At 60.8% G+C, this 115,343-nt stretch carries 101 protein-coding genes and 2 pseudogenes (2 of these 103 running past the window's edge); 24 read left to right on the top strand and 79 right to left on the bottom strand.

The genetic code is table 11. The features are described from left to right. The 5 genes from ccmE to ccmA form a co-directional block, all read right to left on the bottom strand. Positions 1 to 310 carry the 5' portion of a cytochrome c maturation protein CcmE gene (gene ccmE / locus AC3I65_RS07450; protein ID WP_047226274.1) on the bottom strand. Its footprint begins 146 nt before the window's first position, so only the first 310 of its 456 coding nucleotides appear in the window; it begins with the start codon at positions 308 to 310; the stop codon falls past the left edge of the window. Then, positions 307 to 483 (bottom strand): heme exporter protein CcmD, encoded by a 177-nt coding sequence (gene ccmD / locus AC3I65_RS07445; RefSeq protein WP_007939192.1) that lies wholly within the window; start codon positions 481 to 483, stop codon positions 307 to 309. The genes ccmE and ccmD overlap by 4 nt, the downstream gene beginning before the upstream one ends. After that, positions 480 to 1,235 (bottom strand): heme ABC transporter permease, encoded by a 756-nt coding sequence (locus AC3I65_RS07440; protein WP_047226273.1) that lies wholly within the window; start codon positions 1,233 to 1,235, stop codon positions 480 to 482. Before AC3I65_RS07440 ends, ccmD begins: the two co-directional genes overlap by 4 nt. A 94-nt stretch (positions 1,236 to 1,329) precedes the next feature. Further along, positions 1,330 to 1,998 (bottom strand): heme exporter protein CcmB, encoded by a 669-nt coding sequence (gene ccmB / locus AC3I65_RS07435; RefSeq protein ID WP_047226272.1) that lies wholly within the window; start codon positions 1,996 to 1,998, stop codon positions 1,330 to 1,332. Next, positions 1,995 to 2,630, bottom strand: coding sequence for a cytochrome c biogenesis heme-transporting ATPase CcmA (ccmA, locus tag AC3I65_RS07430; protein WP_047226271.1), 636 nt, complete (start codon positions 2,628 to 2,630; stop codon positions 1,995 to 1,997). Before ccmA ends, ccmB begins: the two co-directional genes overlap by 4 nt. Before the next feature lie 199 nt (positions 2,631 to 2,829). Between ccmA and fliK the strand changes: the two genes are divergently transcribed. Further along, the gene (fliK, locus tag AC3I65_RS07425) at positions 2,830 to 4,416 is read left to right on the top strand and encodes a flagellar hook-length control protein FliK (RefSeq protein WP_488523595.1); all 1,587 of its coding nucleotides are present in this window, start codon (positions 2,830 to 2,832) and stop codon (positions 4,414 to 4,416) included. Further along, complete coding sequence (locus AC3I65_RS07420) at positions 4,413 to 4,742, top strand: EscU/YscU/HrcU family type III secretion system export apparatus switch protein (protein WP_047226269.1); 330 nt, start codon at positions 4,413 to 4,415, stop codon at positions 4,740 to 4,742. Before fliK ends, AC3I65_RS07420 begins: the two co-directional genes overlap by 4 nt. A gap of 270 nt (positions 4,743 to 5,012) precedes the next feature. Here AC3I65_RS07420 and AC3I65_RS07415 read toward each other — a convergent pair whose 3' ends face one another. The 60 genes from AC3I65_RS07415 to AC3I65_RS07120 all read right to left on the bottom strand — a co-directional run bounded on the left by AC3I65_RS07415 (position 5,013) and on the right by AC3I65_RS07120 (position 69,837). Further along, a complete protein-coding gene (locus tag AC3I65_RS07415; RefSeq protein ID WP_047226268.1) occupies positions 5,013 to 5,408 on the bottom strand; it encodes a DUF2802 domain-containing protein in 396 nt (131 codons plus the stop codon). A 1-nt stretch (position 5,409) separates the two neighbouring features. Next, entirely contained in the window at positions 5,410 to 5,895 is a 486-nt protein-coding gene (locus AC3I65_RS07410; protein WP_024778681.1) for a chemotaxis protein CheW, read from the bottom strand. Positions 5,896 to 5,967: 72 nt separating this feature from the next. Beyond that, a complete protein-coding gene (locus tag AC3I65_RS07405; RefSeq protein ID WP_047226267.1) occupies positions 5,968 to 6,840 on the bottom strand; it encodes a CheW domain-containing protein in 873 nt (290 codons plus the stop codon). Between the two features lie 96 nt (positions 6,841 to 6,936). Next, on the bottom strand, positions 6,937 to 7,728 hold the full coding sequence (locus tag AC3I65_RS07400) for a ParA family protein (protein WP_047226266.1): 792 nt from the start codon (positions 7,726 to 7,728) through the stop codon (positions 6,937 to 6,939). Between the two features lie 49 nt (positions 7,729 to 7,777). After that, on the bottom strand, positions 7,778 to 8,662 hold the full coding sequence (gene motD / locus AC3I65_RS07395) for a flagellar motor protein MotD (RefSeq protein ID WP_047226265.1): 885 nt from the start codon (positions 8,660 to 8,662) through the stop codon (positions 7,778 to 7,780). Between the two features lie 15 nt (positions 8,663 to 8,677). Then, on the bottom strand, positions 8,678 to 9,418 hold the full coding sequence (locus tag AC3I65_RS07390) for a flagellar motor protein (protein WP_018606553.1): 741 nt from the start codon (positions 9,416 to 9,418) through the stop codon (positions 8,678 to 8,680). Further along, positions 9,418 to 10,536: a protein-glutamate methylesterase/protein-glutamine glutaminase gene (locus AC3I65_RS07385; protein WP_047226264.1), complete on the bottom strand. Its 1,119-nt coding sequence runs from the start codon at positions 10,534 to 10,536 to the stop codon at positions 9,418 to 9,420. The genes AC3I65_RS07390 and AC3I65_RS07385 overlap by 1 nt, the downstream gene beginning before the upstream one ends. Before the next feature lie 48 nt (positions 10,537 to 10,584). Then, complete coding sequence (locus AC3I65_RS07380; protein ID WP_419417368.1) at positions 10,585 to 12,840, bottom strand: chemotaxis protein CheW; 2,256 nt, start codon at positions 12,838 to 12,840, stop codon at positions 10,585 to 10,587. A 27-nt stretch (positions 12,841 to 12,867) separates the two neighbouring features. Further along, complete coding sequence (locus tag AC3I65_RS07375; protein WP_047226262.1) at positions 12,868 to 13,653, bottom strand: protein phosphatase CheZ; 786 nt, start codon at positions 13,651 to 13,653, stop codon at positions 12,868 to 12,870. Positions 13,654 to 13,671: 18 nt separating this feature from the next. After that, a complete protein-coding gene (locus AC3I65_RS07370) occupies positions 13,672 to 14,043 on the bottom strand; it encodes a chemotaxis response regulator CheY (RefSeq protein ID WP_003183998.1) in 372 nt (123 codons plus the stop codon). A gap of 166 nt (positions 14,044 to 14,209) precedes the next feature. Further along, positions 14,210 to 14,953, bottom strand: a complete 744-nt coding sequence (gene fliA / locus AC3I65_RS07365; RefSeq protein ID WP_003184000.1) for an RNA polymerase sigma factor FliA — start codon at positions 14,951 to 14,953, stop codon at positions 14,210 to 14,212. Continuing rightward, positions 14,950 to 15,780, bottom strand: a complete 831-nt coding sequence (gene fleN, locus AC3I65_RS07360; RefSeq protein ID WP_003184001.1) for a flagellar synthesis regulator FleN — start codon at positions 15,778 to 15,780, stop codon at positions 14,950 to 14,952. The genes fliA and fleN overlap by 4 nt, the downstream gene beginning before the upstream one ends. A gap of 117 nt (positions 15,781 to 15,897) precedes the next feature. Then, positions 15,898 to 17,247, bottom strand: a complete 1,350-nt coding sequence (gene flhF, locus AC3I65_RS07355) for a flagellar biosynthesis GTPase FlhF (RefSeq protein WP_047226261.1) — start codon at positions 17,245 to 17,247, stop codon at positions 15,898 to 15,900. A gap of 11 nt (positions 17,248 to 17,258) precedes the next feature. After that, positions 17,259 to 19,388: a flagellar biosynthesis protein FlhA gene (gene flhA, locus AC3I65_RS07350; RefSeq protein WP_047226414.1), complete on the bottom strand. Its 2,130-nt coding sequence runs from the start codon at positions 19,386 to 19,388 to the stop codon at positions 17,259 to 17,261. A 181-nt stretch (positions 19,389 to 19,569) separates the two neighbouring features. Further along, the gene (gene flhB / locus AC3I65_RS07345) at positions 19,570 to 20,706 is read right to left on the bottom strand and encodes a flagellar biosynthesis protein FlhB (protein ID WP_488523594.1); all 1,137 of its coding nucleotides are present in this window, start codon (positions 20,704 to 20,706) and stop codon (positions 19,570 to 19,572) included. Positions 20,707 to 20,709: 3 nt separating this feature from the next. Continuing rightward, a complete protein-coding gene (gene fliR / locus AC3I65_RS07340; protein WP_107322134.1) occupies positions 20,710 to 21,492 on the bottom strand; it encodes a flagellar biosynthetic protein FliR in 783 nt (260 codons plus the stop codon). Positions 21,493 to 21,496: 4 nt separating this feature from the next. Beyond that, entirely contained in the window at positions 21,497 to 21,766 is a 270-nt protein-coding gene (fliQ, locus tag AC3I65_RS07335; RefSeq protein ID WP_047226258.1) for a flagellar biosynthesis protein FliQ, read from the bottom strand. Positions 21,767 to 21,790: 24 nt separating this feature from the next. Further along, the gene (gene fliP, locus AC3I65_RS07330; protein ID WP_047226257.1) at positions 21,791 to 22,540 is read right to left on the bottom strand and encodes a flagellar type III secretion system pore protein FliP; all 750 of its coding nucleotides are present in this window, start codon (positions 22,538 to 22,540) and stop codon (positions 21,791 to 21,793) included. Beyond that, complete coding sequence (fliO, locus tag AC3I65_RS07325; RefSeq protein WP_047226256.1) at positions 22,540 to 22,977, bottom strand: flagellar biosynthetic protein FliO; 438 nt, start codon at positions 22,975 to 22,977, stop codon at positions 22,540 to 22,542. Before fliO ends, fliP begins: the two co-directional genes overlap by 1 nt. Beyond that, positions 22,978 to 23,436: a flagellar motor switch protein FliN gene (fliN, locus tag AC3I65_RS07320; protein WP_047226255.1), complete on the bottom strand. Its 459-nt coding sequence runs from the start codon at positions 23,434 to 23,436 to the stop codon at positions 22,978 to 22,980. A 54-nt stretch (positions 23,437 to 23,490) separates the two neighbouring features. After that, positions 23,491 to 24,459 carry a flagellar motor switch protein FliM gene (gene fliM, locus AC3I65_RS07315; protein WP_003184019.1) on the bottom strand — a complete coding sequence of 323 codons (969 nt, stop codon included), beginning with the start codon at positions 24,457 to 24,459 and terminating at the stop codon, positions 23,491 to 23,493. Between the two features lie 9 nt (positions 24,460 to 24,468). Then, positions 24,469 to 24,972, bottom strand: a complete 504-nt coding sequence (gene fliL, locus AC3I65_RS07310) for a flagellar basal body-associated protein FliL (protein ID WP_047226254.1) — start codon at positions 24,970 to 24,972, stop codon at positions 24,469 to 24,471. 233 nt (positions 24,973 to 25,205) lie between these two features. Beyond that, on the bottom strand, positions 25,206 to 26,576 hold the full coding sequence (locus AC3I65_RS07305; protein WP_488523593.1) for a flagellar hook-length control protein FliK: 1,371 nt from the start codon (positions 26,574 to 26,576) through the stop codon (positions 25,206 to 25,208). Between the two features lie 88 nt (positions 26,577 to 26,664). Continuing rightward, entirely contained in the window at positions 26,665 to 27,009 is a 345-nt protein-coding gene (locus AC3I65_RS07300; protein WP_047226252.1) for an Hpt domain-containing protein, read from the bottom strand. Between the two features lie 31 nt (positions 27,010 to 27,040). Continuing rightward, on the bottom strand, positions 27,041 to 28,747 hold the full coding sequence (locus AC3I65_RS07295) for an ATP-binding SpoIIE family protein phosphatase (protein WP_488523592.1): 1,707 nt from the start codon (positions 28,745 to 28,747) through the stop codon (positions 27,041 to 27,043). Between the two features lie 9 nt (positions 28,748 to 28,756). Continuing rightward, complete coding sequence (locus AC3I65_RS07290) at positions 28,757 to 29,152, bottom strand: STAS domain-containing protein (protein ID WP_331717220.1); 396 nt, start codon at positions 29,150 to 29,152, stop codon at positions 28,757 to 28,759. 102 nt (positions 29,153 to 29,254) lie between these two features. After that, complete coding sequence (fliJ, locus tag AC3I65_RS07285) at positions 29,255 to 29,704, bottom strand: flagellar export protein FliJ (protein ID WP_047226250.1); 450 nt, start codon at positions 29,702 to 29,704, stop codon at positions 29,255 to 29,257. Between the two features lie 6 nt (positions 29,705 to 29,710). Further along, complete coding sequence (fliI, locus tag AC3I65_RS07280; RefSeq protein WP_047226249.1) at positions 29,711 to 31,069, bottom strand: flagellar protein export ATPase FliI; 1,359 nt, start codon at positions 31,067 to 31,069, stop codon at positions 29,711 to 29,713. Then, positions 31,059 to 31,904, bottom strand: a complete 846-nt coding sequence (fliH, locus tag AC3I65_RS07275) for a flagellar assembly protein FliH (RefSeq protein WP_488523591.1) — start codon at positions 31,902 to 31,904, stop codon at positions 31,059 to 31,061. The genes fliI and fliH overlap by 11 nt, the downstream gene beginning before the upstream one ends. A gap of 7 nt (positions 31,905 to 31,911) precedes the next feature. After that, positions 31,912 to 32,931: a flagellar motor switch protein FliG gene (gene fliG / locus AC3I65_RS07270; protein WP_003199086.1), complete on the bottom strand. Its 1,020-nt coding sequence runs from the start codon at positions 32,929 to 32,931 to the stop codon at positions 31,912 to 31,914. Then, positions 32,924 to 34,708: a flagellar basal-body MS-ring/collar protein FliF gene (gene fliF / locus AC3I65_RS07265; protein ID WP_047226247.1), complete on the bottom strand. Its 1,785-nt coding sequence runs from the start codon at positions 34,706 to 34,708 to the stop codon at positions 32,924 to 32,926. Before fliF ends, fliG begins: the two co-directional genes overlap by 8 nt. Positions 34,709 to 34,723: 15 nt before the next feature. Beyond that, on the bottom strand, positions 34,724 to 35,050 hold the full coding sequence (fliE, locus tag AC3I65_RS07260; protein ID WP_047226246.1) for a flagellar hook-basal body complex protein FliE: 327 nt from the start codon (positions 35,048 to 35,050) through the stop codon (positions 34,724 to 34,726). 215 nt (positions 35,051 to 35,265) lie between these two features. Beyond that, positions 35,266 to 36,654, bottom strand: a complete 1,389-nt coding sequence (locus tag AC3I65_RS07255) for a sigma-54-dependent transcriptional regulator (protein ID WP_047226245.1) — start codon at positions 36,652 to 36,654, stop codon at positions 35,266 to 35,268. Positions 36,655 to 36,659: 5 nt separating this feature from the next. Then, positions 36,660 to 37,868: a sensor histidine kinase gene (locus tag AC3I65_RS07250; protein ID WP_076385832.1), complete on the bottom strand. Its 1,209-nt coding sequence runs from the start codon at positions 37,866 to 37,868 to the stop codon at positions 36,660 to 36,662. Between the two features lie 111 nt (positions 37,869 to 37,979). Next, a complete protein-coding gene (locus AC3I65_RS07245) occupies positions 37,980 to 39,455 on the bottom strand; it encodes a sigma-54 dependent transcriptional regulator (RefSeq protein ID WP_047226243.1) in 1,476 nt (491 codons plus the stop codon). 169 nt (positions 39,456 to 39,624) lie between these two features. After that, a complete protein-coding gene (gene fliT, locus AC3I65_RS07240; RefSeq protein WP_047226242.1) occupies positions 39,625 to 39,921 on the bottom strand; it encodes a flagellar protein FliT in 297 nt (98 codons plus the stop codon). A gap of 11 nt (positions 39,922 to 39,932) precedes the next feature. Next, positions 39,933 to 40,328, bottom strand: coding sequence for a flagellar export chaperone FliS (gene fliS / locus AC3I65_RS07235; protein WP_047226241.1), 396 nt, complete (start codon positions 40,326 to 40,328; stop codon positions 39,933 to 39,935). A 133-nt stretch (positions 40,329 to 40,461) separates the two neighbouring features. Then, complete coding sequence (gene fliD / locus AC3I65_RS07230; RefSeq protein WP_076385834.1) at positions 40,462 to 41,898, bottom strand: flagellar filament capping protein FliD; 1,437 nt, start codon at positions 41,896 to 41,898, stop codon at positions 40,462 to 40,464. An 81-nt stretch (positions 41,899 to 41,979) separates the two neighbouring features. After that, positions 41,980 to 42,345, bottom strand: coding sequence for a flagellar protein FlaG (locus AC3I65_RS07225; RefSeq protein ID WP_047226239.1), 366 nt, complete (start codon positions 42,343 to 42,345; stop codon positions 41,980 to 41,982). A gap of 72 nt (positions 42,346 to 42,417) precedes the next feature. After that, positions 42,418 to 43,269, bottom strand: coding sequence for a flagellin domain-containing protein (locus tag AC3I65_RS07220; protein WP_024617493.1), 852 nt, complete (start codon positions 43,267 to 43,269; stop codon positions 42,418 to 42,420). Between the two features lie 253 nt (positions 43,270 to 43,522). Then, positions 43,523 to 43,792 (bottom strand): hypothetical protein, encoded by a 270-nt coding sequence (locus tag AC3I65_RS07215; RefSeq protein ID WP_076385836.1) that lies wholly within the window; start codon positions 43,790 to 43,792, stop codon positions 43,523 to 43,525. Further along, positions 43,789 to 45,081 carry a motility associated factor glycosyltransferase family protein gene (locus tag AC3I65_RS07210; RefSeq protein ID WP_488523590.1) on the bottom strand — a complete coding sequence of 431 codons (1,293 nt, stop codon included), beginning with the start codon at positions 45,079 to 45,081 and terminating at the stop codon, positions 43,789 to 43,791. Before AC3I65_RS07210 ends, AC3I65_RS07215 begins: the two co-directional genes overlap by 4 nt. A gap of 84 nt (positions 45,082 to 45,165) precedes the next feature. Continuing rightward, the gene (locus AC3I65_RS07205) at positions 45,166 to 46,092 is read right to left on the bottom strand and encodes a ketoacyl-ACP synthase III (protein ID WP_107322128.1); all 927 of its coding nucleotides are present in this window, start codon (positions 46,090 to 46,092) and stop codon (positions 45,166 to 45,168) included. A 230-nt stretch (positions 46,093 to 46,322) separates the two neighbouring features. Continuing rightward, positions 46,323 to 49,256: a TIGR00180 family glycosyltransferase gene (locus AC3I65_RS07200; protein ID WP_488523589.1), complete on the bottom strand. Its 2,934-nt coding sequence runs from the start codon at positions 49,254 to 49,256 to the stop codon at positions 46,323 to 46,325. 50 nt (positions 49,257 to 49,306) lie between these two features. Next, on the bottom strand, positions 49,307 to 50,044 hold the full coding sequence (locus tag AC3I65_RS07195; RefSeq protein WP_025212481.1) for a cephalosporin hydroxylase family protein: 738 nt from the start codon (positions 50,042 to 50,044) through the stop codon (positions 49,307 to 49,309). A 15-nt stretch (positions 50,045 to 50,059) separates the two neighbouring features. Then, a complete protein-coding gene (locus AC3I65_RS07190; RefSeq protein WP_305467778.1) occupies positions 50,060 to 51,130 on the bottom strand; it encodes a class I SAM-dependent methyltransferase in 1,071 nt (356 codons plus the stop codon). Beyond that, positions 51,120 to 51,977 (bottom strand): NAD-dependent epimerase/dehydratase family protein, encoded by an 858-nt coding sequence (locus AC3I65_RS07185; RefSeq protein ID WP_076385844.1) that lies wholly within the window; start codon positions 51,975 to 51,977, stop codon positions 51,120 to 51,122. Before AC3I65_RS07185 ends, AC3I65_RS07190 begins: the two co-directional genes overlap by 11 nt. Then, positions 51,974 to 53,200 carry a methyltransferase domain-containing protein gene (locus AC3I65_RS07180; RefSeq protein WP_488523588.1) on the bottom strand — a complete coding sequence of 409 codons (1,227 nt, stop codon included), beginning with the start codon at positions 53,198 to 53,200 and terminating at the stop codon, positions 51,974 to 51,976. The genes AC3I65_RS07185 and AC3I65_RS07180 overlap by 4 nt, the downstream gene beginning before the upstream one ends. Then, positions 53,197 to 53,757 (bottom strand): dTDP-4-dehydrorhamnose 3,5-epimerase family protein, encoded by a 561-nt coding sequence (locus AC3I65_RS07175; RefSeq protein ID WP_076385848.1) that lies wholly within the window; start codon positions 53,755 to 53,757, stop codon positions 53,197 to 53,199. Before AC3I65_RS07175 ends, AC3I65_RS07180 begins: the two co-directional genes overlap by 4 nt. Next, positions 53,754 to 54,836 (bottom strand): CDP-glucose 4,6-dehydratase, encoded by a 1,083-nt coding sequence (rfbG, locus tag AC3I65_RS07170; protein WP_488523587.1) that lies wholly within the window; start codon positions 54,834 to 54,836, stop codon positions 53,754 to 53,756. The genes AC3I65_RS07175 and rfbG overlap by 4 nt, the downstream gene beginning before the upstream one ends. Then, the gene (gene rfbF, locus AC3I65_RS07165; RefSeq protein WP_076385852.1) at positions 54,818 to 55,591 is read right to left on the bottom strand and encodes a glucose-1-phosphate cytidylyltransferase; all 774 of its coding nucleotides are present in this window, start codon (positions 55,589 to 55,591) and stop codon (positions 54,818 to 54,820) included. Before rfbF ends, rfbG begins: the two co-directional genes overlap by 19 nt. Before the next feature lie 256 nt (positions 55,592 to 55,847). Then, complete coding sequence (locus AC3I65_RS07160; protein WP_076385854.1) at positions 55,848 to 59,420, bottom strand: glycosyltransferase; 3,573 nt, start codon at positions 59,418 to 59,420, stop codon at positions 55,848 to 55,850. Positions 59,421 to 59,513: 93 nt separating this feature from the next. Further along, on the bottom strand, positions 59,514 to 61,079 hold the full coding sequence (locus AC3I65_RS07155; RefSeq protein WP_047226221.1) for a flagellar hook-associated protein 3: 1,566 nt from the start codon (positions 61,077 to 61,079) through the stop codon (positions 59,514 to 59,516). Between the two features lie 13 nt (positions 61,080 to 61,092). Next, a complete protein-coding gene (gene flgK, locus AC3I65_RS07150; RefSeq protein WP_488523586.1) occupies positions 61,093 to 63,159 on the bottom strand; it encodes a flagellar hook-associated protein FlgK in 2,067 nt (688 codons plus the stop codon). 10 nt (positions 63,160 to 63,169) lie between these two features. Further along, positions 63,170 to 64,474: a flagellar assembly peptidoglycan hydrolase FlgJ gene (gene flgJ / locus AC3I65_RS07145; protein ID WP_076385856.1), complete on the bottom strand. Its 1,305-nt coding sequence runs from the start codon at positions 64,472 to 64,474 to the stop codon at positions 63,170 to 63,172. Between the two features lie 10 nt (positions 64,475 to 64,484). Continuing rightward, positions 64,485 to 65,570, bottom strand: a complete 1,086-nt coding sequence (locus AC3I65_RS07140; RefSeq protein WP_160892017.1) for a flagellar basal body P-ring protein FlgI — start codon at positions 65,568 to 65,570, stop codon at positions 64,485 to 64,487. Between the two features lie 45 nt (positions 65,571 to 65,615). Beyond that, positions 65,616 to 66,311, bottom strand: a complete 696-nt coding sequence (gene flgH / locus AC3I65_RS07135; protein ID WP_047226218.1) for a flagellar basal body L-ring protein FlgH — start codon at positions 66,309 to 66,311, stop codon at positions 65,616 to 65,618. A gap of 51 nt (positions 66,312 to 66,362) precedes the next feature. After that, complete coding sequence (flgG, locus tag AC3I65_RS07130; RefSeq protein ID WP_047226217.1) at positions 66,363 to 67,148, bottom strand: flagellar basal-body rod protein FlgG; 786 nt, start codon at positions 67,146 to 67,148, stop codon at positions 66,363 to 66,365. A 49-nt stretch (positions 67,149 to 67,197) separates the two neighbouring features. Beyond that, positions 67,198 to 67,935, bottom strand: a complete 738-nt coding sequence (locus AC3I65_RS07125; RefSeq protein ID WP_047226216.1) for a flagellar basal body rod protein FlgF — start codon at positions 67,933 to 67,935, stop codon at positions 67,198 to 67,200. A 342-nt stretch (positions 67,936 to 68,277) separates the two neighbouring features. Then, a complete protein-coding gene (locus AC3I65_RS07120) occupies positions 68,278 to 69,837 on the bottom strand; it encodes a sigma-54-dependent transcriptional regulator (protein WP_076385858.1) in 1,560 nt (519 codons plus the stop codon). Positions 69,838 to 70,175: 338 nt separating this feature from the next. On the opposite strand from AC3I65_RS07120, the gene phhA reads away from it, so the two are divergent. The 3 genes from phhA (at position 70,176) to AC3I65_RS07105 (ending at position 72,610) form a co-directional block, all read left to right on the top strand. Next, complete coding sequence (gene phhA, locus AC3I65_RS07115) at positions 70,176 to 70,961, top strand: phenylalanine 4-monooxygenase (protein WP_047226214.1); 786 nt, start codon at positions 70,176 to 70,178, stop codon at positions 70,959 to 70,961. 99 nt (positions 70,962 to 71,060) lie between these two features. After that, positions 71,061 to 71,417 carry a 4a-hydroxytetrahydrobiopterin dehydratase gene (locus tag AC3I65_RS07110; protein WP_003184087.1) on the top strand — a complete coding sequence of 119 codons (357 nt, stop codon included), beginning with the start codon at positions 71,061 to 71,063 and terminating at the stop codon, positions 71,415 to 71,417. Then, complete coding sequence (locus AC3I65_RS07105; RefSeq protein WP_419417378.1) at positions 71,417 to 72,610, top strand: amino acid aminotransferase; 1,194 nt, start codon at positions 71,417 to 71,419, stop codon at positions 72,608 to 72,610. The genes AC3I65_RS07110 and AC3I65_RS07105 overlap by 1 nt, the downstream gene beginning before the upstream one ends. 199 nt (positions 72,611 to 72,809) lie before the next feature. On the opposite strand, the gene AC3I65_RS07100 is transcribed toward AC3I65_RS07105, so the two are convergent. Beyond that, entirely contained in the window at positions 72,810 to 73,379 is a 570-nt protein-coding gene (locus AC3I65_RS07100) for an NAD(P)H nitroreductase (RefSeq protein WP_076385862.1), read from the bottom strand. A gap of 183 nt (positions 73,380 to 73,562) precedes the next feature. On the opposite strand from AC3I65_RS07100, the gene AC3I65_RS07095 reads away from it, so the two are divergent. Continuing rightward, complete coding sequence (locus tag AC3I65_RS07095; RefSeq protein WP_488523585.1) at positions 73,563 to 75,017, top strand: TrkH family potassium uptake protein; 1,455 nt, start codon at positions 73,563 to 73,565, stop codon at positions 75,015 to 75,017. On the opposite strand, the pseudogene AC3I65_RS07090 reads toward AC3I65_RS07095, so the two are convergent. After that, a pseudogene (locus AC3I65_RS07090) lies at positions 74,974 to 76,030 on the bottom strand (AraC family transcriptional regulator). The gene AC3I65_RS07095 and the pseudogene AC3I65_RS07090 overlap by 44 nt on opposite strands. A 161-nt stretch (positions 76,031 to 76,191) precedes the next feature. Here AC3I65_RS07090 and AC3I65_RS07085 point away from each other — a divergent pair. Together AC3I65_RS07085 and AC3I65_RS07080 are read left to right on the top strand one after the other, a co-directional pair. Beyond that, on the top strand, positions 76,192 to 76,503 hold the full coding sequence (locus AC3I65_RS07085) for an Mpo1-like protein (RefSeq protein ID WP_488523584.1): 312 nt from the start codon (positions 76,192 to 76,194) through the stop codon (positions 76,501 to 76,503). A gap of 20 nt (positions 76,504 to 76,523) precedes the next feature. Next, positions 76,524 to 77,114: an HD domain-containing protein gene (locus AC3I65_RS07080; protein ID WP_107322116.1), complete on the top strand. Its 591-nt coding sequence runs from the start codon at positions 76,524 to 76,526 to the stop codon at positions 77,112 to 77,114. Between the two features lie 122 nt (positions 77,115 to 77,236). On the opposite strand, the gene AC3I65_RS07075 is transcribed toward AC3I65_RS07080, so the two are convergent. Then, positions 77,237 to 78,055, bottom strand: coding sequence for a UDP-2,3-diacylglucosamine diphosphatase (locus tag AC3I65_RS07075; RefSeq protein ID WP_047226208.1), 819 nt, complete (start codon positions 78,053 to 78,055; stop codon positions 77,237 to 77,239). Between the two features lie 134 nt (positions 78,056 to 78,189). Here AC3I65_RS07075 and AC3I65_RS07070 point away from each other — a divergent pair, with 134 nt between their 5' ends. Both AC3I65_RS07070 and AC3I65_RS07065 read left to right on the top strand, forming a co-directional pair. Then, positions 78,190 to 78,939, top strand: a complete 750-nt coding sequence (locus AC3I65_RS07070; protein ID WP_488523583.1) for a helix-turn-helix transcriptional regulator — start codon at positions 78,190 to 78,192, stop codon at positions 78,937 to 78,939. Between the two features lie 92 nt (positions 78,940 to 79,031). Then, positions 79,032 to 79,924, top strand: a pseudogene (locus tag AC3I65_RS07065) (DMT family transporter). On the opposite strand, the gene AC3I65_RS07060 reads toward AC3I65_RS07065, so the two are convergent. After that, the gene (locus tag AC3I65_RS07060; protein WP_047226205.1) at positions 79,918 to 80,205 is read right to left on the bottom strand and encodes an Rdx family protein; all 288 of its coding nucleotides are present in this window, start codon (positions 80,203 to 80,205) and stop codon (positions 79,918 to 79,920) included. The pseudogene AC3I65_RS07065 and the gene AC3I65_RS07060 sit on opposite strands and share 7 nt — an antisense overlap. 71 nt (positions 80,206 to 80,276) lie before the next feature. Here AC3I65_RS07060 and AC3I65_RS07055 point away from each other — a divergent pair, with 71 nt between their 5' ends. Continuing rightward, entirely contained in the window at positions 80,277 to 82,478 is a 2,202-nt protein-coding gene (locus AC3I65_RS07055) for a patatin-like phospholipase family protein (RefSeq protein WP_107322114.1), read from the top strand. 126 nt (positions 82,479 to 82,604) lie between these two features. On the opposite strand, the gene AC3I65_RS07050 is transcribed toward AC3I65_RS07055, so the two are convergent. The 3 genes from AC3I65_RS07050 to recQ form a co-directional block, all read right to left on the bottom strand. Continuing rightward, positions 82,605 to 84,530 carry a FimV/HubP family polar landmark protein gene (locus AC3I65_RS07050; protein WP_488523582.1) on the bottom strand — a complete coding sequence of 642 codons (1,926 nt, stop codon included), beginning with the start codon at positions 84,528 to 84,530 and terminating at the stop codon, positions 82,605 to 82,607. Positions 84,531 to 84,623: 93 nt separating this feature from the next. Continuing rightward, a complete protein-coding gene (locus AC3I65_RS07045; RefSeq protein WP_047226202.1) occupies positions 84,624 to 85,058 on the bottom strand; it encodes a MarR family transcriptional regulator in 435 nt (144 codons plus the stop codon). A 118-nt stretch (positions 85,059 to 85,176) separates the two neighbouring features. Further along, on the bottom strand, positions 85,177 to 87,303 hold the full coding sequence (gene recQ / locus AC3I65_RS07040; protein WP_288913507.1) for a DNA helicase RecQ: 2,127 nt from the start codon (positions 87,301 to 87,303) through the stop codon (positions 85,177 to 85,179). A 458-nt stretch (positions 87,304 to 87,761) separates the two neighbouring features. Here recQ and AC3I65_RS07035 point away from each other — a divergent pair, with 458 nt between their 5' ends. Further along, positions 87,762 to 88,349: a UPF0149 family protein gene (locus tag AC3I65_RS07035; RefSeq protein WP_047226200.1), complete on the top strand. Its 588-nt coding sequence runs from the start codon at positions 87,762 to 87,764 to the stop codon at positions 88,347 to 88,349. Positions 88,350 to 88,357: 8 nt separating this feature from the next. Then, on the top strand, positions 88,358 to 88,753 hold the full coding sequence (locus tag AC3I65_RS07030; RefSeq protein ID WP_047226199.1) for a YbaN family protein: 396 nt from the start codon (positions 88,358 to 88,360) through the stop codon (positions 88,751 to 88,753). A 128-nt stretch (positions 88,754 to 88,881) separates the two neighbouring features. Here the strand turns inward: AC3I65_RS07030 and AC3I65_RS07025 are convergent, their stop codons facing one another. After that, positions 88,882 to 95,979 (bottom strand): retention module-containing protein, encoded by a 7,098-nt coding sequence (locus AC3I65_RS07025; protein ID WP_488523581.1) that lies wholly within the window; start codon positions 95,977 to 95,979, stop codon positions 88,882 to 88,884. A 452-nt stretch (positions 95,980 to 96,431) separates the two neighbouring features. Here AC3I65_RS07025 and AC3I65_RS07020 point away from each other — a divergent pair, with 452 nt between their 5' ends. From AC3I65_RS07020 to AC3I65_RS07010, 3 genes are all read left to right on the top strand, one after another. Then, a complete protein-coding gene (locus AC3I65_RS07020) occupies positions 96,432 to 97,790 on the top strand; it encodes a TolC family outer membrane protein (protein ID WP_107322109.1) in 1,359 nt (452 codons plus the stop codon). A 27-nt stretch (positions 97,791 to 97,817) separates the two neighbouring features. Next, the gene (locus AC3I65_RS07015; protein ID WP_160891876.1) at positions 97,818 to 99,977 is read left to right on the top strand and encodes a type I secretion system permease/ATPase; all 2,160 of its coding nucleotides are present in this window, start codon (positions 97,818 to 97,820) and stop codon (positions 99,975 to 99,977) included. A 167-nt stretch (positions 99,978 to 100,144) separates the two neighbouring features. Continuing rightward, the gene (locus tag AC3I65_RS07010) at positions 100,145 to 101,509 is read left to right on the top strand and encodes an HlyD family type I secretion periplasmic adaptor subunit (protein ID WP_047227896.1); all 1,365 of its coding nucleotides are present in this window, start codon (positions 100,145 to 100,147) and stop codon (positions 101,507 to 101,509) included. Positions 101,510 to 101,660: 151 nt separating this feature from the next. Here the strand turns inward: AC3I65_RS07010 and AC3I65_RS07005 are convergent, their stop codons facing one another. After that, positions 101,661 to 102,257 (bottom strand): tRNA-uridine aminocarboxypropyltransferase, encoded by a 597-nt coding sequence (locus AC3I65_RS07005; RefSeq protein ID WP_076385886.1) that lies wholly within the window; start codon positions 102,255 to 102,257, stop codon positions 101,661 to 101,663. Positions 102,258 to 102,266: 9 nt separating this feature from the next. Further along, positions 102,267 to 103,160 (bottom strand): LysR family transcriptional regulator, encoded by an 894-nt coding sequence (locus tag AC3I65_RS07000; protein ID WP_047227898.1) that lies wholly within the window; start codon positions 103,158 to 103,160, stop codon positions 102,267 to 102,269. 325 nt (positions 103,161 to 103,485) lie between these two features. On the opposite strand from AC3I65_RS07000, the gene speB reads away from it, so the two are divergent. From speB to AC3I65_RS06980, 4 genes are all read left to right on the top strand, one after another. Beyond that, on the top strand, positions 103,486 to 104,436 hold the full coding sequence (gene speB / locus AC3I65_RS06995) for an agmatinase (protein WP_003198979.1): 951 nt from the start codon (positions 103,486 to 103,488) through the stop codon (positions 104,434 to 104,436). A gap of 9 nt (positions 104,437 to 104,445) precedes the next feature. Further along, positions 104,446 to 104,871, top strand: a complete 426-nt coding sequence (locus tag AC3I65_RS06990) for a YybH family protein (RefSeq protein WP_076385888.1) — start codon at positions 104,446 to 104,448, stop codon at positions 104,869 to 104,871. A 51-nt stretch (positions 104,872 to 104,922) separates the two neighbouring features. Further along, complete coding sequence (locus AC3I65_RS06985) at positions 104,923 to 106,467, top strand: purine-cytosine permease family protein (RefSeq protein ID WP_488524300.1); 1,545 nt, start codon at positions 104,923 to 104,925, stop codon at positions 106,465 to 106,467. Between the two features lie 157 nt (positions 106,468 to 106,624). Beyond that, positions 106,625 to 108,013: a sodium:solute symporter family protein gene (locus AC3I65_RS06980; protein ID WP_281459445.1), complete on the top strand. Its 1,389-nt coding sequence runs from the start codon at positions 106,625 to 106,627 to the stop codon at positions 108,011 to 108,013. A gap of 267 nt (positions 108,014 to 108,280) precedes the next feature. On the opposite strand, the gene AC3I65_RS06975 is transcribed toward AC3I65_RS06980, so the two are convergent. Further along, entirely contained in the window at positions 108,281 to 108,409 is a 129-nt protein-coding gene (locus AC3I65_RS06975; RefSeq protein WP_256222727.1) for a PA1414 family protein, read from the bottom strand. Between the two features lie 140 nt (positions 108,410 to 108,549). Then, positions 108,550 to 109,443, bottom strand: a complete 894-nt coding sequence (gene ptrR, locus AC3I65_RS06970) for a putrescine utilization regulator PtrR (protein WP_160891870.1) — start codon at positions 109,441 to 109,443, stop codon at positions 108,550 to 108,552. A 103-nt stretch (positions 109,444 to 109,546) separates the two neighbouring features. Between ptrR and AC3I65_RS06965 the strand changes: the two genes are divergently transcribed. Beyond that, on the top strand, positions 109,547 to 110,719 hold the full coding sequence (locus AC3I65_RS06965; RefSeq protein WP_160891868.1) for an MFS transporter: 1,173 nt from the start codon (positions 109,547 to 109,549) through the stop codon (positions 110,717 to 110,719). Here AC3I65_RS06965 and AC3I65_RS06960 read toward each other — a convergent pair whose 3' ends face one another. Both AC3I65_RS06960 and AC3I65_RS06955 read right to left on the bottom strand, forming a co-directional pair. Beyond that, positions 110,720 to 112,165 carry an NCS1 family nucleobase:cation symporter-1 gene (locus AC3I65_RS06960; protein WP_047227904.1) on the bottom strand — a complete coding sequence of 482 codons (1,446 nt, stop codon included), beginning with the start codon at positions 112,163 to 112,165 and terminating at the stop codon, positions 110,720 to 110,722. Between the two features lie 421 nt (positions 112,166 to 112,586). Continuing rightward, a complete protein-coding gene (locus AC3I65_RS06955) occupies positions 112,587 to 113,423 on the bottom strand; it encodes a CvfB family protein (RefSeq protein WP_047227905.1) in 837 nt (278 codons plus the stop codon). Between the two features lie 352 nt (positions 113,424 to 113,775). Here AC3I65_RS06955 and AC3I65_RS06950 point away from each other — a divergent pair, with 352 nt between their 5' ends. From AC3I65_RS06950 to AC3I65_RS06940, 3 genes are all read left to right on the top strand, one after another. Beyond that, the gene (locus AC3I65_RS06950) at positions 113,776 to 113,964 is read left to right on the top strand and encodes a hypothetical protein (RefSeq protein ID WP_018607615.1); all 189 of its coding nucleotides are present in this window, start codon (positions 113,776 to 113,778) and stop codon (positions 113,962 to 113,964) included. Positions 113,965 to 114,157: 193 nt separating this feature from the next. Further along, positions 114,158 to 114,874 (top strand): TorF family putative porin, encoded by a 717-nt coding sequence (locus AC3I65_RS06945; RefSeq protein WP_047227906.1) that lies wholly within the window; start codon positions 114,158 to 114,160, stop codon positions 114,872 to 114,874. 96 nt (positions 114,875 to 114,970) lie between these two features. Next, positions 114,971 to 115,343: the 5' portion of a DUF6279 family lipoprotein gene (locus AC3I65_RS06940; protein WP_047227907.1), read on the top strand. Its footprint extends 494 nt past the window's final position; 373 of the gene's 867 nt are visible here — the first part of the coding sequence; it begins with the start codon at positions 114,971 to 114,973; its stop codon lies off the right edge, out of view.

Below are 115,343 nucleotides of genomic sequence, written 5' to 3'. Positions count from 1 at the left end.
CAATGCCCTGCCCTTCGCGAAACAGGTCCGGCAGGATGCCACGATAGGTGATGGTCACGGTCTTGTTGAAATCGGTGACGTTGAATTTCACGTCCAGCGAATCCCCGGAACGCACCAGAGACCCCTCCTCCACCATGCCGCCGGCACGAATGCGCGTGTCCTTGGGTGCTTCGCCGTTGGCAATCTGGGTCGGGGTGTAAAACAGGTTGATGTTCTGTTGCAAGGCGCTCAGGGCCAAGCCGACTGCGGCACCGACCCCCACCAGGATGGCAAGAATGATGACAAGACGTTTTTTGCGCAGCGGATTCACTGACCATTCTCCCGGCGCAGACGACGCGCCTCTTGTTGCAGATACCGCTTGCGGGCCAGGATCGGCGCCGCCACGTTGAGGGCCAGCACCGCCAGGCAGATGCCATAGGCGGACCAGACATACAGGCCGTGATGGCCCATGGCGAGAAAATCGCCGAATGATGCAAAACTCATCGAGCGGCCTCCAGGCTGTTCTGTACTTCGGCCTTCACCCAACTGGCCCGGGACTCGCGCTTGAGCACTTCCAGGCGCATGCGCAGCAGCAGCACCGCGCCGAAGAAACAGTAGAAACCCAGCACGGTGAGCAACAGCGGCAGCCACATTTGCACAGGCATCGCCGGTTTTTCGGTGAGGGTGAAGGTCGCGCCCTGGTGCAGGGTGTTCCACCAGTCCACCGAGTACTTGATGATCGGGATGTTGATCACGCCGACAATCGCCAGTACCGCGCAGGCCTTGGCGGCGCTGTCACGATTGCTGATGGCGTTGCCCAGCGCAATAAGACCGAAGTACAGAAACAGCAGGATCAGCATCGACGTCAGTCGGGCATCCCAGACCCACCATGAGCCCCAGGTCGGCTTGCCCCAGATCGCCCCGGTGACCAGCGCTACGGCGGTCATCCAGGCACCGATCGGCGCGGCGCATTGCAGGGCCACGTCCGCCAGTTTCATCTTCCACACCAGCCCGACCACGCCACACACCGCCAGCATCACGTAGATGGACTGGGCCAACAGCGCCGTGGGAACGTGAATGTAGATGATGCGAAAGCTGTTGCCCTGCTGGTAGTCCGGCGGTGCGAAGGCCAGGCCCCAGACCACGCCGATGCCGATCAGCAGCAGTGCGGCGATGCTCAACCAGGGCAGCAGTTTGCCGCTGATGCCGTAGAACCACTTGGGTGAGCCGAGCTTATGAAACCAGGTCCAGTTCATTGCTGTTTCCATCACGGTTGCGACTCGTCATTACGAGTCGCCAGGTCTGCCTTTACTTCAAAAGAAGTGGTCAGTTCTTGACCAGGCCTCATTATTATTCGCCGACGCTGATTTTCAGGCCAGCGGCTATTGCAAAGGGTGTCAGGGTTATCGCCAGGGCGGTCAGGCTCCCAAGCCACAGCAGATAACCGGTTGCCGGCATGCCTTGCAGCGCGGCTTGCAAGGCGCCACTGCCGAGGATCAACACCGGGATATACAGCGGCAGGATCAGCAGCGCCAGCAACAGGCCGCCGCGCTTCAACCCCACCGTCAATGCCGCGCCGACTGCGCCGAGCAGGCTCAACACCGGCGTGCCCAGCAACAGCGATACCAACAATACCGGCATGCAGGCAGCGGGCAAGCCCAGCATCATTGCCAGCAGAGGCGAGAGCAGCACCAGCGCCAGGCCGGAAAAAACCCAGTGTGCCAGTACCTTGGCCAAAACCAGAAGGGCCAGGGGGTGCGACGAAAGGACCCACTGTTCCAGGGATCCGTCCTCGAAATCACTGCGGAAAAGCCCGTCCAGCGAGAGCAGGACCGATAAAAGGGCCGCCACCCAGACCAGCCCCGGCGACAAGGTTTGCAACAATTGAGTCCCGGGACCGACCGCCAGCGGGAACAGTGCGATGACAATCGCGAAGAACACCAGCGGATTGGCCAGTTCGGCCGGACGGCGGAACAACAGGCGCGCCTCGCGGGCAAGCAGCAGGCCAAACACACTCATACAGCCCAGTTCCCAAGATCGATGTTGCGATAACCGGATGGCATCCGCGCCAATGTGTGGTGAGTGGTCAACAGCACCATGCCGCCCCTCTCGCAGTGCCCGGCCAGGTGCTCCTCGAGTTGCGCCACGCCCTGCTTGTCCAGGGCGGTGAACGGCTCGTCGAGAATCCACAGCGGCGGGCTGTCGAGATATAACCGGGCCAGGGCCACGCGGCGCTGCTGGCCGGCGGACAGGGTGTGGCACGGCACGTCTTCGAAGCCGCGCAGGCCCACCGTCGCCAGCGCCTGCCAGATCGCCTCGCGCCCGGCCGGTCGATGCAGCGCACAGAGCCAACTGAGGTTTTCTTCAGGCGTCAGCAAATCCTTGATGCCAGCGGCATGGCCGATCCAGAGCAGATTGCGGGCCAGTTCGCTGCGCTGGCTGTGCAACGGCTGGCCATTGAGCAGCACTTGGCCGGCGGTCGGCTGCATCAACCCGGCCAACAGGCGCAACAGGCTGGTCTTGCCACTGCCGTTGGGACCGCTGATCTGCACCATATCGCCAGGCGAGAGTCTCAATTGGAGATTCTCGAAAAGCAGCCGCAAATCTCGCTCACAGGCGAGGCCAACGGTTTGCAGGAGAGGACTGGTCAAGGGATAGCGGGCCTTATACGGTTCAAGTCGGCAATGCAGCGGCCGTTAAAGAGGTGCAGCATAGATGCTTTGGCGGCCGGTTCCACAGAGCTGCGTCAAACAATTGCAAGGTTTTCGCCACTCCCTGAAAGACCGGCGGCATTATACATGTCATGCCCCAGGGGGCGTGCTCAATTAGTTTCCCAAGGTAAGACCGCAGATGACAGGCGACATGAACATCCCGCCGTTGCCTCAGGCCTCGGCAACAACCCGTATGCCGGCGGTCACGGGCGAGCTGCTCAAATTGCTGACGCCGGTCGAAGGCCTGATCGGTGCGGGCCAGACCGCCAAGGCCGAGGTGTTGTCGCTCAAGCAGGCGGAACAGACCTTCCAGCTGTTGCTCAAGGTCACCCTGGAGAGCGGTCGCCAAACCACCGTGCAAGCCACCAGCACCCAGCCATTGCCCCAAGGCACCAGCCTGGCCGTGACTCAGCCGTCTGCCAGCAACCTGGCGATTACCGTGCAGCAGGCCATCGCCTCGAGCGTCGCCACCCTGACCCGTATCGACACGGCACAGATGCCGGTCGGCACGCTGCTGCAAGGCAAGGTACTGACCAGCCAGGCGTTGCCGCAGTTGCCGGGGCAACCCGCGGTGTACCGGTCGCTGGTGAGCCTGCTCAACACCGCCCAGGCCGGCAGTACCCTGGACATCGACAGCCCGCAACCGCTGCGCATCGGCACGCTATTGAGCGCTCAGGTACAAGACGCCCAAACCTTGAAATTTGTCCCCTTGAGCAACCGCCAGGAACAACTGGCGGTGAGCCAGCAACTGGTCACGCAGATGAGCCGCCAGGGCTCGTTGGACAGCCTGGTCACCGCGCTGCAAAACACCGCGCTGCAAAAGCTTCCGGCCAGCGACGACCCTGGCGTCGAGTTGCGCGCTGCGGTGACACGCCTGTTGGCGGGCCTGCCCGACATCCAGCAACTGAGCACACCCAAGGGCCTGGCCCAGGCCATGGCCGCCAGCGGCGCGTTCCTGGAAAGCAAACTGCTGGCCGGGCAAGTACCGAGCCTGGCGCCAGACATGAAGGGCGATCTGCTGAAACTGATCGCCCAACTGACCCCGGCCCTGCCCGCCTCAACCAACCTCGCCGCCATCATCGCCGCCAACACCTTGGCCCAGGTGCTGCCCAGCTTCGTGCGTAACGCCCTCGGCACCCTCGGCCAGGTCAGCGTCAAGCCGCAACCCACCAGTTTCCCCCTGCCCTCGCGCCTGTTGAAAGGCCAGGACGATGAAGGCGACCTGGAACAGTTGTTGCGTCTGGCCGCCGCCGCCGTGTCGCGCCTGCAAAGCCATCAATTGTCGAGCCTGGAACAGACGGGCCTGACCGACGACGGTCGGCTGATGAGCACCTGGCAGTTGGAAATCCCCATGCGCAACCTGCAGGACATCGTGCCGCTGCAGGTCAAGTTCCAGCGCGAGGAAACCCCGCCCCGGGAGGAGTCACCGGAACGCCGTGAAGAACGCGAGCCGAAACAGCAGCTCTGGCGGGTCGAGCTGGCGTTCGACATGGAGCCACTGGGGCCGCTGCAGATTCAGGCCCAGTTGCTCAGCGGCAGCCTGTCGAGCCAGCTATGGGCAGAGCGGCCGTACACCGCCAGCCTGATCGAAAACAATCTGACCGCGCTGCGTGAACGCCTGGTGACCTGCGGCCTGAACGTTGGCGACCTGGATTGCCACCTCGGCACCCCGCCCCAAGGCCCCAAGACGCGACTGGAACAACGCTGGGTGGACGAAACCGCATGACAACCGACACCGCACCACGCCAGGCCATCGCCCTCAAGTACGACGGCCTCCACGCCCCGACCCTCACCGCCAAGGGCGACGAAGCCCTGGCCGAGGAAATCCTGCGGATCGCCCGCGAAAGCGAAGTGCCGATCTATGAAAACGCTGAATTGGTGAAGCTGTTGGCGCGGATGGAACTGGGCGACAGCATCCCGGAAGAGTTGTATCGCACCATTGCCGAAATCATTGCCTTTGCCTGGAACTTGAAAGGCAAATTCCCCCAGGGCTATGACCCGAACGCGCCAAGTGTCGAGAAGGATGTGACCGATCGCGGCGACGATTATTGATCACTGCGATGCTGTTCCTGTGGCGAGGGGATTTATCCCCGCTGGGTTGCGTAGCAACCCCAAAAAAAGCGACTCATTTTCTCTGACTCGCCGGATCGCCCAGATTCAGGACCGCTTCGCGATCCAGCGGGGATAAATCCCCTCGCCACAAAAGCGCACCCCAAAAAAAATCGCAGCCTTCAGCAACGCCTACAGGGGAATGTGAACCCTGTAGACGCTGCCAAAGGCTGCGATCTCTTGATCTTTCTTGCAGCTTGCCGCTTGAAACTATCAGCCGCCCTTATGCAACTTGCTCATCAACTCCGCCTCGGCCTGGGTCAGGCCGCAGGCTTGGGTCAGTTCGTCGACGCTGGCGCCCATGCCCACCAGGCGAGCGGCCTGGGCGAAGGACAGGCTGGAGGGGTCGCGCTGCTCCAACTGGGCCAGTTTGTCCGGCAACGGAGCGACCACGGCGCGTAGCTCGTGCAGGGCTTCGCCCATGCGCACGGTGCCGTTCTGGTAATCGTCGACGCGTTTGGCCAGGTCGCGGATGCGTTGATCACGCAACGCATCGCCCTGGGCCTGCTGAGCGGCGATCTGCCGCTGGCCGCGTATGTACGCGACAAACATCGCCAGCGTGCCTGCCCAGAAAAGGAACAGGACAATGACTGCTACCTCAAGAATCAAATCAGATACTCTCCAGTTCCGACCATTCCTCTTCGCTCATCATCTTCTCCAGCTCGACCAGGATCAGCAACTCGTTGTTCTTGTTGCACACGCCCTGGATGAACTTGGCCGACTCTTCGTTACCGACGTTCGGCGCGGTTTCGATTTCCGACTGACGCAAGTAAACCACTTCAGCGACGCTGTCGACGAGGATGCCGACCACTTGCTTGTCGGCCTCGATGATCACGATACGGGTGTTGTCGTTGACCTCGGTGGAGTTCAAGCCAAACCGCTGGCGAGTGTCGATCACCGTGACCACGTTACCGCGCAGGTTGATGATGCCCAGCACGTAGCTTGGCGCACCGGGTACCGGGGCGATCTCGGTATAGCGCAGCACTTCCTGAACGCGCATCACGTTGATGCCGTAGGTTTCGTTATCGAGCTTGAAGGTCACCCATTGCAAAATCGGATCTTCGGAACCCTTGAGAGACGACGCCTTATCATTCATACCCTGACCCCTCGAAAAACCGCCTGTGGCGGTGTGTGTTCTGCCCCGTGACGTGGTGCGCCACGGGTTGTCTTATTTCGGTTTCTGAACCGGCTTGGCGCCGCCCAGGTGTTTTGCCCCGCCACTGGCGATCAATTCGGCCAGCTCGGAAACGTCCAGCAAGGCGCACATGTGCTCGATCACCGTACCGGCCAGCCATGGCCGTTGGCCTCGATGGCTGCGCCACTTGATCTCGTTCGGGTCCAGGCGCAGCGAGCGACTGACCTGATGCACCGCCAAACCCCATTCATACCCTTGCACCGAAATCACGTATTGCAGGCCCTGGCGAAAATCATCGCGATAACGGTCCGGCATCACCCAGCGCGCGGTATCCAGCACCTTCAGGTTGCCGGCCTGGCTCGGCAGGATCCCCAGGAACCATTCCGGCTGACCGAACAACGGCGTCAGTTCCTGCCCGGCCAGGGAATATATCGATCCCAGGCATACCAGCGGCACCGCCAGGGTCAACCCGGCCACATCGAACAACAAACACTCGAACGGCTCGGCGGCCCAGGCCGGACGGTCGTCGGTCGGCACCGGCGGCGGTGGGCTGCTCGGTGGCAGATGAACTTCCACCACCGGCGTCACCAGGCCCTGCAGCAACGGTGCAACGGTCGAGACCGGCGCCAGGATCGGCGCAGGCGCTTGCATCACTGCCACCTGAGGCTTGATGAACGGAGCCTCGACTGCCGCGGCAATCACTGTTTTGTGTGCATCACGGGCCTGCTCTTCGAGCACGGCCGCCTGAAATTCATCCAGTCCACCTTCGGCTTCGACGGTCTCGGGCAACGCCTCGATCACGCTCGGTTGCGGTGGCAGTTCTTCGGTTGCTTCCTGCAGCAGCCCATCCAGATAAGACTGCAGGGCCAGTTGCGGACGCGAGGTTGTCTTTATCGGGCGGCTCATGAGAACAGTGCGCCACTTGAAAAGGTTATCGGCATGTATGCGCCTGGACTTGAGCGCTCACAAGCGAGTGCAATGCCTTTGGTAAGCCTCGTCACCTTAAGCCACCTGCTGCGAAACGAGCTGCTGGGCCAGCAGGTGCTTGAGCAGCGCCCGGTAGGCCAGCACGCCGCGGCTCTTGCCATCGAATTGCGAAGGGGTCACACCGGCACGGCTGGCGTCACGCAAACGCGTGTCGACCGGAATGTAGCCTTGCCAGATGTCATCCGGGTACATGTCCCGCAGCACGCGCAGGGTGCCCAGGGACGCCTGGGTCCGACGATCAAACAGGGTCGGCACGATGTTGAAGGCCAACGATTGCTTGCGTGAGCGGTTGATCATCGCCAGGGTATTGACCATGCGCTCCAGGCCCTTGACTGCCAGATGCTCGGTCTGCACCGGGATAACCAATTGCTGGCTGGCCGCCAAGGCGTTGACCATCAGCACGCCAAGCAGCGGCGGGCTGTCGATGATCGCGTAATCGAAGTCCTGCCACAGTTGCGCCAGACTCTTGGCGATCACCAAGCCCAGACCGCTTTGTCCCGGCGACTGCCGTTCCAGGGTCGCCAGGGCGGTGCTGGATGGCAGCAGGGAAATCCGCTCATCGCTGGTGGACAGCAGCAACTGCCCCGGCAAGCCTTCGGGCACACCGCCCTTGTGCAGGAACAGGTCGTAGTTGCTGTGCTCCAGACTGTCGGGATCGTAACCAAAGTAGCTGGTCATCGAGCCGTGGGGGTCCAGATCGACCATGACCACGCGCTTGCCCGCCTCGGCCAGCAATCCGGCTAAAGCGATGGAAGATGTGGTTTTACCCACACCACCTTTTTGATTGGCGACTGCCCAGACTCTCATTCGGATTGTTCCTCCCGGTCGATAAAGGCTCGACCGAGAAATAGCTCGGTTATAAAGCGGGTGACGGAGAATTGACGGCGCTCTGTCTTCCCGGCGACTTGGGCTGGGTCGGTGCAGTTTGTGTGCCAGCACGCTTCAATGCCGCATCCGGTGTTGCATGGGCCGTACCGGTCCCGGTCAGGCTGCGGCGCACCTCAAGGTTGCGCGACACCACCAACACCACTCGCCGGTTGCGCGCCCTCCCCTCGGCGGTGGCATTGTTGGCCACCGGCTGGAATTCACCATAGCCCACCGACGCCAGCCGGCCGGGGTTTACGCCCTGCATCGCGAGCATGCGCACGATGCTCGCCGAACGCGCCGAGGACAGTTCCCAGTTGGTCGGGTACTGCGCAGTGCGAATCGGCTGATCGTCTGTGAAGCCTTCTACGTGGATCGGGTTGTCGAAAGGCCTGAGGATCGCGGCCACTTTATCGATGATGTTGAATGCCATGTCGCTGGGCATGGCATCGCCGCTGCCAAACAACAGGCTGGAATTGAGTTCGATCTCAACCCACAACTCGTTGCCGCGCACGGTCATCTGATTGGAGCTGATCAGATCACCAAACGCCGCGCTGATGTCATCGGCAATGCTTTTCAACGGATCGCTGCCGCCAGCGATACCGGCATCGACCTGCTCGGAGTCCCTGACCAGCGGTTTGGCCGGCGTGGTGGTCTTGGGCCGCTCATCACCAATGGGGATGGGCTTGAGGGCGCGGTCGGAGTCGGTAAACACGCCGATCAGCGCCTCGGAAATAACCTTGTACTTGCCTTCGTTGACCGACGAGATCGAATACATGACCACGAAAAAAGCGAACAGCAGCGTGATGAAGTCGGCGTAAGAGACGAGCCAGCGTTCATGGTTGACGTGTTCTTCACGATGCCTGCGACGTGCCATTTTCCATGTCTCCCATCAGTCCATGAAGCCCTGAAGCTTCAACTCAATGGAACGCGGGTTTTCACCTTCGGCGATCGACAGGATCCCTTCCAGCAACATTTCGCGATAACGCGACTGGCGCAACGCAATGGATTTGAGCTTGGCGGCGATCGGCAGCAGCACCAGGTTGGCACTGGCCACACCATAAATGGTCGCGACGAAAGCCACGGCGATACCACTGCCCAGTTGCGACGGATCGGCCAGGTTGCCCATCACGTGGATCAGGCCCATCACCGCACCGATGATGCCGATGGTCGGCGCATAGCCACCCATGCTTTCAAAGACTTTGGCCGCTTCGATGTCACGGCTTTCCTGGGTGTAGAAATCCACTTCCAGGATGCTGCGGATGGCTTCCGGCTCAGCGCCGTCCACCAACAGTTGCAGGCCTTTGCGCGAATAGTTGTCGGGTTCGGCGTCGGCCACCCCTTCCAGGCCCAGCAAACCTTCCTTGCGGGCGGTCAGACTCCAGTTCACCACGCGGTCGATGCCACCGGCCAGGTCGACACGTGGCGGGAACAGAATCCAGATGAGCACCTGCATGGCGCGCTTGAAGGCGCTCATGGGCGACTGCAACAGCGCCGCGCCCACGGTGCCGCCGATCACGATCAACGCCGCCGGGCCGTTGGCCAAGGCCCCCAGGTGACCGCCTTCCAGGTAATTGCCACCAATAATGGCGACGAACGCCATGATGATGCCGATCAGGCTGAGCACATCCATTACAGGCACGCCTCGACCAGATGTCTACCGATGTCGTCCAGCCCGTACACCGCGTCGGCCAGATCCGCTTTGACAATCGCCATCGGCATGCCATAGATCACGCAACTGGCTTCATCCTGGGCCCAAATGGCGCTGCCGCCCTGCTTGAGCAGGCGCGCGCCTTCGCGACCGTCGGCGCCCATGCCGGTGAGCACCACCGCCAGAACTTTGTCGCCGTAGGATTTAGCGGCGGAGCCGAAAGTGATGTCCACGCACGGTTTGTAATTGAGCCGCTCATCGCCGGGCAGGATTTTCACCGCGCCGCGACCATCGATCATCATCTGCTTGCCGCCTGGCGCCAACAGCGCCAGGCCCGGACGCAGGATGTCGCCATCCTCGGCCTCCTTGACGCTGATACGACACAGCTTGTCCAGACGCTCGGCGAACGCCTTGGTGAAGGCCGCGGGCATATGCTGGATCAGCACGATCGGCGCCGGAAAGTTGGCCGGCAACTGGGTCAGGACCCGCTGCAACGCCACCGGGCCGCCGGTGGACGTACCAATAGCGACCAGTTTGTAGGCTTTGCGCTTGGGGGCCGGCGACGATGACGTACTGGCGGGCGCGGAACGAGCTGGCGCTGGGGCCGGGGCACTGCGCGCTGGGGCCGGATTGAAGCTGCCCGATGAAGCCGGGGCTGGTGCAGGCGCTGGCGCAGGTATGCTATAGGCACCGACACGCCGGTTGCTGCGGGAAATACTGTGGACCTTCTCGCACAGCAACTGCCGAACCTTGTCGGGGTTGCGCGAAATGTCTTCGAAATTTTTCGGCAGGAAATCCACCGCCCCGGCGTCCAGCGCATCGAGGGTCACCCGGGCGCCTTCATGGGTCAGGGAGGAGAACATCAATACTGGGGTCGGGCAGCGCTGCATGATATGCCGCACCGCCGTGATGCCATCCATCATCGGCATCTCGTAGTCCATGGTGATCACGTCCGGCTTGAGCGCCAGCGCCTGATCGATTGCCTCTTTGCCGTTGGTCGCCGTACCGACGACCTGAATACTCGGGTCCGCCGAGAGAATTTCCGAGACGCGGCGGCGGAAAAACCCCGAATCGTCCACCACCAGGACTTTAACTACCATAAACACTCCGTTAGACGAGACGCGGCTGCGGGCCGCGCCCCTCCAGAATCAAATACGCCGTGCGGCGTAACGCTTGAGCATGCTTGGCACATCGAGAATCAACGCGATGCGACCGTCGCCGGTGATGGTGGCGCCGGACATGCCCGGGGTGCCCTGGAGCATCTTGCCTAGCGGCTTGATGACCACTTCTTCCTGGCCCACCAACTGATCGACGACGAAGCCGATCCGCTGGGTGCCCACCGAAAGGATCACCACATGGCCTTCACCCTGCTCGACATGAGCGGCGGAGCTGACCAGCCAGCGCTTGAGGTAGAACAGCGGCAGTGCCTTGTCCCGCACGATCACCACTTCCTGGCCGTCCACCACGTTGGTGCGCGACAGGTCGAGGTGGAAGATTTCGTTGACATTGACCAGCGGGAAGGCGAATGCCTGGTTGCCCAGCATCACCATCAGGGTCGGCATGATCGCCAGGGTCAGCGGGACCTTGATGACGATTTTCGAGCCCTGGCCCTTGGTCGAGTAGATGTTGATCGAACCGTTGAGCTGGGAAATCTTGGTTTTCACCACATCCATGCCCACGCCACGGCCCGACACGTCGGAAATCTCGGTCTTGGTCGAGAACCCCGGGGCGAAGATCAGGTTGTAGCACTCGGTGTCGCTCAGGCGGTCGGCGGCATCCTTGTCCATCACACCGCGCTTCACCGCGATGGAGCGCAGTACGTTCGGGTCCATGCCTTTGCCGTCGTCGGAGATCGACAGCAGGATGTGGTCGCCTTCTTGCTCGGCGGCCAATACCACCTTGCCGCTGCGGGGCTTGCCTGACTCTTCGCGCTCTTGCGGCGACTCGATACCGTGGTCGACCGCGTTGCGCACCAAGTGGACCAGTGGATCGGCCAGAGCCTCGACCAGGTTCTTGTCCAGGTCGGTCTCTTCGCCCACCAGTTCCAGGTTGATTTCTTTCTTGAGCTGGCGTGCCAGGTCGCGAACCAGGCGCGGGAAGCGCCCGAAGACTTTCTTGATCGGCTGCATCCGGGTCTTCATGACCGCCGTCTGCAAGTCAGCCGTGACCACGTCCAGGTTCGACACGGCCTTGGCCATGGCTTCGTCCTGGCTGTTGAGGCCCAGGCGCACCAGGCGGTTACGCACCAGCACCAGTTCGCCGACCATGTTCATGATCTCGTCCAGGCGAGCGGTGTCGACCCGTACAGTGGTCTCGGCTTCGCTGGCCGGCTTTTCCGCCGGCGCGGCCGCCGGTGCGCGGGCTGGCGCCGGGGCGGCGGCAGCAGGCTTGGGTGTCTCAGCCTTCGGTTCCGGTGCCTTGGCGGCGGGTTTGGCCGCGGCCTTCTCCGCTGGCGCAGCCGCTGTGGCAGTGGCGGCAGGCGCAGTGGCTGTTGAGGCGGTGCCGACTTCGCTGAACTTGCCCTTGCCGTGCAGTTCGTCGAGCAGTGATTCGAATTCGTGATCGCTGATCAGGTCGCTGCCCGCTGCGGCGGCGGCAGGCTTGGCTGGGGTCGGCGCGGAGGCGATAGCCGAATCCAGTGCGTCCACGGCGAAGTTACCCTTGCCGTGCAACTGATCGAGCAAAGCCTCGAACTCATCGTCGGTGATATCGGAGTTGTCGCCCGCCGCTTTCGGGGCGGCCGGAGCACTCGGGGGGGCGACGGCATCCACGGCGAACTGGCCCTTGCCGTGAAGCTGATCGAGCAGCGACTCGAACTCGGCGTCGGTGATTTCATCGCTGGCGGCGGCATCGGCGGCCGGCGCAGCAGGCGCTGCCGGAGCCTGGGCTTGAGCCTTGACGGCGTTCAGCGAGTCCAGCAGTTGTTCGAATTCGTTATCGGTGATGTCGCCTGATTCCTCGGCGACCGGTTCCTCAACCACTGGCGCGGCTACCGGTGCAGCTTCGTCAGCCGACTGCGGCTCGGCCAGGCGCGACAGCGCGGCGAGCAGCTCAGGCGTAGCAGCGGTGATCGGTGAGCGCTCGCGCACTTCACTGAACATGCTGTTGACCGCATCCAGCGCTTCGAGCACCACGTCCATCAATTCCGAGTCAACGCGACGCTCACCCTTGCGCAGGATGTCGAACACGTTTTCGGCAATGTGACAGCACTCCACCAGCTCATTGAGCTGGAGGAAGCCGGCGCCTCCTTTTACAGTGTGGAAACCGCGAAAAATTGCATTGAGCAGATCCGCATCATCAGGTCGGCTTTCCAGCTCGACCAGCTGTTCGGACAGTTGCTCTAGAATCTCGCCGGCCTCAACCAGGAAATCCTGAAGGATCTCTTCATCGGCGCCGAAGCTCATTAATGGGTGCTCCTAGAGGTCTAAAACCTAAAATCCAAGGCTGGACAGCAAATCGTCCACATCGTCCTGACCGGACACAACGTCTTCTCTTTTATCGGCATGAATTTGCGGACCTTCACCCTGAGAGAGATGTTTTTGTGGATCTTTTTCAGCGAGCATCGCTTCACGGTCGTGTTCGATGCCTGCAAAGCGGTCTACCTGGCTGGCCATCAACACCAGTTTGAGCAGGTTGCTTTCCACTTCGGTGACCAGTTGGGTCACCCGCTTGATCACCTGGCCGGTCAGGTCTTGATAGTCCTGAGCCAGCAGAATGTCGTTGAGGTTGCTCGCCACGGCGCGGTTCTCGGCGCTACTGCGCGTCAGGAAACCGTCGACCCGACGGGCCAGCTCGCGAAACTCTTCAGCCCCGACTTCGCGCCGCATGAAGCGACCCCAGTCGGTGCTCAAGGCCTGGGCTTCATCGCTCAGGCCATTGACCAGCGGCGTTGCGTTCTCCACCAGGTCCATGGTGCGGTTGGCCGCGGCCTCGGTCAGCTTGACCACATAACCCAGACGCTCGGTCGCGTCGGTGATCTGCGAGACCTCCTCGGCCTGCGGCATGTTCGGATCGATCTGAAAATTGACAATCGCGCTGTGCAGTTCACGCGTGAGCTTGCCCACTTCCTGATACAGACCGCGGTCACGGGTCTGGTTGAGCTCATGGATCATTTGAACCGCATCGCCAAAGCGGCCTTTCTCAAGGCTGTCGACCAGTTCGCGGGCATGTTTTTTCAGGGTCGATTCGAAATCACCCATTGAAGATTCGTTATCCATAGCTCCCCCGTGGCGCCGTTAACCGATGCGTTCGAAGATTTTTTCGATCTTCTCTTTCAACGCCTGGGCCGTGAAGGGTTTGACCACGTAGCCGTTCACACCGGCCTGGGCCGCTTCGATGATCTGCTCGCGCTTGGCTTCGGCAGTGACCATCAGCACCGGAAGGTGCTTGAGTTTTTCGTCGGCGCGCACATGGCGCAGCAAGTCGATACCGGTCATGCCGGGCATGTTCCAGTCAGTCACCAGAAAGTCGATGCTTCCGCTGTTGAGAACCGGAATGGCAGTGGTGCCATCGTCGGCCTCGACCGTGTTGGTGAACCCAAGGTCACGCAACAGGTTTTTTATGATCCGCCGCATCGTTGAGAAGTCATCAACGATGAGGATTTTCATGTTCTTGTCCAATTCGACCTCCAAGCAGTCTTAAACGCGCCCAGCACCTGAACGCGCCATTTCAATCAATCCGGCACAACACTCGACAACGGTCTGGAGGACAACAGAGAAAGACTGGCTCAGCACATGCCAGGCCAGCCTCGTTCGCAGTGTCCCCACACTGCTGTCAGCGCGCTCGCCACTCCCCCAAACGCCCCCGCAAACGGGCCGCGCACTGGCTGTGTAACTGGCTGACCCGCGATTCGCTGACACCCAGGACCTCACCGATTTCCTTGAGGTTCAGCTCTTCGTCGTAGTACAGCGCCAAGACCAGTCGCTCACGCTCCGGCAAATTGGCAATCGCATCCGCCAGCGCGCTCTGGAAACGCTCATCTTCCAGGTCACGCGATGGCTCCATGTGAGCACTCGCGCCGTCCTCGTGCAGCCCTTCGTGTTCGCCGTCCTGCAGCAGGTCGTCGAAACTGAACAGGCGACTGCCCAAGGTATCGTTCAAAATCCCGTAATAATCATCGAGACTCAATTGGAGTTCGGCCGCAACCTCGTGATCTTTAGCGTCACGCCCGGTTTTAGCTTCAATGGCGCGAATGGCGTCACTGACCATGCGGGTATTGCGATGCACCGAACGCGGCGCCCAATCACCCTTACGGACTTCATCGAGCATCGCCCCGCGAATGCGAATACCGGCATAGGTCTCGAAACTGGCGCCCTTGCTCGCGTCGTATTTGTTCGACACTTCGAGCAGGCCGATCATGCCCGCCTGGATCAGGTCTTCAACCTGGACACTGGCCGGCAACCGCGCCAGCAAGTGATAGGCGATACGCTTGACCAGAGGCGCGTATCGCTCAATCAATTCGTACTGGGCGTCCCGTGCCGATTTCTTGTAGAGATGGTTGTAACCGCTGGCTGTCATAACACGGGCCCTGCTGTTTGTTGCACGAGACGCTCGACGAAAAACTCCAGATGCCCGCGAGGGTTGGCTGGCAGTGGCCAGGTATCAACCTTCTGGGCAATAGCCTTGAACGCCAGTGCGCATTTGGAACGGGGAAAGGCTTCATAAACCGCACGTTGCTTCTGGACGGCCTTGCGTACGCTTTCGTCGTAGGGCACAGCGCCGACGTATTGTAGGGCGACGTCCAGGAAACGATCCGTGACCTTTGTCAACTTGGCGAACAGGTTGCGACCTTCCTGCGGGCTCTGGGCCATGTTGGCCAGGACGCGGAAGCGGTTCATGCCGTAGTCACGGTTCAATAACTTGATCAGGGCATAGGCGTCGGTGATGGACGTCGGTTCGTCGCAGACCACCAGCAAGACTTCCTGGGCAGCGCGTACGAAACTGACGACCGAATCACCGATACCGGCAGCGGTGTCGATCACCAGCACATCGAGGTTGTCACCGATGTCGCTGAAGGCCTGGATCAGGCCGGCGTGTTGAGCCGGGGTCAGGTGAACCATGCTCTGGGTGCCCGAGGCAGCCGGCACGATGCGAATCCCGCCCGGCCCTTGCAGCAGCACGTCGCGCAGTTCGCAGCGGCCCTCTATCACGTCCGCCAGCGTGCGCTTGGGCGTGAGCCCCAGCAGCACGTCGACGTTCGCCAGGCCCAGGTCGGCGTCCAGCAGCATGACCCGTCGGCCAAGCTCTGCCAGAGCCAGGGACAAGTTCACTGACACGTTAGTCTTGCCGACGCCACCTTTGCCGCCGGTCACCGCGATCACCTGTACGGGATGCATGCTGCCCATGTTCGTTCTTTACCTTGTCTTACTTAGACGGAGGCCACATTACTGGCTGCGCGCTCGCATGAAGGAACAATGCATGGCAGACCATCGATGTAGGTACAAAAAATATTCATGATTACCTCAGCCGACCTGCTTGGTCGGGCTGTGGTAGATATCAGCGAACATATCAGCCATGGCTTCTTCGCTGGGTTCTTCCTGCATTTGCACACTCACGGCACGACTGACCAGTTGATGACGGCGCGGCAGATGCAAATCATCCGGGATCCGCGGCCCGTCGGTCAGGTAGGCCACCGGTAAATCATGACCGATCGCCAGGCTCAACACCTCGCCCAGGCTTGCCGTTTCGTCCAGCTTAGTCAGGATGCAGCCGGCCAGCCCGCAGCGTTTGTAGCTGTGGTATGCGGCGGTTAGAACCTGTTTCTGGCTGGTGGTTGCCAACACGAGATAATTTTTTGACCGGATCCCACGCCCGGCCAGGCTTTCAAGCTGCATGCGCAGGGCCGGATCGCTGGCTTGCAGGCCGGCGGTATCGATCAGCACGACGCGCTTGCGCAGCAGCGGTTCCAGCGCCTGGGCCAGGGACTGGCCCGGATCCACATGGGTCACCGACACATTGAGGATCCGGCCCAAGGTCTTGAGTTGTTCCTGGGCACCGATACGGAAACTGTCCATGCTCACCAGGGCGATGCTCTGGGCGCCGTACTTGAGTACATAACGCGCCGCGAGCTTGGCCAGGGTGGTGGTCTTGCCCATGCCGGCCGGGCCGACCATGGCAATGACGCCACCTTCTTCGAGAGGCTCGACTTCCGGTGTGGCGATCATCCGCGCCAGGTGCGCCAGCAACATGCGCCAGGCCTGACGAGGTTCTTCGATATCGTTGATCAGCGCCAGCAGGTCGCGGGACAACGGACCGGACAGGCCGATGCGTTGCAGGCGACGCCACAGGTTTGCCTGGGCCGGACGGTTGCCTTGCAACTGGTTCCAGGCCAGGGAGCCGAGCTGAACTTCCATCAGTTCACGCAGGCTGTTGAGTTCGAAGCGCATCGAGTCCAGGGCGCGCGGGTCGACGCCACCGCCTGAGGCAGCCTGAACCGGCGCCGGACGACGCGGCTCGGCCTTGGCCTGCTCGACCAGTGGCTCAGCAGCGGTCAACGGCAATCCAGCGGTCAGAGGCTGGCCGGCGAACAATTGACGATTGGTGCCCGCGCTGGCTTCGCCGTCACTGCTGCGCAAGCTCAATTCGGCCTGGGCACTGGCGATGCGCGACTGGGTCTTGCGCAGCTCATCCTCGAGTTCCATGTTGGGAACACGTGGGGCCAGCGCCGACAATTTGTAATCCAGAGCCGCCGTCAGCTCGACACCGCCGGCGATCCGACGGTTGCCGATGATGGCGGCTTCAGCGCCCAGCTCGTCACGAACCAGCTTCATGGCCTGACGCATATCGGCGGCGAAAAAACGCTTCACTTGCATAAACCACTACCTCAGCCGTTGGGCCCTACTGTCGCAACGATGGTCACTTGCTTGTTGTCCGGTATTTCCTGGTACGCCAGCACATGCAGCCCCGGGACCGCGAGGCGCCCGAATCGCGAAAGCATCGCGCGAATCGGACCGGCCACCAGCAGGATCACCGGTTGGCCTTGCATCTCCTGCCGCTGGGCTGCATCGATCAGCGAACGCTGCAGCTTCTCGGCCATGCTTGGCTCCAGCAGAACGCCCTCTTCCGAGCCTTGTCCTGCCTTCTGCAGACTATTGAGCAATATCTGTTCCAACCTTGGCTCCAACGTGATCACAGGCAGCTCCGACTCAGTGCCTACAATGCTTTGGACGATTGCACGGGATACGCCAACCCGCACCGCAGCCACCAGAGCGGCGGTATCTTGACTCTTGGAAGCGTTGTTGGCGATAGCCTCGGCAATGCTGCGAATGTCGCGCACCGGCACCTGCTCAGCCAACAGCGCTTGCAACACCTTGAGCAATTGCGACAACGAAACCACGCCAGGCACCAGCTCTTCGGCCAGCTTCGGCGAGCCTTTGGCCAGCACTTGCAGCAATTGCTGGACTTCTTCGTGACCGATCAGCTCGCTGGAGTGCTTGTACAGAATCTGGTTCAAGTGGGTCGCGACCACGGTACTGGCGTCCACCACGGTATAGCCAAGGGACTGGGCCTGGGCCCGCTGGCTGATTTCGATCCATACCGCTTCCAGGCCAAAAGCCGGATCCTTGGCGGTAATGCCGTTGAGCGAACCGTAGACCTGTCCCGGGTTGATCGCCAGTTCACGGTCCGGGTAAATCTCGGCTTCGGCCAGGATCACCCCCATCAGCGTCAAGCGATAGGCACTTGGCGCCAGATCGAGGTTGTCACGAATATGTACGGTGGGCATCAGAAAGCCCAGGTCCTGGGACAGCTTCTTGCGCACACCCTTGATCCGCGCGAGCAATTGACCACCCTGATTGCGGTCCACCAAGGGGATCAGACGGTAACCGACTTCCAGGCCGATCATGTCGATCGGCGTCACGTCGTCCCAGCCCAGCTCCTTGGTTTCCATGGCACGAGCCGGCGACGGCAACAGTTCCTGCTGACGCTTGACCTCCTGCAGAGCCTGAACCTTTTGTACGTTCTGTTTCTTCCAGAACAGGTAGGCGCCACCCGCCGCCAATGCGGCCATGCTCAGAAACGAGAAATGGGGCATCCCGGGGACCAGGCCCATCACGGCCATCAGTCCGGCTGCAACGGCCAACGCCTTGGGCGATGCAAACATCTGCCGGCCGATCTGCTTACCCATGTCTTCGGAGCCGGACGCACGGGTCACCATGATCGCGGCAGCTGTGGATAACAACAGTGATGGCAATTGCGCCACCAAACCGTCACCAATGGTTAACAGCGCGTAAACCTTGCCGGCATCACCGAATGTCATGCCATGCTGGAAGATACCGACAGCCATACCGCCGATCAGGTTGATGAAGAGGATCAGCAGGCCGGCGATGGCATCGCCGCGCACGAATTTGCTGGCACCGTCCATGGAGCCATAGAACTCGGCTTCCTGGGCCACTTCCAGACGACGGGCCTTGGCCTGGCCCTGATCGATCAGGCCAGCGTTGAGATCGGCGTCGATTGCCATTTGCTTGCCGGGCATTGCATCGAGGGTGAAACGCGCACTCACCTCGGAAATCCGTCCGGCACCCTTGGTCACCACGACAAAGTTGATGATCATCAAAATGGCGAAGACGACGATACCCACCACGTAGTTTCCGCCGATCACCACTTCACCGAAGGCCTGGATCACCTTACCGGCAGCGGCGTGGCCTTCATGCCCGTGGATCATCACCACCCGGGTGGACGCCACGTTGAGCGCCAGGCGCATCAGCGTCGCCACCAGCAGAATGGTCGGGAACACCGCGAAATCCAGTGGCCGCAATGCGTACACACACACCAGCAGTACAACGATGGACAAAGCAATGTTGAACGTGAAGAACACGTCCAGCAGAAACGGTGGCACCGGCAGCATCATCATGGCGAGCATGACCAGCAGCAACAACGGCACGCCCAGATTACCCCGGCTGAGGTCGGCTACGTTGTTGCGCGCGGTGTTGAATAACTGAGAGCGATCCACCAATAATCCCCGTTCCTGTGAAGCAAACTTTTGACGCCCGAAACGGGCGCAGACGGGGTATTGCAAGAAGCCTTCCAACTTTTGTCAGAGGCTGAAATAGAGGCGCTAGCCAAGGCGCTGAATGCAATCGAGGCTCGCTCCCACTGGTTCTGCATCCGAGCGCAATCAGCACAGGCCCGAGTCAGGAGTCGCGGCGCAAATCCGGTGGAATCGGCAAATCCTTGAGAGGCTCGGGGCGCTTGCCCTTGCCGGCGCGGTGTTGACGGATCTGATAGACGTAGGCCAACACCTGGGCCACGGCCAGGTACAGGCCTCCGGGGATTTCCTGGTCGAGTTCGGTGGAGTAGTAAATCGATCGCGCCAACGCGGGGGACTCGAGCAGCATCACTTCGTTGGCTACGGCAATCTCGCGGATTTTCAGCGCCAGGAAATCACTGCCCTTGGCCAGCAACACCGGAGCATTGCCTTTATCGGGGTCGTACTTGAGTGCCACGGCGTAGTGAGTCGGGTTGGTGATGACCACGTCGGCATCCGGGATCGCCGCCATCATCCGGCGCTGGGACACTTCACGCTGCAACTGGCGAATCCGTTGCTTGACCTCCGGCTTGCCCTCCTGGTCCTTATGCTCGTCGCGGATCTCCTGCTTGGTCATCATCAGCTTCTGCTTGCTCTGATACAGCTGGATCGGCACGTCGATGGCGGCGATCAGAATCAAGCCGCAAGCCATCCACAAGGTACTCCAGCCCACCAGCTGCACGCTGTGGATAATGGCCTGCTCCAAGGGTTCATGGGCGATGCGCAGCAAGTCGTCGATATCGGCCTGCAGTACCGTCAGGGCGACAAACAGGATCAGGAAAAACTTCCCAAGCGCCTTGAGCAACTCCATCAGCGCCGTGCTGGAAAACATTCGCTTGAGGCCGTTGGCCGGGTTCATCCGACTGAACTTGGGCGCCAGGCTCTTACCGGCAAACAGCCAGCCCCCCAGGGAAATCGGGCCAATAATGGCCGCCAACAGCAGAAAGATCAGGATCGGTTGCACGGCCAGGATCGCGATCTTGCCGGAGTGCAGCAGGTATTGCCCCATGGCACCGGGACTGAGCAGTACCTCGCGGGGCAAGGAAAAATTCAGGCGCATGATTTCCAGCAGATCCAGGGCCAGCCCGCCGCCATAAATCAACAGACCGCCCGCCCCGGCCAACATCACCGCCAGGGTATTGAGCTCCTTGGAGCGCGCAATCTCGCCCTTGTCCCGAGACTCCTTCTTGCGCTTCTCCGTGGGGTCTTCTGTCTTGTCCTGCCCACTCTCGCTTTCGGCCATGGTTCAGCGCGCCTGTGCCATGTCGCGTAACAGCTGCAGGGCCTGGGTCGCCAGCGGCTGGTACTGATTGAGAATATCCCCCAGGCTGATCCAGAAAATCACCAGGCCCAGCACCAGGGTCAACGGAAAACCGATGGAGAAAATGTTCAACTGCGGCGCCGCCCGGGTCATCACGCCAAAGGCAATATTGACCACCAGCAACGCGGTAATCGCGGGCAATACCAACACCATCGCCGCCCCTAGAACCCAGCCAAGCTTGCCGGCGATGTCCCAGAAATGATTGACCAGCATCGCGCTGCCCACCGGCAATGTGGTGAAGCTCTCGGTCAACACCTCAAACACCACCAGGTGCCCGTTCATGGCCAGAAACAGCAGGGTCACCAGCATCGTCAGGAACTGCCCGATCACTGCGCTGTTCACACCGTTGGTGGGGTCGACCATGGAGGCGAACGCCATGCCCATCTGGATCGAAATGATTTGCCCGGCCACCACAAACGCCTGGAAAAACAGCTGCAGCGAAAAGCCCATCAAGACGCCAATCAGAATCTGCTCGGCCACCAGCATCAATGCACTGAGGTCCAGAGCGTTGACCGGCGGCATAGGTGGCAACCCTGGTGCGATGACCACCGTAATCGCCAGAGCGAAATACAGCCGTACGCGGGTTGGCACAAGGGTAGTGCCAAACACCGGCATGCTCATCAGCACCGCGGTGACACGAAACAGCGGCAGGATAAATGACGCCACCCAGGTACTGATCTGGGTATCCGTCAGTTCGAGCATCGACATCAGGTCAGCCGATCAACTGCGGAATACTGCCGTAAAGCTGCAGGATGTATTCCATGAAAGTTTGCACCAGCCAGGGACCGGCGACGATCAACGTCACCAGCATTACCAGCAGACGCGGCAGGAAGCTGAGGGTCTGTTCGTTGATCTGGGTCGCGGCCTGGAACATCGCCACCAGCAAGCCCACCAGCAGGCTGGGTATCACCAGCACAGCGACCATCATGGTCGTCAGCCAGAGCGCTTCGCGGAACAGGTCTACCGCTACTTCAGGCGTCATATTCTTGCTACCCGCACAAATGGCCTAAACACCGCCGAAACTGCCCGCCAGGGTGCCGATGATCAGGGCCCAGCCGTCCACGAGCACGAACAGCATGATCTTGAACGGCAGGGAAATGATCAATGGCGACAGCATCATCATACCCATGGCCATGAGCACACTGGCGACCACCAGGTCGATGATCAGGAACGGGATGAAAATCATGAAACCAATCTGGAACGCGGTCTTGAGCTCGGACGTCACGAACGCCGGCACCAGGATGGTCAGCGGCGCTTGATCCGGGCTGGCAATGTCAGTGCGCTTGGACAGGCGCATGAACAGTTCCAGGTCGCTGGTGCGGGTCTGGGCCAGCATGAAATCCTTGATCGGCACTTCAGCCTTGGCCACCGCGTCCTGGGCGGTGATGGTTTCCGCCAGATAGGGCTGCAGCGCATCCTGGTTCACCCGGTCGAAGACCGGTGCCATGATGAACATCGTCAAGAACAGCGCCATGCCGGTAAGAATCTGATTCGACGGCGTCTGCTGCAAGCCCAGGGCCTGGCGCAGGATCGAAAAGACGATAATGATCCGAGTGAAACTGGTCATCAGCATGACGAACGCCGGGATGAAACTCAGCGCGGTCATGATCAGCAGGATCTGCAGGCTGACCGAATACTCCTGAGCTCCTTCGGCGTTGGTGCCCAAGGTAATTGCCGGGATCGACAGTGGATCGGCGGCAAGCACCAACGGCGCGGCCAGCATCAGGACCACCGCCAACAGAATGCGCAATGGCATTACTTTTTATCCTTCTGATCTTTACCCAACAGTTCCATGAGACGCTGGGCAAACTCGGGGGTGGCCTGGTCGGTGGCAGGCACCTGCACCGGCTCCTTGAGAACATGCAATGCAGTAATGGTGCCCGGGCTCAGCCCCAGCAGAATCTGCTCGTTGCCAACCTGAACCAGCACCAGCCGGTCCCGCGGGCCAAGCGCGCGGGAACCGACGATGTCGATGACCTGCCCCTTGCCGGCTGGCCCCGCCTGCTGCACGCGCCGCAGCAACCAGGCCAGGAAGAAGATCAACCCCAGCACCAGCAGCAGACCGAGCACCAATTGCGCCAGTTGCCCGGCGATCCCGCTACCCGCCGCCGGCGCAGCCGCTACGGTGGCTACCGGTTCGGCCGCCAACACGCTGAATGGCAGCATCAAGGCTGCGGCGAAAAAACCTTTCACTCAGCGCAACTTCTTGATGCGTTCGCTCGGGCTGATCACGTCCGTCAGGCGAATGCCGAACTTCTCGTTGACCACCACTACCTCGCCATGGGCGATCAGCGTGCCGTTGACCAGTACATCCAACGGCTCGCCAGCCAGGCGATCCAGCTCGATCACCGAGCCCTGGTTAAGCTGCAGCAGATTGCGGATGTTGATGTCGGTGCTGCCCACTTCCATGGAAATCGACACCGGGATGTCGAGAATCACGTCCAGGTTCGGCCCGTCCAGCGTCACCTGTTCGTTGCTTCTGGGCACGCTGCCAAACTCTTCCATCGGCAGGCGGTTGGAGGCATGAGCGCCAGTGTCGGCCGCCAGCAAAGCGTCAATGTCGGCCTGCCCGGCGTCGCCGGTTTCTTCCAGGGCCGCAGCCCACTCGTCGGCCAGCGCCTGGTCATCCTGGGTGTTCATATCGTCAGCCATCATTTGTCCTCGGCGGGCAAAAATTCAGTTAAAAACGTAAGGATTCGACACCGCTCAGCGGCGTTCGATCGGCTCGATCACCTGCAACGCCAGGTTGCCTTTGTGAGAGCCCATCTTGACCTTGAAGGCCGGTACACCGTTGGCGCGCATGATCATGTCTTCAGGCATCTCGACAGGAATAATGTCCCCCGGCTGCATATGCAGGATGTCCCGCAGGCGCAGCTGACGCCGGGCAACCGTCGCGCCGATCGGCACGTCGACATCCAGCACATCCTGACGCAAAGCATTGATCCAGCGCTCATCCTGATCGTCGAGATCCGACTGGAAGCCGGCGTCGAGCATTTCCCGTACCGGCTCGATCATCGAGTACGGCATGGTCACGTGCAGATCGCCACCACCGCCATCGAGCTCGATGTGGAAGGTCGAAACCACAATGGCTTCGCTCGGGCCGACGATGTTGGCCATGGCCGGGTTCACTTCCGAGTTGATGTATTCGAAGTTCACTTCCATGATCGCCTGCCAGGCCTCCTTCAGATCGACAAAGGCCTGCTCCAGCACCATGCGCACTACCCGCAGCTCGGTCGGGGTGAATTCACGCCCTTCGATCTTGGCGTGACGACCGTCACCGCCGAAGAAGTTGTCCACCAGCTTGAACACCAGTTTGGCGTCAAGGATGAACAGCGCTGTGCCGCGCAACGGCTTGATCTTCACCAGGTTGAGGCTGGTGGGTACATACAGCGAGTGCACGTATTCACCGAACTTCATCACCTGCACGCCACCGACGGCCACATCGGCCGAACGGCGCAGCATGTTGAACATGCTGATGCGGGTGTATCGGGCGAAACGCTCGTTGATCATTTCCAGGGTCGGCATCCGTCCGCGAACGATGCGATCCTGGCTGGTCAGGTCGTAGCTTTTGACGCTGCCCGGCTCAGCAGCGTTTTCGGTCTGCACCAGGCCATCGTCGACACCATGCAACAGCGCGTCGATTTCATCCTGGGACAACAGGTCCTGCACGGCCATGTCGGGTTCCTACTGCAATACGAAGTTAGTGAAGAGCAACTGTTCGATCACCACTTTGCCGAGCTCTTTCTGAGCCACTTCCTGCACGCTGGCCGTGGCTTTCTGACGCAGCATTTCCTGGCCGACGGGCGTGGCCAGGGTGTCGAAATTCTGTCCGGAAAAGAGCATCACCAGGTTATTGCGGATCAGTGGCATGTGCACCCGCAGCGCTTCCAGATCAGCCTGGTTGCGGCCCAACAGGGTGATACTGACCTGCATGTAGCGTTGGCGGCCGTTCTGGGTGTAGTTGGCCACGAAAGCGGGCGCCATCGGCTCGAAAATCGCCGGCTGCTTGCCCACCGGCGCGGCCTCGACCGCCACGGCCGGCTTGCTTTGAGCGTTGTGCATGAAATACCAGGTCGCCCCCACAGAGACCCCAATGGCCAGGAGCAAGCCCACCACGATCAAGATGATCAGCTTGATTTTGCCCTTGGTTGCCGGGTCCTTTACAGCTGCTGCTTCGCTCTTCGCCATGCCAATAATCCGTCACTAATCGGGGTTTTCACTGTTGCACGGCAAGGCAGGAGCAAGTGTTATGCCAGAAGTGTCGGGGCACAAGGATCACGATTGGGATGCAATCTGCAGAACGCCATAAAACCAATGTGGGAGCGAGCCTGCTCGCGATAGCGGAGTGTCAGTCACCCATTTTGGGACTGATTCACCTCTATCGCGAGCAGGCTCGCTCCCACATTGGGGGCATCTTGGGGTCAGGCGTAGAAATCGACCGCGCTGGTGCCGATCACGCTGGTGGCAGTGGCTGCTACTTCAGCAATGCTGGCTGGCAGGTCTTCCTCTACCGAATCCACCCGACCGCCGGACGATGTTGTGCGCCCAGCCTGGGCCTGTTGCTGCGCTTGCTGTTCCTGCCCTTGGGAGCCACGGGATTGGTCGGACACGCTGACGTCGACCTGGCCCATGCCCTGCTGGGCAAAACTGTCGCGCAGGCGATGCATCTGACCTTCGAGCGCTTCGCGAACGCCGGAATGAGCGCTCATGAACGTCACTTGGGTCTGCTGATCCGGAACCATGTTCACCCGAATATCCAGACGACCGAGTTCGGCCGGCTGCAACTGGATATCGGCCGCCTTGAGGTTGACACTCGACAGGTACATCACCCGGTTGACCACTTCTTCGGTCCAGCCGCTCTGATTCATGGCGATAGGCTGGTTGACCGGTATCGCATTGGCGGTTTTTGGCGTGGCGGCCTGGGTTAGCGCTGCCAGACGGTTGGCGAAGTCATCCACGCGAGTATCGCTGGAGGCGGCGGTCAGATCCTTGAGACCTTCATTGATCAAACCGCCAAATGCTTTTTCACTGCCCTGGCTGCCGGGGCCGGTACTGCTCTGATCAGCCTGGACGGTGAGCATGCTTGCCATGCCGGCGGCAAAGGTTTGGGCCGATGTCGGCTCACCGTCAACCGATGCAGGGGCAGGTGTCTTGGACTGCGCGTGGCTGGCAGCGGAAACATGGCCGCTCTGCTCCATCGCCAGGCGCAAGGCAGGCAATGCATCAAGCGGATCGGCCGCCGGATCGAATTCAGGATCGACCACAGCCGAAGTCTGGGCTGCTGCGGCCAATGGAGCAACCGGCGCCGCCACCGCAGCCGCGACTTGAGGCACCGTCGTGGCCACCACGGGGGCGGGTTCTGCCTCGGTTGCGACAACCGTTGCGATCATATCCGGCAGCAGCGCGGGGTCCACAGCCGGATCGCCAGAAGCAACTTCCGCCACTGGGGTTTCAGTCGTGTCGGCACCGTCATCACTGGCCACCTTGTCATCGGCCGTTGACGGCTTGTCGGCGGGCAAGGATTTGCCGCTATCGGCAACCGTCGTCTCGGAGGCGGCAGCCGTTTCGTTGCCATCGTCTTTTTTGACGGTGTTATCAGAAGCCTGGTCGCGCACCTGTTTAACCGATGGCTCGGGGGCGGTCGACGACTTCGCGGGGGCCTGGCGGGCGAAGACCTGGGCGAAGCTGGAGGCTTTATTCCCGAACTCAGGGGCCGCTGCCGGTGAATTGACGGCGGCCTGAGGCTTGGCCTGCGGGGTGGCCTGAAGCAGTGTATTGGGCGTTACGGGCATAAAAAGGTCTCCGCTGCACTGGAATCATAGGTACAGTCGAGAGAGGACAATGCAAGGGACGGGCCAACCTATTGGCAATGCTCGAATCTCAGCAGTGGAACCCTTCACGCTCTTCCCTGCAAAGCTTGCGGACATGGGCGAATTCACTGTCGATTTCGCTGACCAGCTTTTCAATCCCGCTCAACGACGGCTGTTTGGCACGTTGCTCCAGTTCGCCACACAGTTCTGCCAGGCGGATGGCGCCCATGTTGCTGCTGCTGCCCTTGAAACTGTGGGCCGTGGCACTGAGCTTTTCCGCATCCCGCGCCTCATGCAGCACACGCAGGCGTGCTTCGGAATCGTTAAGAAAGGTATCCAGCAACTCCAGATACCCGTCCTCCATGACTTCCTTCAACGTACTCAGTACGTCGCGGTCCAGATGAATCTCACTCACTTGTTCGCTCCCTGATCAAGAATGGCGCCGATTATGCCAGAGCCTCCCAGAAAAACTCCACGCGCGCACTACGACCATCGTCGGACCAGCAGGCCTGATGGCTCAACTGACGCACCAGGCTCACGCCGCGCCCCGACAACCGGTTACTGTCCGCAGGTCGTGCCAACACCCGGGCGACATCGAAGCCCTGGCCACTGTCTTCGACTTCAATGACCAGACGACCACCGTCACCGTGAGGCGTGACGTGCACATGAACCCGGACGTGACCGCTGTTCAATTCATCCAGGCGCTGGTTGCGCTCGCTGTAGTAACGGGCGAAACCCGACGCGTCGCGCTTGAGACTCGAATCGAGCCCCAATACGCCATGGTCCAGCGCATTGGAGTAGAGCTCCGACAGCACGCTGTAAAGAGCGCCACTCTGAGCCCTGAGCCCATGAACCTCAAGCAACAGCTGCAACAGGTACGGCATCGGGTTGAACCGCCTGAGCGTCTGCGCGCGAAACTCGAAACTCATCGACCAGTCCAGGGGACTGGACTGGCCGCTATCGGAATAGACCGGCGGTGGCGGGTTGAGTTGCGTCGGCGCGACCAAGCGCACCTCGACCATGCTGAAGTCGTCCCGCGGCTCGCCGCGAAAGTCCCGCAAGGCTTGCTGGATGTCTTCGAAAAGACAGTCGGGCTCACGATTGGCCGAAAAGACCTGTTGCAAACGCTCCACGCCAAACAGCTGCTCATTGTCGTCAGCGGTGTCGATCACGCCATCGGACAGCAGGAATACCCGGTCACCCAGCGACATGGGGTGTACTTCAGTGCGGTCATCGAACAACTGGGGAGTGAGCACGCCCAGCGGCAGGTGCCGCGCCGGCAATGGCGTGCGCACACCGCTGAGGCTGTCATGCAGGTAACCATCGGGCATGCCGCCGTTCCAGACTTCCACCGTGCAGCGCTGGAAACTCAGGCATAACAGGGTCGCGCAACAGAACATGTCCACCGGCAGGATGCGCTTGAGCTTGGCATTCATCTCCCGCAGGATCTGCGCCAGGCCATAACCTTTGGCGGTCATGCCGTAGAACACCTCTGCCAGCGGCATCGCGCCGACAGCGGCCGGCAAACCGTGTCCGGTGAAATCCCCCAGCAGGATGTGCATATCGCCCGCCGGGTTGAATGCGGCCAGCAGCAGATCGCCGTTGAACAGGGCGTAAGGGGATTGCAGGTAACGGATGTTCGGTGCGCTCAGACAGCCGGAATGGGCGATCTTGTCGAACACGGCCTTGGCCACGCGCTGCTCGTTGAGCAGGTAGTCATGGTGCCGGGATATCTGGTCACGCTGTTCCACGACAGTGGCCTGCAACCGACGCAAGCGGTCCATGGCCTTGATCTTGGCGGCCAGGATGACCTGGTTATACGGCTTGGCCAGAAAATCGTCCCCCCCGGCTTCCAGACATCGGGCCAAGGCTTCGCTTTCGGTCAACGAGGTGAGAAAGATGATCGGAACCAACTGCTCCCCAGCCAGTTGCTTGATCTTTTGCGCCGCCTCGAAACCATCCATCACCGGCATCATCGCATCCATCAGCACCAGGTGCGGACGCTGCTGGATATAGATGTCCACCGCTTCGGCACCGTCAGCCGCAGTGAGCACGTGATGGCCCTGATGACGGACAATAGTCGACAGCAGCAGTCGGTCAGCGGCACTGTCTTCGGCAATCAGGACCGTCAGCGGTTCGAGGTCGGACAACATGGCTGCCGGTCAAGCTTTTCCGGGATGAAGTTTGTCCTGGAGATGGCCTGCCTGTGGCTTGTCTTTTTCTCCCGAGCTGTCTTTCCCTGCTTCTTCTTTCGGATAGATATCGAACAGCTTGTCGAAGTTGGAGATCGCGAGGATTTTCTTGACGTCACTGTTGCTGTTCACGATCCGGATATCCGAATCTTCGCCGCCGGCATGATCGCGTAGCAGCAGGAGCATGCCCAAGGCGGAACTGTCGAGATAAGTGGCTTCTTTCAAGTCCACCACAATGGATTCGGGCTTTTTGTTGAGCCGCTCGTAAGACTCGCGAAACTCCTGATGCCGCCCAAAATCGAAACGACCCTTGATCGAGATCGTCAGCTTTTGCCCATCGGGGGATACTTCGGTAACGACTGACATGTTCGGCTTCCTTGTCATGGACATACGTGTACAAGGTTTAGCACCTGGTAGAAGTCTGAGCAAGGTTTGGAACACTTCCCTCTCAAAATCCCGGCCCGATGATCAATACGGATCCTGACGCGGCAGACGCTGGGACAATTCATCCAGCAGTTTTTGCTCCCGCCTGTCCTCCAATCGCCGCGCTTCGTCGATATAACGCTGTACGAGTTTGCGCAGCCCTTCGACCCGGGCGAAAGCCTCCTGCCAACTCTGGCGAGCCTTTTCCAGGTTGTTCTGGTGCCAGACCAGACTCTGGCGCTGCTGGTCAATGGCGGTGCCCAATTGCGCAAGAAAGCCCTGGTAACCCAGCAACCATTGGCCGGAAACCCCATGGCTGCCACGGGCGATCCACTGCTCCTGGTATTCGAGACGGAAGTTTTCCAGGTCCGCCAGTTTGCTTTCGGCGACGGCCACCTGCCCCTGGAAATATGCCAGACGCTGGACGGCGGTTTTTTCGGCTTTTTCCGCCATCTCCACCACGGGCGCCAGACGCGCCGCACGACTCGTGGCCATGGCCGGTTATCCGCCGGCGACCGGAGTGAAGATGCTCTGCAGGTGCGCCTCGCTGGCGCCCATGCCGATGTTGTCGTTCAGGCTCTGGCGCAGATAGACCGCCATTGCCGGATAGAGATTGATGGCGGTATCGGTCTCACGATCACCGCCGGGCACGTAGGCACCGACGCTGATCAGATCGCGGCTTTGCTGATAGCGCGACCAGTATTGCTTGAACTGTTGGGCACGCTTGAGGTGCTCGGCGCTGATGACCGACGGCATGACCCGACTAATGGACGCCTCGATGTCGATGGCCGGATAGTGCCCTTCTTCGGCCAGACGCCGGGACAACACGATGTGACCGTCGAGCACGCCACGGGCCGAGTCGGCAATGGGATCCTGCTGATCGTCGCCTTCGGACAGCACGGTATAGAACGCCGTGATCGAACCGCCGCCCTTTTCCGCATTACCGGCGCGCTCAACCAGCTTGGGCAACTTGGCGAATACCGAGGGTGGATAGCCCTTGGTGGCCGGCGGTTCGCCGATGGCCAGGGCGATTTCCCGCTGGGCCTGGGCGAAACGGGTCAACGAGTCCATCAGCAGCAGGACATTCTTACCCTTGTCGCGGAAATACTCGGCGATTCGCGTGCAGTACATGGCGGCCCGCAGGCGCATCAACGGTGCATCATCGGCTGGCGAAGCCACGACCACTGATCGCTTGAGGCCCTCTTCGCCGAGGATGTGCTCGATGAACTCCTTCACCTCGCGGCCCCGTTCGCCGATCAGCCCGACCACGATAATGTCCGCCTCGGTGAATCGGGTCATCATGCCCAGCAGCACACTCTTGCCCACCCCCGTACCGGCAAACAGGCCCAGACGCTGACCGCGCCCGACCGTCAACAAACCGTTGATGCAACGAATGCCCACGTCCAGCGGCACGCTGATGGGGTCGCGCTTGAGGGGGTTGATCGTCGGGCCGTCCATCGGCACCCAATCCTCGGCCTTCATGCCGCCCTTGCCGTCCAGGGCACGCCCGGCGCCGTCCAGCACCCGTCCGAGCATGCTCATGCCCATGGGCAGCCGACCGGTGTCAGCCAAAGGCACAACCCGCGCGCCAGGTGCGATGCCGGCTACGCTGCCCACCGGCATCAGAAAGACCTTGCTGCCGGAGAAGCCCATGACTTCGGCTTCGACCTGGACCGGGTGATAACTGTCGTCGTTGATCACCATGCAGCGACTGCCCATGGCGGCACGCAGGCCCTCGGCTTCGAGGGTCAGGCCAACCATGCGCAGCAAGCGACCTTCCAGGATCGGCTGCCCGGCCAGCTCGGTGGCCTCGGCGTAGCTGCCCAGGCGCTTGCCGAAGCTGGTTCGCTCAAGGCGCATCGCGGCCGTCCAGTTCAGGGGGACTGAGTTCAAGAGCATCCGACTCTGCGGCGTCTGGATCAATAGAGGTGTCAACCTGGGGCTCGTCCGGCAATTCCAGGCTCAGGTCGGCAGCAGCCGGGTGCAGTGCCTGTTCGTGCAACTGGTCGAAGAGCTTGGCCATGATCTGGCTGATGCGGGTTTCGATGGTCGCATCAATGCGGCTGTGCTCGGTTTCCACACGGCAACCGCCCGGCAGCAGGGATTCGTCCTCGACGATGCGCCAGGTTTCTTCATGACGCTCACGCAGCGCCTTGACCAGTTCGAAATCCTGAGGATTGATGTACAGCCGCACATTGCCCACGCCCAACGGCAAAAGCTTGAGGGCTTCGCGCATGACGTGTTCGATCTGGCTCGAATCAATGGCCAGTTCCCGCTGGATCACTTGTCGAGTGATGTGCTGCACCAGCCCGACCAGGGACTTCTCGATCTGAGTGTCCTGCTCGGCGATGGGCTCGAACAGGTTGAGCATCAGCGATTCCAGCGCGCGGAGCTTGGCTGTCAGCGCTACGTCGGCTTCCTGGCGAACCTTGAGCGTGGTGCTATGGAAACCTTCTTTTTCACCAATGGCGAAGCCTTCGTTGTAGGCCTCCTGACGAATGCTTTCGACTTCTTCGAGGGTCAGTGGCTGGACTTCTTCCAGCGGCACCTCCTCCATTTCCGGCAGTTCTTCCTCGGGCTCAGGCTCAGGCTCGGGCACGTGGGGATCGAAGCTGGGCAGCGACCAGACGTCAAAACCACCGACGTCCCGAGCGCGGATCAGGTCGCTGGGTAAACCATCACTCTTGGCAGACATAACGACCTTAGATCATCTCTTCGCCGCCCTTGCCACCGAGCACGATCTCTCCGGCTTCGGCCATACGGCGGGCGATGGTGAGGATTTCCTTTTGTGCGGTTTCCACGTCGCTGACACGTACCGGGCCCTTGGCCTCGAGATCGTCGCGCAACAGTTCGGCCGCCCGTTTGGACATGTTCTTGAAGATCTTTTCCTTGACGCCTTCGTCCGACCCCTTGAGGGCCAGTACCAGGACGTCGGAGGACACTTCGCGCAACAGCGCCTGAATGCCGCGATCGTCGACATCGGACAGGTTGTTGAACACGAACATGAGGTCTTCGATCTGACCGGACAGGTCTTCGTCGAACTCGCGGATCGAGTCCATGAGCTGGCCTTCGATCGAACTGTCGAGGAAGTTCATGATGTCCGCCGCGCGCTTGATGCCACCCAGAGTGGTGCGCGAGGCATTGGAGTTACCCGAGAACTGCTTCTCGAGAATCTGGTTCAATTCTTTCAGGGCCGCCGGCTGCACGGTATTGAGCGACGATACCCGCAGGATGATGTCCAGGCGCACCTTATGATCGAAGTTGCCCAGCACTTCACCGGCCTGGTCCGGGTCGAGGTAAGCCACCACGATCGCCTGGATCTGCGGGTGCTCGTAACGAATCACGTCAGCCACCGCGCGCGGCTCCATCCACTTGAGGCTGTCCAGGCCGCTGGTATTGCCGCCCAGCAGAATCCGGTCGATCAGGCCATTGGCCTTGTCCTCGCCCAGGGCCTGGGTGAGCATTTTGCGCACGTAGTCGTCAGATCCGACGCCCAGGCTGGTCTGGTCGCCGACGATGTCGACGAACTCGCTCATCACCTGTTCGACCTGCTCACGGTGCACGTTGCCCATCTGCGCCATGGCCACGCCCACGCGCTGGACCTCCTTGGGCCCCATGTGACGCAACACTTGGGCGGCGTCGGTCGACCCCAGGGACAGCAGCAAAATCGCGGCTTTGTCGACCCGGGACAATTTGGCAACAGCGGCTCGATTATCACTCATCTGCGTTAATCCACTCTTTCACGACCTGGGCCACACGACCCGGATCTTCTGCCACCAGACTCTTGATAGCGTTCAACTGAGCGTCATAGCCTTCACTCGGACTTGGCAGCAGAATGCTCTGCGGCCCACCGAGGCTGACGCGATCATTGGCCAATTCGCCATCCAGGCCGCCCATGCCTCCCAGCTCTACATCACCCAAGCCAGCCAACTGCTTGTTCTTGCCGCCACCGGTAATGTTGTTGAGCACCGGACGCAGCACGCCGAACACCAGGATCAGGATGAACAGCACACCCAATACTTGCTTGACCACATCCCAGAACCAGGGTTGCGAATAAAATGGAATGTCGGCGATTTCTTCGCCGCGCTCCTGGGAGAACGGCACGTTGATCACGCTCACGCTGTCGCCACGGCTGGCGTCGAAACCGACCGCGTCCTGCACCAGGCGAGTGAACCGCGCCAGTTCGTCGGCACTCCACGGCGCACGGCTGGTTTCGCCATTGGCCGGGTTGATCTTGACCTGATCATCCACCACCACCGCGACCGACAGGCGATTCAAACGGCCCTGTTGCTGCTTGGTGTGGCTGATGGAGCGGTCGAGCTCGAAGTTCTTGGTCGATTGTTGGCGCTTGTCGGCCGGGTATGGCGCCAGCATCGGCTGACCGGTGGCCGGGTCCATGATCTGTTGGCCGTTGGCGTCGATCAGCGGCTGGCCCGGTTGCACCATGCCAGCGGCCGCAGTGGCACCACCGGTGGTCTGGGGCGCGCTGGCCGGCGACGGCGGTTGGTTGCTAAGCGCACCAGGCACGCCTTGCGGGCCATTGCTGGCGGTGCGTTGCTCGTTCACTGACTGTTCGCTGCGCAACGCCGGTTGATCAGGGTTGAACTGTTCGGACGTCGATTCGACGGAGCTGAAATCCACATCGGCCGACACCTCGGCCTTGTAGCGGTCGTTACCCAGGATCGGTTGCAGGATGTTGTGCACCCGCTGAGTCAGCATGCCTTCCATGCGACGGCTGTAGTCGAATTGTTTGCCGGCCATGGTCAGAGCAGAGTTCTCCGCCTGATCGGACAACAGGTTGCCCTTCTGGTCGACCACGGTGATCTGGGACTTGCTCAACTCGGGAACACTGGTAGCCACCAGATTGACGATGGCCACGACCTGGCTGGGCTCCAAAGAGCGACCGGAATACAGTTCAACCAGTACCGAGGCGCTTGGCTTGCGCTCATCGCGCACAAACACCGAGCTTTTTGGAATCGCCAGGTGCACACGGGCACCCTTGACGTTGTTCAGACTGGCAATGGTGCGCGCCAATTCGCCTTCAAGGCCGCGACGATAACGGGTCGCCTCCATGAACTGGCTGGTACCCAGGCCCTGGTCCTTGTCGAGGATCTCGAAACCGATATTGCCATCGGTGGGCGTTACGCCAGCAGCGGCGAGCTTGAGGCGCGCGCGCGCCACGTCGTCGGCCTTGACCAGCAAGGCGCCGGAATTGGGTTCGACGGTATAAGGAATGTCGGCGGCAGCCAGGGTTTCCATGACTTGCTTGGCGTCCATGCCCTCCAGACTGCCGTACAAAGGACGGTAGTCTGGCTGCTGGGACCACAGCACCACGGCAAACCCGATCGCCACGCTGGCAGCCAGGCCGACCAACAGGCCCACCTGACGCAGCATGGTCATCTCGGAGAGGTTTTCCAGGAAGGACAGACCGAACAGCGGCGGTTTGCCGTCGGGCGGAGTGGCCTTGGCCGGAACGTTATCAGCGACTGCTTCTGCCATGACTCAATAATTTCCTTAGACCGGCATCTGCATGATGTCTTGGTAGGCTTGAACCAGCTTGTTACGAACCTGGGTCAACGCCTGAAACGAGACACTGGCTTTCTGCGAAGAGATCATCACGTCCGTCAGATCGACGCCACTTTTGCCAATCTCGAAAGCACTGGCCAACTGACTCGATGCCTGCTGGGTATCGTTCACTTTATTGACGGCTTGACCGAGCATGTCGGAAAAACTGCTGGCGCCCACTTCCGGGACCGCGACCGACTTAGGCTGTGCCATGGCGTCCATTTGCATGGCCCGCATGTCCAGCATCAACCGATTAAATTCAATACCTTGGCTCATGGTCTACTCTCTCTGGCGGCCCGCATTTTTTTGACACTTACTCAGCGGGTACACAGGTATTAGCAACAAGGGTGCCAGCTCCGTGACCGTAAAAAACAAATGCATGTGGGAGCGGGCTTGCTCGCGAAGGCGGTGGTTCAGTCAATGCAACCGCGACTGGTAAATCGCTTTCGCGAGCAAGCCCGCTCCCACAAGGGATATTCGGTGCACATCACTCAACTGGCGAACAGGTAGGCCTCGACGTCCATGCCGGCGTCACGCATTTGCGCCAGCTTGTAGCGCAGGGTACGCGGGCTGATCCCCAAGCGCTCGGCCGCTTCCTTGCGACGCCCGCGCTCGGCGCGCAGGGTGTCGATGATCATCTGGAATTCGCGACGACGCAGGTCGTCTCCCAAAGCACCGGCCGATTCGCCCTCCACTTCCGCCGGAGGGGCGAACGCCGGGACCGCTGACACGGCCGGCAATGGCGCGCAGGCCACCGGACCGCTCAGGCAAAAATCTTCCGGCTGGATCAGACCGCCCTGCTGCAGAATCAATGCCCGCTGAATCGCGTTATCCAGCTCCCGTACGTTGCCAGGCCAAGGGTAGGCGATCAGAAACGCCTGGGCCTCGGGGGACAGCCTGGCTGCCGCATGCTTCATTTTATTGACGTGTTTGGTCAGCAGACGCTCGGCCAGCGGCAGGATATCGGCGGTGCGCTCGCGCAACGGTCTCCAGGCCAGCGGAAATACTGACAGGCGGTAGTAAAGGTCTTCGCGAAAACGCCCGGCCGCCACTTCGCCAGCCAGGTCGCGGTTGGTGGTCGCCACCACGCGGATGTCCAGGCTGATAGGCTTGCGCGCACCCACCCGCTCCACTTCCCGCTCCTGCAACACGCGCAACAGCTTGGCTTGCAGGCCAAGGGGCATTTCGGAAATTTCATCGAGCAGAATGGTGCCACCGTCAGCCTGCTCGAACTTGCCGGCCTGGGCCGAGATGGCGCCAGTAAACGAGCCCTTCTCGTGACCGAACAGCGTCGCCTCCAACATATTGTCGGGAATCGCCGCACAGTTAATGGCAATGAACGGTTCGCTGGCACGCCGGGATTGCTGGTGAATGTAGCGCGCCAGCACCTCCTTGCCGGTGCCGGATTCGCCGGAAATCAAAACAGTGGAGTCGCTGCGAGCCACCCGCGCGGCCAACGCCAGCAACTGCGCACTGGCCGGTTCGATCGCGACCGGGCCTTCACCCTCGACGGCAGGGCTGCCCAAGGCATGGCGGGCCACCAGATCCAACAGCGCCTTGGGCTCGAACGGCTTGACCAGATAATCCGCAGCCCCTTGGCGCATGGCATCCACGGCGCGCTCGACGGCACCGTGGGCAGTCATCAGCAGGACCGGCAATTGAGGTTGGCGGGCGCGCAACAGACCAAGCAGCTGGTGCCCATCCATGCCCGGCATGTTGACGTCACTGACCACCAGGCCGAAGGTCTCTTGAGCCACGGCCAGCAAAGCATCTTCCGCCGAACCGACGGCGGTGTAATCGTGCCCGGCCAGCACCAGGGTATCGGCCAGCGCCTCACGCAGGGCCCGGTCATCCTCAACCAGTAACACCTTGATCGCCATGACCTTCACTCCACTCCCGGCGTACTGGAAAACAATGGCAAAAGCACCAGTGCACAGGTGCCACGCCCCAGACGCGAGCGCAGTTGCAATTCTCCCTGATGGGCACGCGCCACTGCCTTGACTACGGTCAGGCCCAAGCCCGTGCCTGTGGTCTTGGTGGTAAAAAAGGGTTCGCCCAAACGCGCCAGCACCGCTGGCTCGATGCCGCTACCACTGTCACTGACACACAAGCGCAAGGTGTTGCCCCGTGTGTACAAGTGCACTTTGAGCCGGACGTCGCCGCCGCTGGCCTGGACCGCGTTTTCGATCAGGTTCAACACTGCGCCCACCAGGGTGTCGCGATTACACAACACCTCGCCATCATGGCTGTCGCATTGCCAGCGAATTGGCAGGTCCTGCACGTGAGTCAATGCGGCGGCTTGCAAGGATTGCAGCAAGACCTTGGGGGTGACGCGATCGGTCAATGGCAACTCGCCACGAGCGAACACCAGCATGTCGCGCACCTGATGCTCCAGCTCGTGCAGCCGCTCTTTCAGGCGCCCGGCGAAGCGTTGCTGGGTTTCCACCGGCAGTTGCTGCTCGGTCAGATGACTGGCGTACAGCAAAGCGGCCGACAGCGGCGTACGAATCTGATGAGCCAGCGAGGCCACCATCCGCCCCAGGGAAGACAGACGCTCGTGGCGGGCCAGTTGATCTTGCAGATGACGGGTTTCAGTCAGGTCATTGAGCAACACGAGCTGCCCAGGCTCGGCGTCCAGCGAACGAGTGGAGATGGACAGGCGCCGACCGTCCTTGAGCGACACTTCATGGCCGTCGTCTTCACGCGGGGCGAAGCAGCGGGCGATGACGTGCCGCCACAACTCGCCCTCCAATGGCAGGCCAAGCAGCTCGCAGGCCGCCGGATTGGCTTCGCGCACGCGCCCATGGGCATCGATGACGATAACGCCACCGGGCAACAGGTCGAGGAGATTTTGCAGCCGATTAGCCAGCCGTTCCTTTTCCGCCAGCTCCTGCATGCGCTGGGCACTGACCACTGCCAGCTCGCCCTTGAGCTCAGTGACGCGAGCTTCGAGCAGGCTGTAGGAATCGGTCAACCGGCTGGACATCTGGTCGAACAGCGAAAAGGCCTGCTCAAGTCCAACCCGGCTTGCCTGCTCGGCGGACGGCATGATCCCCGGCTCGGGGACAGGTGAGATCTGGGCGGCTTGGGTCATCGTGCTCTCTCGCTTGGCTGACCGTCAGTTAAACGGAACGTTGCGAGGGATGTAGCAATACCCGTGCCGAAAAAAAACCGCCTGAAAAATCAGGCGGTTGGAAAACAGGCGTCAATCATCCGCCTGTTCATCTCCTTCGCGACGGCTCATGCCGTACTTGCGCATCTTCTCCACCAGGGTGGTACGACGGATGCGCAGGCGTTCGGCGGCGCGGGCCACGATACCGTTGGCATCGTCCAGGGCCTGCTGGATAAGGCCTTGTTCCAGGCCTCCCAGATAATCCTTGAGGTCAAGGCCTTCTGGTGGCAGCAAGGCATTGGCGGTGAAGTCGGGCGTATGGCCGTTGATCGCCACGCGCTCTTCCAGATCGCTGCGCAGGCTATCGACCATTTGCTCGTCTTCATCGTCGACATAACGGAATTTCTTCGGCAACTCGACCACGCCGATCACACCGTAGGGATGCATGATCGCCATGCGCTCGACCAGATTGGCCAGCTCACGGACGTTACCCGGCCAACCGTGGCGGCACAGGGACATGATTGCCGCCGAGTTGAAACGGATCGAGCCGCGCTTCTCGTGCTCCATGCGCGAAATCAGTTCGTTCATCAGCAGCGGGATGTCTTCGACCCGCTCACGCAGCGGTGCCATTTCAATCGGGAAAACATTGAGGCGGTAATAGAGGTCTTCGCGGAAACTGCCCACCTCGATCATGCTCTCGAGGTTCTTGTGGGTCGCGGCGATGATTCGTACATCGACGCTCTGGGTCTTGTTGCTGCCCACGCGCTCGAAGGTACGTTCCTGCAAGACTCGCAGCAACTTGACCTGCATCGGCAACGGCATATCACCGATTTCATCGAGAAACAGCGTGCCGCCGTTGGCCAGCTCGAACCGCCCGGCCCGGCTGGTGATGGCGCCGGTGAAGGCTCCCTTCTCGTGTCCGAACAGTTCGCTCTCGAGCAACTCGGCCGGGATCGCACCGCAGTTGACCGGCACGAACGGCGCTTCGCGACGCTTGGAATGGTAGTGCAGGTTACGCGCAACCACTTCCTTGCCGGTGCCCGACTCACCCAGGATCAACACGCTGGCGTCGGTATCGGCGACCTGCTGCATCATCTGGCGCACATGCTGGATCGCCCGACTGGTGCCAACAAGACTACGGAAAAGGTTGGGCTCGCGATGCCGGCCGCGCTCGCGCGCCTGGTCGTACATCTCGCGATAAACCTGGGCGCGGTGCAGCGAATCGAGCAACTTGCTGTAGCTGGGTGGCATTTCCAACGTGGAAAGCACCCGGCGGCGCTGGTCCTCAGGCAAGTCAACGGAAGAATTTTCGCCCATTAACAAAACCGGAAGGAACTCATCCCAGGTTGAGAGTGTCTTTAGCAAGCCCAAAAGCGTTGCGGGTGCATTTACGGTTCCGATCAGAACGCAAATGACCTCACGACTGGACGACAAAGAGCCGACGGCCTGCTGCCAGTCATGGCTTCCGCAGGGTAAATTTTCTTCACCAAGAAAATTTAGGATCACCGCCAAATCGCGGCGGCGGACGCTATCGTCATCGATCAGGAGAATTTTGGTTTCACGCCACATGCAATAGCAACTTCCCTAGTCAACTCAATGCCCGGAATTTGGGGGCAAGCTAGACGCTTGCAGACTTGTCATGCCTGTAGACGCCTGAAATCTGTAAACAGCCACTAGTTAAGTCAAAAAACCGTGCACAGTCAAATTTATGGCGCACTTTGTTCGGATTAACTGAGCGTTAACCGAACAGATGGTAAACCTTTGCCGCGTTCTGCGCTTGATGGATCTGCGACATCTCGTCGACAATCGCCTGACGCTCGCCAGTGGCCGCCTCCAGCAGCTGCCGATAGACCCCCAGCAACTCCTCAAGATTGCTCCGCAACGCCGCCTCGTCTACCTCAGGCTCGCTCAGAACGTCTTCCATGCAGGAACGGCAAGCCAGGTCCAATTGACCGATTGCCTCCCAGTTGCGCTCGGCCAGGGCACCGACCAGGGCATCACGGGTTTGTTCGATTCGCTGCAAGACAAGACTCATGAGCGTGCTCCTTAGAATTGCGGACCCGGTACGGCGATGGCATCCCAACCTTCCTTGACCGTGCTCAGCAGATCGGCGACTTCGTCGAGGATCTTCGGATCAGTCTTGGCGTTGGCTTCGGCCAGGCGCTTCATCATGTAGGTATAGAGGCTATCCAGCTCGGTGACCGACTCGGCCTGGTTTTCCAGGTCCAGGCCTTCACGCAAACCGCCAATGATGCCGATGGCCTTACTGATCAGTACGCCTTTATTGGCGATATCCTTGCGCTCCATCGCACCCTTGGCCTGGGCAATGCGGTCCAGCCCGCCCTCCATCAGCATCTGCACCAGACGATGGGGACTTGCTTCGGAGGTTTGCGCCTGGGCGCCAATCTTCTGGTATTGGCGAAGGGCTAACATCGGATTCATGTTCTACCTCATCAAAAAAAACTTCGGTTCGTATAAACAGCGTATCGACGCCGCGTCAAAAAACTTTAGATCGAAAAAGCCGAAAGCCCGGAGCGTCCTGAGACGCTACCGGGCTTTTGTGTATCGACCAGAATCAGCTGTTTTTCTGCTGTGCCGTCATGGCTTCGAACATCGAGGTGATGTTACTGGCAGTGGCTTTCAGCCTGCCCACCAGGGTATCCATGTCGTTGTACTTTTTGGTCAGCACCGCGGTGAGGGTTTCGATTCGGCGATCAAGGGCCAACTGATCTTCGCTCAGTTTCGCCTTGAGAACTTCCAGGTTCTTGGATCGAGCCGTCAGGATGTTATCCACAGGCTTGCCATTGGAGTCCTTCTTACTGGTCTCCGTGTAGGGATTGAGTGCATTCTGCATGCGCTCGATCAGACCATTTTCCCCAGTGAACAGGGTCTGGATTTCTCCACCCAACTGCCTTTCGTTCACGGCAGTTGCGAACTTCGTACTGTTAAAATCCAGGGCACCAGTCGTCTGGTTGGTGGTAATCCCCAACTGCGACAACACGGTCAGCTTATCGCCAGCACCGGTTTCGGACAAAGGCGCGCGAATAGCCGCCAAAAGCGAGCGAGGCAATGAGTCACCGGTCAATGCTGCCGGAACCGAGTTACCTTCGGCATCTGTCGATGGCTTGGTCAGGGAAGTCACGGCCTTCGCAATAGCGTTATAAGCATCGACAAATTTCTGAATCGAAGCTTTCAGACCGTCGGTGTTGGCAGCAACGGTGACGGTCGTCGGGCCGGTACCGGCAACGACTAACGTCATGCTCAAGCCTGAGACCACGTTATCCAGCTTGTTGGTCGGACTGGTCATCGCCAGGCCGTCGACGTTGAACTTGGCATCCTGTGCGAACACCAGAGAACCTGAAGAAGTCGCGGTGGGGGGTGTAGCCATCGCTACAGAGCCGTCAGCCGCAAGACTGGCAATGCCGCTGAGAGAAATATCGTTGCCCGCACCAGTTTTAGTCGAGCCCACCACAAGACGTGAACCAAAACTGTCGGTCACGATGTTGGCGGCCAGACCGCTGGAGGAGTATTTGCTGTTGATAGCGTCCCGAACCGACTGCAGCGTCGAATCAGCAGGAATATCAAGGGTGTAATCCGTACCGCCCTGGCTAATGGTCAGCGTACCGGTCTCCACCGCACTGGAAGCGCCACCGGCGAAAGCAGCCGTGGCAACTTTTGAGGAGGTTGCCAGCTGAGTGACGTTGACCGAGTAGATACCACTTACCGCCGAGTTCCCGGCTGTCACCGTCAGCGCACTGGTATTGGCCGAAGTAGCGGAAACACCGGTGAATTGAGGCGTGGTCGTGCTGCCCAGGCTTTCAAGCGCGGACTGGAAGGTAGCCAACAGCGATTTCAGGGTGCCGATCCCCGAAATATTGGCGGTATTGGTCTTGGTGGCGCGGTCAATCTGACCTTGCTTGGCTGCTTTGTCAGAATCCACCAATGCCTTCACGATAGCACCGGTATCAAGGCCAGAGCCTAAACCCAAGCCAGGTAGAATTGGACTTGCCATGTGGGACTCCCTTCAGTGTGCCGCCGGTCTTTTGACCTTTAAAACGTCAAAAGAACCAAACAACAAAATTCGTGCCAGCTGTCAGGCTTGTGCGCTGAACAACAGGCTGCTTGCATCATTCAAACTGTTCGCCAGCTTGAGCACTTCTTCATTAGGGATCTGGCGAATCACTTCACCGGAGCCGCTGGCAATCACTTTGACGACCACTTTGCCTGAAGGCTCATCGATTGAGAACTCCAGATTGCGCTTGACCGACTGAACAAAGGTTTCGATCTCCTGAACCGCTCTCTTCAGTTTTTCCTGCTCGGCCTCAGCGTCTTTTGGCTCATCCTTGACCGGTACCACGGTGGCAGCATCGGCTCGAGGCTTCTCCACTGGCTTGTCGGCAAATGTCGTCGCCGGCTTCGCAGCTGGATAAGACAAGTTCAGCTTCACGCTCATATCCATGTCCATCACCTCTTGAACGGAAAAAGCGAGAGAGTACGCAAGCGCACTCCCCCGCTAAAACTCATCCGACTATTACTGAAGCAGCTTCAGTACAGCGGATGGCAGTTGGTTGGCCTGGGCCAGAACCGAAGTGGAAGCCTGTTGCAGAGTCTGCTGCTTGGTCAGCTGGGCAGTTTCAGCAGCGAAGTCGGTGTCTTGTACACGACCCAGTGCAGCAGCGGCGTTTTCGTTGATGTTCTGCAGGTTGGAGATGGTGCTGGTCAGACGGTTCTGGGCAGCACCGAGGTCCGCACGGCTGGCGTTGATGGTCGCCAGAGCAGCGTCGATCGCGTCGATTGCAGCTGCAGTGTTGGTTTCAGCCTCAGCACTATCAGCAGCACTGATCGCGATGGCAGCAGAGTCAACGCTCAGGGTCGCAGCGTCGAAGCTGTCGCTCAGGGTCAGAGTGATCTGGTTGGTAGCACCGGTGTTGGAGCCGACCTGGAAGGTCATGGTGCCAGCGGAACCGTCGATCAGGTTCTTGCCGTTCAGGTTGGTCGAATCAGCGATACGGGTCAGTTCGTCCGACATCTGAGCAAATTCTTTGTTCAGAGCATCACGGTCTGCAGTGCCGTTGTTGTCGTTTCGAGCCTGGACAGCCAGTTCACGCATACGTTGCAGAATGTTGGTGGATTCCTGCAGAGCGCCTTCAGCGGTCTGAGCGATGGAGATACCATCGTTGGCGTTTTTGATCGCAACAGTCTGACCGCGGATTTGCGAGGTCATACGAGTAGAGATCTGCAGGCCGGCGGCGTCGTCTTTGGCGCTGTTGATTTTCAGGCCGGAAGACAGACGGGTCATCGAAGTGGACAGAGCATCGGAAGCCTTGTTCAGGTTCTTCTGAACGTTCAACGATGTGACGTTAGTGTTTACTGTTAAAGCCATGACGAATTCCTCGTTGGTTGGGTACTGCGGCTTCCGGCCCTGGCAACCGCCGGGTGTGGCCTAGAGAACCTTCGTAATAGTTATCGTCGTAATCGGAACTTGCTTTAGCTGTTTTTTCAAATAATTTGCCATCAGGGTGCCACCCCTCGTAAATCAAGGACTTGGCAGCGCTCAGAAGGTAAAAAAATGACGTCAGGGAATTGCCGGAGCCGCTATTCGTCCAGACAGCGGTCCTAGCGGAGGGGAAAAAGACTTAAACCGCCTGACCAGCGGTCAATAGGTCAACCAGCTCGTACTCAAGATAATCCGCCAGCGAAAGCCAGTTCTGAGCCTGCTGATCGTTGAACATCAAGCCAAGCAAACCGCCCCACGATGACTGGACATCGCCTGGCATAAGCTCGACAAAAGGCTGGGCCGCCTCGACCACTGCAACCATCGCCAGCCCCGCCTCGACATCGCGGCCAAGACGAAACAGCCGAGCACATCCGCGTGCGTCTTCGATGACCACCTCAAGGCTGCTCATCGCACAAACTCTGGATGAAAAGCAGTGCCCACGATCATCGCTCCATCTCGACTGCTGTTATAAAAGCGCACCTGAGGGTGCCTGGCGACAAATCGCTCCAGCTCACACAAATAGCTACGGAAGTTGAGCTGAGTCTTGATGCGCTGGCCATGGCCATCAAGCACCCAATGCCTGGATGCGTCCAACTGTGGTCCCAAATCGCCGTCGTCCCAACCCGCATGGGTCTTGTCATGGGGAAAAGCGAAATCGGCTCCGAACAAAGTGACCTGCGCCGCGCCCATCCTGACGGCCAGGTCCACGGCCGGATGAATCACGCTGCCACCTACGTACAGCTCGCCCCGAGGCAGTTGCTGGCGCATTTGATGATAGACAGGGCTGGCGGAATAACCGGCATAACGGCGGCCCTGCCAGGCTTCAATCACCGATGGATCCGCCATTGGCAGGTAAACCAGGGCAATGTCGCCGGTGTCTTCGGGCGGAAGGTGGCGCGCCGAAATGCGTTGATCAATGCTGACCACGATATCCGGTCGGATGCCCTGGGTGATCAAGGGCCGATAGGCCGTATCGACACAGATCAATAGCGGCCGCTGGGCTTGGCTATTCAAGCCGCGAAGTCTCTCGAAATGTTGCTCAAGGCTGGGACCGGTGGCAACGACGAACGCCTCACGCCCCTTGAACGCGCCGAACAGCTCGGCAACATCGCGGTCGTCTCGCACGAGATTGAATGTCGATTGCAACCGCTGGACGATCTCGGGGGCTTGGGAATCGAACTCCCGATTAGTGAAGTCCAGATGAATTTCGCTGATCAGGCGATCACGAATCTTGGCACTGTAATCATCGGCCAGTACCAGCTCGGCGGGGAGCGCGAAGAATGGCAATTGGATTTCCGCCAGATCGCCCGAGTAGAGCAACACCACCCTGGGATCGGCAAGCCATGGCATCTGATCCAGTACCTGCAGTACCAGGGAAAACACCGCGCCGTTGAGAACATGAACATACAACCGCTCGAGCCCTGCCCGCTCCAGCAAGCGGTTTTGCAGGTCGCCCAACCCGGTGCCGTAGACATGCACTATGGTGGCATCCTGCGGCAGGCTGGCAGCTTGCAGATCAGCTTCGGCGAGACGGTCATGCCGGCTGGTCAGTTGGATGCCGTTGATGCTCAGGGTCGAACCCAGGCCCTCCACCAGATCGGCCTGCAACTCACCGGCATTCTCCAGCAGCAGCCGCTGGGCCACGGCCGGCCAGCGTTGCTCGATCACCTGGAAATTGCGCTCAAAGAACTCGCTCATGGCGTCTCGCTTTTCCATCAGGCAAAAAAATAGCGTTCAAGGTTACACCTTGGACGCTATTTTTTGTGCTCGGGCATTAACGGCTCAAGGACGATAAATGATCGCCGACCCCCAGGACAGGCCCACGCCAAAACCACTTAACGCCACGCGTTTCCAGTCGGAATCGAGCACGTGCTTTTCCAGCAGCAATGGAATGCTCGACGACACGGTGTTCCCGGTCTCGACCATATCCTTGATGAACTTCTCCGGCTCGCCTTCGAAACGCCGCGCCACCGCATCGACAATCGCCGCACTGCCCTGGTGAATGCAGAACGCATCGATGTCGCTGGCCTGCAGATCGGACTCGGCGAGCAACTCATGCAAATGAGCCGGAACCTTGATCAAGGCGAAATTGAACACTTGGCGACCGTTCATGAAGAACACCCCGTCGCTGACCTTCAGGTGCGGCGCACCGGAACCGTCGGTGCCGAACTTGGCCTTGCCCAGGTGCCACGGTGCATCCTCGCCCATCCAGGTAGCGGTAGCGGCGTCACCAAACAACATCGTGGTGTTGCGATCTTCCGGATCAACGATTTTCGAATACGGGTCCGCCGTTATCAGCAGGCCATTCTTCAGGCCGGCGGCTTCCATGAAGCCCTTGATGGCGTAGATGCCATAGACATAACCCGAGCAGCCCAGGGAGATATCAAACGCTGCGACAGTGGTCGGCAAACCCAGCTTGTCCTGAACGATGGCCGCCGTGTGAGGCAAGCCTTCTTCGTCGCCGTTCTGGGTAACGACGATCAGTACATCGACAGATTCACGTTTCAGGCCGGGATTGTTGGCAAACAGCGCATTGGCCGCTTCTACACACAGGTCCGAGGTTTCCTGCCCGTCATCCTTGCGCGGCAAGAAGGCGGAACCGATCTTGCCCAGGATGAACTCTTCATCCTTGTCGAACTTCGCACCTTGTGCGTAATTATCCACGCCGGCTACAGGAACGTAGCTCGCAATGCCTTTTATGCCAATCATTACGGCTTCCCAATTAAAAACAGCCCAATACCACCGCTCGCAAGGATTCGAGGGGCGCCGACAAACGGGAAGTGTAAAGGGCTATCACTGGGCCTGATAAGGGCCAGGCGCCATCTTCCCGGTCAATACAATACAGTGAAGATGCGCGTTATGACTCACAGGTCACGCGATTTTACTGATTAAGCCTTTTGAAAAGGCCTAATCAGCAACAACGGATTTAGTAACAGACCCTATGCAAGCAACCGCGACCAATCGACAGCCGTAGCGGTGCCCAGCGCAAAGCCGGTGCCGGTCAAGGCCAGGTTGGGGTTACGGGCCGGGTCGTGTTCAAAGCGCGCCCGCCATTTGTCCTGCAGAGCGCCGGCAGCCTGTGGCGCTTGGGCGAATGTGCCGGGGTGCAGCATCTGGGCCTGAGGGGTCCAGACGGTGAGATAACCCGCATCGGCCGCTTTCAGGCACAGATCGACATCGGCAAACGCCTCAGCGAAGTGGCCCTCGTCCAGGCCGTCCACGGCTTCGAACAGCTCCTTGCGGATCATCAGGCAAGCGCCCGACACCGCCGAGTAGCTCTGCTCCACCTGATGACCGTTGAGGTAGCCCTTGGCGTCCTTGCGTTCGCCAACAAACACCGAGCCCACCTGGCCGTCGGGCTTAAGCACCAGCCCGGCCTGGGTGGTGACACCGCGGTTGTCCATCTGTTTGCTGCCGATGACCCCCACTTCAGGCCGCTGGGCCTGGTTGAGCAGACTGTCGAGCCAGTTGGAGTTGACCACTTGCACCTGAGCAGACAGCAGCACCAGATAGTCACCTTTGGCCTGGCCGCTGGCCCAGTTGTACAACGCCGAAGTGCTCAAGCGGCGGTCGCTGCGCAGGATGCTAATCCGGTCGCCCTTGCCTTCCAGGCTATCCAGCCACTGGATCAGGTCTTCGGATTGGCTGTGGTTGTCGGCAATCACGATTTCATGACGATGGTAGCGGGTACGCTGCAGCACGCTGACCAACGCCTGTTGGATGTGTTCGAAGTTGTCGCGGCTCTCAAGGATGATCGACACCAGTGGCCGTTCGGCGTGCTGGTAATCGATCTGGTAGGTCAGCGGCTGGGCCGAAGTGACCTGGGCGCGATAGCCCCGGGCAGTCAAGTGACGGGTCAACACCTGACGCTCTTGAGGGTTTTCTTCCTGCGTCGGGGCGTTGCAGATCAACAACGGCTCGGCCAGATGCGCCAGGCCGCTGAGCCCTTCGTCCTCGATCAGGCGCAACAGCAGGTCCAGTTCCAGGGCCTGGGTGTATTGCGCGGTAAAGCCACGGGCCTGGGTCAGCACCTCACGGCGAATCAGCCAGTGCCGCGCCATCAACGAAGGCACCGATTGCAACAGATCGAGGTTGACCCCCGGACGGAATACGTCGGTGAGGCCGCCATCGGCCTTGCGCTGGATTTCATCCATGGCCACCGCGCGCACGCCCTCGGCACCGATCAGTTCGAGACTGGCGCGCAGCAGGCCGCTTTGGGTGAACTGGTCACCGGCTTCGGCCAGCAACAGCCAGTCGGCGGTGGATTGCCCGACGATCTGATTGATGCGCTCGACGTAATTGGTGGTGCTGACTTTGACGAAGTGCACGGTGTCACGCGCGGTGGTGGTCGCCGGCAAGTCACCCGTGGTGAACACCACGACGTTGAATGCTTTGCAATGGCCGTTGACCAGGCTGTCGAAGGTAGCCTGCAACTTGAACATGTCAGCGTCCAGATCCAGCAACAGGATGCCAAACCGCGGCCCGCCCTGATGCTCGGCCAGGTGGGCGGCGATGGACTTGAGTTGCTGTTCATCGGGGTTACGTGCTTCAAGCCAGCTCAACAAGCGACCGGAGTGCATGTTCTCCAGTAACCGGCGATCCTGCTGCCCCGGCACCGAGTCCAGACGCTCGAGCCAGGCCTGCAACTTCACCGATTCTTCAGGCTCGTCGCTGTTCTTCAACGACTCGGCCAGGCGCTTGACCACGGTACGATTGAACGCGTACAGGCCTTGGGCCTCCCACAAACGACTGCGCAATGTGCGCTCGTCGTCATTGGGTTGCACCTGCATCAATTCGTGCTGGCGCAGCAGGATGCCTTCCAGTTGCTGAAGCTGAAGGCGACCGGCCGGCATTGCATGCAGCAGGAATTCAAACTGGGTCAGCAGATCGAAAACCCTCTGATTATAAAATGGCATTTCAACAAACTGCTGTGGGCCAAACGAACGTATCGGCTCGCCCCCTGCTTCCAGCCAGGCGGAACGAATGATCTGTGTACCTTTGAGTGAGCGCCCCTGCTGCAAGCAGTCAGCCATGGCTGCAAAACTGTCCAAAGCAATCTGTTTGATACGCTCCGGAGCCTGCTGGGTAAGCTGGGTAGGCACGGATGCGAGAAACTCGGCGAACTGTTCCCGCTCGGCAACGCTTTTGGCGTCCTTGTAGCTAAGCACGGTCAACACATTGGTGTTGTGTTCGGAACCGCCGTAGTTGAGTTCGCGCACGGCGAACGGAATCGGCAGGATCCGCGCCTTGGCGCACGCCAGCAAGTAAAAGGTATGACCGATTTCCTGCCATTCGAAACTGGTGCCTGGCGGCAGCATGCCGTACCACTGCTGCAGCAGGTCGGTGCGGGTCACGGCGTAGAACGGCGGAAGGAACTGATCCATGAAACGGATCACACGGTCCTCGGCCAGTTCGCTGTTGTAGTCCTCATGCACCTTGCGATCACGACGGAAGTAGCAGACTTCCGTGGCGCAGGACAAATACATGATCCCGTAGCCATGGCACAGGCCATAGTCAGGGTTGGCTTCGAGGAACTCCACCGATTCGGTCAAGGCATCGTGCAGCAGGAAATCGTCATCGGCGGCGAACACCATGTAGGGCGTCGTGACCTGATTGACGCCGTACACCAGCTTGTCTTGCAGCCCCTTGTAAGTGAACTGAGGCAAGTGCCGGTAATCGACCGAGGGAAAATCCCGGGCAATTTGCTCATCGCGCTCGACCGATGAGTCAAGCACCAGCACCGAACACGGATAGCCGCTGTAGTAATGCAATGTCCGGCGCAGGAACGCACTGCGGTTGTGGGAAATCACCACCACTGTGAACCGCTCGTTCAGCGGTGCCACGTTGCTTTGAGCATTGTTTCGAACCTGCATATTTCCTGTCCCCACAACCTGCCAGACGCCAATGATTTGATACGGATGAATTAACGAACCCGGCGCAGATAGCCATCCGGTGCAACGGTGATCAGCAGCTTGTTCTGCAACTGCCGGTCAATTTCGAAATCGCCATTTTCCTCGAGGTATTTCCACACCGCGGTTTTCGGGTTGTCGCCCGGGCCCCATGGACGATCCGGGAAAAAGTCCGCCGGCATGTCCTCGACCACGGTGTCCATCACCACGCAATAGCTGCCTACCGAAACCAGCGGCGCGTACAGACGCAGTTCTTCGAGCACATGGTCGTGGGTGTGGTTGGAATCGAGCACCAGGATGACTTTCTTGCCTTTGGCCGCTGCATGGACCTGCTCGGCGATGGCCGGATCGATGCTCGAACCCTCGATCATCGAGATGCGTTTGCTCATCGGGTGGCTCTCGATGGCTTCACGGTTATGGGGGCGGATATCCAGGTCGATGCCCAGCACTTCACCGTGGCCTTGCAGCTCCAGCAACGAGGCGTAATAGATGATCGAACCACCGTGGGCGATGCCGCACTCGATGATCAGGTCAGGCTTGATCTGCCAGATCAGTTCCTGCATGGCCATCATGTCCTGCGGCAACTGGATGATGGGGCGGCCCATCCAGGAAAAATGGTAGCTGTACTTGTGACGGGCCGATTCGTTGAAGAACTCTTTGGCCAGGCCAACGAGTTTCTGGTCTTGGCCTTGACCGGCGATTTCGGTCTGGCATTGGGCTTCGAAGGCTTTATGGATCGTGTTGTCGGTCATGTTCGAATCTCGTGGTTATTGGAACGAAGCACTGTCAACGGCGTGGTAGACGTAACGCCCACCGGTCATCCGCTTGATCTCTTCAAGGTAATTGGAATTCATCACAAACACGTGCGCCCCTTCAGGCAAGGTATCCATCGCCTCATCCGGTGAGCAGACACGCGCGCCACTCAAGGGTAGATACCGTCCCTGCTTGGCCGGGTTGATATCCACCACGCAGTCCACCGCCACACCAGCGCGTTGCAGGAACAGCGAATAGATCACACCTTTGGACGAAGCCCCCCAGATCGCCGAGCCCTGCTGCGGCGCAGCCTGGATAATCTGCACCGCGCGCCCGAGACTGGCAGTGAAGCCGTCCGGCAACGCGAGTTCCGCCGCGGGTTCTTCCGGCGTCAGGCGCAACGTAGCCAGGTCAGCCACGATGTACAGGTACTGGCCGCCGAACAGATGTCCGGCTTCATGCACCGTGCCGAACATTCGGCGCAGGTCATCGAGGCGGAAATAATTGACATGCTCGTAGAACAGGTCGAACCAGGCGCGATGCTCCAGGATCCAGTCCAGGCATGGCACTTCGATGTAGATCTGGCCGCCCTGATTGGCCGCTGCGATTTCGGTGAGAAAGCTCAGCGGGTCCTGGATGTGCTCAAGCACATGACGAAGCACCACCGCGTCGGCCGACAGGCCCAGGTCACGAGTGAACGGGGCCTTGATCACATCGGCGTTATCGCCCTCGTAGGCCGGGTCGATGCCCGTGATGGCGTAGCCACGCTGCTTGAGCAGTTCCAGGAAATAGCCCTTGCCACAACCGACCTCGATCAGCTCCTGAGCGCTGAAGTGCCGGGCAATGATGCCTTCTACCTCAGACAGATGCCGCTGGAACTGCGCCGAGTGGGCCTGTTCGTTCTGATAATCACTGTCGTAGCTGAGCTTGTCGGCATCGAATGCCTGGTTGAAGACCAACCCGCTCACTTCGTCCTGGACGAGTACCATATCGGCACATGCCGAGGCTTTGGCCGACTGCTCATCGGCAAAGGTCCGGTTTTGCAAAACCGGAAGACCGGTGGCCCGGTACAGCTCACGCGTCATGTGCGGCTCCCAATAAGTTTTGCAAACGGTCAGCCACGCCCCAGAACGCCATGGGTTCGTGAGTCGGGTAAGGATAATGGCCCAGGTTCAGGCGAAGGGCGGCACCACGCTCGCGCAGGTGTGCTTCCACCAGCGCGCGCACTGACACCGGTTCGCCGCTGGAACAATTGACCACGCCATTGAAACGGCGCCGCAGCAGCAGGCCAGCCAAATGGGCGGCCGCAGTCTCGATCGGCAGGTAATCGCGCAACTGCTCCCCCCCGGACATATCGAATACCGCTGCTTGCGCATCGATGGCCCGGTCCAGCGCCGCCAGCAGGCTGTTGGGGTTCTGGCCAGCGCCATGCAGGTAGAACAAGCGGGCCCACTGCAAGGTAAAGGGATGCTCGCGTTGCAGGTGTTCGAGAAACAGGCGCAAGGTGTTTTTCGCCAATCCGTAAGGATTGGCCGGTTGCGGCGCAGTCTGCTCGTCGAGCGGCCCGCTTTGCAGGCCGTATTCGAAACAGGTGCCAGTGACCAGCACTTGGGAAATGCCTGCCTCGACGGCCTTTTTGATGAAGCGATAATCAGCCATCAAGTTGTGTTCGAAATGAAACAGTGCCTGGTAATTCGGCAACCCAGGCCAGGCCAGGTGCGCCAACGCATCGACCCCTTCGACCAGCGCCGCGACGTCCAGCGCCTCGTCGTGGACATCAGCCGCCACGAACTCGACCTGGTCGAACCAAGGCAATGCTCTCGCCGGTTCGACCCGACGAGCAACAGCCCTTACCTCACAGCCACGCGCTAGCAACGCCTGGACCAGATGACGGCCGACGAACCCTGTAGCGCCAGTCACCAGGACCTTCATAGCACCGTCAACTCAGGCACGGCTATCACGAACTGCCCACCCCATTGACGAACCTCGGCCAACTGCTGGCTGACTTCGCTCAACAGGTTCCAGGGCAGGACGAGGACGTAATCGGGTTTCTCCCGCGCGATACGCTCGGGCGATACGACCGGGATTCGGCTGCCCGGCAAGTACTTGCCCTGTTTGTGCGGATTGGCATCGGCTACCCATGCCAGCAGGTCGGGTTTGACCCCGGCATAGTTGAGCAACGTATTACCTTTGGCGGCCGCGCCATAACCGACCACATGCTTGCCATCAGCCTTGGCCTGCAACAGGAAGCGCAGCAAACCATGCTTGATGGCCTCAGCGGCCGGCGCCAGGGTGGCGTAATACGCAGAGGTTTTCACGCCAGCGGACAGCTCAGCCTGCAATTGCTGTTGCACCGTGGCCAGCACCGGACGACGCTCGCCATCGGAGCGCTGGACGAACACCCGCAGCGAGCCGCCGTGGGTCGACAGTTGGCTGACATCGAATACTTCCAGCCCGTTGCGCTCGCACAGTGTTTGTACGGCCGTCAGCGACAGGTAGGAAAAATGTTCGTGATACAGGGTGTCGAACTGCTGCCCGGCCATCAGCGTGAGCAATTGCGGAAACTCAAACGTCGCGACGCCCGTCGGCTTCAGCAGCGTGGCGAAACCGGCGAGGAAATCATTGATGTCCGGCACATGGGCGAGCACGTTATTGGCCGCCATCAGGTCGGCTGCCCAACCCTCACCCACAAGTTGCGACGCGGTATCGCGGCCAAAGAACAGCTCGCGAATTTCCAGACCTTTTTCACGAGCCGCCTCGGCGGTGCTGCGGGTCGGCTCGACGCCCAGGCACGCAATGCCGCGCTTGGCCACGTACTGCAACAGGTAACCGTCGTTGGCGGCAATCTCCACCACGCGGCTGTCCGGGGTCAAATCGAAGCGTTCGACCATCTCGGCCACATAGTGCTCGGCATGGGCCAGCCAGGTACTGGAGAACGAACTGAAATAGGCGTAGTCGGCATCGAACAGACTGTCGGCGCGGGTGTAATCCTCGGTCTGTACCAGCCAGCACTGCTGGCATACCGCAACCTTGAGCGGCACCCACTGCTCGGCCTGCTCCAGTTGGTCAGCCCGCACGTATGCGTTGGACGGCGGCGACGTGCCAAGGTCAATCAGTGGCAACACCAGGGCAGTCCCGCAACCTCGGCAATTCATACACGCACTCCAGCGAAATGCTCGTCGAGCAAGGGATGGCTGCTGTCCCGCATCGACAGATTATTGACAGGCAGCGGCCAGGCAATCGCCAGCCGCGGATCATTGACCGATACGCCACCCTCATGCTCCGGGGCGTAATCGGCACTGTGCAGATACAGGAGCTCGGCATCGTCGGTCAGGGTCTGGAACCCATGGGCAAACCCGGCCGGGATCAACAGGCTGCGGCCGTCACCCGCCGTTAAATGTTCGGCATGCCAGTGCAGGAAAGTGTCGGAATCGGGGCGCAAATCCACCGCCACATCCCAGACCCCACCGCGCAGGCAAGTGATCAATTTGGCCTCCGGTTGCGCCGCGCTCTGGTAATGCAGACCCCGTACGCTACCTCGCTCACGGGTGCAGGAATGGTTGATCTGACGGATATGAAACGGTTGGCCGAACGCGCTCAGACTGCCCTCGCAGAACAGCCGGGCAAAATGCCCGCGCTGGTCTTCGAAGCGTTTGTGCTGGACGCTGAACAGCCCGGCAAGAGGCAATGCCTTTAACAAAAACTCGCTCACAACGCGCCTCGGTACAGATTCAATTGGCCGAGGGTGACCTGACGCATGTCATCGCCGTTTTGCCACGCCAAATGCCAATCGAGGGTCTGGGCAAGGCACTGCTGCAACGACCAGCGCGGTTGCCAACCCAGCAACTGACGGGCACGGCTGCTGTCCAGGCGCAGCAGGCCGGCTTCATGCAAATCACTCGGTTCGATCCGTAGGCCCGGCGCCAGCGGCCAGCGTTCGGCGAGCAACTGGACGACTTCGCCGACGCTGCACATGTCGGCCTCGCCGGGGCCAAAGTTCCAGGCACCGGCAAACTCCGGGCCTTGCTCATAGAGCCGCGCGGCCAATTGCAGGTAACCGGCCAGCGGCTCCAGGGCGTGCTGCCAGGGGCGTACGGCCTGGGGATAACGCAGCGTCACCGGTTCGTCCGCCGACCAGGCCTTGAGCACGTCTGGAATCAGCCGTTCAGGGGCAAAATCACCGCCGCCCAGTACGTTTCCAGCCCGGGCCGTAGCCAGGGCCAGGCCGTGTTCGGCGTAACGATCGGCGGAGAAAAACGAGGCGGCATAAGACTGCGCCAGCAACTCGCAGCAGGCCTTACTGCTGCTGTAAGGATCGTGGCCACCCAGGGCTTCGTTTTCGCGGTAGGGCCACAGCCATTCCTGATTGGCGTAGACCTTATCGGTAGTGACCAGGACACAGGCTCGCACGCCGCCGAGCTGGCGGACCGCTTCGAGCAGGTTCAGGGTGCCCATGACGTTACTGGAATACGTGCCCAGCGGATCGCGATAACCCTCGCGTACCAATGGTTGAGCCGCCAGGTGCAGGACGATCTGCGGCTGCACGTCGGCGAGCACTTCCAGCAACGCGCCGAGGTCGCGCAAATCACCGCGCCGATCATCGATGCCCTCGCCTACCCGTGCCAGCTCGAACAAGCTGGGCTCGGTGGCCGGATCCAGGGAAAAACCGCTGACCCGAGCGCCCAGGCTTTGCAGCCACAGCGCCAGCCAACTGCCCTTGAAACCGGTGTGGCCGGTGACCAGCACCCGCTTGCCGCGCCAGAACTCCGGGCTCAACCCCATTGTTTCCATGGGGCCTCCCCGCTTTGCCACAGGGCCTCAAGATGATTTTTATCGCGCAGGGTGTCCATCGGGTGCCAGAAACCGTCGTGCTGGAACGCCTGCAGTTGCTGTTCCGTTGCCAACGCTGCCAGCGGCTCGGCCTCCCAGGAAGTCTGGTCGTCAGCGATATAGGGCAGGACCTTCGGCGAGAGGACAAAAAAACCACCGTTGATCCAGCCACCGTCACCCCGAGGTTTTTCGGTGAAACCCAGGACGCTATCGCCGTCGCGCTCCAGCGCACCGTAACGTCCAGGAGGCTGGACTGCCGTCACCGTGGCGAGCTTGCCGTGCGCCAGGTGAAAATCCACCAGCGCACCGATGTTGAGGTCTGAGACGCCGTCGCCATAGGTAAAGCAAAACGCCTCTTCGTTTTCCAGATAACGCGCCGCCCGCCGCAGCCGGCCGCCGGTCATGGTGTCTTCACCGGTGTCGATCAAGGTCACGCGCCACGGCTCGCTGTAGTTCTGGTGAACGTCCATGCGGTTGTTGCACATGTCGAACGTGACATCGGAGGTGTGCAGGAAGTAGTTGGCGAAGAAGTCCTTGATGGCGTAGCCCTTGTAGCCCAGGCAAATGACGAAGTCGTGGATTCCATGGGCGGAATACTGCTTCATGATGTGCCAAAGAATTGGCTTGCCACCGATCTCGATCATCGGCTTGGGCTTGAGGTGCGACTCCTCGCTGATCCGCGTGCCGAGACCACCTGCCAAGATAACTGCCTTCATCGTCTCCCCTCTTGTCCATCACCGGGCTCGGCCAAGCGTTGTTTCGCTTTGCGGGCGCGGGGATTACACCTTCGATGCCGATCCGGGCGCCGCGGAATGCCGCAAGCGCTCGTTTTATGGCGATATGAGGGGGGCTTGCAGGAAACGCGCCAGCTCGCCGGAGGGGATTTGAATCAAAACAGGGTTGAATACTGATCTTAGTGGCGAGGGAATTTTATCCCCTCGCCACAGGCCTTCCGGCCCAAACAGCTCATGCTCAGTCCGGCAACCAGCCCCACAACCAATGCTGCAAGTTGTCGCCGCTGAGCATGAAATCACGAAGCACCGCTTCGCGCAGTTCATCGCCCATGCGGTAGCTGGCGTCAGGGTCGGCCAGGTGCATGCGGATTGCCGCGATCCATTCCTCGGTACTGTTGCTGCGCACCTTGGTACACGGCAGGAAGCCGTCGTAGGCCTTGGTGTCGGTGCAGATAACCGGATAGCCGCAGGCGCCGTATTCCAGCAAGCGCAGGTTGCTCTTGCAGTCATTGAAGATATGGAATTCCAGCGGGGCCAAGGCCAGGTCCAGGTTCAGGCTGGCCAATTTGGAAGGATAAGTGCTCAAGGCAACCGACCGGTGGAATTCATGGATGTACGGCCGCAGCGCATCCGGACACATACCAAAGAAGACCCACTCCACCTCGCCTGCCAGTTCGCGAACCACGTCCGCAATGATCTCCAGGTCGCCGCTGTGACTTGTCCCACCTCCCCAACCCACTCGGGGCTTGGAGGACGTACCGCGGCGACTGGTCAACCGACTCCATGGCTTGGGCGGCAGCATGTTGGGCACGATACGGATCTCATGGTGCATGCTGGACAACGCATCAGCGAGCGACGGCGTCGTCACCACCACGCGATCACACAATCCGATCCCTTCGCGCAGCATCTGCTCGATATTGACCGGCTTGTTGCGCGCATGAGTGTTTTTCTTGGGCGCATTGACGACGTAATCGTCAAGCTCGAAGATCCGCAGGGCATTGGAATACTTCTTCATCCTCAGGATATCGCCGGCGGCACCTTCACTGTAGCGCCCCTGCAAGACGATCGTATCCGGCGACAAGCGCTCGACTTCAACGGTCGAAGGCGATTCGTAGGCGACTCGGGCAATCACCCGTCCCGCAGCCTCCAGTTCGGCCAACGGAGCCGTGACACGATAATGGCCGACCGCGGTGGCGTTGACCGGCAAGCCAAGCACCAATGGCAACGCACGGGTGCAGAACGGATTCCAGTTGTTGCGCAGCGAAGGCTCCAGGCTGAAGCTTGATGCCCCCAGGCTCAGCGCAGGATTGTAGGCAGGATCCCGGGCAATCTGCGGCAACCATCTACGAGAGAAGATTTCGTGTTCGCGCTCCATCAACGTGGTTTCGTCCGGCCGGACAACGCTCGATTGAGGGTCGATTTTCATCACGGTGGCGTAAGGCGTCCAAACCACCAGATAGCCGTGCTGGCCAGCGCGCAAGCACAGGTCGGCATCGCTGAGACCGAGGGTAAAGGACGCTTCGTCCAGGTAGCCGAGCTCATCGAAAACCTGCTTGCGCACCATCAGGCAGTCGCTGCTGACCGAACTCCAGTTCTGGGTGGTGTGCAAACGTTGCATATAGCCCCGGGAAGCCGCTGGCTCACCGTAAAACGGCGTCCCCACCGGCCCGGCCAACCCGAGAATCTGCCCGCCGCCAACAAGGGCGCCTTGAGGGCTGAGGATCCTGGCACCTACCACCGCGACCTCAGGTCGCTGGGCATGATTGATCATCTCATCCAGCCAATCATTATCGCGGACGATCGTGTGCGCACTGAGCAGCAGCAAGTATTCACCACTGGCTTGGCTGGCGGCAAAATTACGCACAGCGGCGTCATTGGCCTCGCCGACATGACGCAGTACCCGCAGCATGCTCGCCCCCAACTGCGCCATGCTCGCCAGCCAGTCGAGCATAGCCGGATCCTGAACGCCGCTGTCCACGATCAGGATTTCATAATGGGTATAGGCAGTACGCTCGATCAGGCTTTCGGTGCAGTGTTGCAACGCCGCAAGCGAGTCGCCGGTACGCACGATAATCGACACCAGCGGACGTGCACCGTGTCGATAGTTGATGCGATTGATCAACGGCATCGTATCCGGTGAGATCTTGTGTTCGATGCCGATACGATCCAGATGCGCGCCAACCAACCGGGCATTGCCTTCGATGACCTCGGGCAGCGACAACCATTGGGCGAAGCTCAGGGCCGACTCGACTTGGATTTCCGGAATGTGTTCGATGGTCTGAGGGCCGGCCTCTTCCACCAGGCGCCAGAGCAGATCGTGGGGCGCCAGTTCGCCCTGGGTCGGCTCGAAGCCGCCCGCGGTCATGAACCGCTCACGCTCGAAAGCCAGGGTCCGACCGACATAGGGATAGGCGCGCATCAGGTCCAGATTGAAGTCCGGCTTGAATACCGGCTCGAAGGACTCCCCGTCCACCAACGCACCTTCATCACTGTAGACGCAAAGAATGCCCTGCCTCCCGGCCACGCGCTCGGCCAGGATCAGCAATGCCGAATCGCGCAAGACGTCGCCCGCTCGCAGCAGGTAAAACCAGTGCGCGCCTTCCAGCTGTGGAACGATGGCATTGAGCTGACGCGGCCAATCGGCCTGATAAGGCAACTGCAGCACTCGCTCGTCGACCTCGCAATGCGCATCGGAAAGCACCACCACGGCCTGGGCGCGATACAGCTGGCCCTTGATGCTACGCAACGTCGCCGCAAGCGACGTCGCATCACCGAGGGCGTCGATGATCACAGGCACGATGTTCGGCTGAAACGGCCAGCTATCGATGCGCGCGGGCATGACACGCCGCTCAACCTCGCTGAACTGGCGGACGCTCAGCCATTCGCGGTAAAAGTCGGCGTAGCTCTCACTTTGCGCCCCTACCCGACCATTGACGACGGTATTGCGGTTGCCCAGCACGCGGGTTACGCAGAGTTCCTGCCAGGCATGAGGCTGGTCAGTGATTTTGTTCAAATCGATGCAGCGCACCCAACCCGAGGCCGGAGCCGCTTCGCCGCTGCGCGCAACAAGCATCTGCGCCAGCCACCCCCCTTCTGCCTTCGCGGCCTTGAGCATTTCCGGAGTCTTGCTCAAACGCTCCGGGTACAGCCGCTCGACACTCAACACGGTATTCAAGGCAATCAAGTTGCCACGACGCATCAGGCAGACGAACAAAGCAAAGTCGAGCAAAGCGACAAAACCGGCACCGTCCTGAAGGAGCGCCGGCAGCAATTCCAGCACATCGGCGCGGCGCATCAGCGTCGAACTGAAATTGCCAACAAAGTTGGTCAGCGTGCTCTCGAAAATCGCCAGCATGTCATCGCCCTTGAGCAGAGCATCGTTCGGCGAGAAGCGGCAATTGTCCACACGAGGCGGCAAGATGAAGTTACCGGCGTCACACAACAACCGAAGCGCGAACACAACGCTGACGTCAGCATGATCCATCAACGCCTGGGCCTGCATCGCAATGCTCGGCGCAAACAGCCGATCATCGTCGCACAGCACTTTGATGAACTCGCCCCTGGCCTCTTCGACACAACGCAACAGGTTGCCCTGAAGCCCCAGTCGCTGCGGATTTCGCAGATAGCGGATCGGATGGGACGGCTCAGTGAAGGAATCGACTATCCGGCGAATTTCATCGCCAGGCGAATCGTCGCAAACAACGATTTCGATCTGCTCGTAAGTCTGGGCCAGGGCACTGAGCAGTGCCTGATCGAAGAACCGGGGGTTGTACGCAGGAATGACAATACTGACGAGGGGCAATGGTTTCACGGCGAAAACTCTCGAGCGGCGGGCCCCGACCTTTTCAGGCCGGAGCCCCGGAACCGCTTAAAAAAGACGGTTGGCGGCTCGGTCGATACCGGCTCAGATCTTGTTGAACAGGCCCAGTTGGGTGATCTTGCTGAAAGCCAGTTGCGAGGCTTGCAGCATGGTCTGTTGCAACGTCAAGCGGGTCATCACTTCGGCCGGATCGGAATCGCGGATCGACGATTGGGTCTGGCTATTGGCCAACAACAGGCTCTGGTTCGTGTCGCTTTGGGTTTCCAGAGCCTGACCACGCCCACCTACCGAACTCAAGGCGCTGGACAACTGATCGGTGCCGCTGGCCAGGTTGCCAATACCGGAGGCCAGCGAAGCCTGCAGCTTTTGCAGCGCAATCGGATCGTTGTTGGTTGGCGTGCTCAACGCGGTTTTCAGTTGGTTCACGGTGTCCAGAATGTTCTGGGTCTCGTGAGTATTGACCGCGATGCTGAACTGATCGTCCGCACCGGGCGTACCGTCCAGGGTGAAGCTCACGCCCGAGGCGGTGGCCACGTTGCCGGCCAGGGTGCCGCTGGACACCGGCTGGCTGTTGGCGGTCAACGGCGCGGCGTACAGGTCGAAGTCGGTGGCGCTGGTGAACTTCAATACGGCCGAACCGGTAGGGAAACTGGCGTGATACGCCACCGGGTCGGTGATCTCGCTGCCCGTGACCTGGACGGTGGTCGGGTTGCCCGGGCTGCGGGTCGCGGCAAAGGTGTCCGGCTTGGCGGCCAGGGTGAAGGTATGGCCCGGCAACACGGTATTGGCATCATCACCGGTTTGCAGATTGATGTTCAGGGTCAGTTCCAGACCACGGAACTGCACCGCCTGACCTTTTTTGCTGCTGGGATCAAAAGCGCCGCCCTGGCTGGCTTCGGCGGTGACGTCGTTGCCGCCGGAGTCGGTGATTCTCAGCTGCGTGCCGCTGGTGAATTCAACGGTATAGGGTTCGCCGCTGCGGAATTTGCTGTTGTAGCTGACACTGGACGAGACCTGACCGTTGGACAGCACCACGCGACCATCGTCCACCGCCGGCGCGGTCATGGTGACCTGGCTGCGGCTGGTGTTGACGGCCTGCTGGAACACTTCCCAGCCGGTGCTGTTGGTGGCCATCGACATGGTATCGCCGACAGGCAGGTCGAGGGTCACCTGGTCACCGTTGTAACTGTAGCTGCCATCGTTGTTGCGGGTGAACGGGATGGTGTCGCCCTTGGAACCGGCAAAAATGTACTTGCCGTTTTCGTCCTTGCTGTTCATCAGGCTGAGCAACTGCTCTTCGATCTGCGCCAGCTCCGAGGCGTTGGCCTGGCGGTCGGCGTCGGTGTAGCCAGCGTTGCCGGCACCGACGGCCAATTCCTTGGCGCGCTGCAGCACGTTGCCAATGCTGGTCATCACCGCTTCAGTGGTGCCCAGCGTCGCCTTGATGGTGTTGGCGTTGGTTTCGTACTGAGCCAGCATCGAGGCCTGTGTGCCCAGTTGCAGCAGACGTGAAGCCCCTACCGGGTCATCGGCAGCGGTATTGACGCGCACCAGGCTGCTGGCCTCTTCGCTGGTCTTGACCACATTGGCGAAGTTTTTCTGATAGTTCGCAGCCGTGGATTCGTAAAACTGGGCGGTAGAAATTCGCATGGGCTACGACTCCTTAAAGACTGTTGATCAATGTGCTGAAGATTTCCTGCGCAGCCTTGATGATCTGCGAAGATGCGGTGTAGTACTGCTGATACTTGACCAGGTTGCCGGTTTCTTCGTCCAGGTCCACGCCCGACAGCGAATCGCGAGCGCCCTTGGCGTTATCCAGGATCGCGCCGGTGGCTGCGCTGTCGAGCTTGCCCTGGGCGGCCTTGGAACCTACGCCCTCCACCAGCTTGCCGTAGGCATCGTTCAACGAAATGCCCTTGCTGGCGGAACCGGTGTCCACGGTCTTGGCAGTCTGCAAACCGGCCAGGACAGTGCCGTTACGGTTATCCAGGCTGCCGGCCTGGCTGACGCTCACATCGATCGCGGCACCGTTGGACGGCGCGCCAGCAATCGACATGTCGAAGGTGACGGTACGCTGCACCGGAGGTGCCGAGGAATCCATGATCGGGTTGCCGCTGGCATCCTTGAGTGGAACGCTCAGGCTCAAGGTATTGCTCTGGCCGGGCTTGATCGTGCCATTGCTGATCTCGACACCCGTGGCATCGAGCAACTGGTAAGCCTGGCTGGTACCGTCGGCGGACGTCGCGCCGAAGACCACCTTGACTGGCATCGAGGTCTTGATGCCGTTCTGGATGATGGTGGTGGTGGCTTCGTCGTAGATGTCCAACTGCGACGTCATGGTCGGCTGGCCGCTGGCCGGAATGGTCAGCGTACCGCTGCCGCCCGGCACGATGGCTGCGCCCAGCGGCGCGGCAATCGCCAACCGCTTGGAGTCGGTCATCTCGGTCTTGATACTGGTCGCCGCGTTGCGGGTCGGGGTGATCTTGAACGAATCGCCAACGGCAGCGGTGCCATTGGCGAAGGTCATCGAAAAGCCGTCGATCACCGGCGGCGGCGTCGTCGCGGTATTGAACGAACCCATCGAAGTGCCGTCAGGCAGGCGCTGGACCGTGTAGTCGGTGGCGCTGGTGAACTTCACCTTGTAATCATTGGTGGTCAGCGCGCCGGTGTCTTCGATGGCCACGTTGAAGTTGCCGGAACCGGCGCTATTGTTCAACGCGGCAATACTGCGCTGACTCATCTGCGCGGCACTGTTGATGTTGGTGAACAGGTTGGAACCGAAGGCGCCGTTCTTGTCGATGCCCGAGGCCTGGATCGCGTTCATCTGGTCGGCGACCACCAGGGCCACGCGGCCCAGTTCATTCATGGCCGGGTCAAGCACAGTGCTGCGATAGCGCATCAGGCCGCCGATCTCGCCGCCGGTAAGTACCTGGGTGAGGTCCATGACACTGGAACCGCTATTGAGCTGGATCCCCAGGCGGCCCGGATCGTTCTTGTCCGGCACGGTTTCCAGGGTGTTGACCGTATTGCCCATCACCAACGGCTGGCCGGAACCCAAGTAGATGTCCAGGCTGCTGCCGTTCTCCACGATCTGAGTGCCGGTGAAGGCCGAGAGCTGGAGAATGGTCTGGTTGCGGGCGTCGAGCAGGTCGTTGGGAGCACCGCCGGAGTTGGAGACTTCGGCGATTTTCTTGTTCAACTGAGCGACGGTGGTAGCCAGTTTGTTGACCTGATCGACCATGCTCGACAGGTTGCCGTTGATGTTCTGATTCTGCTCCGTCAATTGGCTGGCGACCGAATTGAAACGATTGCTCAAGGCTTGCGCATCGCTGAGCAGCAACTGACGGGACGCATCATCGCCCGGCTTGGCGTTGACGTTCTGCACCGAGGCGAAGAACTTGGTCAGCGCGCCATTGAGGCCCGTGCCGCTGTCCGACAGCAAGGCATCGAGCGGGGTGATCTGCCCTTGATACGCGGCCGCATCGCTGTTGAGCGAGGTCGTGGTCTTCAACTGCGCTTCAAGGTAGGCGTTATAGACCCGGCGCACATCGGCCAGGGTGGTGCCGGAGCCGATGAAGACGTTGCCGTATTGATTGGACGCCTTGGTGGTCTGCACGGTCTGCTGACGCGAATAACCGGCGGTATCAACGTTGGCAATGTTATTACCCGTGGTCACCAATGAGGTCTGACTTGCGGACAGACCCGACATCCCGATGTTGAGCAAACTCATGGTTCAGACCTTATAAAGTCGTAGTGGCGCCAGCCGAAGCGTAGTTTTGGTAACTGGTCATCTGCCGGGCTATATTCGAAATCTTGCTGGCGTAGTTCGGGTCGGTGGCGTAACCGGCCTTCTGCAACTCACGCACAAACTGTTCCGGGTTATCGGCCGACTTCAGCACATCTTGATAGCGACTGTTGCTTTGCAGCAGATTGACCAGGTCATGGAAGCTGTCGCGATACGAAGCGTAGGAACGGAACTGGGCCGTCTCCTTGACCATCTCGCCATTGCGGAATTCGCTGGTGATCGCCCGCGCCGAATCGCCCGTCCAGTTCTTGCTGGCCTTGATACCGAACAGGTTGTGGCTGCTGCTGCCATCAGGCTGACGCATGACCGACTTGCCCCAGCCGGTTTCCAGGGCCGCCTGGGCCACCAGGTAACGAGGGTCCACGCCGATACGGTCCGCGGCTTCCTTGGCCATTGGCAGCATGGCATCGACGAACTCGTCAGCATCGCGGAAGGCCTTGCGGGCTGGCGCCAGGGGTGGCTGCGCCACGGCACGCCCGTACACCTGCATGGACTCGCTCGGCTCTGACGCCTTGAGCGCGGCCAGCCAGTCGCCATTGGCCAGTTCGCCGGTGGCAGGCTTGACGGCGGTGATGGCACGATCCGGCAAAATATTCTGCGCCTTGACGTCAGGCGCGACGGCAGCCGAAGGCACCAACCCGGCAAGCAGCCGATCGGCCAGTTTGGGCGGCAAGGCCAGGCGGCGCTGGTTGAGCAATTCCATGTCGTTGCGGTGAACGCCCTCGCCCACCCCTTGCGGCGCACTCACGGCCCGCGAAGCCCACAGCGGACGCTGGCCGTTGGAGCGCGACAATGGCCCGTCGGGCAACGTGCCGGCGGCAATGGGCGTCGGCACCGGGGCCTTGACGGCCTCGTCCAACGCTTGCTCCTGCTTGCCGGCCGACAGCGTTGCCGCCTCGCCTGACACCAGGGGTTTGTTCTTGGACATCTGGCGCAGCAGCACGTCGGCCAGGCCGATACCACCGCCCTCGCGAGACATGGAAACGGCCAACTGCTGGTCGTACATTTCCTGGTACTGCTTGGCTTCAGCGGTATTGAGCGGATTGTCCTTGCCCATCGACTCGGTCGCCGCACGCATGGACTTGAGCATTTCACCGATGAACAGCGACTCGAATTCCTGCGCCACTTTGCGCAGGTTGCCGTCACTGTTCTTGTCGCCGACCTTGAGCTGGTTCAGGCGATTGAGGTCCGAGTAGGAACCCGAATCCCCGCTGATCAAAGCGCCCTTGCGCATATCCATGGCTCGTTCCTTAAATCACGATCAGGTCGGCTTGCAACGCGCCGGCCTGCTTCAAGGCTTCGAGAATCGCCATCAAGTCGCCCGGCGCCGCGCCGACCTGGTTCACCGCCCGGACAATTTCATCCAGGGTAGTGCCCGGTCCGAACTTGAACATCGGCTTGGCTTCCTGCTCGGCATTGACCCGCGAACGGGGCACCACGGCGGTCTGGCCGTTGGACAAGGGTCCAGGCTGGCTGACGATCGGGTCTTCGGTAATGGTCACGGTCAGGCTGCCGTGGGTCACCGCGGCGGGTGAAACCTTGACGTTCTGGCCGATCACAATGGTGCCGGTGCGCGAGTTGATGATGACTTTCGCAACCGCCTGGCCCGGATCGACTTCGAGGTTCTCCAGGATCGACAAATAGTCGACCCGCTGACTCGGATCCAGAGGCGCGGTGACGCGCACCGAGCCGCCGTCGATGGCCTGTGCCACGCCAGGGCCGAGCATGTCATTGATCTTGTCAACGATGCGCTTGGCGGTCGTGAAGTCGTAACGGTTGAGGTTCAGAGTCAGGCTGTTGCCCTGGTTGAAACCGCTCGGCACCGCACGTTCCACCGACGCACCACCAGGAATGCGGCCAGCCGACGGAACGTTGACGGTGATCTTGGAACCGTCACGGCCTTCGGCGTCAAAGCCACCCACCACCAGGTTGCCCTGGGCGACGGCGTAGACGTTGCCGTCGATACCCTTGAGCGGCGTCAACAACAGGGTGCCGCCGCGCAGGCTCTTGGAGTTACCGATGGACGAAACAGTGATATCCACCTGCTGCCCGGGCTTGGCGAACGCCGGCAGGTCGGCACTGACCGACACCGCCGCCACGTTCTTCAACTGCACGTTGCCCGAACCCGCCGGCACCTTGATGCCGAACTGCGACAACATGTTGTTGAAGGTTTGCAGGGTGAACGGGGTCTGGGTGGTCTGGTCGCCCGTGCCATTGAGACCCACGACCAGGCCATAGCCGATCAACTGGTTGGAGCGCACGCCGGAAATGCTGGCGATGTCCTTCAGACGCTCGGCTTGAGCGGTGAAGGCCGCCGACATCAGCAGTGCCCCCATCAACAGCTGCTTGAGATTCAACCGCTTAAGATTCAACTGGGCCACCTAGAAAGGGAACTTCGGGCTGAGGAAGAAACGGTCGAACCAGCCTGGCTGACTCGCATCGGCAAAAGCACCGGTGCCCGAGTAGGTAATACGTGCATCGGCTACACGGGTCGACGAGACGGTGTTGTCGGTAGCGATATCATCGGCGCGAACCATGCCGGCGATGCGCACCAGCTCGTCACCGGTGTTGAGGGTCAGCCACTTCTCGCCCCGCACAACGATGATGCCATTGGGCAACACATCGGCGACGGTCACGGTGATCGAGCCGGTCAGGCTGTTGCTCTGTCCGGACTTGCTGTCGCCCTTGGTGGCCCGGTCGGAGCCATAACCGGCGTTGAGGCTCAGGTCCCCGCCACCGATGGGATTGTTGGTGGTCAGGCTGGAGCCGAACAACGACGTCAGGCCAACGCTGGTCTCGCTGGTCTTGTCGATCTGCGAGTTGGCGTTCTTGCTGGCCTGGGTCCGTTCGTTCAGGGTGATGGTGATGATGTCCCCAACCCGGAAAGCCTTACGGTCGCTATACAGGTTCTGCTCGAAGCCAGCCTGGTAGATCGAACCGTTGTTGGCAGCGGCCGGCAACGGCGTGCGCGGCAACACCGGAGCGTAGTACGGGTCATTGGCCTTGGGCGTTGGCGCGACACAGCCCGCGAGCGCAGTAACTCCACTCAGTGCCAGAACAGATACGAAGCGATTCATGACCCTACCTCTTGGTGTTGCAGGTGGCCTCAGGCCGCCCTATAGACGTGATTACAGATTCTGCGTAACGAACGAGAGCATCTGGTCGGCGGTGGAGATCACCTTGGAGTTCATCTCGTAGGCGCGCTGGGTGGTGATCATGTTGACCATCTCCTCCACGGTGCTCACGTTGGACGTTTCCAGGGTGTTCTGCAGCGTGGTACCGAAGCCGTTCAGGCCTGGCGTGCCGACTTGTGGCGCGCCGCTGGCCGCGGTTTCCAGGAACAGGTTGTTACCCACCGCTTGCAGGCCGGCCGGGTTGATGAAGTCGGCAGTCTGCAGGTTGCCGATCACCTGCGAAGCAGGGTTGCCCGCCACAGTGATGGACACGGTGCCGTCGCGGCCCACGGTGAACGTTTGGGCGTCGTTCGGGATGATGATCGCCGGTTCCAGGGCGAAACCGCTGGCGTTGACGATCTGGCCATTGGAATCGAGGTGGAACGTACCGTCACGGGTGTAGGACGTGGTGCCATCGGGCTGCAGGATCTGGAAGAAACCGCGACCGTCGATGGCCATGTCCAGCGGCTGCTCGGTGGTTTGCAGGCTACCGGCGGTGAAGTTTTTCTGGGTGCCGACGATGCGCACACCGGTACCCACTTGCAGGCCCGACGGCAATTCGCTGTCTTGGGTCGATTGGGCGCCTGGCTGGCGTTTGACCTGGTACAGCAGGTCCTGGAACTCGGCGCGATCACGCTTGAAACCCGTGGTCGACACGTTCGCCAGGTTGTTGGAAATAGTAGAAAGGTTGGTGTCCTGGGCGGACAGACCTGTTTTGGCAACCCAAAGAGCCGGAAGCATTCGATTCTCCTCGTACGCCTGTTTTTCGGCGCGACGCTGTAATTAATGATTAGATCTGCAAGACCCGAGCCATGGCTTCGTCGCCTTCTTTGGCGGTGTTCATCATCTTGACGTGAAGCTCGAACTGCTTGGCCAGGGCCAGCACCGAAGTCATCTCGTCCACGGCATTGACGTTGCTCGCTTCCTGGAAACCCGACACCAGTTGCACGTTGGCATCAATGACAGCCGGCTGGCCGTCCTTGGTGCGGATGGTGCCGTCCAGGCCCTTGGTCATGTTGCGAAGATCCGGGTTGACCAGCTTGATGCGGTCGACTTCAGCCATCACGCGCGGGCCTTCACCCATGGCGCGGATACTGATGGTGCCGTCCTGGCCGATTTCGATTTTCTGCTCTGGCGGCACGGCGATCGGACCACCGTTGCCCATCACCGGCATACCGTTGCCGGCCCGCAGCACGCCCAGGGCGTCAACGTTGAGGCTGCCGGTGCGCACGTAGCTTTCACCGCCTTCAGGGTTCTGCACAGCCATCCAGCCCGGCCCGCTGACTGCCACGTCGAGGTCGCGGCCGGTTTCCACCAGCGCGCCAGGGGTGAAGTCAGTGGCTGGACGCTCGGACATGGCAAATGCCCGCGCCGGAAAGCTGTCGCCAAACACCGGCATCGAACGAGCCTGCTCCAGGTCTTTCTGAAAACCGTTGGTGGAGATGTTCGCCAGGTTGTTGGCATGGGCCCGCTGCGCCAGTGCGTTCTGGCTGGCGCCGGTCATTGCCACATAAAGGTACTTGTCCACTGTCGTTCCTCTGCATGCCGGACGTTTGCCGTCCACTGCTGTACTGCTGAGCACTAAGCAATTTGCAGACCAACTTTTTTCTGGCGCCGTCGAGCCGCACAAACAAAGGGCTTCAGGGTTATTGAAGGGATTTGGGGAAATGTATCGAAGACGAAAAACCGGCGGTGTCATGCCGTTTGGTGGCAACGCTTGACCTTCTGGCAACGGCTACTGCCGTCATCGCGAGCAGGCTCGCTCCCACCATGGATCTTGGGTGCTCGCAGGATTTTGAACACTCGATACCCTGTGGGAGCGAACCTGCTCGCGATAGAAGTCCCACCAAACACAACAGGTAAGCAACTATTATGAGCCGGCCTTACCCACCTCATACTCACGCAACTTATTGGCAATGGTCGTATGGGAAACCCCCAGCCGCTTGCCCAGTTGCCGGCTGCTGGGGTGTTCGGAATACAGCCGCTCAAGCACGGCTTTCTCGAATCGCCCGACGATGTCGTCCAGCCCGCCCTCCAGGGAAAAGTCCCCCAGGGGCTGACGCACGCCGTAGTCCGGCAGACGGATATGCTCGGCTTTCACCGTTGCGCCATCACACAGGGAGACAGCCTGGAACAGCACGTTTTCCAGCTGCCGAACGTTGCCTGGCCAGTGGTAGTGGCTGAGACGGTCCATCGCCGCCGGGGCCAGTTTCGGTAGCGCACAGCCAATCTGCCGACTGGCCTGGTCAAGAAAATGCTCCACCAGCGGCATCAAGCCATCGAGGCATTCGCGCAGAGGCGGGATGTGCAGCGAAAGGACGTTCAAACGGTGGTACAGATCCTGACGAAATTCCCCTCGGGCGCAGAGCTCGGACAAATCCACCTGGGTCGCACAGATCACCCTGACATCCAGGTACACCTCTTCATCGCTGCCTACACGACGGAAGCAACCGTCCTGCAAAAAGCGCAGCAATTTCACTTGCAGGCGCGGGCTCATTTCCCCTACCCCGTCGAGGAACAACGTGCCTCCGGCGGTCAGCTCGAGCAACCCGAGCTTGCCTTCGGCCCGGGCCCCCTCGAAAGCACCCGGGCCGTAGCCGAACAGTTCGGTCTCGGCCATGGACTCGGGCAACCCCGCACAGTTGAGTGCCATCAACGGTGACTGCCCGCGCGGACTCGCCAGGTGACAGGCGCGAGCCAGCAACTCTTTGCCAGTGCCGGTTTCGCCTTCTATCAACAGCGGCGCATCCAGTGGCGCCATGCGCCGGGCTTCCCGGACGACCGCCGCCATCACCTTCGAACTCTGGAAAATGCTGTCGAAGCCGCGCAATTCCTGCTTGCGCACGTTATAAATGCGCTCGCCCACCCGGTCCGCCCGATGCAACGTCAGCACCGCACCGGCCATGGCCTCGCTGTCGTCGTGCTCCGATTGCAGTGGCGCGATGTCCGCCAGAAACACATCGCCCCTGACCTTTACCCGCAAGCCGTTGATGCGTGACTGATTGGCGCGCACCAGCTCCGGCAGGTCAAAATCCTCGGCGTACCGGGACAGTGGGATCCCCGGCACTTCATCCACCCGCACCCCGAGCAACTGCGCCGCCGCCCGGTTGGCGGCGACGATGGAACCGCCCATGTCGATGGACAGCACCGGAAACTCCAGGGCGCCGAGTAGCGCGTTGAGTTCCATGTGCCGACGTTCACTGGGCATCAACCCCACCCGTTTGACGCCGAAGACCCCGGCAATGCCTTCGAACTTCGGGCGAAGCGCCTGAAACTGGATGTTGATCAGATTCGGGCAGTGCAGATAAATCGCATTGCCGTGCTCACCGCCCACTTCCCCGCGGGCGACGTTGATACCGTACTCCACCAGCAGGTTGAGAATGTCCCGCAGGATGCCGATGCGGTTCTGGCAATGGACTTTGATGCGCATGAAAAGGCCCGATATCGATGTGTATGCAAGCATGGGAGAGCGGGCTGCTTGGCAGCCCAGCGGGAGCAAGCTCCCTCGCCACAAGTTTTTTTCTGCGTGGCAGCGCAAATAAACGTCAAGATTATGTGACAGTTGTAGGCCATTTCCCAGTCGAAAAACCCGACAATAGCGAAGAACAGCTGGAGCCGTAACGAAAACTTTACGAAACCACACCTTTATCGCGATACCCACTCTTGCCTGCCTGCTGCACACATCCCTGCTTCGGGTTATCTCTTATGCATCGCTGGACATAACAACAAACAAGCCGTCCCCCAGAGGGAAATCAGCAGGAGAGCAGCATGAAGCAGACGCAATACGTGGCCCGCGAGCCCGATGCGCAAGGTTTTATTCACTACACCGCCGAAGAACACGCGGTGTGGAACACGCTGATCACCCGCCAGCTCAAAGTCATCGAAGGCCGTGCGTGCCAGGAGTACCTGGACGGTATCGACAAGCTGGGCCTGCCCCACGACCGTATTCCGCAATTGGGTGAAATCAACAAGGTGTTGGGTGAAACCACCGGCTGGCAAGTGGCCCGGGTACCAGCGCTGATCCCCTTCCAGACCTTTTTTGAATTGCTCGCCAGCAAGCAGTTTCCCGTCGCGACGTTTATTCGTACCCGCGAAGAACTGGATTACCTGCAAGAGCCGGACATTTTCCACGAGATATTTGGCCACTGCCCGCTGCTGACCAACCCCTGGTTTGCAGAATTTACCCACACCTACGGCAAACTCGGCCTACAGGCTTCCAAGGAAGAACGCGTCTACCTGGCGCGCTTGTACTGGATGACCATTGAGTTCGGCCTGGTGCAAACCCCGCAAGGCCGACGCATCTACGGTGGCGGCATCCTGTCTTCGCCCAAGGAAACTGTTTACTGCCTGTCGGACGAGCCGGAGCATCAAGCCTTCGATCCGCTGGAAGCCATGCGCACGCCGTATCGCATCGACATCCTGCAGCCGGTGTATTTCGTGCTCCCCGAGCTCAAGCGCCTGTTCGACCTGGCCCACGAAGACATCATGGGCATGGTCAAGCGTGGTCGCGAACTGGGCCTGCACGCTCCGAAATTTCCGCCAAAAGCTGCGTGAACCGCGTCTTTTAATCTCAATTGAGTCTGTTGCACAACGCGGCTTTGCTTTAGCGTGAGTGCATCGACGTTTTTCAAATATTCGATCCGGGAACACACCATGAACACTCTGAACCAAGCCCATTGCGAAGCCTGCCGCGCCGACGCGCCACAAGTCAGCGACGAAGAACTGCCGGTACTGATCAAGCAGATCCCGGACTGGAACATCGAAGTGCGCGACGGCGTGATGCAGCTGGAAAAAGTCTTCCTGTTCAAGAATTTCAAGCACGCCCTGGCCTTCACCAACGCCGTTGGGGAAATCTCCGAGGCCGAAGGTCATCACCCGGGTCTGCTCACCGAATGGGGCAAAGTCACCGTGACCTGGTGGAGCCACTCCATCAAGGGCTTGCACCGCAACGACTTCATCATGGCCGCCCGCACCGATGACGTGGCCAAGACCGCCGAGGGCCGCAAGTAATGCATTTCGATGCCATCGGCCGGGTGCCCGGCGATCCGATCCTCGGCCTGATGGAGGCTTACGCGGCGGACAGCAATCCGGGCAAGTTCGACCTGGGCGTGGGCGTCTATAAAGACGCCCAAGGCCTGACGCCGATTCTTGCGGCAGTCAAACAGGCCGAGCAGCGCCTGGTGGACCGCCAGAGCACCAAGACCTACATCGGCGGTCATGGCGACGCCGCGTTCGGCCAGTTGATCAATGAACTGGTGCTGGGCGCCGACTCGACGCTGATCAAGGACAAACGCGCCGGTGCGACCCAGACGCCGGGCGGCACCGGCGCCCTGCGCCTGAGTGCCGACTTCATTGCCCAATGCCTGCCGGGCCGCGGCGTGTGGTTGAGCAACCCGACCTGGCCGATCCACGAAACCATCTTCGCCGCCGCCGGGGTCAAGGCCAGTCATTATCCCTACGTGGGCACCGACAATCGCCTGGATTTCGAAGCGATGCTGGCGACCCTGAGCCAGGCACCCAAGGGCGATGTGGTGTTGCTGCATGCCTGCTGCCATAACCCCACCGGCTTCGACTTGACCCAGGAACAATGGCGCCAGGTGCTGGAAGTGATGCGCAGCCGCAACCTGCTGCCGTTGATCGACTTCGCTTATCAAGGTTTCGGCGATGGGCTGGAGCAGGACGCCTGGGCCGTCCGGCTGTTTGCCCAGGCACTGCCTGAAGTTCTGATCACCAGTTCCTGTTCGAAGAACTTCGGCCTGTACCGCGACCGCACCGGTGCGCTGATCGTCTGCGCTGGCGATGCCGAAAAACTGGTGGATATCCGCAGCCAACTGGCGAACATCGCTCGCAACCTGTGGTCGACGCCGCCGGATCATGGCGCGGCGGTAGTGGCGACGATCCTGGGCAACCCGGACCTCAAAAGCCTGTGGGCCGACGAAGTGCAGACCATGCGCCTGCGCATTGCGCAGTTGCGCAGCGGCCTGCTGGAAGCGCTCGAACCCCACGGGTTGCGTGAGCGCTTCGCCCATATCGGCGTGCAACGGGGAATGTTTTCCTACACCGGCCTGACGCCGGAACAGGTCAGGCTCCTGCGCGAACGCCACAGCGTGTACATGGTCGGCACAGGCCGGGCCAACGTGGCAGGCATCGACGCCACGCGCCTGGATTTGCTGGCTGAGGCTATTGCTGACGTGTGCAAGTAACCAGCCTTTGAATAGCTGAACACATCCCCTTGTGGCGAGGGGATTTATCCCCGCTGGGCTGCGCAGCAGCCCTTAAATCCGTCACCTCGGAGAGTCAGGTTGCCTTGTATCGAAGGTTTTGGGGCTGCTACGCAGCCCAACGGGGATTTATCCCCTCACCACAGATAAGTCCTTTTCACCACAGAAGCTGCGCCAGACGCTAGACCTGCGGGCCCGTCCACTCCCGGACAAACTGCCCGACGTCTTCCTTCGGCGCCGTGCGTGCTTCTTTCTGCGGTGTGCCCAGGTAGAGAAAACCGATCACCTCTTCACCGTCCTCAAGACCAAGCCCCTTGGCGACATGAGGTGAATACGCCAGCTCACCCGTACGCCAGACTCCGCCCACCCCTTGGGCGTAAGCCGCCAACAGGATTGCGTGGGCTGCGCAGGCGGCCGCCAGCATTTGTTCGGACTTGGGGATTTTGAAATGGTCCTGCAACCGTGCAATCACCACCACGACCAGCGGTGCGCGCAGCGGGCCGTTGAGCGCCTTCTCCACGACGGCTTCGGCTACCAGCGGATCATTGAACCGCGCCGCTTCGGCCAGGAGCTCGCCCATGCGATGACGCGCCTGCCCTTCGACCGTCAGAAATCGCCATGGCCGCAACTGGCCATGATCCGGAGCCCGCATCGCCGCGGCGAACATGACCTCGCGCTGTTCGGCGGTAGGCGCCGGGTCCACCAGGCGCGGGACGGAAACACGGTTGAGCAAAGCGTCGAGAGCCTGCATCGGCCACCTCCTGAAAAAATGTCCAGCTATTCTAGTGGCTTGTACGGCGAGTTCGTTAGCTCAAATTCCGCAACCAGAAGTCCATTGCGCAGGCCACTGGCCTCACGCGCCACCGGGTGCCGGTTTACATGCCGCTTGTCGCGGGTAGAATGACGCCCTTCCCTTTCAGCCCGAGCGGACTTCATGGCGTTGCCGACCCTACGGATCATTGGTTTCATCATCGGCATCTTCCTGATCACCCTGGCGATCTTCATGGTCGTGCCCATGGCCACCTTGCTGATCTTCGAGCGCACCAACGACCTGCCGTCGTTCCTCTGGTCGAGCATGATCACTTTTGTCGCCGGCCTGGCCCTGGTCCTTCCCGGCCGCCCGGAGCACGTGCATCTGCGGCCCAGGGACATGTACCTGCTGACCGTCAGCAGTTGGCTGGTGGTGTGTATCTTTGCCGCGTTGCCCTTCCTGCTGACCCAGCACATCAGCTACACCGACTCGTTCTTCGAAAGCATGTCCGGGATCACCGCCACCGGCGCCACGGTCCTGAGCGGCCTGGATAACATGTCCCCCGGCATCCTGATGTGGCGGTCGTTGTTGCACTGGCTCGGCGGGATCGGCTTCATTGCGATGGCGGTGGCGATCCTGCCGCTGTTGCGCATCGGTGGTATGCGGCTGTTCCAGACCGAATCCTCCGACCGCTCGGAGAAAGTCATGCCTCGCTCCCACATGGTGGCGCGGCTGATCGTGGCGTCCTATGTGGGCATCACCATTCTCGGCACCCTCGCACTGTGGTGGGCAGGGATGAGCCTGTTCGATGCCATCAACCATGCGATGTCGGCGATCTCCACCGGCGGGTTCTCGACGTCGGACAAATCCCTGGCCAAATGGACCGAACCGGCGGTGCATTGGGTCACTATCGTCATCATGATCCTCGGCAGCCTGCCGTTTGCCTTGTACGTCTCGACACTGCGGGGCAATCGCCGGGCGCTGATCAAGGACCAACAGGTCCAAGGCCTGCTGGCGGTGCTGCTGGTGACCTGGGTGGTACTGGGCACCTGGTATTGGGCGACAACCGACCTGCACTGGCTGGAGGCCCTGCGGCACGTGGCGTTGAACGTGACGTCGATCGTCACCACCACAGGCTTCGCGCTGGGAGACTACAGCCTGTGGGGCAATTTCTCGCTGATGTTGTTCTTCTACCTGGGTTTCGTCGGCGGCTGTTCCGGTTCGACGGCCGGCGGGATCAAGATCTTCCGCTTCCAGGTTGCCTACATCCTGCTCAGGGCCAACCTCAAGCAATTGATCCACCCGCGCGCGGTGATCAAGCAGAAATACAACGGCCACCGCCTCGACGAAGAAATCGTACGCTCGATTCTCACCTTCTCGTTCTTCTTCGCCATCACCATCTGCGTGATCGCCCTGCTGCTCTCGCTATTGGGCGTGGAATGGATGACCGCCCTGACCGGCGCGGCCAGCACCGTGTCCGGCGTCGGCCCGGGACTGGGAGAGACCATCGGCCCGGCCGGCAACTTTGCGCCGCTGCCGGATGCGGCCAAGTGGATTCTGTCGGCTGGCATGCTGCTGGGCCGACTGGAGATCATCACCGTGTTCGTGCTGTGTATCCCGGCGTTCTGGCGTCACTGACCGGCCTGGCCGTTTGACCGCGCCCGGTATTCGCCGGGCGTCGTGTCGAACCAGCGTCGAAAGGCCCGGAAAAAATTGCTCGGGTCGGCGAAGCCCAGCAGATAGGCGATTTCCAACAGGGTCAGGGCCGGCTGCGCCAGATACTGTTCGGCCAGTTCGCGGCGGGTGTCATCGAGCAGGCTCTGGAAAGTGGTGCCCTCTTCCTGCAAGCGTCGCTGCAAGGTGCGCTGGGACAGGTGCAGCGTCTGCGCCACCACGTCACGCTTAGGCTCGCCCCGTGGCAGCAGCCGGCACAACACTTGCCGGGTCTGGTGGGTCACGCGGCTTTCGGAAAAACGCGCCAGGTATTCACCGGCAAACCGGTCGTGGAGCTGCGCCATGGCCTCGTTGGCGGTGGGTAACGGTGCTTCCATGTCACTACGTTCGAAGATCAACGCGTCGTAAGGTGCGCCGAACATCAGTGGCGCGGGAAACGCCTGTTGATAAGGCGCCAGATCAACCGGTTCGGCGCCCTGGAACAGCACCTTCATCGGGTGCAAGGTGCGTCCGGTCAACCAGTTGCACATGGCCAGTGCACAGGCCAGGGAAGCCTCGGCACTCTGGCGGGTGGGCGGGAGATGGTCGCCATGCACTGTCAGAACCAACCCGTAGCCCCCCTCCATCTGACGAAAGCTCAGGTCGGCGCTTTCAGCGATGATCCGCTGATAACGCACGAGCCGCTGGAAACCCTCGACCAGCGTGCGGCTGGACATCAAGGCATACCCGACCACGTGAAACGACGCCGGGCGCACCACTTTACCCATGTTCAAAGCGATGGCCGGGTTGCCCGACAACTCCACGGCGCGTTGCCAGAGTCGGGTCATCGAATCCTGGGGGAAACGTGCATCTGGATCTTCCAGCGCGTCATAGTCCAGCCCCAGCTGTTTGAACAGCATCCGACAATCCAGGCCGTCCATTTCCAGTGCCTTGACAATCCCCATCGCCCAGCTTGAAGAAGTCGTTCGTTCGCTCATGACGTTTTACTTGCATGACGAGCCGCAGGGTACGGCTGGATTTGCGAAGGATACTAAAGTGGCGCCCATTGTCACTGGTCGTTGCAAGTGATCGCTCTAGACTTCAATCAAACCGTTGGTCGCCCAGAACCAACAGAACAATAACCACAGAGCCCGCAGTCGTGGAAAACACCAGACGCTTCAATACGTTCGCTGAGTTCTATCCCTATTACCTCAGCGAACACAGCAACAGCACCTGCCGGCGCTTGCACTTTATCGGCACCTCTCTGGTCATCCTGATTGTTGCCCTGGCTCTGATCGTCGGCAACGGCTGGTGGCTGATCGTCTTGCCCATTGCCGGCTACGGCTTTGCCTGGGTCGGGCATTTCTTCTTTGAAAAGAACCGTCCCGCCACGTTCCAGCACCCGTTCTACAGCCTGCTCGGCGATTTCGTCATGTACCGCGACATACTGCGGGGCAAAGTTGCGTTCTAGCCACTCTCAAAGGACTGCCCATGAACTCCCACGCGCGCTTTACCCACATGAAGGACGGTACTGAGGAAGACTGGGCAATCATCGCTGCCGACTTCAGCGCCTATGCCCGGCAATTACCGGGTCGAATCCTGACCCATTTGAAGTTGCTGGACGGCGACTTCGGCGGTTTTCCGGTGGATCGCCTGACCCATTCCCTGCAAACCGCCACCCGCGCCTATCGTGACGGACGGGACGAGGAATATGTGATCTGCGCCTTGCTTCACGACATCGGCGACACCTTGGGCAGCTACAACCACCCGGACATTGCCGCCGCCATCCTCAAGCCGTTCGTCAGCGCCGAAAACCTGTGGATGGTGGAGAAACACGGGATATTCCAGGGCTATTACTTCTTCCATCACCTGGGCATGGACCGGCACCTGCGCGAGCAATTCAAAGCGCATCCCCAATACCAGGCGACCATTGATTTCTGCGCCCGATACGACGCCGCGGCGTTCGATGCCGAGTACGACACCCTGCCGTTGAGTTTCTTCGAGCCAATGCTGGAAAGGCTGTTTGCCGCACCGAAGCAGTCGATCTACAAGGCGGCGATGGCTGAACAGGCTCAAGCCTGACTGATTGCTGGGATCGCTATGCGGTCCATCGCGGGCAAGCCTGCTCCCACAGCTGGTGCTTGCTCTCGCAGGCTGTGAATACCTGTGGGAGCAAGGCTTGCCCGCGATGGCGTCAGATCGGCTCACGCCGGTTCGGTGACTTTCAACTCAGCCCGGATCAACGCCTCCCGCGCCTGGGCATCGGCCAACCGATACAACTCGATCGAGCCGTCCCAATGCTCGATCAGCGCCGTGCACGACTCGACCCAATCGCCACAATTGAGATACTCCACCTCGCCCACCCTGCGCATCTCGGCATGGTGGATGTGTCCGCACACCACACCGTGCAGTTCACGCTTCACACATTCATGGGCGATGGCTTCTTCGAAGTCGCTGATGAAGCTGACCGCCGTCTTGACCTTGTGCTTGAGGTACGCCGACAACGACCAGTAACCGTAGCCATAACGGGCCCGCCAATGGTTGAGCCAGCGGTTCAGGGTCAGGGTGAACTCGTAGGCCGAATCGCCAAGGAATGCCAGCCAACGGTGGTACCGGGTGATGACATCGAACTGATCGCCATGGATCACCAGCAAATGCCGGCCGTCCGCGGTGACGTGCACCGCTTCGTCCACCAATTGGATATTGCCCAGGATCAGCTTCGAATATCGCCGCAGAAATTCGTCATGGTTACCGGTGACGTAGATCACCTCGGTGCCGCGCTTGCTCATGGTCAGCAAGCGGCGAATGACGTTGGTGTGAGCCTGTGGCCAGTACATGCCGCCGCGCAGCTTCCAGCCGTCGATGATGTCACCCACCAGGTAGATCTTGTCGGTATGGTAGCCCTTGAGAAACTGCGACAAATGCTCGGCCTGGCAGTCCCGGGTGCCCAGGTGCACATCGGAAATCCATAAGGTGCGAACACGCTGTTTGCGGCTGGGTCTGGCGAGCTCGGCGCTGGTCATGGGCAACCCTCTGATCGTTTTAGCCACTGTGCCTCCCTGCGGTTAATACCCCATGACAAATACAAGTCCGTTACATGACAGCGCGAAGCAGCGTGGCCTCGGTGTATGCTGACGGCCTGCCCCGGGAGACCGCGATGAGACCGACCCTGACGCTACGCCATTACAGCCACGACCTGATTGTCCACAGCCACGACCACGCCCAACTGGTGTTCGGGTTGTCCGGGCTGTTGGATTTCGAGGTCGAAGGTTGTGGCAGCCAGGTCGTGCAGCAGAGTTTCGTGGTGATACCCGCCGGTGCCCATCACGCCTGCGGCAGCCCCCGTGGCAGCCGTTGCCTGGTGCTGGATGTGACGAGCGATGACTGGATCGGGCAAGCCTTGGGTGATCACGCCGACGCCAGCCGCCGATTGCTCGACAATGCCGCGCGCAGGCCCCTGGATGCGGGGCAAAGCCAGTTGGTCAGTTGGCTGGCGGGCAGCCCGGTGGACGACCCGGTGATCGCCCAACAAGGGGCCGTGCTGCTCCTGGCCAGCCTCAATGGCACTGGCCAGGACATCGTCGGCGGCCGGCGCCTGCCCTATGCGGCGCTCAACGCCCACATTGACCAGTACGCCGCCTATCCGCTGCAAGTGGCGGACCTGGCCCAGGTCGCCGGGCTCTCCAGTGCCCGCTTGCATGCACGCTTCGTCGCCGAATGCGGGCAAACCCCGATGGACTACATCCGCAGTCGCCGTCTACACAAGGCGGTGGACCTGCTGCGTGATTCGCAACTGCCCATCGGTGAAATCGCCCACCGGGTCGGTTATAGCTCGCAAAGCGCCTTTGCCGCCGCAGTGCTGCGCGAATTCGGCGCCTCACCGGGCAAGCTGCGGCGCCAGCGCTAGCTTCGCGCTAAAAAACGCGAGGATCGCGACAGACATGAACGGCCGGTAGCGGGTTCAATACCCAGACGCTCAACCGTTGGACAAGGATCGCAATGACTCCCCGTACCGCCCTCGGCGCCCTGCACATCGGCGCACTCATGTTTGGCCTGACCGGTGTGTTCGGCAAACTCGCCGCCGCCTCGCCAGCGGTCATCGTGTTCGGCCGTGCCGTATTCGCCGTGCTGGCCCTGGCGTTTTTTGCCCGTTTCGCCAGCAGCACCCGCTGGCACAAGCTCCACGCACAGGACCTTCGACGCCTGCTGCTGGGCGGCCTATTGCTCGCCGGACACTGGGTGAGCTTCTTCATATCGGTCAAAGTCGCCGGTGTGGCAATCGCCACGTTGGGCTTTACCAGCTTCCCGGCCTTCACGGTGCTGCTCGAAGGATTGATTTTCCGCGAGCGGATCCGTGCCAATGAAATCCTGTTGGTGGCAATGGTAAGCATCGGCCTGGTGCTGGTCACACCGCACTTCGACCTGGCCAGCGGCGCCACCACCGGCCTGCTGTGGGCCGTGCTTTCGGGGTTGCTGTTCTCGCTGCTTTCTCTGGTCAACCGCGCCGGTTCCACACGGGTGCCGCCGGTACAGGCCGCTTTGTGCCAAAACCTGGTGGTCGGCTTTTGCCTGTTGCCAATGGCAGCGCCGCAACTGATTGACGTGCGCCCTGTCGACTGGCTGTGGATCGCCCTGCTGGGGGTGTTCTGCACCGGCCTGGCCCATAGCCTGTTTGTCGCCAGCCTGGCGGTGATCAAGGCCCGCACGGCGGCGGTGGTGTTTGCCATGGAACCGGTCTACGGCATCACCATCGCCTGGTTGCTATTCGATGAAAACCCGACGTTGCGCATGCTGCTGGGTGGCGCGCTGATCATCGTCGCGATCGTGATGTCGAGCCAACTCAGTGGCGGCACAAAGAAACCGGGTGAAGCGCCCAAGCCGCGTCTCACTGAACCCGGTCGTTGTGGCCCAGGTCCCGTTCCGGGTCGATCCGGTCGCGGACCCGCTGCTTGAGAACCTTGGCCTCGGGAAAACCACCATCGGCCTTGCGTTCCCAGATCTGCGTGCCGTCGCAACTGATATGAAACACCCCACCGGTGCCCGGCACCAACGACACCTTGCCCAAGTCGTCGCTAAACGTGCTGAGCAGTTCCTGAGCCAGCCAGGCGGCGCGCAGCAGCCACTGACATTGGGTGCAATAGGTGATGACGACTTCCGGCTTGTGCTCGGTCATTGCGGGTGAACTCCTGGGGGCAAAGGCATCGCTATAATACCTGCCTTTGATTGCCCGCCCCGAGATTGACGATGCGCCGCCTGCTGCCTTGCCTGCTTCTGCTACTGCTGCCCCTGCTCGGCCATGCCAACGAGCCCGCCGTCGAGGCGCCGCGTCCGAAAATCGGCCTGGTACTGTCCGGCGGCGCCGCCCGGGGCCTGGCCCACATCGGGGTGCTCAAGGCCCTGGAGGAGCAAGGCATCCAGATCGACGCTATCGCGGGCACCAGCATGGGCGCAGTGATCGGTGGACTGTATGCCTCAGGTTACAAAATCGACGAGTTGGAAAAACTCGCCCTGGGCATCGACTGGCAACAGGCCCTGTCCGACGCTCCGCCGCGCAAGGACGTACCGTTCCGGCGCAAGCAGGACGATCGGGACTTTCTGGTGAAACAGAAACTCAGCTTTCGTGATGACGGCAGCCTCGGCCTGCCCTTGGGCGTTATCCAGGGGCAGAACCTGGCCCTGCTGCTTGAAAGCCTGCTGGCCCACGCCAGCGACACCCGGGACTTCGACAAACTGCCAATCCCTTTCCGCGCCGTGGCGACCGACATCGCCAGTGGCGAGAAGGTGGTGTTTCGCAAGGGCCACCTGCCCAAGGTCATCCGCGCCAGCATGTCGATCCCGGCGGTATTCGCGCCGGTGGAACTGGACGGCCGGTTGCTGGTGGATGGCGGCATGACCGACAACATCCCGCTGGATGTGGCCCGGGAAATGGGCGTGGACAGGGCCATCGTGGTGGACATCGGCACCCCGCTGAGCACCCGCAAGCAATTGGTCACCGTGATCGACGTCCTGAACCAGTCGACCACCCTGATGACCCGGCGCAACTCAGAAGAACAATTGGCAACGCTCAGAGAAGACGATGTGCTGATCCAGCCGGCGCTGGCGAGCTTCGGCGCCACAGACTTCGGCCGCGCCCAGGAAATGATCGACGCCGGTTACCGTGCCACCCAAATACTCGAGGCCCGCCTGGCGCACCTGCGCCCCACGGAGCCGGCCGACCCCGAGCTCATGGCGGCGCGTACCCCAAGCGAGCGCACGCCGGTCATCACCGCCATTCGCGTGGAGAACGACTCCAAAGTCGGTGACGACGTGATTCGCTATTACGTTCGCCAGCAAGTCGGCGAGCCGCTGGACCTGGGTCGTTTGCAGACCGACATGGGCACGTTGTACGGGCTGGATTACTTCGAGCAGGTGCAATACCGCGTAGTGCACAAGGCCCCGGACCATACGCTGGTCATCAGTGCCCGGGGCAAACGCACCGGCACCGATTACCTGCGGCTGGGGTTGAGCCTGTCGGACGACATGCGCGGCGACAGCGCTTTCAACCTCGGCGCCAGCTATCGGGTCAATGGCATCAATCGCCTGGGCGCCGAGTGGCTGACCCGGGCACAGATTGGCGACAAGCAGGAGCTGTACAGCGAGTTCTACCAGCCGCTGGATGTCGGCTCGCGCTACTTCATCGCACCCTACGGGCAATTCGAATCCCGCAACGTCGAGTCCATCCTGGACAACGACCCGGTGGCCCAGTACCGCGTCGAACGTTATGGCTTTGGCCTGAACCTGGGCCGGCAGATTGGCAACAGCGGCGAAATCCGTTTCGGTGTCGGCCAAGCCTGGGGCGAGGCAGATGTACGCATTGGCGATCACGACCAGCCCAGCGAAAGTTTCAATGAAGGCTTCTACGACCTGAAGTATTCATTCGACTCCTTCGACAATGTGTACTTCCCCCATGAAGGCGAAGACATCGGCCTGACCTGGCGCCAGTATGAGCCGGGATTGGGTTCCGACCAGCGTTACCGCCAATGGGAACTCAATCTGGACAAGGCGCTGAGCCACGGCCCGGACACCTTCATCCTCGGTGGGCGTTACGGGCGTACCCTGGACACCGCTGAAGTGGTGACTTCAAGCTTTGTACTCGGTGGTGCGCGGCAACTGTCGGGCTTTCGCCAAGACGGCATCTCCGGGCAGAACATAAGCCTGATGCGCGCTGTGTATTACCGAAGGCTCACACCGCGAGCCTACCTGCCGCTGGATTTCCCGCTGTACATCGGCGGCTCCCTGGAACGCGGCCGGGCGTGGAACAACGACAATGAGTTCGACAGCGGCTACATCAATGCCGCCAGTATTTTCCTGGGGTTTGATACGCCGTTGGGGCCACTGAATTTCAGCTATGGGTTTAACGATGATGATGAGCGGGCGGTGTATCTGAATCTGGGGCAGACGTTTTGATGGCCCTGTATCCGCAGCAGCCCCCACATTGGTTTCGTGTCGTTCGCGGGCTTGGCGTTCACCGCAAATCCCCTGTGGGAGCGAGCCTGCTCGCGAAGGGGCCGGCAGGCTCACTAATAAAGGACTTCAGCGAATCCCCGCCAGGAGCACGCGCGCGGTTTGCCTGAGAGGTTCGTTGCCCTCTTCGAGCAACTCTTCCAGCAGTGCGACGGCGGTTTTCAGATCGCCATCGTCAATGCAGTTCTGCGCCTGCTCCAGCTTGTCGGAGTGTTCCGGTACCTGAGGCTCTTGGTGGACAGGCTCGAGGACCATCGGCTCCAGTTCCAGCGACTGCTCTTCATCGGCAAACCCGTCGAGAAATGCATCGTCCAGCGATTCGGTTTCCGAAGGTGCGCTCCACTGCAGGTCCGGCGCGTCGAAACTCGAAAGCGACAAGTCCCCAAAGCCTTCGGGCGCAACAGGTGTTTTTTCAGTGGTGCTGTGCTGCGGCTCGGCAAGGTCCCAACTGGTTTCCATGGACAGCGCATCCAGATCGAGTTCGAACTCGTCACTGGACGCAGGAGCGACGTCAGTCAGCGGCGGCTGAGGTTCTGTGACCATGGGCGCGGCCACCGCGGCGACCTTCGGATAACGCCCGCGGATTTCTTCGAGTGTGCTGACGTCAATGCCCTGCGCCAACAAATGATGTTCCTGGGCCTGGAAACCGATGGTATCGCCCTGCTTGCCCAGCACTTCCAGCAACTTGAGGCCCAGGTCGGTGCGCGCGGGCTCTGTCAGCAGCGCGGCGCGCAGCAATCCCGCCGCTTCGGTGAAACGACCGTAGGTCAGGTAAATCCCGACCCCTTCCAGCACGTCCCCCAAAGGTGCATCACCGTTACTGAACGACGTGGCGGCCTCAGGTTGTTCCGTGTCGGCGGTCGAAGCGTAGGTTTGGGTGTCGTCTTCCAGCATCGGTTCAGGACGCTCGGGCAGAGGCTCCATTTCCGCCTGTTCTTGCTGCCGTCGACGAAGAAACAGCAATAACCCGAGCAACCCCAACAGCCCCACCAGCGCCGTTATCCACAACCAGTTAATGCCCTCCTCTGGTTCCGGGACCGGTTCTGTGACGGGTTGTGCTTGATCTGGCGGCGCGGGTGATGCGGCTGGCACCGACTCCGGCTGCGCAGATTCGGCAGGGGCTGGCGCGAGCTCGGCCAGTTGTGTCTGCAACTCGCTGATCTGCTGGCGCTGACTCGCGATTTCTTCGTCCTGGGATTGGAGCAGCGCCTGCAGTTGCTCGATGGTTTTTTGTTGCTGCTCGTTTTGCAGCACGCTGGCGGCCAGTTGCTCGTCGGACACGGCGGAGGCCGGGGCGGCAGCCGTTTCTGTCGCTGATGGCAGCACCGCAGAATCGGGCAGCAATAAACGCTGGCCCACGGAAAGCCGGTCACTGCCGGGGTTCAGGGCCTGGATGCCCTGCATCAGCTCATTGACCGAAGCATTGCTGCCGGCGTCATGCAGGCGTTTGGCGATGGACCAGGGGTTGTCTCCCTGCACGACGGTATAGCGCTTGCCTTGAGTAGCCGCAGGCGGCTTGACCGCAGGCGTTGCCTGGGCCGCGGCGGAAGGCTCGTCCCGCGCCGGTACGATACCCGGCGTGCCCGGTGGGTCGATCAGCACGGTGTATTCGCGCAGCAGACGCCCGTTGGGTTGATTGAGCTGCACCAGGAAATTGAGGAAGGGTTCCTCCACCGGTTTGCTGGAGGTCACCCGAATGTAGCCGCGCTCGCCGCGCAGCACTGGCGTGAAGCGCAAGCTATTGAGATAGAACACCCGCTCCACGCCGGCACGGCTGAAATCGTCCGCGCTCGCCAGGCTGGCCGACAAATCGCTTTCACTTACCCCGGTCACATCGACCAGGGCGATATCGGCACGCAACGGCTGATTCAGGGCGGAATGGAGGGTGATCTCCCCAAGCCCCAGCGCCGATGCCAAAGCCGAATACCCCATGGCTGCCACGACTACCAACACGTTGAGCCAACTGCGCAACGTGAACTGCAAACTTACAAGCATGGGCATCCCTTTTGATTACCAGACTGAGCGCCTAAGTACTGGTTATAGTTCGCGAACCGCCGAATCTCAAAAGTCTGATGCCTGGGATATGCCTCAGGATTTTTCCAGATTGGCCAGAATCGTGCCATGGACCCGCATGCACACGCGCATGTCGGCTTCATCGACCCCCTCGAACAACTCGCGGCGCAGTTGCGTGGCAATGGTTTCGATCTGTTCGATCAGCGGCAGCGCCGGTGCACAAAGCACAATTTTCTTGGCACGACGATCCTCGGCCACGGCCTGACGCTGCACCAGGCCCTGAGCTTCCAGGCTGTCAAGCAACCGGGCCAGGGTCGGGCCTTCGACAGCGACACTCTGGGCCAGTTCGCGCTGGGTCGGCGCCTGTTCGAAACGGGCCAGGTGCAACAGCACCAGCCAGCGGGCCTGAGACAGACCCAACCCGGCCAGGCGACGATCCAGCTCGGCACGCCAGCCTCGAGACATTTGCGCCAACTGCATGCCAAAACGGTGTTGATCGGTTAACGGCATAAAAAAACTCATCAGATCTGAAATAGAGAAAAACTAATTATTAGTCAGCTAAGCATGAGCTTCGGATTCAGGCAAGGTTTACCCTGTAGTGAATCGTTAAAGGAAGGTAACTCACTGATCAGACTTCAAATTCCGACTGCAACGCAGCCCTGACACAATACAGGACTCCTTCCGGAACCCGACCGACAAACAGTGCTGCAACTTCCGACACCGCTGGCAACTCGCCTTCGCCGTCCAGAAACGCATCCTGCACCTCGCCCATCAACTCCTCGGGTAAATCCAACGCCTGCTCCAAAGACAACTGCTGCTTGCCGATGGCCTCGGCCAGCATCGTATAAACGTTCTTTTCCGAGCATTGCAGTTGTCCGGCAATCTGCAACGGGGTCATGCCGGCGCGGGCCAGGGTGATCAATTCGTGACGAACATCGGCCACCGCTTTCGGCGCCTCGACCTCGCCGCCCAGCACTTGGAGGAAGGCTTCGCCGTAACGCTCCAGCTTGCGCGCGCCCACGCCACTGACCCGGGCCATTTCCGCCAGGGAGGTGGGTTGGCTGCGGAGCATTTCCAGCAGCGTCGAGTCGGGGAAGATCACATACGGCGGCACGCCATGCTCTTCGGCCAGCTTGCGACGCAAGGCGCGCAAGGCTTCCCACTGGTCGCGCTCTTCGCCGCGCACCAGTTGGCTGGCCTGGCTCTTGCTGTTCTTGATCGCCGTTGCCGGCTTGAGATCACGGCGCAGTTCAAGGGAGACCTCGCCTTTGAGCAACGGCCGGCAACTCGCACTCAGGCGCAGGCCGCCGTAGCCTTCCAGGTCGATATCGGCCAGCCCGCGGGCCACGAGCTGGCGGAACAATGAACGCCACTCACTTTCCGTGCGTGCCTTGCCCACACCGAACACCGAAAGATGCTGGTGGCCAAAGCTGCGCACCTTTTCGTTGTCCTTGCCCAGCAGCACGTCCACCAGATGCCCCACGCCATAGCGCTGGCCGGTGCGATAAATCGCCGACAACGCCTGGCGGGCCGGCTCGGTGGCGTCCCAGGTTTCCACGCCGTCGACGCAGTTATCGCAATGTCCGCAAGGCTGGGGCATGTCTTCATCGAAATAAGCCAGCAAGGTCTGGCGCCGGCAGCGGGTCTCTTCGCACAGCGAAAGCATGGCGTCGAGCTTATGCTGCTCAAGACGCTTGTGGCGCTCGTCGCCCTCGGAGTTCTGCAGCATCTGCTTGAGCATCACCACGTCTTGCAGGCCGTAGGCCATCCACGCGTCCGCCGGCAAACCATCACGGCCGGCGCGCCCGGTTTCCTGGTAATACGCCTCGAGGGATTTGGGCAGGTCCAAGTGCGCGACGAAACGCACGTTGGGCTTGTCGATGCCCATGCCAAACGCCACGGTGGCCACCATGATCAGGCCTTCCTCATTGAGGAAGCGCTTCTGATGGTAGGCCCGCAGGTCATTGGGCAGGCCGGCGTGATACGGCAATGCCGGAAAGCCTTGTTCGCAGAGAAACGCCGCCACTTCATCGACCTTTTTGCGCGACAGGCAATAAACGATGCCGGCATCGCTGCGCCGCTCGGCAATAAACGCCAGCAACTGCTTGCGCGGCTGCTCCTTGGGCACGATGCGGTAGAAAATGTTGGGTCGGTCGAAGCTGGAAAGGAAGCGCTCGGCGTTCTGCAAGTGCAGACGTTCGACGATTTCTTCGCGGGTGCGTTTGTCGGCGGTGGCGGTCAGGGCGATGCGTGGCACGTCGGGAAACAGTTCGGCCAGTTGCCCCAGTTGCAGGTACTCGCGACGGAAGTCGTGGCCCCATTGGGACACACAGTGGGCTTCGTCGATGGCAAACAGAGAGATTTCCAGGCTCTGCAGGAACGCCAGCATGCGCGGCTGCACCAGGCGTTCCGGGGCCAGGTAGAGCATTTTTATTTCACCGCGCTTGATTCGCGCCGCCAGGTCCCGTTGCTGCTCGGCGCTGAGGGTCGAGTTCAGCGAAGCGGCTGCAACCCCCAGCTCTTCAAGGGTCGCGACCTGGTCGTCCATCAACGCAATCAGCGGCGAGACCACTACCGCCAGGCCGTTGCGCAACAGCGCCGGCACCTGGAAGCACAACGATTTGCCGCCGCCGGTGGGCATCAGCACCAGAGCATCGCCACCGCTGGCCACGCGCTCAATAATGGCACCCTGACGGCCACGAAAACTGTCGTAGCCGAAGATGTCCTTGAGGACGCGTTGAGCCTGTTCGAGCATAAAAACTCCAAAAATCACCGAAACATCCCTGCAAGGCTGGTTCAGAATCAAAAACACTGCACCGGCAAATCGTAAGTGCGCGTTTCGAAACGCCGGGACGCCGCAGGGCATCACAAAACGCGGCAGTATACCCGAGGGTTTCGTTGTAAAGGGTGATGCTGACAAGAGGTGTCGGGTTTCGTTGTAAAGGGTGATGCTGACAAGAGGTGTCGGGGGTCTTCCGGTTGCCATCAGTCCCTGTGGGAGCGAGCCTGCTCGCGATGACATCGGCCCATTCAACATCAATGCAAGCTGCTCCACCGCTATCGCGAGCAGGCTCGCTCCCACATTTGATCTGTGGGCGAGCGCAAATTTGTGTCCACCCCGGGCATTGGAGAGGCAAATACACCACGCGGCTGGCCTGGGCGCTCAAGAAGGCCTAGAATTCCCGCATTGTTTATTCCCCAAGGTAGCCTGTAATGTCCTTCGCTGAGCAACTGACCCGCCTGCAAGTCTTCCTCGACGCCGATGAGCTGCACGAAGAGGCGCTGGATTACGTGGCCGCTCACGGCTACCTGACCGCCCTGTCCATCTGCTCCGAACAGGTGCCGGAGCGTGAGTGGATCGACGCGCTGTTCGCCGAAGAGCCGCATTACGCCGACGATGCCGAGCGTGAGGTCATCGAAACCACGCTGGTGTTGCTCAAGGCCCACATCGCCCGTCAGTTGGCTTCCGACGAAGAATTCGAATTGCCATGCGAGCTGGACCTGGGCGATGACCCGGACGATTCGGAACTGCGTGGCTGGTGCATCGGTTTCATGGAAGGCGTGTTCCTGCGCGAAGCCGCCTGGTTCGAAACCGCCGAGGAAGAAGTCAGCGAAATGCTGCTGCCGATCATGGTCGGTTCCGGTCTGTTCGACGAGCAACCGGAGTTTTCCGACATCGCCGCCGACGCGAACCTGATGGACGACATGATCGTGCAGATCCCTGAAGCCCTCACCGCCCTGTACCTACTGTGCAACGCCCCGGACGAGAAACCGGCGATCCTCAAGCCGCGCCACCACTGAGCCACCGGGTGCCCGCGCCCATCGGTAACCGCTCGCTGATCCTGCGCTACGTTCTGCTGGCCATTGGCTGGTTGAGCGTGGTGCTGGGGGTCATCGGGATCTTCATTCCCGTATTGCCCACTACCCCTTTCCTGCTACTGGCCGCGGCCTGCTTCGCCCGCAGCTCGCCACGCTTCTATCGCTGGCTGGTGGGCCATCCGCGGCTCGGGCCCTGGATCGCTGACTACCTCAGCGGCAACGGCATCCCGCTCAAGGGCAAGGTCTACGCCATCGGGCTGATGTGGGTGAGCATCCTGTTGTCCTGCTACCTAGTGCCCCTGCCGTGGGCGCGGGCATTCATGCTGACCAGTGCGGTGCTGGTGACGGTTTATATCCTCAAGCAAAAAACCCTGCATAAGCCCTGAAGTCGGCGCGAAGCTCCCTCGCCACAGGAGTATGGATGTCCTTCACCCGAAAAGCGTGCATCCCCTCAAAAACACAAAACCCGCCATATCCTATTTGAACATGACGGGTTTTGTTGTTTCAGTTCACCTCACACGGTGTCCACCTTCAACGAGTGATCATTCAACATTCCGTTGATGATGGTCGCCGTATCCGCGCCGGCGATCATGCCGTCCACGCCCGGTGTGACGCCGTAGTAGCTGGCGAGGTTGACGCCGGCCAGATCGATGGTCTGGTTCGGCGCGGCGCCGGCCGTGGAGCTGACGTCGATGCTGGTCATGACCGACGCACCACTGCCGGTGACGCTGAAGTGCAGGTAATCGTCCAGGGACGCGCTGCTGCCGTTTCCCCCCAGCAACAGTTGCGACAGGTCAAGTTTGTCGAGGCCTGGGGTGAAGTCCGTGACCAGGTCATGGCCGCTGTTGCCCACCTGCCATTGGAAGGTATCAGCGCCGCTGCCTCCGGTCAGGGTGTTGTTGCCCAGGCCGCCGATCAACACGTCATCGCCACCACCGCCATTGAGCACGTCGTCGCCCAGGCCGCCGTTGATGCGGTTGCTGGCACTATCGCCGGTGAGGGTGTCGTTGAAGTTCGAGCCGACCAGGTTTTCGATGCCCGCCAGGGTGTCGATGCCGGCGCCCACGGTGTTTTGCGCGGCTAACAGACCCAGGTTCACCGTAACCCCGGCACTGGCGTGGGCGTAGCTGGCGGTGTCGTTGCCGGTGCCACCGTCGAGCAGGTCGTTGCCGGCGCCGCTGTAGAGCAAGTCGTTGCCCGCCTCGCCATGCAAGACGTTGTTGCCCGAACCGGCGCTGAGTATGTCGTTGCCGTCACCCGCGCTGAGGATGTTGTCCCCCTCGCCGGCGATCAGCACGTCGTCTCCGGTCGTGCCCGTCAGGGTGTGGCCTGCCTGATAGCTGATGCCGACCGCTGCGCTGTCGCTGCCACCGTGATTGTCGCTGGCGGTGTAGCTGCCATGGTAATCCGGCGTGCTGTCCTGGGCGCCGGCGTAGTTGACGGTCAAGGTCAGTTGGTAGTTTTCCGCGCCGTTGGGGTTGCCACCACTGCCATTGGCGATGTTGGTGACGTGGATCTGGTAGTTGCCATCGGCCGCCGCGGTGAACGAGGCACCGTCGGTGATCGCAATGAAAGGCCCGCCGTTGAGGGAGTACTCCAGGGCGATCCGTCCGGCCGCCAGGTTGTGGTCCAGGGTGAGGGTTTCCCCCTGCTTGAGGCTGATGTTGAGCCGGTCTTCATCGTTGGTGTTGTGGTTGGACACCATCCCCAGCGCACCGCTGACCACCAGCACCGCGGTCATGGTCGCGGCATTGGCGACAAAAGCGCCGCGGTTGAGGTTGATCGACTGCACGTTGTTACCGGTGAAGCTGACCGTGCCGGTACTGCCGGTGAAGTCTGCGCCCCTGGCAACCCAGCCGGTGTTGAAGCCGGTGGGCGACGCCGTGAGCGGGTCGCCGTTGGCGTCGCTGTCGTTGCCCAGCAGCATTTCTCCCGGGATCACGATGTTGCCCGACAGGACGTTGGTGATGATGTTGTCGTCGACTGCCACGGGCGGGCTGTTGGGGAGAACCTTAACCACCAGGCTGGAACTGGCCAGGTCGCCGTCGTTGTCGCTGACAGTGAAGCCGATGGTCTCGGTGATCAATGCGCTGGTGGCGGTCTGGGAGGTGTAGCTGTACTCGCCGGTGTCGAGATTCACCACCAGCGTGCCGTCGTGGTCGGTGGCGATACTCAGCGTGTTGTTGGCGGTGTTGAAGGTGCCATGGTTGGCCCCGCCGCTGGCGGTCAGCGCACCCTGTCCGGCGTTGGCGGCCGGATCGTAGCTGTAGGTGGTGCCATCGACCACCAGGCTTTTGACAAACCCGCCGTCGGCGCCGAACGAGCCGCCCTCGCCCAGCAGGCTGCCAGTGACGGGCACACCCTGCACGGTGCCGGAGAGCACCGAGTTGAGCTGGTTCAGGTCGGTGACCAGCACCGCGTCGGTGTCGGTGTGGGTGCTGCCGTCGTAGGCCAGCGGGTCGAGGTGAGTGTCACTGACCCCGCCGCCCAGGCCGATGGCGTAGTTCTTGATGCCGTTGGCGTCGAGGAATGCTTTCCACGCCGCTTCGTCCGCCGCATCAATCCCCTGGCCCGTCGTGGGCTTGCCGTCGGAGAAGAAGTAGCCAATGTTCTGTGCTCCGGTCAGTTGCCCCGAGGTGACAAACGCGGTCTTGGCCGCCGCTACCGCCGCATCGTAGTTGGTCCCACCGCCCGCTGACAGGCCGGAGAGGAGCGACTTGGCGGTCGCCACGTCCACCCATACGGAAGTCTGGTCGGTGGCGCTGCTGCTGAAGGTCACGAGCTGGACTTTCACATCCCCCAGATCGTCGTATTTATCGAGCAAGGCACTGATGGCCTGTTTCGCCAGGTCCAGCCGCGAGAGCCCCGGTACACCCGAGGGGTCGGCCATGCTCCCGGACACATCGAGCACGATCAACAGGTTCGAGTCGATCTCCACCGCCGTCACCGAACGCTCGGACGCGACGGCCATGGGCACGTCGTCGACGATGCTCACCACCAGGTTGCCGGTGACACTGTTGCCCAAGGCGTCCGTGGCCTGGTAGGTGAAGCTTTCGCTCAATACATTCGGGCCGTCGTTGGCGTTGGGCGCCGTCGTGGCGGGCGAAGTCAGCGTGTAGGTGTACGAGCCATCGGGGTTGAGCAACAACTGGCCGTAGGCGCCGGTGGCGTTGCCCACCAGACTGAACGTCAGCGCACCACTGGCACCAGTCACCGAACCGACCAGGCTACCGCTGGCGGTTTCGCTGGTGGCGCTCGGCTCGCTGCCGGTGACGGTACCGGGGGCCAGGTCCTGGCCGTCCTGATTCAGGTCCAGGGCTTTTTCGTAGACGGTAATGTCCTGATCGGTTTCAGCGACGAGGCAACTGTTGTAGACATCGATGGTGATGGTGGTGGTGCTTTCATCGCCGTCGGCATCGCGCACGGTGTAGGTGAATACGTCAGTGGCCCCCGGCGCGCCGACGGCGTCCGGGTTGCTGTGGTAGACCGCGTTGCCATTGGCGTCCAGCGTGAGATAGCCGTAGGTGCCGTTGATCTGGGTGTTGAGGCCACCTGTTGCAGGGGTTGAAGTGTCGTTGCCGGCACGTACGCCGATCACTGCGCCACCGTCGGCGCCGAGCACGTCGTTGTCCAGCACATTGCCATTGACCGTGCCGCCCTCCACCACCGAAGCCAAATCGGCATGGGCGTTGGGCACGTCGTCAACGATGTTGATAACGATGGTGCTGGTGACGGTATTGCCCAGTGAATCGGTGGCTTGATAGGTAAAGCTTTCGCTCAGGACATTCGGACCATCGTTGGCCGAAGGTGCGGTGGTGGCTGGCGAGGTCAGGGTGTAGGTGTACGAACCGTCGGGGTTGAGCAGCAGTTGCCCATAGGCACCGGTGGCGTTGCCTACCAGGGCGAAGGTGACGGCGCCGATTGCACCTGTGACCGAGCCGACCAGGCTACCGCTGGCCGTTTCAGTGGTAGCGTTCGGTGCGCTGCCGGTGACGGTGCCGGGAGCCAGGTCCTGACCGTCCTGATTCAGGTCCAGGGCTTTTTCGTAGACGGTGATGTCCTGATCGGTTTCAGCGACGAGGCAGCTGTGGTAGACATCGATGGTGATGGTGGTGGTGCTTTCATCGCCGTCGGCATCGCGCACGGTGTAGGTGAATACGTCAGTGGCACCGGGTGCACTGACGGTGTTCGGGTTGCTGTGGTAAACGGCGTTGCCATTGGCGTCCAGCGTGAGATAGCCGTAGGTGCCGTTGATCTGGGTGTTGAGGCCGCCTGTTGCAGGGGTTGAAGTGTCGTTGCCGGCACGTACGCCGATCACTGCGCCACCGTCGGCGCCGAGCACGTCGTTGTCCAGCACATTGCCATTGACCGTGCCGCCCTCCACTACCGAAGCCAAATCGGCATGGGCGTTGGGTACGTCGTCAACGATGTTGATAACGATGGTGCTGGTGACGGTATTGCCCAGCGAATCGGTGGCTTGATAGGTAAAGCTTTCACTCAGGACATTCGGACCATCGTTGGCCGAAGGTGCGGTGGTGGCTGGCGAGGTCAGGGTGTAGGTGTAGGAACCGTCCGGGTTGAGCAGCAACTGGCCGTAGGCACCGGTGGCGTTGCCTACCAGGGCGAAGGTGACGGCGCCGATTGCACCTGTGACCGAGCCGACCAGGCTACCGCTGGCCGTTTCAGTGGTAGCGTTCGGCGCGCTGCCGGTGACGGTACCGGGAGCCAGGTCCTGACCGTCCTGATTCAGGTCCAGGGCTTTTTCGTAGACGGTGATGTCCTGATCGGTTTCAGCGACGAGGCAGCTGTGGTAGACATCGATGGTGATGGTGGTGGTGCTTTCATCGCCGTCGGCATCGCGCACGGTGTAGGTGAATACGTCGGTGGCACCGGGTGCACTGACGGTGTTCGGGTTGCTGTGGTAAACGGCGTTGCCATTGGCGTCCAGCGTGAGATAGCCGTAGGTGCCGTTGATCTGGGTGTTGAGGCCGCCAACCGCCGAGGTTGAGGTGTCGCTGCCAGCACGCACACCGATCACCGCGCCGCTTGCGGCGGGTCCATCGGCACCGCCCACATCGTTGTTCAGGACGTTGCCGCTGACCGTCCCGCCTTCGTCCACCGAGGCGGAATCAGCATGGGCGGTGGGCAAATCATCAACAATATTCACATCCAGGTTGCCGGTGGCCGTGGTGCCGTTGTCGTCGGTGACCACGACGGCAAATTGCTCGCTAAGGCTGTTGGCACCGCTGGCGTTTGCGTGGGTTTCGTTGTCCAGCAAGGTGTAGCTGTAACTCACCACACCCGTGGCGGCGTTGAAGCCGGTGATGGTCAGCGTGTTGCCCAAGGCCGTAGTGATGGATTGTGGGAAACCGGCCGCAACACCGCCCGTGACGACATTGATGCCACCTACGCTCAGGGTCTGTACACCGTCCAGCGCGGTGATGGTGAAGGTGCCGCTTTGGGTCAGCGCTGGAGCGTCCGGGCTGGTGCCGTCGCTGAGGTTTTTCTCCTGAAGGTTCAGCTCACCGCCTTCGGTGTCCAAGCCTTCGATGATCACCGGGTCGTCGTTGTTGTGTACCTGTAGCACCAGGTTGGCGGTGCTCGTATCGCCGTCGGCGTCGGTCAGGGTGTAGGTGAAGGTTTCGCTACCGCTGCCGCCGCCGTGCAGGCCTTTGAAGTCGGCGTCGGCGGTGTTGAGCGTGTAGGTGTAGGAACCGTCAGCGTTGAGAACCAGCGTACCGTAAGTGCCAGTGAAGGTACCGGGCGTAACCGGGCCGGACGCCACACGATCCGCGCCTTCGGTGTCATTGGTCAGCACGCTGCCCGTCAGGGTCAGGTTGGTTTCCGAGGCGGTGCCGGCGTTGCTGTCGTCCACGGCTTGAGGCACATCATCAACGATATTCACGTCCAGATTGCCAGTGGCCGTGGTGCCGTTGTCGTCGGTGACCACAACGGCAAATTGCTCGCTAAGGCTGTTGGCGCCGTTGGCGTTTGCGTGGGCTTCGTTGTCCAGCAAGGTGTAGCTGTAACTCACCACGCCCGTGACGGCGTTGAAGCCGGTGATGGTCAGTGTGTTGCCCAAGGCCGTGGTGATGGACTGTGGGAAACCGGCCGCAACACCGCCCGTGACGACATTGATGCCGCCCACGCTCAGGGTCTGTACACCGTCCAGCGCGGTGATGGTGAAGGTGCCGCTTTGGGTCAGCGCTGGAGCGTCCGGGCTGGTGCCGTCGCTGAGGTTTTTCTCCTGAAGGCTCAGCTCACCGCCTTCGGTGTCCAAACCTTCGATGATCACCGGGTCGTCGTTGTTGTGCACCTGCAACACCAGATTGGCGGTGCTGGTATCGCCGTCGGCGTCAGTCAGGGTGTAGGTGAAGGTTTCAGTGCCACTTCCGCCGCCGTGCAACGCCACGAATTGCGGGTCGCTGGTGTTGAGGGTGTAGGTGTACGTGCCGTTGGGGTTCAGCACCAGGGTGCCGTAGGTGCCGGTGAACGTGCCGCCAATGATCGGCCCGCTGTCAGGACCGGTGGGGATGCGGTCGGCACCTTGGTGGTCGTTGGGCAAGACGTTGCCGGTGAGCGTGACAAGACTTTCCGATGCGGTGCTGGCGTGGCTGTCGTCAATCGCCTGGGGTACGTCGTCGGTGATGTTGACGTCCAGGGTCCCCGTAGCTGTATCGCCATCGCTGTCGACGGCCACGACGGGGAACTGCTCGCTGATGGTATTGGCCCCGCCCCCGGCGGGATGGCTTTCATTGTCCGTCAGGGTATAGCTGTAGCTGACCACACCGGTCGCGGGGTTGTAACCGGTGATGGTCAACGTGTTGCCCAGCGCCGAGGTGATGGATTGGGGAAAACCTGCGGGCACGCCACCGGTGATCACGGCGATTCCACCGATACTCAGGCTGCTCAGCCCATCGGGCGCGGAAATGGTGAAACTGCCGCTTTGCACCAGCGCGCCAGGATTGCTGGCGGAACCGTCAGACAGGTTCGCCTCATTGGCGGTCAATTCACCGCCATCCACGGTCAAGCCATCAAGGGTAACGGGGTTGTCCGGGGTTTCAGGGTCTACCGGTGGCACGATTGCATCGTCGTCGCCGTCATCCGGATCACCGGCCAGACGCAGGTCTGGAAACTCGGGTATCCCGTTGAACCCGGCGGTGGGAAAACCGATCTGCGGATCGACCTCCCCGCCGACCTCTTCCAGCAACACAAAACTGTGCCCGCCACCCACGCCCCCCGGATTACCGCCCTCGGCGCCTGCAGCCGTCGCCTCGCCGGTCTGGGTCGGGTCAGCGCCGGCGGCGATGGCTTGTTGCAGTTTTTGCACATCGGTCAGTTGCGCATCACTGGGGGTGGTGGCCTCAGGCGTATCGCTAGCAGAGGCCTGGTTGGCGAGCAATTGCGGGCTGAGCGTCAGGTCACTTCCGCGGCCCAGGGTCAACTCCTTGCCGTTTTGCAACTGCACAGCCACCGCCCCTTCGGCCCCGGTGATCAGGTGCTCACCGGCATAGAGCCGATCACCTTCAACCAGAGGTCGCCGCAGACCGCCGACGGCTTCTGCGAAAACCTGTCCTACCACCTTGCTGACGGTACCGATGAGCGCTGCCATGTGCATTCCTCCGTTGCCAACCGCAGTCGGCACCTGTCTGGGTGAAGAATTGGTGCTCGGGTTGGCAGCCAGGGAATCTGGAAAATCTGCCAGCTTTCGGGGACGTAAAAGGCGCTAGCTATTCGCCACAATGACAAAAAACCGTCACTTAAAATCGCCTTTCAAGTCGTCCTTTTCGGCACCTCTTCACATCGCTTCAAAATGATTATGGAACTTTATTGACGCCCAAAATCCGTCAGGACCCGCAGATTCAAAGGCTTTCGCTTTGAACAATGTGCCGCTTTTTTCCAAGCACATAAGTTTTTTTTGGCATAAGTCTTATGAGAAATTCTTCTTAGGTTTTGCGCAGGATGTTCTTAGCTGTGTTGTTACAAGCTTGAAACGGTTTTGATCTTAAATACGTCAATATTTTGGCGACAGCGAAGCACAACAGACCTTAGGAGATGCACCCCATGCGCGTTCTTTCCCCCCTCTGCAGCGCGGTTTTGCTGGCCATGGCCTGCTCTTCTTCAGCGCAGGCCATGTCGTTGACCGAAGCGATCCAGAGCACCATTGCTACTCACCCGGAACTGGCGCAACGGGTCGATAGCCGTCTGTCGGCCAATGAAGACGTCAAGGTCGCCAGAGGGGGGTTCTTCCCGTCGGTGGACCTTAATGCCGGCTACGGGCGCGGCTACAGTGACAACACCAACACCCGGGCGCTGGGCAATCACCACACCAATATCCTGACTTACACCCAGTCGGAGCTGCGCCTGCGGCAGATGCTGTTTGACGGGTTCAACACCGCCAATGAAGTGGAACGCACCAAAGGCGTGGTCAATTCCCGGGCCTACTACGCCCAAGGCACCGCCCAGGACCTGGCGCTGCGCACCATCGAGGTTTACCTGGAAGTGCTCAAGCGTCGCGAGCTGGTGACCCTGGCCAAGAACAACCTGCAAGCTCACCTGCGCGTCAACGACCAGATCGGCCTGCGCACCGAGCGTGGCGTGGGCAGTACGGCCGACTCCGATCAGTCCAATGCTCGCCGGGCCCTGGCGGAAAACAACTACGACACCGCCCAGGTCGATCTGGCCGACGCCGAGGCTAACTTCTACAGCGTGGTCGGACGCATGCCCGATGAGCTGGAAACACCGCCCTCGACCAAAGGCGAGATGCCCGCTGACCTGCGCCAAGCCCAGCAAAGCATGGTGGATAACAACCCGTACCTGAAATCGGCCCAGGCCGACGTACAGTCCGCCGAAAGCCAGTATGAAGTGGCCAAGTCGCCGTTCTATCCGCGGTTCGACGCCGAGGCGGCGGTGGGCGCCAATAACAACCTCGGCGGCGAAGAAGGCCACGACAACAACTGGCGGGTCGGCGTGGTGATGAACTACAACCTGTTCCGCGGCGGCAGCGACAAGGCGCGGTTGGCGTCCAATGCCCACCAGATCAACCAGGCCATGGACATCCGCAACAACGCCCTGCGCCAGCTCAACGAAGACACCCGCCTGGCCTGGAACGCGATGCTCAACGCCCGCAAGCAGACCCCCACCGCCCGGGAATATGCCGAAACCACTTCCCGTGTACGCGCCGCCTATCAGGATCAGTTCGGTCTCGGCCAGCGGACCCTGCTCGATGTGCTCGATAGCGAAAACGAGCTGTACAACGCCAACCGTCGCTACACCGAAGTGCGCTACACCGAGGAATACTCGATGTATCGGGTATTGGCGAACATGGGCCAGCTGTTGAGCAAACAGCGCGTGGTGCTGCCGGCCGACGCGGTCGCTCAAACAGAAGTCAAAAACGAAGCGCGGCTGCCCGAACTGAAGTAGCCCCCCAAAAAAATGGGAGCGATCAATGTGACCAGCATGGAACCCGCAACCCTCAGCACCGATCCGCGGCTGAATGTCGATGATCCCTTGCTTGACGGTCTGTTGATCCTCTGCAAACTCCATGGCGCGACAGTCAGCCGCGCCAGCCTTGGCGCCGGGCTTCCAATGGCGCACCAACGTCTGAGCCTGGACCTGCTGCCGCGCGCAGCGGCCCGGGCCGGTTTGCAGGCGCGCTTGCTGCGCCGAGAGCTGGCCGATATTTCGCCACTCAACCTGCCGGTGATGCTGATTCTGGCCGGTGGTCGTTGCGCCGTGTTGCGGCGCTGGAGCGAGGACGGCCAGGCGCTGATCCTGCCCAGCGAAGCCGATGGCGGCGAGCAGTGGGTCAGCCGCGACGAACTGAGCGCCGTCTACAGCGGCCAGGCTTTGTTCGCCCGGCCGCGCCATGAACTCGAAGACCTGCGCGCGCCCTTGGTTCCACGGGTCGAGGCCTGGTTTCGTGACACCTTGAAACTGTCGCGCTGGCTGTACAGCGACGCGATCCTGGCAAGTTTGCTGATCAACCTGCTGGGGCTGATGGTGCCGTTGTTCGTCATGCAGACCTACGACCGCGTGGTGCCGAACCAGGCCACATCGACGTTGTGGGTGCTGGCCGTGGGGCTGTTGATCGGCACGGGTTTCGAACTGGTTTTGCGCGTGGTGCGCGCCCATCTGCTGGACACCGCCGGCAAGAAAACCGACGTGATCCTCTCCGCGACCCTGTTCGAACGCATCACCGGCATGGCGATGAAGGCCAAACCGGTGACCATCGGCGGGTTCGCCCAAAGCATCCATGACTTCCAGGGTCTGCGCGAATTCCTGACCGCTGTCACCCTCACCAGCCTGATCGACCTGCCCTTCGCCGTGCTGATGCTGGTGGTGATCGGGTTGCTGGGTGGCTGGCTGGTGGTGATTCCGGTGGTGGCTTTTCCGCTCACCATTATTTTCGCCATGATCATCCAGGCACGCCTGCGTGACACCGTGCAAAAAAGCCTGGCCCTGGGCGCCCAGCGCCAGGCATTGCTGATTGAAACCCTCGGCGGCCTGGAAACCCTCAAGGCTTGCAGCGCCGAAAGCGAGCGCCAGCATCAATGGGAAAGCACCCACGGCGCCCTCACCCGCCTGGACAGCCACGCCCGCAGCCTCTCGGCGCTGGCCACCAACGGTACGCTGTTCCTGCAACAACTGGCCGGCATGGCGACCATCGTCGCCGGGGTCTACAGCATCATCGCCGGTAACCTCAGCGTCGGCGCGCTGGTGGCGACCTACATGCTCGGCAGCCGGGTGCTGGCGCCGCTGGGGCAGATCGCCGGGCTGATCACCCGCTACCAGCAGGCCCAACTGACCATGCGCAGCACCGATGCGCTGATGGCGCTGCCCCAGGAGCGCGATGCCAAACAACGGCCGCTGGATCGCACCCAATTGCAGGGTGCGCTGGACGTCAGCGGCGTGACCTTCCATTACAACGGCCAGAACGCCCCGGCGCTGGCGAATGTGAGCTTCAGCCTCAAGCCCGGCGAACGGGTCGGGATTATCGGTCGCAGTGGCTCGGGCAAGAGCACCCTGGCGCGCCTGGTGATGGGGTTTTATGAGCCCCAGGAAGGCCAGTTGCTGCTCGATGGGCTCGACCTTCGGCAACTGGACGTGGCGGATCTGCGCCAGCAGATCGGCTATGTCGCCCATGACCTGCCGCTGCTGGCCGGCAGCCTGCGGGACAACCTCACCCTCGGCGCCCGCTACATCAGCGATGCACGCATGCTGGAAGTGGCGGAACTGACCGGCGTTACCGAACTGGCCCGCCAGCATCCCCAGGGCTTCGACCGCCCGGTGGGCGAGCGCGGGCAGTTGCTCTCCGGTGGGCAACGCCAGGCCGTGCTACTGGCCCGAGCCCTGTTGCTCGACCCGCCGATCCTGCTGCTGGACGAACCCACCAGCGCCATGGACAACAGCAGCGAAGACGTGTTGCGGCAAAAGCTCCATACCCATGTGCAGGGCAAAACGGTGCTGCTGGTGACCCACCGCACGTCGATGCTCAGCCTGGTGGATCGGCTGGTGGTGCTGGACAGCGGCCGGATTGTGGCCGATGGGCCGAAGGAAGCGGTGATCGATGCACTGCGTAAAGGACGGGTGGGGTCTGCGGCGGTATAGAAACAACACCGCAACCTGTGGGAGCAAGGCTTGCCCGCGATACAGGCGCCTCGGTTCCAGTGAGACCGCATTAGCTTCATCGCGGGCAAGCCTTGCTCCCACAGATAACCCCCTCAAGCCACAGGTATGTGTTCGGCTTTATTTTTTCTAACTGACGGGTATCGCCCATGTCTGCTCAAACACCCGATTCAGCGGCCCGAAGCTACTTCGGCAGTTTCAGCAAAAGCGCCGAAAGCGAGTTCATGCCGGAAACCGCCGGTGCCGCGCTGCAGGACTCACCCCGTCGCTCGCGGGTCACGGTATGGCTGGCGGCCGGACTGATCATCACCGCGTTGGTGTGGGCCAAACTGGCAGTCTTGCAGGAAGTCACCACCGGTGAAGGCAAGGCCATTCCTTCGAGCAAGATTCAGGTAATCCAGAACCTGGAGGGCGGCATCGTCACCGAGATTTTCGTGCGCGAAGGGCAGATGGTGAACAAGGGCGACACCCTGCTACGCCTGGACGACACACGGTTTCTGTCGAACAAGGGCGAAAGCGAGGCCGACCGTTATGCTCTGACCGCCCAGGTCGAACGCTTGTCGGCCGAAGCCGAAGGCCGACCTTTCGAACTGTCCGCTGAAGTCATCAGCAAGGCCCCGCAAGTGGCCGAGGACGAACGCTCGCTGTATGAACAACGACAGCGGCGCCTGGCCAGCGAACAGCGGACGCTGTCCGAACAACTGCGCCAGAAAACCCAGGAGCTGGCGGAGTTTCGCTCCAAGCAGGGCCAGTTCAGTTCCAGCCTGGCCTTGCTGCAAGAAGAGATGAACATGTCGGCACCACTGGTGCGCACCGGGGCGGTGTCGCCGGTGGAAATCCTGCGGCTCAAACGCAGCGCAGTGGAAATCCGTGGTTCGCTCAACGCCACCACCCTGGCGATTCCTCGGGCCGAATCGGCGATCAACGAGATCAAGAGCAAGATCGACGAATCAGAACAGTCCTTTCGCTCCGAAGCGGCCAAGGAACTCAATGAGAAACGCACGGAGTTGTCAAAAATCACCGCTTCGAGCATTGCCATCGACGACCGCGTGACCCGCACCACCGTGGTCTCGCCGGTACATGGGGTGATCAAGCAGCTCAAGGTCAACACCATCGGCGGCGTAGTGCAGCCGGGCAGCGACATGGCAGAAATCGTGCCGCTGGAAGACAACCTACTGATCGAAGCCAAGGTCCGCCCCCAGGACGTGGCCTTCCTGCATCCGGGCCAGAAAGCCATGGTCAAGTTCAGTGCCTATGACTACACGATCTACGGCGGGATGAGCGCCAGGCTCGAACTGATCGGCGCCGACACCATCACCGATGACAAGGGCAACAGCTTCTACCTGATCCAGGTGCGCACAGATAAAAATCACTTGGGCGGCGATGCCAAACCGTTGTTGATCATTCCTGGGATGGTGGCGACGGTGGACATCATTACCGGGGAGAAAAGTGTCCTGGATTACCTGCTCAAGCCGGTGTTGAAGGCGCGGACTGAGGCGATGCGTGAGCGGTAGACCTTGAGCTGAGACTTTGGTTGATTGTGCTGCCGCTATCGCGAGCAGGCTTGCTCCCACATTGGATCTGTGGTGTTAGCAGATTTTTGCATGCACTGGAGATCAACTGTGGGAGCGAGCCTGCTCGCGATGAGGCCAGCAAAGGCACCACTCATTTCTCGGCATGATTACGCCGAAAAACCTCCTCCCCCATCGCCGCTATCTGCCCCTCGATCAACGCTTCGAACGGCCTCAGCAACGGCTCAAAACAGGTCGGTGCCTCAAGGGTTTGCAGCGCCTGGACAACCGCCTCCACCGTCGACAACGCCCCTGGCCCTGGCGCCTTGCGCAAGCGGTATCGAGACACACTGCCCGCGGCCAGTGTCACCCTCGGCAGCGCCGCCAACAGAGGGTTGAGGTGCAGCAACTTGCGCGCCTTGCGCCAGGTGCCGTCCGGGACGACCAGTAGTAGCGGATCCTCAGACGGAGCATAAGCATGCATGGGCTGCGCCTCTTCGCCGGGAAACAAAAGCCGCGCCTGATAACCCGGTTGATTGAGCAACCCAGGCAAATCCTCGAACACCTCGCCCACGATCAACTCGGCATTATTGAGCCCCAACGCCGCCAGCCGCGCGGTGTTCAGGGCATGGTTCACCTCGCTGGGATGCTGCAACAACAGCACCCGGGTGCGACTGTCGAGGCTGGGGATCAGCGGGCACAGGCAATGACTTTGCGGCCTGTGGCAGCGCGGACAATGAATTCTGGACATGACGGCACCTCAGGCCTGGTTGAGCTGCGCCTTGAGCAGATCGCGAAAAGTCTGGATCAGCGGCTCACGGCTGCGGCCACGGCGTACGATCATCGAAAACGGTGCCTGATAACCAAAAGTGGCCGGCAGCAACACGCGCAAATCGCCCTTGTCCACCCAGGCCTGAGCGTAGTGTTCGGGCAGATAGCCGACGTAGGCGCCGGACAATACCAGGATCAACTGCGCCTCCATGCTCTCCACCGTCGCCGCGCTGTGCTTGAAGCCGTGGCGGGCCAGTTCGGCCTGGCTCCAGTAACCGCGCCCGACCATGCGCTGCTGGGTGATGAGTTGCTCGGGGATACGCCGCTCGTTGAACAGCGGGTGACGGTTGCTGCAATACAACCAGTGCTGCTCACGGTACAGCGGCATGTAGACCAGGCCGCTCATACGCGTGGAAAACGCGCCGATGGCCAGGTCCAGGCGGTTGTCCTGCACGCCCAGTTGCAGTTCGTACGGGCTCATGACCGACAGGTGCAGGTGGACTGCCGGATGCTCCTGGCTGTAGGCGCCGATGGCTTCGGCGAACGGCAGGGCTTTGTCGCTGACGGTGGAATCGATCACCCCCAGGTTCAGCGTGCCGCGCAACTCGCCTTTCAGCGCGGCGGCGTATTGCTCGAACCCTTCAAGCTCGCCCAACAGACGCAGGGTCTCCTGGTGGAACAACTCGCCCTTGCTGGTCAGGCTGAACCCGCCCCGCCCACGATGACACAACACCAGGCCCAGGGCCGATTCGAGCTGGCTCATGTAGGTGCTGATGGCCGACGTGGAAAGGTTGAGCTCATGCTGGGCATTGGCGAACCCCTGGTGCCGCACGACGCTGACGAAAATGCGCAACAGTTTCAGGTCGGGTAGAGCGTTGGCCATGGGGTCTCTCCATACAGGCGGGTCACTGCACACTTTGTGGCAAGGGGGTTTATCTGTGGGAGCAAGGCTTGCCCGCGATGAAGTCAACGCGGTTTCCCCCTTGGAACCGAGGCGCCTATGTCGCGAGCAAGCTTTGCTCCCACAGCTTTGCTTGCACAGCTTGCAAGCATGGTGTTGCCCCCAGAGATCAATCGCGAGTCTATCGCTCCATCCCGAATTAGTTTAGAAAAATCTGAACTAAGTATTTGCCCCCAGCGATTCTTCCACTCCCAGGCTTTTCGCAGAATCGGCCCCTGATAAATAAAACAACGATGAGGCCCTACCCGTGGACAAGATTCTTCACCAACCACTGGGCGGCAACGAAATGCCGCGCTTCGGCGGCATCGCCACCATGATGCGACTCCCCCATTTACAAACCGCTGCCGGCCTGGACGCTGCTTTCGTCGGCGTGCCGCTGGACATCGGCACCTCCCTGCGCGCCGGCACCCGTTTCGGGCCCCGCGAGATCCGCGCTGAATCGGTAATGATCCGTCCCTACAACATGGCCACCGGTGCCGCGCCGTTCGACTCGTTGTCGGTGGCCGATATCGGTGATGTGCCGATCAACACCTTCAACCTGCTGGACGCCGTGCGGATCATCGAAGAGTCGTACCACAAGATTCTGGAACACAACGTCATTCCCCTGACCCTGGGCGGCGATCACACCATCACCCTGCCGATCCTGCGGGCGATCCACAAGAAACACGGCAAGGTCGGCCTGGTGCACATCGACGCCCATGCCGATGTGAACGATCACATGTTCGGGGAGAAAATCGCCCACGGCACCACCTTCCGCCGCGCGGTGGAAGAAGGCCTGCTCGATTGCGACCGCGTGGTGCAGATCGGCCTGCGGGCCCAGGGCTACACCGCCGATGACTTCAACTGGAGCCGCAACCAGGGTTTCCGCGTAGTCCAGGCCGAAGAGTGCTGGCACAAATCCCTCGCCCCACTGATGGCCGAAGTCCGCGAGAAGGTCGGCGGCGGCCCGGTGTACCTGAGCTTCGATATCGACGGCATCGACCCGGCATGGGCCCCTGGCACCGGCACCCCGGAAATCGGTGGCCTGACCACCATCCAGGCCATCGAAATCGTGCGTGGCTGCCAGGGCCTGGACCTGGTCGGTTGCGATCTGGTAGAAGTCTCGCCGCCTTACGACACCACCGGCAACACCTCGCTGCTGGGCGCCAACCTGCTGTACGAGATGCTCTGCGTACTGCCCGGTGTGGTCCATCGCTGAGGCGCGGTCATGAACGATCAGGCTCAAGTGCTCAAGGCCGCCGCTGAACTGGTGTCGGCCTTCGCCCGCAATGACCGTGACGCCTACTTCGGCGCCTTCACACCCGACGCGAGTTTCGTGTTCTACACCCTCGAACAACCTCTGCTGTCTCGCGATGCCTACCAAGCGTTGTGGGACCGCTGGCGGTCCGAGGATGGCTTCGAGGTGCTGTCGTGTACCTCGAGCAACGCCTTCGTCAGCCTGCAAGGGGACGTGGCGATTTTCATCCATGACGTGGCCACCGAGTTGCGCATGCAAGGGGAGCGACACTTTAGCCAGGAGCGCGAAACCATTCTGTTCCGCAAGCAGGAAGGACGCACACAAGAACAACAGGGCCTATGGCTGGCCTGCCATGAACATTTGTCCGCTATGCCGGAAGGGCTGCCACCCCCTTAGCCAAACAGACGACGCTCGCACACGATGGGCGCGCCTTTATGATCGGAGCAGATCATGCATAACAATAACGACAAAAGCCTTACGCAAATCGAAACCAACGGGGTCGAGCAGATCCCGGACCATGAACGAACCGCTGGCCCGACGGATCTGTTTCGACTGATCTTCGGCGGTGCCAACACCTTCGCCACCGCCGTGCTCGGCAGTTTCCCGGTGCTGTTCGGCCTCTCGTTCCAGGCCGGGGTCTGGGCGATTGTGCTGGGGGTGGTGCTCGGTTCGATCATCTTCGCGCCCATGGGCCTGTTCGGCCCGCTCAACGGCACCAACAACGCGGTGTCCTCCGGGGCACATTTCGGCGTACACGGGCGGATCGTCGGCTCGTTCCTGTCGCTGCTGACGGCCATCGCGTTCTTCTCCCTGTCGGTGTGGAGTTCGGGAGATGCGTTGATCGGTGGCGCCAAGCGTTTGATCGGTGTGCCGGAAACCGACCTGAGCCTGGGCCTGGCCTACGGCCTGTTCGCCTTGCTGGTATTGACGGTGTGCATCTACGGCTTTCGCTTCATGTTGTGGGTCAACCGCATCGCCGTGTGGGCCGCCAGCCTGCTGTTTCTGCTGGGCATCGTCGCCTTCGCGCCGGCCTTCGACAGCCAGTTCGCCGGCACCGTCGGCCTCGGCCAGCCGGGCTTCTGGGCGGCGTTCATCGGCGCGGCACTGGTCGCCATGAGCAACCCGATTTCCTTCGGCGCGTTCCTGGGTGACTGGTCGCGTTACATCCCGCGCAACACGCCCAAGCGACGCATCATGCTGGCGGTGATCGCCGCTCAACTGGCGACGCTGATCCCGTTCCTGTTCGGCCTTGCCACGGCCACCATCGTGGCGATCAAGGCACCGGACTACATCGCAGCCAATAACTATGTGGGCGGCCTGCTGGCGGTTTCGCCGGGCTGGTTCTTCCTGCCGGTGTGCCTGATCGCGGTGATCGGCGGCATGTCCACCGGCACCACGTCGCTGTATGGCACCGGGCTGGACATGTCCAGCGTGTTCCCACGGGTGCTGTCACGGGTCAAGGCCACGCTGCTGATCGGCGTGCTGTCGATTGCCTTCATCTTCATCGGGCGCTTCGCCGCGAACCTGGTGCAGAGCGTATCGACCTTCGCCGTGCTGATCATCACCTGCACCACACCATGGATGGTGATCATGATCATCGGCCTGCTGGTACGCCGCGGCTTCTACTGCCCGGATGATCTGCAAGTGTTCACCCGTGGCGAAACCGGCGGGCGCTACTGGTTCAGCCACGGCTGGAACTGGCGCGGCCTGGGGGCCTGGATTCCCAGCGCGCTGGTGGGGCTGTGCTTCGTCAACCTGCCTGGGCAGTTCGTCGGACCGCTGGGCGAACTGGCCGGTGGCATCGACATCGGCCTGCCGGTGACCCTGGGCCTGGCCTCGGTGATTTACCTGGTGCTGCTTGGGTTGTTTCCCGAGCCGGCGGCGGTGTATGGGCCGGATGATCCGCGTAGCAAGGGTTCGGTCTCACCGAGCGCTGAACCTGTGGCGAGGGGATTTATCCCCGCTGGAGCGCGCAGCGCTCCCAAACCCTGACATATCAGTGTGCCCGACAGATTGAGTTGACTGCCATGGGGCGGCTGCGCAGCCCAACGGGGATAAATCCCCTCGCCACAACGGCAACGCTCGACTCCATCTGTCCATGGCGCCATCTCGACCTAACTATAAAAAAGACAATCGGAGACACGCCATCATGGCTTTGGATTTAATCGTCGTTCTCATCTATGCCACCGGCATGATTGCCCTGGGTTGGTACGGCATGCGCCGCGCCAAGACTCGTGACGACTACCTGGTCGCCGGGCGCAACCTCGGCCCGGGCTTTTACCTGGGTACCATGGCCGCCACCGTTCTGGGCGGCGCCTCCACCATCGGCACCGTGCGGCTGGGCTACGTCCACGGGATTTCCGGGTTCTGGCTGTGCGGCGCCATCGGCCTGGGCATCGTCGGCCTGAGCCTGTTCCTCGCCAAACCGTTGCTCAAACTCAAGATCTACACCGTGACCCAAGTGCTGGAGCGCCGCTACAACCCCGCCGCGCGCCACGCCAGTGCACTGATCATGCTGGTCTATGCGTTGATGATCGGCGCCACCTCGACCATCGCCATCGGCACGGTGATGCAGGTGTTGTTCGGCCTGCCGTTCTGGGTGTCGATCCTGGTGGGCGGCGGCGTCGTCGTACTGTATTCCACCATCGGCGGCATGTGGTCGCTGACTCTCACCGACATCGTGCAATTCTTGATCATGACCGTCGGCCTGGTGTTCCTGCTGATGCCGATGTCCATCAGCGATGCGGGCGGCTGGGACGCGATGGTGGCGGCCTTGCCGGCCAGCTACTTCGATTTCACCGCGATTGGCTGGGACACCATCCTCACCTACTTCCTGATCTACTTCTTCGGCATCTTCATTGGCCAGGACATCTGGCAGCGGGTGTTCACCGCCCGTAGCGAAGGCGTGGCGAAAGTGGCCGGTACCGCCGCAGGCCTGTACTGCGTGCTGTATGGCCTGGCCGGGGCCTTGATCGGCATGGCGGCCAAGGTATTGCTGCCGGACCTGGAAAACGTCAACAACGCCTTTGCCAGCGTCGTCCAGACCAGCCTGCCCAACGGCATTCGCGGGTTGGTGATCGCCGCCGCCCTGGCGGCCTTGATGTCCACCGCCGCGGCCGGCCTGCTGGCAGCCTCCACCACTGTGGTCCAGGACCTGCTGCCGCGTCTGCGCCAGGGTAGTGAAAGCGGCAATGGCGACGTTCATGAAAACCGCATCGCGACCCTGCTGCTGGGTGTGGTGGTGTTGGGCATCGCCCTGGTGGTGAGCGATGTGATCAGTGCCCTGACCCTGGCCTACAACCTGTTGGTGGGCGGCATGCTGATTCCGCTGATCGGCGCCATCTACTGGAAACGCGCAACCACGGCCGGCGCGATCACCAGCATGTCGCTGGGCTTTTTGACCGCGCTGTTCTTCATGATCAAGGACGGCCTGGACGCCAATACGCCGATCTACTACAGCCTGAGCGTGGCGCTGGTGAGTTTCGTGGTGGTGAGTCTGTTGTCGCCTCGGTCGAAGGTGGTGGCCAAGGCGGTCTGAAAGCAGTTTCTTCGAGGGTGTGGCGTCGGTGGCCACACCTTTTTTTTGCCCTTGTATCGCTCAGTTCCAGACGATGAAAACCCTGTGGGAGCGAGCCTGCTCGCGATAGCGGTGTATCAGCCAATATCAATGGTGGCTGATCCGCCGCTATCGCGAGCAGGCTCGCTCCCACAGAGATTTTCCTTCAAAAACAAAAAAGATCGCAGTCTCAGGCTGTTTCAACTGAAACAGCCTGAGACTGCGATCTCTCCGATATTCGCGGTGTCTTTACCGACGGCGCGGCTGGCGGCGGCGCTGCTCGTCATCGGTGCGGATAGGGATCGGTTGCATGGGCGGCTCGATCAGGCCGAGCGCGACACCCAAGTCATGAAGCCAGTTCTGGATTTTCTCTTTCATCGTGGTGCCCCCTTCAGGGTGGTACGAGCGGCAAAATTCTGTGGCCCCTTCGCACTGATAATAGTCCGAAGTCCTACGCAATGCTCGTCACACATTGCAATGATCTGTTACTGAATCCATCAAAATCCAACGCTAGGCGCTCAAGCTGATCGTTCCACCATCAGCGGCGCCCGCGGCCAGGCCTGTTGCTGCAGTTCAATCCAGGCGGTGAGATTGGCCCCCACCATCCCTTTGCGCCACATCAGCCAAGTCGTGGCATTGGCAAACGGCTCGGCCAACGGATGCATCCTCACACGCTCGCGGCCCGGCAGGCTGGCGAGCATCGACTCGGACATCAGCGCCACCCCGGAGCCGGCAATCACACAGGCCAGCATCCCCTGATAAGACTCAATCTCCATCGCCCGGCCCATGGCCGCATGGTCATGGGCAAACCAGGCTTCCAGACGCATGCGGTAGGAACAGCCCTGGCGAAAGGTGAATACCGAGCGGCCCTGAACATCCAGCGCACTGCGCACTGGCGGGTGATCGGCCTCGGTGATCAGCACCAGCCGCTCGTCGCACAACGGCACCCCGTCCAACCCCGCCAGCTCCAGCGGGCCGTCCACCAGCGCCGCGTCAAGGCGCCCGGTGAGCAAGCCTTCGAGCAGTTCACCGCTGGGCGCCGACTGCACCTGCAAGTTCACCGCCGGGTACGTGCGGTGATAACCGGCCAGCAGGTCCGGCAAATGAATCGCCGCCGTGCTGTACATCGTACCCAACACAAAATCCCCGGCCGGTTGCCCGCCCTGCACGGCAGCATGAGCTTCGTCGTGCAGAGCAAAAAGCTTGATCGCATAGTCCAGCAGGACTTTTCCCGCTGGCGATAGCTGCAAACGCTGACGCTCGCGCAGGAAAAGATCTACGCCCAGTTGCTCCTCAAGCTGCTTGAGCCGGGTCGAGAGGTTCGACGGCACCCGATGCAGCCGCTCGGCAGCGCGGGTAATGGAGCCTTCCTCGGCCACGGCCTGGAAAATCCGCAATTGGCTGAACTCCACGACATTCTCCAAAAATGAACAAGTTACTCACTATTATTCATTTTTAATGAAAGTCAATCAGTCCTAGCCTGACGGTCATTCGCCTCAACGCTGGAGACCCGCCATGTCACCTCTGATTCGCCTGCTCGGCAGTTTCATCGCCCTGATGATGGCCATGGGCATTGGCCGCTTCGCCTTAACGCCGCAGTTACCTCATTTAATCGGCGAAGGTCAGATCGACTTGACCGCCGCTGGTCTGATTGCCGCGGCCAACTACCTGGGTTACTTCCTCGGCGCGCTGGACGCCATGTTCGCCCGCCGTCCGGAACAGGTGCGGCGGCGTTTGATCGGGGGCTTGTGGCTGTGCGTGCTGCTGACCCTGGCTTCGTTCTGGGCCTGGGGCTTCTGGCCACACTTGGTACTGCGCTTTGGTACCGGAGTGGCAAGCGCCTGGGTGTTGGTGATGATCACCGCCCTGAGCCAACCGCTGGCCGCTGCCGCGGGACGGCCACGGCTCGGCGCGCTGGTGTTTGCCGGCCCTGGGTTGGGGATTTTTCTGACCGGTTTGCTCGCCTTGGGCTCGAACCTGCTCGGCCAGACCTCTGCGACCCTGTGGCTGGTGTATGCCGGCGTGGCATTGGCGATGCTGCTGGTGATTCTGCCCATTCTGCCGCAACCCGCCGCAGCCGCGACCGCTACAGCGCCCGTCAGCGCCTCGCCGAACCGTGGCATCGCTCGACTTGGCGTGGTGTATGCCCTGTACGGCTTGGGCTACATCATTCCCGCCACCTTCCTGTCGCAGATGGCCTCGGCGCAGTTCCACGGGCAATGGCAAGCAGACCTGTTCTGGCCCTGCTTCGGTCTGGCCGCCGCCACTGGCGTGTTGCTGGTCAGCTTGCGTCGTCCCAACCCGAACACCACCGGTCGCTGGCTGATCGGTACACTCTGGCTGCAAGCCGCCGGAGTATTCGCCTGCCTGTTGGGCAGCGGGCCGGGGCTGGCGCTGGGCGTAATCCTGTGTGGAGCACCATTCCTGGCCTGCATGCAACTGGTAATGCTGCGCTCCCGGGAGCTGGCACCCCACGCCACCCAGCGCAACGCGGGCCTGTTGACCGCCTGCTTTGCCTTGGGCCAGCTCAGCGGGCCATTGCTGGCGGCGTCGAGCAGCCACTTCAGCGGTGGCTTGCAACCGGCGCTGATCATTGCCGGCAGTGGCCTGCTGCTGGCCGGCGGGCTATTACTGCGGCCCGCCAGCCGGGGTACGGTGAGCCCTTGCGCCCAGACCGCCCTGCGTTAATCAGGCCTGGCCGAGCGATGGGCTCAGGTGCACGGTCGAGTCACGCCGTGCCAAGGCGAAATACAACACCCCGCCCAGGAAGCAACCGGTGAACCAGGCGAAATTGGCCATCGGTTGCAACATCGGCGTGAAGGTAATCGCCACGCCCATCAACGTCGCCGGCACCAGCGCCTTGACCGCCGTCCAGTTGATGCCGCCGCTGTAGTAATAGCGCCCGCTGGGCCCGTCATTGAACAGCGCGTCGACGTCGATCTGCTGCTTTTTGATCAGGTAGTAATCCACCAGCAGAATCCCGAACAGCGGACCGATGAACGCTGCCAGCACGTCCAGGGTGTAGTGGATCACTTCGGGGTTGTTGAACAGGTTCCACGGTGTGATGAATATCGATGCAATGGCGGCAATCATGCCGCCGGCACGCCAGCTGATCTTGCTGGGGGCGACGTTGGCGAAGTCGAACGCCGGGGATACAAAATTGGCGACAATATTGATGCCGATGGTGGCAGTCACAAAGGCAAAGGCGCCCAGCAACACCGCCACGTCGTTGTCGATACGCGCCACGGTGGCGATCGGGTCATGGAGCATTTCGCCGAACACCGGCAACGTCCCGGAAACAATCACCACGGTCACCAGGGAAAACGCCAGGAAATTCACCGGCAGCCCCCAGAAATTGCCACGGCGCACGTCAGACATGCTCCGGCAGTAGCGACTGAAATCACCAAAATTGAGGGTCGGCCCGGAGAAGTACGACACCACCAACGCCGTCGCGACGATCACCTGACCGAACGCTTGCCAGCCGGACAAGGACTTCTCCGCCAGGGTGAAATTGATGTTGCTCCAGCCGGCTTTCCATACGATCCAACCCGCCAACAGGAACATCACGGCGTACACCACCGGCCCGGCCCAGTCGATAAAGCGACGGATCGACTCCATACCGGCCCAGAACACCAGCGCCTGGACGAACCACAAGCTGAGGAAACCGAACCAGCCCAAGTAGGACAAACCGGCAAATTGCGGTGAGGCATAGACTTCCATGGAAGGAAAAAACCGCAGCACCACAATGATCAGCGCGCTGGAAGCCAGGTACGTCTGAATGCCGTACCACGCCACCGCGATCAAGCCGCGGATCACCGCAGGAATATTCGCCCCGAATACCCCAAACGCCAGGCGACAGATCACCGGATACGGCACCGCCGCTTGCTGGCTCGGCTTGGCAACCAGGTTGGCGATTAACTGCACGATGCAGATGCCGCAGAGCAACGCAATCAACACCTGCCAACTCGCCAGCCCCAGCGCGAACAGGCTGGCAGCGAACACATAACCGCCGACGCTGTGCACATCACTCATCCAAAACGCGAAAATGTTGTACCAGTTCCATTTCTGCGGCAGCGGACCCAGGTCTTCGTTATAGAGACGAGGGCTGTAGCCGTTGGGCAGTTGCTCGGACATTGCGAGGCTCCTTTTGAGGACCGCCGTGCCCCCGTATCAACCTGCTCACCATACTGCGCACGGGAGCCGGCATGGTTTGTATACGGGTTGCTACGCAGAATGCGTGCCAGAGGTGGGGAATATGAGACAAACTGCGGTGTGTGGCGGGGACTAAAGCCGGGCAGGAGCAGGCACGCGCCCACGAACAGGGCGCGGGTGCATGCTAAAGGTGCAGGGTTTTGTATACAGAGGAGAGCCGAACATCGCTCCTGTGGCCAGGAGATTTTGAGGAACGGCGCACCGCTGTGGGAGCAAAGCTTGCTCGCGAAACAGGCGCCTCGGTATCAGAAAGACCGCATCGTCTCCATCGCGGGCAAGCCTTGCTCCCACAGCGGCCTCCCCTGGCCACATGAATCCTTATTTGCCGTGGCTCGACTGAAGATCAGCTCAACTCAATCCGATCAGCATGAATGACAATTTGCCCATTCTTGTAGAGCGCACCAATGGCTTTCTTGAAGTTGCCCTTGCTGACACCAAACAGGCTGCTGATCAGCACCGGGTCGCTCTTGTCGCTGACCGGCAGCGTGCCGTTGTTTTCGCGCAACTTGGCGAGGATCTTGGCATTGAGGCTGGTCGCCGCTTCCTGACCCACCGGTTGCAAACTCAAGCTGATCTTGCCGTCCGGGCGGATTTCCTTGATGAAACCTTTTTCCTGCTTGCCGGCGCGCATGAACTTGAAGATTTCGTTCTTGTGAATCAGGCCCCAGTGCTTGTTATTGATGATCGCCTTGAAGCCCATGTCGGTGGCTTCCGCGACCAGCAAATCGACTTCCTGACCCGGCGTGTAGTTGGCCGGGGTCTTGTCCAGATAACGGTCCAGACGCGCCGTGGCGGTGATGCGGCGGGTGTGCTTGTCGAGGTAGACGTGCACCACGCAATATTCGCCGGCGGTCATCTGGCGCTTTTCTTCGGAATACGGCAGCAGCAAGTCCTTGGGCAGGCCCCAGTCCAGGAATACACCGATGCTGTTGACTTCAACCACTTTCAGGCTGGCAAACTCTCCGACCTGAACCTTGGGTTTTTCCGTGGTAGCGATCAGTTTGTCGTCGCTGTCCAGATAAATAAAAACATTGAGCCAGTCTTCATCTTCGCTGGGAATATCCTTGGGGATATAACGATTGGGCAGCAGAATTTCGCCGTCCGCACCGCCGTCCAGATATAAACCGAAGTGAGTGTGTTTAACCACTTGCAAACTGTTGTAGCGCCCGACTAAAGCCATTTCCAATACCCTCATTGCGTGGGCGGCATTCTACCCGGTTTTGCGGCGTGATTCGTGGCCTCTGGCGCGGGCGGCCGGAAGGGCCTTGTGCAGCCGTTGATTTCCCTGGGTTTTCCTCGCGTATGCGGCCATTCGTCAGGCAGACAACGGCCCTCCAGGCCGTTTCGGCCAGCCGTTTTTAAGTTATACAGTCCAGAGGGTTGCTATTTAAAACAGTGGCTTAGGGCAATAATGACGGCATAAACCACGCCTTATTCCAGCGCCCGGCGTGATAATTGAGGGAGTATATTTGCCAAGCAATTGTCAAGTATTTCCTGTACGATGCCTGGCCCAATTAATTATTTACAGGTTAATGGCCGTCATGCGCGTAAAAGCATCCAACAGCAAAGCAAAGCCCGCTCCAGCCGTGGAAACCAGCGAGTCTATCAACGACCAGATCGCTGCATTCCTCAAGTCCGGCGGTGAAATCCAGCAAATTGCCAAGGGCGTCAGCGGCCAGACATTCGGCCCGTCCAAGCAGATCAGCCTGGGCAAAAAGTAACCCGCGCGTCACCTGGTCCCAAAGCGCTTTGAGCTTCGAAGCGCTTGGACTGGAACCTCCCCGCTTACCCTCATCCTGCAAAAATCGACGAACGGCCCTCGCTGCCGTGCATTCGCCGGTATGCTTGCACCTCTCTAGCTCAAGTGTTTCAGCTTGATGACCGTTCTGCTCCTCGCTATCCATGGAGTGAAGCATGCGCATCCCCATTATCGCCCTGACGCTCAGCCTGCTGGCCTGCCCTCTCGCCCATGGGCAGGTGTTTCAGGGCGAGCTCGGCGACTTCGACCTCAAACTCGGCACCACGCCCAGCCGCAGCATGGCCCAGGGCCTGGTCACGCCGTCGAGCACCGGCTCGTTTCATGGCGGCCTGGACCTGAGCCACGACAGCGGCTGGTACGTGGGCCAGTGGTCGCCCAGCGTTGGCCTGAGCCCATCGAGCAATCTTGAAATCGATTCCTACATGGGCTTCAAACAGCCCTTCGACCAGACCCTGGGTTACGAAATCGGCCTGATCCACTACAGCTACCCCACCCTCGACACGCTCGACAGCCAGGAATTCTTCGGTGGCCTGACCGTACTGGGCAGCCGTTTCGGCGCGGCCTTCAGCAACGACCCGGATAAACAGAACAGCACCTTGTTTGCCGACCTGGGCGGCAACGTGCCGTTTGGTATTGGCCTGAGCGCCAAATACACCACCCACCAGTACAACTCACCCGTGTCGGTGGAGGACGGTTATGTAGGCAGTTTCAGTGACTGGTCGTTGAAAATTTCCCGCCCCTGGAGAGGCATCGACCTGGACCTGATCTACAGCGACTCCAGCCTGAGCGGCAGCCGTTGCTCGGCGTACTCCGGTCACAACAGCGAATGCGACGGCCTGCTGACCCTCAAGATGGCCCACCCTTTTTACTAAGCGTTACTTATTCGATCGGCTGAACTGCCGCGCACCTGCCATGCTCAAACAAGACAGTTACGCCTTCGCAACCCATGCCTTCGCAAGGACTCGCTCATGTCGCGCTGGTTCACCCGCATAGCCCTGCTCATGGCCCTGCTGCTCACCGTCACCGCCTGCAGCCGCGTGGGCCTGGCCTACCGCAACCTCGACCTGATCATCCCCTGGACGCTCAACGACTATCTGGACATCAATGGCGAGCAAAAGGACTGGTTCAACGACCGTCTCAATGAACACTTGAACTGGCATTGCACCACACAACTGCCCGGCTACCTTGACTGGCTGGACCGCTTGAAGAACATGGTGCAAACCAACCAGGTGACCGACCAGGCCCTGCAACAGCGTACCCGGGAAGCCAAGGCCGCCATCGCCGAAACCGCCCGGGAAATCACCCCGTCTGCCATCGAGTTATTGCAGGGGTTGAACGACG

It is taken from the genome of Pseudomonas sp. N-1-13 (genome assembly GCF_057787095.1).
The sequence above is the reverse complement of the archived record's forward strand: the minus strand, read 5'-3'. Positions and strand labels throughout refer to the sequence as shown.

Bases quoted from the DNA above. Each gene is read 5' to 3' on its own strand.
- AC3I65_RS07055 (WP_107322114.1), top strand. From the start codon at position 80,277: ATGCGCCGCCTGCTGCCTTGCCTGCTTCTGCTACTGCTGCCCCTGCTC.
- AC3I65_RS06960 (WP_047227904.1), bottom strand. From the start codon at position 112,165: ATGTCCGAGCAACTGCCCAACGGCTACAGCCCTCGTCTCTATAACGAA.
- AC3I65_RS07245 (WP_047226243.1), bottom strand. From the start codon at position 39,455: ATGTGGCGTGAAACCAAAATTCTCCTGATCGATGACGATAGCGTCCGC.
- flhF (WP_047226261.1), bottom strand. From the start codon at position 17,247: ATGCAAGTGAAGCGTTTTTTCGCCGCCGATATGCGTCAGGCCATGAAG.
- AC3I65_RS07400 (WP_047226266.1), bottom strand. From the start codon at position 7,728: ATGAGAGTCTGGGCAGTCGCCAATCAAAAAGGTGGTGTGGGTAAAACC.
- AC3I65_RS07095 (WP_488523585.1), top strand. From the start codon at position 73,563: ATGGCGTTGCCGACCCTACGGATCATTGGTTTCATCATCGGCATCTTC.
- fliM (WP_003184019.1), bottom strand. From the start codon at position 24,459: ATGGCCGTGCAGGACCTGTTGTCCCAGGATGAAATCGACGCGCTGTTG.
- AC3I65_RS07215 (WP_076385836.1), bottom strand. From the start codon at position 43,792: ATGAGCAGCCTTGAGGTGGTCATCGAAGACGCACGCGGATGTGCTCGG.
- fliE (WP_047226246.1), bottom strand. From the start codon at position 35,050: ATGAGCCAAGGTATTGAATTTAATCGGTTGATGCTGGACATGCGGGCC.
- AC3I65_RS07045 (WP_047226202.1), bottom strand. From the start codon at position 85,058: ATGCCGTTAACCGATCAACACCGTTTTGGCATGCAGTTGGCGCAAATG.
- rfbG (WP_488523587.1), bottom strand. From the start codon at position 54,836: ATGGAAACAATGGGGTTGAGCCCGGAGTTCTGGCGCGGCAAGCGGGTG.
- AC3I65_RS07080 (WP_107322116.1), top strand. From the start codon at position 76,524: ATGAACTCCCACGCGCGCTTTACCCACATGAAGGACGGTACTGAGGAA.
- AC3I65_RS07305 (WP_488523593.1), bottom strand. From the start codon at position 26,576: ATGCCCGTAACGCCCAATACACTGCTTCAGGCCACCCCGCAGGCCAAG.
- AC3I65_RS07035 (WP_047226200.1), top strand. From the start codon at position 87,762: ATGTCCTTCGCTGAGCAACTGACCCGCCTGCAAGTCTTCCTCGACGCC.
- AC3I65_RS07210 (WP_488523590.1), bottom strand. From the start codon at position 45,081: ATGAGCGAGTTCTTTGAGCGCAATTTCCAGGTGATCGAGCAACGCTGG.
- AC3I65_RS07025 (WP_488523581.1), bottom strand. From the start codon at position 95,979: ATGGCAGCGCTCATCGGTACCGTCAGCAAGGTGGTAGGACAGGTTTTC.
- AC3I65_RS07225 (WP_047226239.1), bottom strand. From the start codon at position 42,345: ATGGATATGAGCGTGAAGCTGAACTTGTCTTATCCAGCTGCGAAGCCG.
- AC3I65_RS06945 (WP_047227906.1), top strand. From the start codon at position 114,158: ATGCGCATCCCCATTATCGCCCTGACGCTCAGCCTGCTGGCCTGCCCT.
- ccmD (WP_007939192.1), bottom strand. From the start codon at position 483: ATGAGTTTTGCATCATTCGGCGATTTTCTCGCCATGGGCCATCACGGC.
- AC3I65_RS07195 (WP_025212481.1), bottom strand. From the start codon at position 50,044: ATGACCGACAACACGATCCATAAAGCCTTCGAAGCCCAATGCCAGACC.
- AC3I65_RS07110 (WP_003184087.1), top strand. From the start codon at position 71,061: ATGAACACTCTGAACCAAGCCCATTGCGAAGCCTGCCGCGCCGACGCG.
- AC3I65_RS07010 (WP_047227896.1), top strand. From the start codon at position 100,145: ATGTCTGCTCAAACACCCGATTCAGCGGCCCGAAGCTACTTCGGCAGT.
- fliG (WP_003199086.1), bottom strand. From the start codon at position 32,931: ATGAGTGATAATCGAGCCGCTGTTGCCAAATTGTCCCGGGTCGACAAA.
- ccmB (WP_047226272.1), bottom strand. From the start codon at position 1,998: ATGAGTGTGTTTGGCCTGCTGCTTGCCCGCGAGGCGCGCCTGTTGTTC.
- fliH (WP_488523591.1), bottom strand. From the start codon at position 31,904: ATGTCTGCCAAGAGTGATGGTTTACCCAGCGACCTGATCCGCGCTCGG.
- fliS (WP_047226241.1), bottom strand. From the start codon at position 40,328: ATGAATCCGATGTTAGCCCTTCGCCAATACCAGAAGATTGGCGCCCAG.
- fliI (WP_047226249.1), bottom strand. From the start codon at position 31,069: ATGCGCCTTGAGCGAACCAGCTTCGGCAAGCGCCTGGGCAGCTACGCC.
- fliN (WP_047226255.1), bottom strand. From the start codon at position 23,436: ATGGCTGACGATATGAACACCCAGGATGACCAGGCGCTGGCCGACGAG.
- fliR (WP_107322134.1), bottom strand. From the start codon at position 21,492: ATGTCGATGCTCGAACTGACGGATACCCAGATCAGTACCTGGGTGGCG.
- AC3I65_RS07190 (WP_305467778.1), bottom strand. From the start codon at position 51,130: ATGACGCGTGAGCTGTACCGGGCCACCGGTCTTCCGGTTTTGCAAAAC.
- AC3I65_RS07205 (WP_107322128.1), bottom strand. From the start codon at position 46,092: ATGATTGGCATAAAAGGCATTGCGAGCTACGTTCCTGTAGCCGGCGTG.
- AC3I65_RS07420 (WP_047226269.1), top strand. From the start codon at position 4,413: ATGACAACCGACACCGCACCACGCCAGGCCATCGCCCTCAAGTACGAC.
- AC3I65_RS07380 (WP_419417368.1), bottom strand. From the start codon at position 12,840: ATGAGCTTCGGCGCCGATGAAGAGATCCTTCAGGATTTCCTGGTTGAG.
- AC3I65_RS07075 (WP_047226208.1), bottom strand. From the start codon at position 78,055: ATGACCAGCGCCGAGCTCGCCAGACCCAGCCGCAAACAGCGTGTTCGC.
- AC3I65_RS07005 (WP_076385886.1), bottom strand. From the start codon at position 102,257: ATGTCCAGAATTCATTGTCCGCGCTGCCACAGGCCGCAAAGTCATTGC.
- AC3I65_RS07120 (WP_076385858.1), bottom strand. From the start codon at position 69,837: ATGCGCATCAAAGTCCATTGCCAGAACCGCATCGGCATCCTGCGGGAC.
- AC3I65_RS06980 (WP_281459445.1), top strand. From the start codon at position 106,625: ATGGCTTTGGATTTAATCGTCGTTCTCATCTATGCCACCGGCATGATT.
- fliA (WP_003184000.1), bottom strand. From the start codon at position 14,953: ATGACAGCCAGCGGTTACAACCATCTCTACAAGAAATCGGCACGGGAC.
- AC3I65_RS07070 (WP_488523583.1), top strand. From the start codon at position 78,190: ATGAGACCGACCCTGACGCTACGCCATTACAGCCACGACCTGATTGTC.
- fliP (WP_047226257.1), bottom strand. From the start codon at position 22,540: ATGCCATTGCGCATTCTGTTGGCGGTGGTCCTGATGCTGGCCGCGCCG.
- fliQ (WP_047226258.1), bottom strand. From the start codon at position 21,766: ATGACGCCTGAAGTAGCGGTAGACCTGTTCCGCGAAGCGCTCTGGCTG.
- AC3I65_RS07060 (WP_047226205.1), bottom strand. From the start codon at position 80,205: ATGACCGAGCACAAGCCGGAAGTCGTCATCACCTATTGCACCCAATGT.
- flgH (WP_047226218.1), bottom strand. From the start codon at position 66,311: ATGAATCGCTTCGTATCTGTTCTGGCACTGAGTGGAGTTACTGCGCTC.
- AC3I65_RS07020 (WP_107322109.1), top strand. From the start codon at position 96,432: ATGCGCGTTCTTTCCCCCCTCTGCAGCGCGGTTTTGCTGGCCATGGCC.
- flgK (WP_488523586.1), bottom strand. From the start codon at position 63,159: ATGAGTTTGCTCAACATCGGGATGTCGGGTCTGTCCGCAAGTCAGACC.
- AC3I65_RS07180 (WP_488523588.1), bottom strand. From the start codon at position 53,200: ATGAATTGCCGAGGTTGCGGGACTGCCCTGGTGTTGCCACTGATTGAC.
- flgG (WP_047226217.1), bottom strand. From the start codon at position 67,148: ATGCTTCCGGCTCTTTGGGTTGCCAAAACAGGTCTGTCCGCCCAGGAC.
- AC3I65_RS06965 (WP_160891868.1), top strand. From the start codon at position 109,547: ATGTCACCTCTGATTCGCCTGCTCGGCAGTTTCATCGCCCTGATGATG.
- AC3I65_RS07105 (WP_419417378.1), top strand. From the start codon at position 71,417: ATGCATTTCGATGCCATCGGCCGGGTGCCCGGCGATCCGATCCTCGGC.
- rfbF (WP_076385852.1), bottom strand. From the start codon at position 55,591: ATGAAGGCAGTTATCTTGGCAGGTGGTCTCGGCACGCGGATCAGCGAG.
- AC3I65_RS06990 (WP_076385888.1), top strand. From the start codon at position 104,446: ATGAACGATCAGGCTCAAGTGCTCAAGGCCGCCGCTGAACTGGTGTCG.
- motD (WP_047226265.1), bottom strand. From the start codon at position 8,662: ATGGCACGTCGCAGGCATCGTGAAGAACACGTCAACCATGAACGCTGG.
- AC3I65_RS07000 (WP_047227898.1), bottom strand. From the start codon at position 103,160: ATGGCCAACGCTCTACCCGACCTGAAACTGTTGCGCATTTTCGTCAGC.
- AC3I65_RS07405 (WP_047226267.1), bottom strand. From the start codon at position 6,840: ATGAGCCGCCCGATAAAGACAACCTCGCGTCCGCAACTGGCCCTGCAG.
- AC3I65_RS07390 (WP_018606553.1), bottom strand. From the start codon at position 9,418: ATGGATGTGCTCAGCCTGATCGGCATCATCATGGCGTTCGTCGCCATT.
- AC3I65_RS06950 (WP_018607615.1), top strand. From the start codon at position 113,776: ATGGCCGTCATGCGCGTAAAAGCATCCAACAGCAAAGCAAAGCCCGCT.
- AC3I65_RS07140 (WP_160892017.1), bottom strand. From the start codon at position 65,570: ATGGGGGCACTGCTGATGTCGGCGGCCTTCACCGCTCAAGCCGAGCGT.
- AC3I65_RS07410 (WP_024778681.1), bottom strand. From the start codon at position 5,895: ATGAATGATAAGGCGTCGTCTCTCAAGGGTTCCGAAGATCCGATTTTG.
- phhA (WP_047226214.1), top strand. From the start codon at position 70,176: ATGAAGCAGACGCAATACGTGGCCCGCGAGCCCGATGCGCAAGGTTTT.
- AC3I65_RS06955 (WP_047227905.1), bottom strand. From the start codon at position 113,423: ATGGCTTTAGTCGGGCGCTACAACAGTTTGCAAGTGGTTAAACACACT.
- AC3I65_RS07295 (WP_488523592.1), bottom strand. From the start codon at position 28,747: ATGTTGTCCGACCTCGAACCGCTGACGGTCCTGATTGCCGAAGACAGT.
- AC3I65_RS07220 (WP_024617493.1), bottom strand. From the start codon at position 43,269: ATGGCTTTAACAGTAAACACTAACGTCACATCGTTGAACGTTCAGAAG.
- fleN (WP_003184001.1), bottom strand. From the start codon at position 15,780: ATGGGCAGCATGCATCCCGTACAGGTGATCGCGGTGACCGGCGGCAAA.
- AC3I65_RS07200 (WP_488523589.1), bottom strand. From the start codon at position 49,256: ATGCAGGTTCGAAACAATGCTCAAAGCAACGTGGCACCGCTGAACGAG.
- flhB (WP_488523594.1), bottom strand. From the start codon at position 20,706: ATGGCCGAAAGCGAGAGTGGGCAGGACAAGACAGAAGACCCCACGGAG.
- fliL (WP_047226254.1), bottom strand. From the start codon at position 24,972: ATGGCGAAGAGCGAAGCAGCAGCTGTAAAGGACCCGGCAACCAAGGGC.
- AC3I65_RS07050 (WP_488523582.1), bottom strand. From the start codon at position 84,530: ATGCTTGTAAGTTTGCAGTTCACGTTGCGCAGTTGGCTCAACGTGTTG.
- AC3I65_RS07440 (WP_047226273.1), bottom strand. From the start codon at position 1,235: ATGAACTGGACCTGGTTTCATAAGCTCGGCTCACCCAAGTGGTTCTAC.
- fliT (WP_047226242.1), bottom strand. From the start codon at position 39,921: ATGAGTCTTGTCTTGCAGCGAATCGAACAAACCCGTGATGCCCTGGTC.
- AC3I65_RS07290 (WP_331717220.1), bottom strand. From the start codon at position 29,152: ATGTCAGTCGTTACCGAAGTATCCCCCGATGGGCAAAAGCTGACGATC.
- AC3I65_RS07370 (WP_003183998.1), bottom strand. From the start codon at position 14,043: ATGAAAATCCTCATCGTTGATGACTTCTCAACGATGCGGCGGATCATA.
- flgJ (WP_076385856.1), bottom strand. From the start codon at position 64,474: ATGGATATGCGCAAGGGCGCTTTGATCAGCGGGGATTCGGGTTCCTAC.
- fliF (WP_047226247.1), bottom strand. From the start codon at position 34,708: ATGGCAGAAGCAGTCGCTGATAACGTTCCGGCCAAGGCCACTCCGCCC.
- AC3I65_RS07375 (WP_047226262.1), bottom strand. From the start codon at position 13,653: ATGGATAACGAATCTTCAATGGGTGATTTCGAATCGACCCTGAAAAAA.
- AC3I65_RS07255 (WP_047226245.1), bottom strand. From the start codon at position 36,654: ATGGCGATCAAGGTGTTACTGGTTGAGGATGACCGGGCCCTGCGTGAG.
- fliD (WP_076385834.1), bottom strand. From the start codon at position 41,898: ATGGCAAGTCCAATTCTACCTGGCTTGGGTTTAGGCTCTGGCCTTGAT.
- recQ (WP_288913507.1), bottom strand. From the start codon at position 87,303: ATGCTCGAACAGGCTCAACGCGTCCTCAAGGACATCTTCGGCTACGAC.
- AC3I65_RS07185 (WP_076385844.1), bottom strand. From the start codon at position 51,977: ATGAAGGTCCTGGTGACTGGCGCTACAGGGTTCGTCGGCCGTCATCTG.
- AC3I65_RS07155 (WP_047226221.1), bottom strand. From the start codon at position 61,079: ATGCGAATTTCTACCGCCCAGTTTTACGAATCCACGGCTGCGAACTAT.
- AC3I65_RS07100 (WP_076385862.1), bottom strand. From the start codon at position 73,379: ATGCAGGCTCTCGACGCTTTGCTCAACCGTGTTTCCGTCCCGCGCCTG.
- fliJ (WP_047226250.1), bottom strand. From the start codon at position 29,704: ATGGCCACGAGTCGTGCGGCGCGTCTGGCGCCCGTGGTGGAGATGGCG.
- AC3I65_RS07250 (WP_076385832.1), bottom strand. From the start codon at position 37,868: ATGACCCAAGCCGCCCAGATCTCACCTGTCCCCGAGCCGGGGATCATG.
- AC3I65_RS06975 (WP_256222727.1), bottom strand. From the start codon at position 108,409: ATGAAAGAGAAAATCCAGAACTGGCTTCATGACTTGGGTGTCGCGCTC.
- AC3I65_RS07385 (WP_047226264.1), bottom strand. From the start codon at position 10,536: ATGGTAGTTAAAGTCCTGGTGGTGGACGATTCGGGGTTTTTCCGCCGC.
- fliK (WP_488523595.1), top strand. From the start codon at position 2,830: ATGACAGGCGACATGAACATCCCGCCGTTGCCTCAGGCCTCGGCAACA.